A 95,970-nucleotide genomic window follows, 5' to 3' on the forward strand; every position below is an offset into this window, starting at 1 on the left:
TTTGTCGTCATCTCGACTGGAGCATCGCGGAATGCCTGCCCGTACAGGCGGGGAGAGATCTATCTAGACAGATTTCTCGGCTGCGCTACACTTCGCTCGAAATGACGACTTCTTGAACAACTTTACACAATGAGGAATATATCTACTTCTGGCTTGCAGCCCAGGCATTCATTTTATTTTCAAAAACAGATAAGGGGAAAGATCCATCTTTTAAAACAGCGGTATGAAAAGCTGCTAATTTAAACTTCGGACCCAATTCCTTTTCATATTTGCTTCTCAATTCCCTTACTTTCATAGCTCCGGTTTTATAGCCTAAAGCCTGTGCAGGTATGCCCATATAACGTTCAATTTCTGCGGTGGCACCTTCCGTACTAATTGCTTCATTGTCTGTCATGTATTTTATAGCTTCCTCCCTGCTCATGTTTTTGGTGTGGATGGCTACATCAACCACTAAACGGATGGCCCGGTGCATCTCATCGCCCAAAGCACCCATGTGTTGGTAAGGATCCTGATATAGGTCCAGTTCTTTCCCTAACGACTCGCAGTATAAGGCCCAACCTTCTACATAGGCATTATGTCCGCCAAAACGGCGGAAATTAGGTAACGATTTATTCTCTTGCGTTAAAGAAATCTGGTAATGGTGGCCGGGGATAGCTTCATGAAGAAACAGCGATTCCATACCCGAAGTGGTGTTAAATGTTTTCGCATCTAAAATGGGTACATAAAAAATCCCTGGCCGTGAGCCATCTGCAGAACCTTGATTATATTCGGCACTGGCCGATGCAGCCCTGAAAGCTTCTGTTTGCCGGATTTCGAAAGGCGTTTTAGGCTCTACCTCAAACATCTTTTTCAGATTCGGTTTCATGCGTTGGTGGATATTTTCAAAAGCGGCCAGCACTTCTTGCGGTGTTTTATACGGCATGAATTTTTTATCCGTTTTCATGTATTCGAAAAAGGCTTTTAAATCGCCTTTAAAGCCAACCAAGTTTTTGATGCTATCCATTTGTCCCTTAATCCGGGCAACTTCTTTTAAACCTGTTTGATAAATTTCTTCCGGTGTTTTGTTCGTGGTGGTTTGTTGTTTTACCAGATAAGTGTACCAGGCCAATCCGCCGGGCATAGCCGAATAGCCTGAGGTAGTTCTTGCTTTCGGCAGATATTCGTTCTGTAGATAGTCGCCCAATTTTTTATAGGTAGGAATAATTACATTGTTAATTGATGTGCGATACGCTTCTGTCAACTTTTGTTTATCTGCCGCAGAAAAACTTGCTGGCATTAATTTAACTGGCCCGTAAAATAAACTTTCTTCGGGTTTGGCTGCCACCATGCTTTCCATTTGAGGAATCATTTTTATCACCAATGCTTTTGGCAATACAATGCCTGCTGACGCACCTTTTTTAAAATTTCCGATGGCCGTATCGGCCCACACCGAAAATGCATCAACACGTTTTAACCAATCTTCGTAATTTTTTACCGTTTTAAATGGTTGTGCACCTGTGCCTGAACCCAATTGGCCGATGGTTAAGGGTAATGCAAACATTTGGTTAAACGGGAGGTATTCAGAATGATATTTTAACCCTTCCAGATTAATTTCCAGTTGATCTTTCAGGTAATCGAAAGATAATTTATCGTTTGCATTTAAATTTTCGCGGTCATATTTACCCAGGCTATCCAGATAACGCTGATTGTAGCTTTTAAACTCTTTTAAATAGGCTTGCGATCCGTCATTTGCCAAAAGATCATTGTAACGTTCATCTCCAATGTAGGTAGCACTTAAAGGGTTTATTTTTAATCCATCCTGATAATATTGTTCGCAAAGGGCCGCAAAGGCTTTGTTTTCTGCGCCATTATCAGGACTGTTTTTTTGCTTACAGGCAAGCATTACAGTAATGCAGGCAGCAAAAAGAAATATCTTTTTCATTTATTTTGAGTTAAGGTTCTAATCAAAAATAGGAAATTAAGTCGCCATTTACGAAAAGCCTTAAACGCAAAAAAGCCATCCAAAAAGGATGGCTATAATATATGATCAGTGTGAACTGAAAACTGTGAAATTGCTAGCTGATTATGCTAATAACCTGATTGGCTCTTCTAATAAACCTTTTAAGGTTTGTAAGAATTGTGCTCCGGTTGCACCATCAACCACACGGTGATCGCAACCTAAAGTTAGTTTCATTACATTGCCAGGAACAACAGCACCATTTTTAACCACAGGCACTTGTTGAATAGCACCTACCGATAAAATTGCACCATCAGGAGAGTTGATAATAGAAGTAAACTCATCAATACCAAACATCCCTAAGTTAGATACGGTGAAAGTAGAACCTTCCCAATCTGCCGGTTGTAATTTTTTAGCTTTTGCTTTAGCACCAAAATCTTTTACTTCTGCAGAGATGTGTGATAAAGATTTTCCATCAGCGAAACGTACAACCGGTACCAATAAACCATCTTCAACTGCCATGGCTACACCAATGTTAGTATGTTCGTTAAATCTGATTTTATCGCCACCCCATGATGAGTTAACAGCCGGGTGTTTTTTCAAGGCAACGGCAACCGCTTTAATTACGATATCGTTGAAAGAAACCTTAACAGGAGCAACCGCGTTAATAGCTGTACGTGCAGCCATTGCGTTGTCCATATCAATGCTAATGGTTAAATAGAAATGTGGGGCTGTAAATAAACTTTCTGCCAAACGTTTTGCAATTACTTTACGCATTTGCGAAACCGGCTGTTCCGTAAATTTAACTTCACCCACAAATTGAGGAATAACTGGTGCTGGTGCAGCAGCTTTCTCAGCAGCGGGAGCTGATGCAGATTCTGCTTTTGCAGGCGCTGCACTTGGTTTAAAGTTTTCGATATCTTTTTTAATGATACGGCCACCTTCTGCACTACCCGCTACCTGTGCTAAATCGATCCCTTTATCTTTAGCAATTTTCTTAGCTAGAGGAGATGCTTTAACACGGCTATCTGAAGAACTTTCTGCAACAGGAGCAGATGAACCTGAATCAGCAGTTGCAGCTTGTTTTTCTTCTTTCGGGGCTTCGCTTTCAGCTTTAGGAGCTGGAGCTGAACCACCTGCCAAAATTCCACTTACATCGGTTCCTTCCGGACCAACAATAGCAATAATTCCATTTACTTTTGCCGCGGCACCTTTTTCTACTCCGATGTGTAATAAAGTTCCGGTTGCATAACCCATAACTTCCATAGTTGCCTTATCGGTTTCTACGTCAGCAAGAACATCATCATCTTTTACTTTATCACCAACTTTTTTATGCCATTCAGCAATTACGCCTTCAGTCATGGTATCGCTTAACAAAGGCATCCGGATCACCGTAACACCTTTTTCTGCTAATTCTTCTTCGCTTAAACCACCACCTTGTGCAGGTGCAGTTTCTTCTTTTTTATCTTCAGCTTTTGGAGCCTCGTCTTTGCTTTCAGTCTCCGGACCTGCCGATTCCTGACTTCCTGACTTTTCTGCTTCTAATGCTGCTTTATAATCTTCGCCTTCTTTACCAATAACGGCCATGATCGCATCAACCGGAACAGCTGCTCCTTCTTCTACACCTACGTATAAAAGTGTGCCATCCCAATAAGATTCCATATCCATTGTTGCTTTGTCAGTTTCTACTTCTGCCAAAACATCGCCGCTTTTCACTTTATCGCCCACTTTTTTATGCCACTTCGCCAAAACCCCTTCGGTCATGGTGTCGCTCATTTTGGGCATTTTAATTACATCAGCCATTATATCTAATTAATTGAAATCTTATTAATATTAGTCCATTACGTAAGGATAGTCCTGTTGCATATATACGTCTTTGTATAATTCAGACGCATCAGGCCAAGGTGATTCTTCAGCAAATTTTACTGCCTGATCCACAATTCCTTTTACTTTAGCTTCAACTTCTTCAATCCAGGCCTGATCAGCATACTTTTCTTTTAGAATAGTTTCTCTTGCTAATTCAACAGGATCTTTTGCTTTATAATCTTCTAATTCTTCTTTGGTACGGTATTTTGCCGGATCTGACATCGAGTGACCACGATAGCGGTAAGTTCTCATTTCTAAGAAAGTTGGCCCTTCACCTTTACGTGCACGTTGTATAGCTTCATCCATAGCATTGTGTACAGCAACCGGATCCATACCGTCAACTGGTGCACAAGGCATATCGAAACCTAAACCAATTTTATAAATATCGGTCATGTTTGTGGTACGTTGTACTGAAGTACCCATGGCGTAACCATTGTTTTCGCAAACGAAGATAACAGGCAATTTCCAAAGCATGGCCATGTTAAAAGTTTCGTTTAACGCACCCTGGCGCACCGCACCATCGCCCATATAACAAATGTTTACATTGTCAGTACCTTTATATTTTTCAGCAAAAGCAACGCCAGCACCTAATGGAATCTGACCGCCAACAATTGCATGTCCACCGTAGAAGTTATGTTCTTTACTGAACATGTGCATTGAACCACCTTTACCTTTAGAGCAACCTGTAGCTTTACCGTACATTTCGGCCATAATACTATCAGCACTAACTCCTAAAGCTAAGGCATGAGCATGATCACGGTATGTTGTAATCATTGAATCACCTTTTTGCATTGCAGATATAGCGCCTGCAACTACAGCTTCTTGTCCAATGTATAAATGACAAAAGCCACGTATTTTTTGTTGTCCGTATAACTGGCCAGTTTTTTCTTCGAATTTGCGCATAAGCAACATCGACTCAAACCACTTTAACCAGGTATCTTTATTTATTTCTACTGCACTCATTTTAGGGTATTTGTTTTTTGCGACAGCAAATCTAATTTTTTTATTGTAATTTTTGGCACTCTTCAGTGTAAAAACATCATAGTAGTGGGGTTATAATCAGATTTAACAGTTGTTTTACAATTAAATATAAACCATTGTTAATCATGTTCATTTAACACCGATTTTTTATAATTAAATTAACACCCTTTATCATAATATGGAATCAATTTATTCTGAAATTTAATTCTGTATATGTGCCGATATCCATAATTTAAAAATATGGGATTTTTTATGATTAACCGTGAATTTGAAGGAAACATTTTTTAGTAAAAGCAATATTTTTCCCCTAAAATTTTAAGCATAATTGGTGGATAAAAAATAAAAATGTTAATAACTTTCATTTTTTCTAAGATTACATTTGGATAACATTTGTATAATTGATACTTTTGACAACCAACAATAAGCCCATGTGGTGTACGTTAATGTGTAAGTGAATACCCAAACATAACTGTATAACATGATTAAAAGATTTTTGTTTTCTACTCTAATTGCTATCTGTACGCTCTCAGCCGCATTTGCGCAAACAAAAACAAAAGAATCTGGTAAAGAATTAAATGACCCCGATAACCTTGCATCACAGTATTTTTCGCAGGTAATGGGTGTAGCGGTAGATGCAACCTCAAATTTAAAACTATACAAGTTTATTTACGAATGGATCGGAACGCCATATAGTTATGGTGGAAATACCAAAAGAGGGATCGATTGTTCGGCTTTCACTAAAGCTATTTACGATAAAGTTTTCAACACCACCATCAGAAGAAATTCGCGTGATATTTTCAGCATGGTAGATCCATTATCAAAAGAAGATTTAAAAGAAGGCGATTTGGTTTTCTTCAAAATCAAAAGCAGAAGCATTTCGCATGTAGGTATTTACCTGGGCGATAACAGATTTGCACATGCATCAAGCTCACGTGGTGTGGTCATCAGCAACCTTAACGAACCTTATTACAGCCGTTACTTTTACAAAGGTGGCCGCGTTTTAGAATCGTTTAAGAAAGAATTTACAGTAGAATAATTCAGTTAGCAGTTGACAATTTTCAGTTAACGGTTAATTAAATAAAATATAGAATCCTCCTAAAGAAATTTCGGAGGATTTTTTGTTTAATCATCGTTTTAAAAACATTCATTTCCTTTAAGTATCGTCATCCTGAATTTATTTCAGGATCTTTTTGCGATAAAAGCGATCAATAAAATAGCCTCCAAAACATACCTCATGAAGCTCATCAACACCATCCTAATCTTACCCTTCGTTGTTATAATCCTGATTAGTTGCACAAGCAATAATGCACAGGTTACAATACCTGTGGCCAGGCAGGATACCTTAATCAGGAAAATTAAAGATACCATATCTATTACTGCCGTAGGCGATATTATGCTCGGCTCTGCCTTTCCTGCTAAAACGAACCTTCCTCCTGATGATGCGGTAAACAGTTTCCAGGCGGTTGATGGTTTATTAAAAGGAGATATCGTTTTTGGCAACTTGGAGGGCTGCTTTCTGAACTCGGGCAATTCGAACAAATGCAATGGCATTAATCCCAACAATTGTTATGCCTTTAGAATGCCAGAGCGCTATGCCGGGATATATAAAGAAGCGGGATTTAATGTGTTGAGTATTGCCAATAACCATGTTGGTGATTTTGATACCAGAGGAAGGAAAAACACTGCCAGGATTTTAGATTCGCTGCAGATTCATTATGCCGGACAGGTAAACAAACCTTTTGAAGTTTTTGAAAAAGACAGCGTTAAGTATGCCTTCTGCGCTTTTGCTCCAAACGAGAATACGGTATCGATTAATAAGATTGATAGTGCAAAAGCTTTGGTTAGCCGTTTAAAAAAAATGGCTGATATTGTAATTGTTTCTTTTCATGGTGGTGGTGAAGGTGCAAGATTTGAACACGTTCCACGCAAGAACGAGATTTTTTATAAAGAAAACCGGGGTAATGTTTATGTCTTTGCACATGCGGTTATTGATGCTGGTGCAGATGTGGTACTGGGACATGGCCCTCATGTTACCCGGGCCGTTGAAGTTTATAAAAATAAATTCATTGCTTACAGTTTGGGTAATTTTTGTACCTATGGGATGTTCAGTTTAAAAGGCAATAACGGTATAGCGCCCTTACTTCAGCTAAAAGTAAATGCAAAAGGCGATTTTCTATATGCCGATGTGGTATCCATTAAACAAGATAAAATTAACCGCTTAACTCTTGATGATAACTACAAGGCCTTTAAACGGATTAAAGAACTGACGGATCTTGATTTTATTGGTCACCAGTTAAAATTTGCGGATAACAGAATCAGTTTAAAAGATTAATCTTCTGCGACATCAATTTCAAATTATTTCAGAATATTTGCCTTATGAAACCATCATGATTTTTCAAACACATAGTGGTATGAAAAAAATCTGATCGCTTCATCACCTTTAAAAACAATAATATACGGATGAAAAAAGGATTAATACTGCATTATATTATAGGCATTGCTGCTGCAATTTTAGTGCTTGCAGCAGCCTACTACATCAATCAAAATCCTAAAAACCTATTATCGGCAGGGATTATTATCCTGGCGGGTTGCTTGGTTGCCTTTAGCCAGTATCAGATTATTAAACAGAAAAAGAAACGGTGATGTCACTGCCGCTGTATGCTAACGCTAAATTAAATTTTGGTGTGTCAATATTCAGAATGAAAGCTTGACCTAGCTTTCATCCTTTGTATTTTTTACCAGACCTATCCCGGACACAAAGAAAATTAATCCGATTATTCCATAAACCAGCAATCCCCTGTTGTTTTGACTGTGGTTAACAAAGCCATATCCGGCATAAATTAGGCCAATAATTCCTAAAATGGTTAATATCGTTCCGAAGGTTCGTTTTACGTTCATGATCTGTTTTTAACATCAAACACGGAATTCAAACTTTTTGTTTGATGAAATTTTACGGAGTTGCTTCTATTTTGTTAAATTGTAATATTTAAATTACAATATTGACTTTATAATTCGAAAGTCTAACTTTAGGTATCATCCACCTGAAAACAGGTGGATTAATTTTTCATTTTTTCCTAAAACGTTTTAGTGAAACCAGATATATTTCATTTATCATTTTGTGAGTAGAGAACAGCAGGGGAAACACAATTACTTAATTTAAGGAATCAGCTCAACCTAAATATTAACCCCAATGAAATAGATTGTGATCTTACTAACCACTTTAAGAGATCCCTTCTAACATTAAAACAATCTAAACAGATGAAAAACAAACGGATTATCCTCTTGGGCATGCTCATTTTTGCCGCTTTACTCTCTTGTTCCAAAAAAGGACTGGAAGAATCTCAACCTGCAATGACAAAAAATGCCGTGGCAAATGTAAACAACACCCTGCTTGCCGATCCTCCGCTTACCTGGCAAGAACATTGGTTTGACCATGTGCAGGTATTGCAACGGTTTTACCACGATACGAGCATTGTAGTTTACCACGATAATGATGTAAGCAGTACGGTTACCTGGCCCAATACGTATTTAGCCCAGGTTTGGAATTACACCAAAAGTAAATATGGGTCGTTTGGTACAGACTCTCGCTTATGGGCCATTTTTCATACTGGAAAATATAGCGGGGGGCATCCCAGCACTTACATGGATGCCAGCCACGATTACCGAAATGTAATCGATGTGGGATCCTCGAGCACAAGTGCCTGGCTCAGCGGGACAGGGAACGATCTGGATCTTACCACACATGAGGTGGGTCATATTGTAGAAGGTGCTTCGCGCAATGTACTTAATTCGCCTGCCTTTGGTATCTGGCACGATAGTAAATGGATGGAAATTTACATTTATGATGTTTACATTGGTCTTAACCGTTCGGCTGATGTGCAACGTTGGTATAATTTGGTTGCCAATGGATCGGAAAGCTATCCACGTGCGCAAACGTATTGGTTTCGAGACTGGTTTTTCCCTATCTACTCGCAACAGGGAGATGCTTCTTCGCTAAATAAGTATTTCAGCCTGCTGGCACAGTATTTTCCTAAACAAACCGTAAATAATGGGCAAACCAATGTACAGCGCTTTTCAAGATCAATGAATTATGGCGAGTTTATCCACTTTTGGAGCGGCGCAACAGGGATGGATTTAAAGCCACTTGCCTTAAGCGCTTTTGGTAACCTGGATGAGCAGGGCAATGATTGGGTGTCACAGTTGAATGCGGCAAAAACTGCCTTTCCCGGTGTAACATACCTGAAAGATATAAGCAGCCAGGCAGTTGTGAGTGTGAGTAACGAAAATGCCGGCGGTGCTGCTGCAGCTGAAGGTTCTGCTAAACTTTCTGATAGTTATTATAATACCAAGTTCTTTTTGGGAGCTTACCCTAACACTTTTTGGGCACAACTCACTTTTCCCGGCAGTCAGGTAGTAAAAGGATATACTATTACTGCAGGGAACGATGCACCGGATCGCGATCCGAAAAGCTGGAAACTTATGGGATCTAACGATGGTACGAATTATACTCAACTCGATATCCGAAGTAACGAAACTTTTGACTTAAGAAGGCAAACAAAAAAAATGTTGATTTCAAACACTACCGCATACAAATATTATAAGCTCTTTATTACTGCTAATAACGGGAGCGTAGATTTGCAATTAAGTGAGTGGAGGTTGTTGCAATAATATCAACTGCAAAATAAAGCTGATCCCGGAATTTACGAGTTGATCAATTCCGGGATCATAATTTGCAAACGTATCTTTTAAATTATGCTTTAAATTTTACCAAACACCTAACCTGTTTGCCGGCGCAACATACATTTTTGCAGTTGCAGGAATGTTAAATGCTTTATAAAATGCTTCCATGTTATACACAGGCCCGTTCACACGGAACATCTCTGGACTATGCGGATCTGTCTTTAACCTTACGCGCATACTCTCGTCGCGGGTTTTGATTCTCCATACTTGTGCAAAGCTTAAAAAGAAGCGTTGATCGGGTGTAAAACCATCAATCTTTTTATCACCTTTTCCTTGTTCAGTTAATTTAAAAGCATCATATGCTATGTTCAATCCGCCAATATCGGCAAGGTTTTCGCCCAATGTTAATGAGCCGTTTACATGCTGATTATCCAAAAGGGAAAAGTTATTGTAAAATGCTTCTACTTTACCGGCTTTTGCTTTAAATTGATCAGCATCGGCTTTTGTCCACCATTCTTTTAAATTGCCCATTGCATCATATTGGCGGCCCTGGTCGTCGAAACCGTGTGTCATTTCGTGACCAATTACTGCACCGATTGCGCCATAGTTAATGGCATCATCTGCACTAAAATCAAAGAAAGGAAACTGTAAAATCCCAGCCGGGAAAACAATTTCGTTGAAAGACGGATTGTAATAGGCATTAACGGTTGGTGGCGTCATTCCCCATTCTGTTTTATCTACATTTTTGCCGAGTTTATCCATCATTTCTTTGTAGGCATGTTTACTCGCAGATTGAAGATTTGCATAATAAGTGTTTTTCGAAACCGCTACATCATCATATTTTTTCCATTTATCAGGATACCCGATTTTTTTGATAAAGGCATTTAGTTTTTCCAAAGCTTTCTTTTTGGTATCAGGTGTCATCCAATCTACTTTCTGGATTCTTTCTGCATATACTTTCTGTAAGTTGTTTACCAAAGTTAACATGCGCTCTTTAGCCTCTGGTTTGAAATACTTTTCGGCATATAACTGACCTAAAAGCTCGCCTAAATTACGATCGGTAGCATTTACAATGGCTTTCCATCTTTCGGTTGGTGCTTGTTGACCAAAGAGTGTTTTAGAGAAAAAGTCAAATCTGGCATCTCTGAATTTTTTGGTAAAAGCATTGGCTGATTCATTCAGGGCATCAAATTTTAATTTCTCTTTCCAGATTTCTATAGGCTGGCTTTTTAAAAGCGATGATAAGGTTTGGTAATATTTTGGCTGCCTAACAATAACAGTATCCGTACTTGCACCCAATTTGTTTAGCACGGATTTCCACTCTATGTTTGGGGTCTGTTTTTGAAAATCAGCCACCGTCATTTTGTGATAGTTTTTCTGTGGATCGCGCAGTTGAACAGGCGTTGAATGGGATTGTGCAATTGCTGTCTCCAGTTTTAAAATATCATTAGCGTATTTAGCTGCATTTGCAGAATCGCCTGAGAGGGTAAAAATTTTTGTAATGTATTTAATGTACTCAGCTCTGATTTTTTTGGCTTTATCATCCTGGTCTACATAATAACTGCGATCTGGTAAGGTAATGCCGGCTTGCGTAAATGACAGTGCATTTTTGGAGCTTAATTTATCATCTGGTTCAACACCAAATCCTAATAAATCGCCTTCACCATTTTTATAGCCCTCGGCAATAAAATTGATTAAATCCTGATCATTTTTAATCCTATCTATTTTACTTAAAAGTGGTTTTATGGGTTCGATGCCCAACTTTTCGATAGTAAGGGTATCCATTCCGCTGGTATAAAAATCGCCAACTTTCTGTTCCGCGCTTCCTTTAGCTGCCTGAGCTTTTGAAGCGTTTTCAAGAATACTTTTCAGATTCTTCAGGTTATCATTATATAATGTATAAAAAGAGCCCCAACCTGTTTCCGTTTTGGGAATTTGGGTATTTTTCATCCATTTTCCGTTGGCATACAGGAAAAAGTTATCACCAGGTTTAACAGTCGTATCCATGCCGGCCTTATCAAAAAAATCGGTACGTTTATTAACGATATCAGTTTCCTGATGGCTTTTATTCTGACATGCTGCAAATAGCAAAATGCCTGCGGCTAGGAGAAATAATTTAATTTTCATCTGCGTAAAATTTGTTTTTAAGTAATCAGATTTTCAATCCACTGCGCGGTTTGGAAAATCATGATGATTTTATTTATATAAGTTAGTTAGGAAACATAAAGCTACAAAATGCCTGATGTAGTTTGTATGAATTTTTATACCTTCATAAAAAAAATCTAATTATGCAATACACCGTTTACATTTTAGTAGTAATAGGAGTTATTTTACTGCTAAGTTCATTCGTAACCGTTAAACAGGGCACCATTGCCGTAGTTACCGTTTTTGGTAAATACCAAAGGCTTTTAAGACCAGGTTTAAATTTTAAAATCCCTCTGATAGAACAAATTTATTCACGGATATCGATTCAAAACCGCTCAGTTGAACTTTCTTTTCAGGCAGTAACGCAAGATCAGGCCAATGTATACTTCAAGGCCATGCTGCTTTATTCTGTAATTAACCAGGATGAAGAAACCATCAAAAATGTAGCATTTAAATTTGTTGATGCGAGCAATCTGATGCAGGCATTGATCAGGACCATCGAAGGATCTATCCGTGCGTATGTGGCTACCCAAAAGCAGGCGAATGTATTGGCCCAGCGAAATGAAATTGTGCTTCATGTTAAGGAGCAGATTGATCAGGTATTGGATGGATGGGGTTACCATCTTCAGGATCTTCAGTTAAACGATATTACTTTTGATGAAGAAATTATGCGCTCAATGAGTCGTGTGGTAGCCTCTAACAATTTAAAGGCAGCTGCTGAAAATGAAGGACAGGCTTTATTGATTACCAAAACTAAGGCTGCAGAAGCAGATGGTAATGCAATTAAAATTGCGGCTACAGCAGAGCGTGAAGCTGCACAATTACGCGGACAAGGTATTGCGTTGTTCCGTGCAGAAGTTGCCCATGGTATGAGTAAAGCTGCTCAGGAAATGGAACAAGCCAATTTGGATATTTCAGTGATTTTATTTACGATGTGGACAGAATCCATCAAACACTTTGCTGAGAATGGGGATGGCAACGTTATCTTTTTGGATGGAAGCACCGAGGGCATGAATAAAACCATGAAAGAAATGATGGCCATGCAGATGAGTAAACAAAACGAGCCTATCGGAAAGAAATAAGCCCGGCCATATAGGTTGTCAACTTTAATAAGCACTTTGCTGGGAAGTTGACAACTCTGAAATTCAATAATGGTGCTGTTAGATGTTACCATCTAACAGTTAAAGACATTGTATTTTATAGTAATGCCCGACACGAGTTGTCGACTTTAATAACCACTTTGCGAGAAAGTTGACAGCTCTGAATTCAACAAAAAGGCCGCTTTAGCATTGCTAAAGCGGCCTTTCCTTTTAGAGATATTTGTTAATTCTTCTGCACTATATACCTAAGTTCATTACATAACTACCAGATTGCTGCATAAAATCGCCCATTACCCTTAGCGATTCATCTTCAATAAAATCGAATGCATCTTGTTTAGTTACTTTATCTCCCTTTTTAAGTGCAGGCAATCCTCTTAACGCCCTTAATTCGTTTTGTCTGGCTAGTGTTTTAGCTTCCTGCGCATCGCGTTCAGCTTTAAGTTTTGCCTCGTTTAAAGTTACAGAAACTTCGCTATCACGTTTTTTAAGGTCTGCAATATCTTGTTTCAGGTATTTAAAATCCAGGGAGTTTGCAATACGTTGCTCGCTATTTTTAATCAATTGTGCCTTAACAGCAGTTAAATTTGCAACTGCTTTAAAGTTCGAACTAGGAATAACATCCCAAGGCAAAGCAGATGGTTCTGTATCTTCTCCAATTTTATCCATTGGGTAAACAGAAGGGAAAACAACATCAGGAGTTACGCCTTTGTGTTGTGTGCTGCTACCTGCTACACGGTAAAATTTTGCCATGGTTAAATTGATCTGGCCTAAATTAATATCAGCAGGGTTGGCACTGCTGGGAGAAGTTCCTACAGTTTTATCTTTTGAGATCAATCCTGCTAACCTTTGCAGCATATTTGGGTTTACCAGCTTATTTAAATCGATTGAAGATTGAACAGTACCTTTGCCATAGGTTTGGCTACCCATAATAATCCCACGTCCATAATCTTGTATAGCGCCTGCAAATATTTCTGATGCCGATGCGCTTAGGCGATCTACCATTACACCAAATGGACCATCCCAGGCCACACCACTGTTTTCATCCTGGTCTACTTCGATTTTTCCACGTAAATCTTTTACCTGTACAACAGGTCCTTTATCGATAAACAATCCGGTTAATGATATGGCTTCAACCAATGATCCTCCACCGTTTCCACGTAAATCCATTACAATTGCATTTACCTTATCGTAGGTTTTTAAGGAGTCAATTAATTTTTTAACATCTCGGGTAGTACTTTTGTAATTTTTATCACCTGCATTTGCGGCTTTAAAATCTGCATAAAATGCTGGTAAGGTAATAATTCCGATTTTATAATCTTTACCATTACTGTTAATGGTTTTAACTTTCTTTTTTGCACTTGTTTCTTCCAAAACAATTCTGTCACGAACCAATTCTATAATTACTGGTTTCGATGACATTTCTTTACCTGCAGGAATTACTTTTAAACGAACCTTGGTTCCTTTCGGGCCTTTGATTTTTGAAACGGTGTTGTCTAACCTCCATCCTACAACATCCACAAACTCCCCGTCGCCTTGTGCCACAGCAATGATTCTATCTCCAGCGCTCAACTGTTTACCTTTAAAAGCAGGTCCGCCAGCAATGATTTCTGAAATTTTAACAACTTCATTTTCTAATTGTAAACGGGCACCAATACCTTCGAAAGAGCGGGACATATCTTCATTGAATGCTGCCGCATTGGTTGGGTTAAAATAATTGGTATGCGGATCAATGGATTCGGTAAAAGCATCCATCAAAATTTGGAAAACATCCTGGTTATTGGTTTTTGACGTTTGCGACTGTAGGTTTTTATAGCGTTTGGTTAGTGTTTCTACATTCTTTGCTTCGGCAGTACCAGCTAAATTTAGGTTGATTAATTCGTATTTAACACGTTTTTTCCAGTTATCATTTAATGCTGTTAAAGAAGTTGCCCATGGCTGTTTTTCCCTATCGTATACATAAGTATCGTTTTGGTTAAAATCAAATTTTGTTTTAATCTGCGCCAGAGAATAATTGAAATATTCGTTAAGTCTTTTAGCGTAAACGTTGTAAATGAAAAATGGACCGCTCAGATCGCCGTTTTTGAAATCATCATCTAAGGTAGATCTGTATTTGTCAAATTCCTTGATATCTGATGCCAGAAAGTAATTTTTGCCTGGATCTAAAGATTTGATATACTTATCTAAAACAATAGATGAAATGGAATCGTTGATTTGAATTTTTTTGTAATTATAACTCTCAATCAAATTTACAATCTCTTTTATAACGAGTTGCTGTTGCTCATCAGGTTTCACATTGGTAATCCCCTCCACCATGGGCTGAGTTTTAGGTGCAGCCTGACAAGCAAGCACTGCTGCAGTAAAAATTACAAAAAATATTCTCTTTAACATTTCTTTAAATGATTTAAAATCCATTTCCAATTCTATATAGCCAATATGATACCATTTTAGCAAAAAAACAAAAAAGAGACAGCATTATTACCGTCTCTTGTTATATTTTATCAAATCTAACTAAAAGCTTTTTATTTAACAATTTCTCATGTAGAACGTTGAGTATAATTTTTTGTTTTACCCAAAACAGAAATTTGTTTAGTTACAACCCCTTACAGCTAATTATAAACAAAATGGAAGAAAAATTTACAGAAAAATGTGTTGCCTGGTTAGCTTGGGTTTACCTTTTTACCGGTGGTTTTGTTGGCAATTGTCTCTCTGGCATCTTTAATCTGTGTTTTATACTGACTGGTTTTGATGGAGTTTGCCAGCCATTCGGCCGATTTAAGATCTCTCAGTGCAAGCGTAAAATCTTTCTTTTTAATTTTAACCTGAACAATGCCTAGAATAGATTCGATGTAAGCGTTATTGCTTTTTAACTGTTTTGCCAGGATACCTTGCTGGGTGTAGAACCACATGGACTGTGTATACTTGGTATTGGCCAGATAAACTTTGCCCAAAAGGCTGTAAGTGTTCATTATTCCTGCCCTGTTCCCGGTTTTAGAATAATTTTTTAGTGCCACATTTAAGAGGATTTGCTCCGCATCGGCGAAACGGCCAAGTTGATAGTGCATATTGCTCATTTTGATAACGGCCAGTCCGTACCTATTGAAGTTTTTTACGGAGTTATATTCAAAAGCTGCCTTGCCAAATAAGGTGAGGGCTTCGTTGTAATCGCCTTTCCGCTCGAAATCTTCTGCTTCCTCAAAAAAAGAATTCCCATCTTCCAACTCAAATTTAGATACCGCTATACTGATCGCATTACCATTAGGTTCCTGGATCTCAGATTTATCTAGATTTTGAGCTTGTAGTTGTAATGATGCAAAAAGGCCAATTAAAGCCAATACAATTTTGGTCATGCAACAAAAATAATACTTTAAATCTAATTTCAGCTAAATACCTGTAAATTAACATCAAAAGATGCCCAAACCATGTAAGGGTGCGAGTCGCAATGGTAAACTTCACCTGTTGCAGTAATACCTACAACACCTGCAAAGCCATCAAAGGCTTTAAGTTCTGCAAAAGATTTATCCGTTGCTTCTTTTAAAGAAAAACCATCGGTAACGCGGGTCACAATTTTTGCAGCCAGGGCACCGCTTACAATATCTTCACCTACTCCGGTACAGGAAATACCGGCATGTTGATTGGCATAGTTGCCTGCTACGGTTGCAGAGTCGCTTACCCGGCAAGGAATTTCAAATCCTTTTCCGCCGGTTGATGTTGCTGCAGCTAAATTTCCATCTGCATCAAGTGCTACACAGCCTACTGTTCCTTTATTGTTCTTTTGGTTTAATTTAGCTTCGTATTCTGATTGGCGCTGTGCTGTAATCGGATCAAAATATTCAAAACCATTTGTTCTGGCAAATTGCTGGGCACCCGCTCCACTAAGCACCCGGTCATCGGATGTGAGCAGTTTCTGTGCAATCTCTACAGGGTTTTTAACATCTTCTACATTAATTACACCGCTAAATTTCTCGGTTTTGCCATCCATTAAGGCGGCACTTAACCTTACTTTTCCATCGCTTTGGATCTGCGAACCAATACCCGCGTTAAATAGATCGTTATCTTCCAACAATGCAACTGTATAAACAACGGTTTCTAAAGCAGTATGTGTTTTTAGATATTCATGTCCGAGCGTAACAATTGAAGCTAAAGCATCTTGTTTAGCTTTTTTCGTTTCCTGGTTGGTAGACGATTCGCTGAAGAAACCGCCATGTATGATTAGTTTCATTTTTTTAGTATCGATGTTAGCATTGGGATTCGAATATCAGGTAGTGAGATGTGAATTTACGTAAACTGAAAACCACAAACTGCCTAATGTAAACTAAACTAGGCTATAGGAACAACCTTTGGATGATGGATCACCAGGCTATGGTCTGTTAAATCGTAAACGTCTCCATCGCACATCACATGTACCACCATGTTTTTAATAGAAACAGGCTGCCCCATTTCTACATCGGTTAAATTGGTATCGGCCATGGTGCGGCCATCTACTAAAATGACCATTCCAGAGCCAATGGCTTCCATTTTATGTCCATCAGCAATAAAAAGACCGGTGTCTTCGCCAAGTCCGATCCCTAAAATACCAGGATTACTGGCCGCGGCATACAACAAGCGACCAATTCTGCCGCGTTGAACAAAATGTGTATCTACAATAACATCATCTATAAAGCCTAATCCTCCTGTAATTTTAACCTCTCCTTTAAGTAAAGCATCTTTACTGCTTCCCTGATAAATCATGTTTTTGGAGCTTGCAGCTGCTCCGGCCGAAGTACCTGCAATGACCACGGGTTCATTTCTATATTTGTCTAATAGAATCTGATGGGTTTTTGTGCCACCGAATATTGAAGAAAGGCGGAGCTGATCACCACCGGTAAAGATAATCACTTCTGCAGCCTTGATCCGCTCATAATTTTCATCAGAATTGGCTTCTTCCCGGTTGGTAATATTAAGTACACCAACATTATGCACATCTAATTGTGCATAAGCCTTGATATATTCTTCACCAACTTTTTCAGGCATTAATGATGCTGTCGTAATGATCTCGAAACGGGATTGGGTGTCCCTTAATGATTCCGTAGTAATCCGTTTTAAAATTCCACGCTCGAAAAAATTCATATTTTCAGGCAGTCCAAATTGCGTTTCTGCGAAGCTACCTGTATTTATTGCGCCACCAATGATGATGAGTTTACCTTTCGGAACCATTCTGTGTGTATTATAATTGTATCAAAAAACCCAAATATATAGGCTTAAGATAAAAAACACGACTTTTTTTGTAAAGAATATTCAATTTATTAACAAAAGTTGAAATATTATAGCCTAAAATTGACAGGATTGTACTTGAAAATAAAACAAATACACCTTAAAATTGATTTAGCTAAATGAAACGTCTATTTTCAAAATAAATGCATAATTTACAGTCATCAATTTCATTCTTAAAATTGAGTAAAAAGAGCGATTGCTAAATCTCTCTTTAGCATAAAAAAGAACAAAACATTACATGAAGATATTAAATATACAAGTATTAAGAGGACCAAACATATGGTCTATTAGCCGCAAGAAATTGATCCAGATGCGATTGGATTTAGAAGATTTGGAGCAAAAACCCACCAATGTAATAGACGGATTTAGCGAAAGGATGGAGAAACTGTTGCCCAGCATGTTTACCCATCGTTGCTCAAAAGGTGTTGAAGGTGGATTTTTTACCCGTGTGAAAGAAGGAACCTGGATGGGGCACGTAATTGAACACATTGCACTCGAAATTCAGACACTTGCCGGTATGGAAACTGGCTTTGGCAGAACACGTATGACCAAAACCGAAGGTATTTATAATGTGGTTTTTAGCTACCTGGAGGAAAAGGTTGGGGTTTACTCGGCCGAAGCAGCAGTTAGAATTGCCGAAGCATTGATCAACAATGAAGAGTACGATTTAGAACACGATATCCGCAGAATGAAAGAGATACGTGAACTGGAAGCCTTAGGCCCTAGTACAGGTTCGATTGTAGAGGAAGCGGTAAAAAGAAGCATTCCATGGATAAGATTAAATAAAAGTTCATTGGTGCAGTTGGGTTATGGTAAAAATCAGGTTCGTTTTAGGGCCACCATGACCGAAAAAACAAGTAGTATTGCTGTAGATCTGGCCAGTAATAAGGAAGAAACGAAGCGTTTGCTTACCGAAGCTGCCATTCCGGTAGCCGCAGGCGTAACCATTTCTAATCCTGAAGACCTCGAAGCTTCCGTTAAAAAGGTTGGATTTCCCTTAGTTTTTAAACCGCTTGATGGCAACCACGGTAAAGGGGCGACCATTAATATAAAAACAATGGAAGATGCTGTAGCAGCTTTTGAATATGCCAAAACGTATTCTCGAAGGGTAATTATTGAAAAATACATTACCGGATTTGATTTTCGTGTGCTGGTCATTGATCATAAAGTGGTTGCTGCAGCACAACGCGATCCGGCGCATGTAAAAGGAAACGGGATCCATACCATCCAGGAATTAATTGATCAGGAAAATGAAGATCCGCGTCGTGGTTATGGTCATGAGAACGTGTTAACGGAAATAGCTGTTGATCGTGATACGTTGGATTTATTAGCCAAAAAAGAATATACCTTAGAAACCATTCCGGAAAAAGGAGAGGTGGTTTATTTAAAATCTACCGCCAATTTAAGTACGGGAGGAACATCCATTGATGTTACAGACATTGTTCACCCACAGAATATTTTCATCTGCGAAAGGATTTCGAGGGTAATCGGATTGGATATCTGCGGTATCGATATCATGGCACAGAATCTTACCCAACCGTTAACTGAAAATGGCGGTGTGGTATTGGAAGTTAATGCTGCTCCTGGTTTCAGGATGCACCTGGCACCGAGCGAAGGATTGCCACGTAACGTTGCGGCACCTGTAATCGATATGCTTTATCCGCAGGGAAAATTGTCACAGATCCCGATTATTGCAGTTACGGGAACCAATGGAAAAACGACCACGACCCGTCTAATTGCACACATTATCCGTAGTAATGGTAAACGTGTAGGTTTTACTACTAGTGATGGGGTGTATGTGCACAATACGATGTTAATGAAAGGCGATACTACCGGACCGGTAAGTGCCGAATTTATTTTAAAAGACCCGACAGTAGAGTTTGCCGTTTTGGAAACAGCCCGTGGCGGAATTTTAAGGGCAGGCTTAGGATTTAATGCCTGCGATATCGGTGTGGTTACCAATATCCAGGAAGATCACCTGGGGCTTTCTGACATTCATAATCTTGACGATTTAACCCGGGTTAAAGCTGTGGTAATTGGTGCGGTGCGCCGCAAAGGTTGGGCTGTGCTAAATGCCGACAACGGTTATTGTGTTCGCATTGCTAAAGATGCACGTTGCAATGTTGCTTATTTCAGTATGGATGAGAATAATCCTGTAGTAAAAGAGCATTGTAGAAAAGGCGGAATTGCTGCCATTTATGAAAATGGGTTCATCACCATTAAAACCGGCGATTGGAAATTAAGGGTAGATAAAGCCACCCACATTCCTTTAACCTTTGGTGGTTCTGTAAACTTTATGATTCAGAATGTACTGGCGGCGACGTTAGCAGCCTATTTATGGGGTTATAAACCTGAAGATATCCGTTTATCATTAGAAACCTTTATCCCTTCTGCAGCGCATACGCCTGGAAGGATGAATATTTTCAGGTTCAAAGATTTTAAAGTACTGGTTGATTTTGCGCATAATCCTGATGGATTTAATGGTGTAAAAGGTTTCTTGCAGGGCGTTGAGGCTACCGAGCAGGTTGGAATTATTTCGGCAACAGGAGATAGAAGAGACGAGGATATTTTGGAAACGGCCCGTATTTCTGCACAGATGTTTGATAAGATCTACATTTGTCAGGAGAAATATCTCCGCGGCAGACAACAGCAAGAATTGGTTGATTTGCTGATTAAAGGGATAAAAGAAGTTGACCCTGATAAAGAAATTATTGTAAACAATAAAAGTACAGCTTGTTTACAGATCGCGATTGAAACTGCTAAAAAAGGTTCTTACTTAACCATTTTAAGTAATACGATTGATAATACCATTCAGCGTGTTACAGAACATTTGGATAAGGAATTGGAATCCTAGCCAATATCGTTTTTCCTGCCGTTGATCATCACCCTGATCTGATAGCTATAGGATTTATTTCAGGGCCCATATCATTAGTTGCTGACCACAGAGTAGTATTAGGCCTTTAAAACAATAGAAACTGCTAATAAAACAAATTCAGCATGACGATGTGGTTAAAAAAAACCTCCCCTGATTATGATCAAAGGAGGTTTTTTTTATTATCTGTGTATGGCTAATTAAGCCTGGGCATCACGTAATCTTTTGATTTCATCATGCGACACTCTTAAAGAGGCCTTTTGCTCTGAAATCAATTCTCTGACATTAGAAGGAATATCTTCCTCTTCAAGAGCCATTTTATATGCATTTTGTGCAGCATCCTCACCAAACTCACAATTGTTTAAAACTGTTTTACGATCGTGGCCGGTAAAAAGTGCTTTAACATCCATCCATGCCCTGTATATTTTGCCTGAATTGGTAGTTCCAGTTTCGATATCTTCGCCAAAGGCCGATACTTCAGTTGCCAAAGCCATTTTGTATTTTTGACTTTCGCTTATCATATTTAAAAATAACGTCTTCAAATCGGCATCTTCATCTTTTAATTCCTGACGGGCTTTTTCATAACCTTCTATACGGTCATTGTTAATTTGAATTAAGTCATTTAATACTTCTGCTGTTTCTGTTGTCGTTTTCATGTTCTTTATTTTTATAGTTTTGATGTTATAAAAGCAACATGAGCAATTAAAAAAGGTTTGTTATTTTTTTAATTGCCTACAACGCTAAGCTATAATGGTCATTTAGGTCAGGCAATGATACCGTCATTATTTTTTTGAAAAATATTGTGTCAGCTTTTCATTTACAAAACGCCTAACCCTTGTTACCATATTGCCTTTTCGCTTAATCAGAAAGCTTTTGATGGCTTCGTATGCAATAGGATTTTCGGCTATTACAGTTGGAAATTCAACAATTTGTTTAGGGTTGATCACCACGTTATAGATATCGTTGATTCCGGAGTGTACGCCTGTGCCATCGTGGCCAATGTTGTTAACGAGTGATTGAGACGGGTTAAGTGTAAGACCTCCTTTTAAAAAGATAGAAGCATACCATCTTATGGCCCAGCTATTATTTTTTCCTTTTTTAAATTCCTGCATCTGTTTCCAGAAATTCATTTTATGATCAATGGAAAATGCAGTCCTTTTCTTTTTATCAAACTGTTTAAGAAGAACGTCAATGTTTGGTTCGAAATTTTTCCATGCCCTGCCCCAGGTGGCCCAACCCCAACTTGTGGCTGCCCTGTAGAAAAATGATTGAGGAAGGTTATCTGCTTTTAAAGGATACATATAAGCTCCAATATGCATTACTTTTTCCTCTTCGCGATAGTGGTTCAACGCACTATTGAAATAGGCTAAGGTATGCGGAGAGGTAATGAGATCATCTTCAAATACAATTACCTGATCGTACTCTGCTATTAATTGGGTGACCCCTGCAATTACTGCATTGGCTAAGCCTGCATTAACCTTACTTTCCATTACTTTAACTGACTTAAAGCCATCTGCTTTTTTAATGATTTTTCTCACTTCAGCAACTTTTTCTCTATCCAGATCAGTTTTAGCGCCATCAGAAAAAATATACAAATGACTTTTTGCGGCCAACTCATTTTGTTGCAGAAATTGTAAGGTACGCGCTGTGTGCTGCGGACGGTTGTATACGAAAAGTGCTATTGGGGCAAGGTTTTGCATTTTTTATTTTATTTCAATTATCGATTTTCAATTAAAGTGCTCGTCATTCGACTGAAACGCAGTGGAATGCCCGCCTGTGCGGACAGGCGGGAGAGATCTGTCGGTAGATTTAGCTGCGCTAGTACTCCGTGGTTCCCGGCTCCGTTTCACTTCGCTCAAAATGATGGCCACTACAGCATACTTTTTACCACTTAAAATATATGCAGGTTATGATCTGATTTTTTGGTTAGTACGGTATAGGCATTGGCAAATTGTTCCTGTTTTTTCCTTCCAAATAAATTACCTAAGGTTTTCTTTATCCTGTATTCTAACTCTATTTTTAGGTTTTTAGAAAATGTTTTTGTTGCTTTTCTATTAATGAATTCATTAAATTTAACCGTTTCAGGTGCCGTCATCGAAATTTTATCTGCTAAAATTTCCAGTCCTTCGCTTTGCAGTAAAAACCTAAGCGTAGTGGGGGTGTACATGTTAATGTGCCCGTAATCCAAAAAATGTTGCATGCGTTTATCCACATCAAAACGATAATCTTTTGGTACCTCTACTACAATATATTTAGCGATGCGTTTCAACTCCCTGATCAGTAATCTTTCATGCTCTACATGCTCTAAAACATGGGCAAGGATAACCAGGTCAAATGTATTGTCCCCGTAAGGGATTTTGTAGCCATCAAAAGTTTGTACTTCTTTTAAACTGAACAGATTACGATTTTTTATCAGATCGACACCACTTTGTGCAATTTCCAAAGCATAAAGTTCTGGCGCAAAATGCCAATCATTTAAAAAATGTAAAATACTGCCATCACCCGCGCCAACCTCAAGTACTTTTTTAGGTTTTAGCCCTTTGCACACCTCAATAATGTTCTGGGCCTTATATTTTGCGCCGAGCATTCTCCATGCCACATCGCTGTTGGTATAAAAATTATCGTATGCTGTTTTTACTTCTTCAGTTAACATTTGTGCCATTTAGTACAAATATAACGCTTGTGAATTATATAATTTGAATAAACTAGCCAGACGAAATTTTATATCGATATAGTTGACAAGCTTTGTGTTATAAAACCTACTGTAGTGAAAATTTAATATGTATTATTAAATATATTCCATATATTCGGTATATCGATATCAGTTCCGATCGGATTTTCAGAATTAAAAAACTATGTAAACAAAACATCACAAACTTTAAAAACCAAAACGATTTAAATTAAGCTTCATTTATGAAAACTAAACAAACCATCAAGGGCTTGCTTATGATTGCGGCCATCTCCATTTATTCCCTGGGCTGTAAAAAGAACGGTGAAAGTGTCAGCCAGCCAGAGGTAAATAAAAAAGACGCTGTTTTTAATTATATCAAAAGCCTGGGCTTTCCAGCTTCATCAATTAAAGACATTGGTAACGATTATATTGTAGAAGAAGATATCTTGTTTTCTAAAGATATGCAGATTCCTTCAAGTACCGGACCAAAAACAGAACAGTATTATACTGGAAGTTTGGTGAGTACTACAAACAGAACCAACATTAGGATTTTAGTAGATGCCTCGATGTCAAGTATGATGTCAGAAATTAATTCAGCGGTTAATCAATGGAATAATGTTCCAAATGCAAACATTCATTTTAATATTGTTTACAGCGGTGGTTATGATATCTTGATTAAAGATGAGAATTTAGGCAATGGTTATTGTGGAGTAGCTCGTTTTCCTATAAACGGAAATGCAGGCGGGTTAATTAAAATTAACAAAACTTATATATCAGGAAATAGCTTTGATCAAAGACAACGTACAATTACACACGAGATAGGCCATTGTGTAGGTTTTAGGCATACAAACTGGCAGGCAAGTGGTGAGCCTCAAAATGGTACTGATGATATTGGTACTCCTGCAAGTGCAATTGATGTTCCGAACGTTGGAGGTACCGACCCTGGTTCGTTAATGAATGGCGGACAATGTGGTTCTGGTGCAGCTTATCTGTCTAATATGGATAAACAAGCCATCGCATCATTATATCCTGTTGTATCAACTAATCCTTCGGGTACACTGGCAACCATGGCCGGTATTGATATAGGTACGGATGATGGTGTGTATTTCTGGGGCTTGTCTGGCTTAGTTACAAAAGGCAATTCTACATCGATAAATGGTCCTACCCAGCAATATTATTTGCCATCAGGAAAAAGTTATAGTAATGTAATCGATATGGCAATATCAAATGCAGGTCGCGGATATGTTTGGTATAAAGATGGAACCATGTCAGTAGGACAAGGTATAGGCAACTTTGGCGATTATATTTTGCCAAAAAATTATGTATTGCCTGCTGGTAAAGTTCCTGCAGATATAGCTGGCATTGCTATTTTGAAATCTAATGATCATTGCTATGCTTTTTATAGAGATGGAACTTTTTCTGAAGGTAATTCCACTGATTTAGGAGCTTATGCAGGTTTGCAAACTTATGTTATTTCACCTTCTGAAACATATAACAATATTATGGATGTGGGTATAGCAGCTTCATCAGGTAAGTTTTATGTGTGGTTTTCAGACAATAAGATGTCAGTTGGAAACGGTGCATCCAACTTAGATGATTATATTCCTTTAAAACCTATGAATTAATTGCCTTTAAAAATAGTCTTTCAGTTACATTTCCCCTGTGAAGATATTCTCAGGGGAAATGTTTCGCTTTAAGAGTGGCAGTAATCATAATAGTACACGCCAACCGGCACCAGTTGGCCCTTATGTATTCCATCCCGTACGGCCAAATTACATGCGTTTTAATTTTTGCGGATTTTAGTAATTTAATCAGTAAGACAGTTAAGCCTGATAGGCTAATATTCACACTTTTTAGTTAGTTTTGAAGTCGATAAATTCGAAACTAACTAATAAAATTTTATGATTAAAGCGATAAAGAAGGTCCTGTTAAAATATTTACCTGTTAATTATTTCGCCTATAGCAAATCATATTCACAAGATGGTGAGGATATGATACTAAAGGCGATTTATGAGCAGAAAAAAGGATATAAGGGCTTCTTTGTTGATGTTGGGGCACATCACCCGGTAAGGTATTCCAATACCAATTACTTTTATAAACGAGGATGGAAAGGGATTAACATCGAACCCACCCCATCTGCAATTGGTGCTTTTAATACATTCAGAAAAAGAGATGTTAATTTAAACATTGGCATAGGACCTGAAAAAACCAAACTAAAATTCTATTGTTTTAATGAGCCTGCGTTAAATAGCTTTTCTGAAGAAGTTTCGAAAAGAATCGATGCCGAATCCGGTAAATATAAAATTATAAAAGAACTTGATATTGATGTGTTGCCTTTAAGTGATGTTTTGGATCAACATCTGCCGGCCAATACCATTATCGATTTTTTAAGCATTGATGTTGAGGGCCTGGATTATCAGGTTTTACTTTCCAATAACTGGGATAAATATAAACCCGGTGTGATTTTGGTGGAAGAAAATGTTAATGTTGATGACCTTAGCCATTCACCGATATACAAATTCTTAAAGGACAAGGGTTATACCTTTTTTGCAAAAACTTTACGTACCTGCGTTTACCGTTTATAATTATCGGTTAAATATTTTTTGGAATGCGGTAATAAGGAAGAGTGATTTTAACATCATGTAACCCTGTTTTCGTGTTTTTTTAAATAGCAGAATTAAAAAAGTAGAACAGAAATACGCAATTACAGTAGCTATAGCCGTGCCAATCATTCCCATTTTTGGAATTAGGATTAAGTTTAATACAATATTAACCACTGCCCCAAAGCCCGTACGGATAAAAGTAAGGCGGCTAAATCCTTCGGCAATCAGATATTGGCCACTGGCTACACCTAAAAAAACAAAAATACTTCCCCATACATGTAAGGCCAATGCAGGTGCTGCAAATGCGAATTCTGGATTAAACAACTTATAAATATATGGTGCGGCAAAGGTTACAAACAGGGCAAATGCAAGGCTTAACCAGGCCATAAGATCATATAGATTCTGAAGTCTTTTTTGATACCGCTCCGGATTGTCTCTTCTTGCGTTTAAAATGGCAGGAAAAAGTGAGGTTACAATAGCTACCGGCACAAAATTTAAGGCTTCACTAAGGCTTACTGCCGTTGCATAGGCTCCAGCCTCTGCAGTTCCATTCTGCCCCATAATTTCTTTTAGCATCAGTTGATCTATTTTCATGTAAACCGAAACCATGATTCCTGAAATAATTAGTGGCCACGAAAAATGGAGTAATTTGATGGCTAATTCTTTATTAAAATTCCAGTTAAAAATATTCCTGCCTTTACGATGATAGACATAAAAATAACCCACAGATAACAAAACTGTATCAAAAAGAAATGAATACACGAAATAGATCAATTTTGCCGAAAACATAATCAGCATAACTTTCGTAAGCGCTGATATAAAATTTCCAACAATCTGCACTTGCATAATATATTTCGACTGAACTTCGGATTGAAAATAAGAATCGATTACAGTTAAGGATTGGAACAAACCTGCAAAGGATAGTATGAGTATAATATGGTACGGAATATCAGAAAGCGGACGGATGGTCCAGGCCAGAAAGATAGCTGGGATACAGATCAATCCAGCAGTGGCTTTTAACAAAAATGCTGTTCCTAATATGCTATCTCTATTGCCCGGGAACTGATGAAGCTCTTTTACAATGAACTGATCAAGGCCAAGGCCGGCAATAGACGCAAAAAGATAGGTATAAGCAATCGCGCTTGTTAAAATACCATTGTTATAGGCTAGCAAATAGTTAGCCACCATAATGCTAACAGCCATTTTTATAGCCAAACTGCCAATTCTTCCAAGCATTAACAATCCTGTATTCTTTAAATACTTGTTAAATGCTTCTTCATCAAAACCTTTTATGGCGGGTAATTTCATTAACGCAAAGATGTAAAAAAATGTGCGTTAAGTAAGGTGCCGTAAATTCAAAATATTTTATCGTCTGTTTGAAGACTAGCCCTCGCTTTTTTGCAGTCCCTGAAGCCCGGTTGGTGTTGGAATAACCGCTTGAGTGCTTTCTTTCTTTCCACTGAGGTTACAGGCAAAAAGTACAGTAAGCATGAAGAGATAAAAAGCATATTTCATGAGCACAGCACTTAGGTTTAACCAAATATGGCGAAATTAATTTACGCCTGAAAACTCTTTTCTATTCTTTCTAACTGTTGTAAGTGGTGCTTTAAATGTATCTCTATAAACCTAAGCCATTGTTTAGCATTTAAATAACCTAACCTGGGGTGTTTCGTTTTGCTATTGGCTTTTGCATGTGCAAGCAACGGATAATTATTATCCAAAGCTTTTTCAAATTCCAAAATAAAGTCAAGGGCTTCTGTTTTGCTGATTTTTTTTACGCGCTCTTCCAGCCGTTTTGGTACCTTATATTTTTGTGCCGGAGGTAATGCGCCCAGTAATAAAATCAGTTTTACCATAAAGTGGGTCGGTTTGCTTTCGCCTTTGCCGGTTGCGGCATGTTCAAAGGCAATTAATGAAAGTAGGCTCGAGTCAAAAATATGTGAGTATACCTCGCTATAACTCCAGCCAGAAATTGGAGGCGTAATTTGAAAAACATCATCAGGGTAATTTGATAATTTCGATTTATAGGCATCAACCACTCGATGTATTGATGCCTTTACTTTAGCAGCCGTCATATAATAAAGATAAGTTGAATTACTGCTTCTCCAAATATTTTAAGAATTCATCTTTGTAATAAGGAAATTCAAATGTCTCGGCAATTGTAAAATAATTTTGTGGGTCTACAACGGTTTGATAAAGAATTTTAGAGATTTTCAATCGTTCTTCATCAAATGTGAATGTTTTAAGAATAAGTTTGCTCTGACTGCTGGAAAACGAAGCATTTTTACTGATCGCATTGATCAATCTTACCCTTTCGCTATCAAAACTGGATTTTTTATAACCCGTGTAAAATTCCTGAAAAGCCTCCGGAGATAATAATCTATAATACGGATCTGGCTGCGGCTTTATTGGCGGAACAATCCCTGTATTATAATCTCCCGTGTATCCATCAAAGTCATCAAGTGCATATTGCCTGTTCCGAAAGATATTCATCTGTTTTAGCGTAGTTAACTCATTGCCTTCCAATTTCAAAACAAGTCTTTGTTCTGGAGTCACCGTAATCTCTTGTTTCAACATTGCGGTATTGCCCTGAATAATAGATAATATTGGTGCAGAATTGTAGACATCGTAAAAGCGGAATCTACCATTGGATGACGAAACAAGTTCCTCATCTAAATATACGTTGTACTTGCCTGGATTAACGATTTCTAAAAATACTTCTGCAGGTCTGTGGTTATTTTGAGCGAAACTTAAGGTAGCAAAGAGCATTGCCAATCCTAAAAAGATGGTTTTCTTCATTTTAATTAAGGTTTCATTTGTGTGTGTTTAGGATAACGCCAAACAAATGCCAAAACCCCAAAAAAGGAGTATGATCAAAAAAGTTTTAATAATTCTTCTAAATGAAAGATTTCCCTTTTAACATCTTGAGGCTTTTCTTTTTGTAAAGGATTAAAAAAGATAGCCTCCATGCCAAAGTTCAAGGCGCCATAAATATCCGCTTCAAGACTATCACCAATCATGATACTTTCTTCCTTTAAAGCCTTTGCTTTGTCCAATGCATATTCAAAAATGATCGGATTAGGTTTGTTTACCCCAACATCTTCTGAAATAATTACGTTTTCGAAATAAGGATTAAGATTAGAAAGGTCCATTTTGGTTAAGGTGGTTTCCTTAAAACCGTTTGAGATAATATGGAGCGTGTATTTTTGCTGCAGATAACCCAAAACATTTTCTGCACCTTCAAATAAATTGGTTTTGGTAGGCGAAATATTAACGTAATCATCTTCAAACTGATGCGGCACTACATCAGGATGAATACCCAGTTGAATAAAAGTTTTGCTAAAGCGTTCCGATCTTAAAAAATCTTTGGTGATTTTGCCCAGATGATAGTCGGCCCACAGCTGATGGTTATTTTCAGTATAAGTACTAATAAAATCGGCACAAGATTTAAGGCCAAGTGTATCTAACTGATAAGTATGATAAAGCTCGTTTAGTGTTTCTTCGGCATTGCGGTCAAAATCCCAAATCGTGTGGTCAAGGTCGAAGAAGATGTGTTTTTTCATTTATGAAATTTTCACAAAGGTAAACTTAATGATTATTGATTTACAGATAATGTGAGTTCTATTATTTATCGCCGTTTTTCATTTTCCGGATACTGAGTTCAGAAGCCTATGTTCCTAAACCCGATTGCAATGTAAAGCCCGGAGCGCAGCGAGGACTTGAAATGAAAGCGGGACTACATGCGGCTAAGGACTACTGAACGCTCGTTTCCTAATTTCATTTCGACCGGTGCGACACCAAACTATAGAATAGTCACCCAGGTTCGGATAGATAATGGGCAACTTTTGAATCAATTTCTTCTATAAGTTCCTCATCCATGTACTGATAATCATCTGGAATATCCAAAGTGATTATTTCTTTTTCATAAAATTCCTTAGGGAAACGCTCCGTAATTCTTTGTTTATGTTTTTTCTCCATTACAAAAATCATATCTGCCCAAGTGATCAGTTTTGCACTGATTTTAATCCTTGCAGACGGCTCGGTTCCAGCTGATCTTACCTGATGATCGGGATGGTTTTTATACATGGTTTCGGCAGTTGCGCTTCGCCATTTATTTCTACTGCATACAAAGAGGATATTCATTATATTGAACGTTACAGACTCTAGACTAATGACTCTGGACTAAAGACTCTAGACTTGGGACTAACTTAAACTTTTTCTCCATAAGCTAAATCCCCGGCATCGCCCAGACCTGGTACGATGTAAGACTTACTGGTCATTTCCTGGTCTATTGCTCCGAACCAAAGTTTTGCTTTAGGCAGGTGGGCACGTACGTGGGCAACACCTTCGGCACTCGCTATTGCCGCAACAATATGAAGCTCAGCTACTTTGTAGCGGTTAATCAGCTCTTTACAGCACATCACCATGCTTTGTCCTGTAGCCAACATCGGATCAGCCATAATCAAAACTTTTCCTTCTAAATCAGGAGTAGAAATGTAATCCATTTGAATGACAAAATCGCCTCCTTTATTTGTTTTGCGATAAGCAGAAATAAAACAGCATTCAGCTTTGTCGAAGATATTAAGCAGGCCCTGTTGAAGTGGAAGCCCCGCCCGGAGAATAGTGGCCAGAACAGGCTGTTCGTTTAAAACCTCACAGGTTGATAAACCTAAAGGGGTTACAATTTCCCTATCAACGTATTTTAGTGATTTGCTGATCTCGTAAGCGAAAAACTCACCAAGCCGCTCCATGTTTTTGCGAAAACGCATCGAATCTTTTTGGATGGTCTCATCCCGAAGTTCGGCAATGAAGGTATTGGCAATAGATTTTGTCTTGCTGATATCAAAAATCATCATGTTGTTTTTGGGATATTAGAGATTTACGGCAAATGTTGTTTAATGATTAAATGTAACAATTCTCAACTGAATAGTGCTAACTAAATTAATGCCCTGAATACTGAAGCATGTCTTCGAAAAGTGATTTTAACTTTTTGTATTTAGGGTAATCTGACAAGCTTTTTAGGTTCCAGCTACTGTAAAAAGTCCCATTTACTACTTTAACGGCGTCAATATATTGATGTATTTCTTTTGTTGCTTCTTCTCTTGTTAAAAACTGCAGGATCTGGTCGGTTAAGCAGTATGAATTAACCACCAGAGGCGTAACTTTCTCCAGCTGGAGGTCATACCAGTTAAAAGGTGTACAGGTTCCTGCCCGAAACCCCATTACATTTTCATAACCCATTGAATAATCAACAGTAATGCCAGAGTTAAGTACATTTAAATAGCATATGGGAAACTTCAACGCATCCAGCTGTTGGCTGGTTAACATGATCAGATTTGGATGTATTTTTTTAAGCTTAACCAAACCCTCTTTAATCTCGGTCATCTTTTGTTTGTCACTGGCACAGGGCCTCAGCAAACCAACCGACTGATTATTCAAGGTTTTCGAAATACGGTCTGTTCTGATGTAATCCATAGGAACATCAGGGAAATCGACAAAATAAAGTGGATTGCTTTTTTTGGAAGCAAAAATTTCTTCTACCTGCTCAAGTACTTCTTCATTGTTAATTCCAACTCCTGTTACCCTGTCAAATTTAGTTTTCAGGTAGTTATTCTCCTTTTTAAAAGCAGCACTGAAAATAAATTTAGTACTGTTTAAAAAACCCCCAGGGAAATGGGTTGCCATACTGAAATGGATGGTAGGCTGGTGCTGAAATTTTTTTTCCTGAAATTTAAAGTCAGGATGTTTCTTTTTGATGATACTTTTAATGATCAATGCCCACTCATCAATAACCGGCTTATGCAGCAACCGCCATTTATGCTGATAACTTTTAGACGCTTTAAACACTCCTTCCGTATTGCGCTGATGAAGGTATTCTTCGTACCTGCTGATTATAAAAAAGGAAGCCGCGAAAACATCAAATGGTAAAGCAGACCGATCGACCGGAAAAGGCACCTGATATTCTCCAAAAGAAATCGTTTTGGGTTTAATTTCTTCTAATTTACTGGAGAAAAGCAAAGCTGTGCTTTTAAAGAAAATTTCTTCGCTTAAAGGCTCATTGCCGTAGCTGATTTTAATATGTTCACTCTGCAAAAAATATTGACTGTTGCCCGTAAACTCTATTTCTGCTTTAAGAATATCTTTAAAAATAAAATTGAAGATATATTTAATCCTGGGCGTTAATATATTGGAGAAGATGATTAGCTGCATAACTTATTTTAACAAACGCTGTATTTAAAAAAAGATTACAAGAAATATATCTTAGCCTAATATTAACCTAACAAATATTGACCATTAATTAACGGTAATTTAACACCGAATCATTATTTAATACAAACTTGAGCGTTAAAAGTTTGCCGTGAATTTCTTTTCCGGATACAGGATTTTGGTGCTTTTACGGTTGCCACCCTTTACTACATGTATGATACTCATTTGGTCATCGAACATATCGTATAAAATGCTATCAGTAACTTCAATTGACTTTATGGCTGCAATTTTTTCAACTTCCAGATAAATGTTAGTGGCTTCATGGTCGATCTCAAATCCAATGTAATTCATGGCAACAGCTTTACCATTGGCTTTTAGCTGCAAATGGGTAAGCAGGTACTTTTTGACCAGTTCATCCATAGCACTTTTCATATTCGGATTGCTCAGATCGGTTTTTTGTTTATATAATTTAGCCAAAATTGCCTCAAAATCGTCTGAAAAGATTTTACAGCTTACTTCTAAAGTTTTATCCCTGGCATTAAAGTTTATCTCAGCTGTACTTACATGCAGCGGGTGTTTTATCCCTGCTTTAACGGAAAAAAAGGAAAAGCACAAAAACAGCAGGATATATTTTAATTTACACATCATTTTTTATTGAAAAGAACAAAGGTATGACTTAAAGCTAAACCAAATTATCGGTTTAAATAACAAAACAGTAACAAATTTAGGATTTATGCTTTTGTTTTCCGGATATTTAAGGTTTTTATAATTAAAAAATATAATTTTAACTGTTGTAAACTATTTCATTCCAATAGTTAGCTTATTATTATTCATGCCCTTACAAGATTTTATCTTTTATTTTAAATTGGGTTGGGAGCACATTATCAGTGCCGATGCTTTAGATCACCAGCTATTTGTTTTAGCGCTGGTGGCTATTTACAGCTATGTTAATATAAAACAGGTACTCATATTGGTTACGGCCTTTACGATTGGCCATTCATTTACCCTACTTTTAAGCGTGCTGGATATCATCAGGTTTGATAGCAAGTGGGTAGAATTTTTAATTCCCTGTACCATCGTCATCACGGCAATCAGCAATTTGTTCAGAAAAAATTTCTCTTTAAAATCAATCAAGATCAATTACTTTTTGGCACTTGGTTTTGGATTGATCCACGGAATGGGTTTTGCAAACTCCATCAGAATCATGCTGGCCAAAGACCAGAATATTGGCTGGGGTTTATTTGGCTTTAATGTCGGGCTTGAGGCAGGGCAGATTTTTCTGGTGATCATCATTTTATTGATTACCTTTTTCATTTTTAATTATACCCGCATAAAACGAATGAGTTGGGTTTTATTTATATCAGCAGCCGTATTTAGCCTGGCTTTAAAAATGGCTTTAGAACGAATTCCTTTTTAATGAAATATACAATGAATAAATTATTTACTTTAACCGGCCTGCTTTTCTTCTCTGGAAGTGTGGCTATGGCCCAAAATATTCAAAATAATCCAGGCAGTAACCATGGGAATAAATTTGAGCAGTTAGGCACCATTTTACCCACGCCAAACGAACAGCGTACAGCCAGTGGGGCACCTGGTGTTAAATATTGGCAGCAACGGGCCGATTACAACATCAAATGTGAACTGGATGAAAAAAATCTGTTGTTAACAGGCGCTGAAACCATCACCTACACCAACAATTCCCCTGATCCTTTAACTTATATCTGGTTGCAGCTTGATGAAAACGAGCATAGTACGGATAGAAATGCCAATTACCAGGATGCGACTAAAATGCCTGCGGTAGGTACCACTAAAAATTTAGATCAGTTAAGCGCAACAGGTAACAATGGTTATGGCATCAATATTACGAAATTAACAGATGCTGCCGGTAAAAGCTTAACTTATACGGTTAACAAAACCATGATGAGGGTTGATTTGCCTGTAGCTTTAAGAACCGGACAAAAATTCATCTTCAATATCAATTGGAACTATAAAATTTCTGATCGGATGAGTGTTGGAGGCCGTGGTGGTTACGAGTTTTTTCCAGGTGATGGAAATTACCTGTTTACCATGACCCAGTGGTACCCACGTTTATGTGTATATAGCGATTTTCAGGGATGGCAAAATCATCAGTTTACCGGTAGAGGCGAGTTTGCCTTAACTTTTGGCGACTTTAAAGTGCAAATGACTGTTCCGGCAGATCATTTGGTGGGTTCGACAGGAGAGTGTATCAATTATAGTGCTGTGTTGAGTCCGACTCAGTTAAGCAGATATAACGCTGCTAAAACAGCTGCTGCACCTGTAGAAATCCAAACCCTGGCTGAAGCTAAACAGGCAGAAACCAAAAAATCTACCGCTAAAAAAACCTGGGTTTTTAATGCCAATAATGTGCGCGATTTTGCCTGGACTTCTTCCCGCAAATTTATCTGGGATGCCATGCCTCAAAAAATTCAGGCCAATAACAATACCGTAATGTGTATGAGTTTTTACGGGAAAGAAGCTTACAATCTGTACAGCAAGTTTTCTACCCGCGCGGTGGCCCATACCATTAAAACCTATTCAGATTTCACCATCCCATATCCTTATCCGGTTGCGCAAAGTATCGAAGCCGCAAATGGAATGGAATATCCAATGATTTGTTTCAACTATGGCCGTACTGATGCAGATGGAACTTATAGCGAAAGCACTAAAAATGGCATGTTAGGGGTTATTATTCATGAAGTTGGGCATAACTTTTTCCCAATGATTGTAAATAGTGACGAGCGCCAGTGGACCTGGATGGATGAAGGGCTAAATTCTTTTGTGGAGTATTTAACCGAAGAACTTTGGGATAATAAGTTTCCAAGTAAAAAAGGACCGGCCTATACTATTGTAGATTACATGAAACTGCCTAAGGATGAGCTGGAGCCAATTATGACCAACTCTGAAAATATCGCACGTTTTGGTCCAAATGCCTATTCGAAACCAGCTACAGGCTTAAATATCCTCCGCGAAACCATTATGGGAAGAGAACTTTTCGATTATGCATTTAAGGAATACTCGAGGCGATGGGCCTTTAAACATCCTCAACCCGCTGATCTTTTCCGTACCATGGAAGATGCCAGTGGCGAAGATTTAGATTGGTTTTGGAGGGGGTGGTTTTACGGAACCGATCCATGTGATATATCTTTGGATAGCGTGAAATTTGCAAAAGCCGATTTTCCTAAAGAAGTTCCTGCTGCCAGATCGAGAATGGTTAAAATTGACAAGCCTGCTGTAAATGCTTTTGAGGATATTTCTAAAATCAGAAACCGCGAAGACAAAAAAGTTAGCTTTTATGTAGATAAAAACACAGCGGCTCAGGATTTTTATTATAAATACGATAGAGGTCTGGTAACTGTTGATACCACTGCAGCCACGAAAATGGATATGACGCCGCCTTTAGAAGCAGTTGCAGATGCTGATCAAAGTAAATATGCCAACCAGTTTTTATACGAACTGAGTTTTAGCAATAAGGGCGGTTTAGTAATGCCTGTCATTGTAGAGTTTACCTATAAAGATGGTACAAAAGAAATAGACCGTATCCCTGCACAAATCTGGAGGCATAATGAGCTTAAAACTTCTAAATTCTATGTAAAGAACAAAGAAGTAGCCTCTATTTTGATAGATCCATTACGCGAAACTGCTGATATTGATACATCTAACAATACCTGGGGTGGTAAGGCAAAAGAAAGTAAGTTTAAAGTATACAAAGCAAAAGCTGGTGGCGCCGTAAGAGGCCAGTCGATTGGTAAAAACCCAATGCAGGCTGCCGCTGGGAAATAATGTATCATTATTTCTCCGATCGTCATTCCCAACTTGATCCGATAGCTATCGGATGGGAATCTTAAAGCTTTAGGATGAAGAAACTTTTTGAAACCCCCCATTGGTTTTTCAATGGGGAGTTTTTATTGAATTTGAGGCAAAATATTCAACAGAAAATTTTTCAGGTTAGTTACTGTTATATCATTTGAAGACGGGTAAGTTTCGCTTTTTGGTGTAATGATGTATTTGTGCTTCGGTTCCAGGTCATTTATACAGCTAATAAAGCCTTTTGATACTGATGGCCCATTAGATAGTTTAATTTCAATGCATGCGATTGGTGTAATACCCTGAACGAGGATTAAATCACATTCTGCTCCAGTTTGTGTCCTGTAAAAGAAAAGCTCAGTCTGTTTGGCTTTCATCTGATAAATCTGCTCAATTACATAACCCTCCCAGGATGCGCCAACAGCGGGGTGACCAAAAAGATCATTATAGCTTGAAATATTTAATAAACGATGTAGAATTCCCGTATCCCTTATATATGTTTTAGGCGACTTAATTAGCCGTTTTTTGGCATTAACAAACCAAGGCTGCAATCGCCTGATGAGGAAGCCCCCCTCTAAAAAATCTAAATACCGGTTTACCGTAGGTGCGCTAACGCCTAATGATCTGGCAAAAGATTCGCCATTAAATAAATTTCCATTCAAATGAGCAAGCATACTCCAGAAGTTTCTGAGCAGCATTGGAGCTAAATCTACACCAAACATTTTCGCTAAGTCTCTTTCTACATAACTGACGATAAAATCATCGAGCCATTCTTTGCTAAACGAGTCGTTTTCTGATAGTAAGGATTCTGGGAATCCGCCCCGAAACCAATGTTGTTCGAAACCAATGTTATCCGATAGTTCATTTAATCCGATGGGACATAATTCGTTGTAAGAAATTCTACCGGCGAGTGTTTCAGCAACTCCTTTAACCAATTCTGGAGAAGCAGATCCTAACAATATAAATCTTCCAGGTGTTCTTTTAGCATCAATTAAGGGACGTAATATGGAAAATAATGAGGGTAATAGTTGTACTTCATCTATAATTACTGTATAATCCTGAAGACTTTCCAAAAAAGTATAAGCATCTTGTAATTTCGCAACATCCCGAGGGTTTTCCATATCCAGGTATATATAATCACTACTTAAATCTCTGGCAAGTGTCGTTTTTCCAACCTGACGTGGTCCGAGAATAGCAATAGCCGGAGACTTTTTAAGCCTGTTTCTTAATTGAACTGAGAGATTTCTGATAATCAACATATACAAATATATGCATAAACATAGTAAATCGAAAGTTTAACTTTTGATTTACTATGTTAGTGTGTGTTTAAACCTTCTAATGTCCTATTGGATTTTGAGGTTCGTCATAAAAATCAATTTACAACTTTCCTGACTTTCGCCTGTTTTACTCTTTAGCCGTTAATCGTATATTTGATATACTCATGAAATTTAAAATCACTTCAGAATATAAACCTACCGGAGATCAGCCTAATGCGATAAAACAGCTGGTAGATGGTGTAAACGCTAACGAACATTATCAAACCTTACTAGGCGTAACGGGGTCGGGAAAAACATTTACGGTGGCCAATGTAATCGAGCAGACCCAAAAGCCCACCTTGATTTTAAGTCACAATAAAACCCTGGCCGCGCAGCTTTATGGGGAGTTTAAAAATTTCTTTCCCGAAAATTCGGTAAATTACTTTGTTTCTTACTACGATTATTATCAGCCAGAAGCCTTTATCGCTTCGAGCAATACCTATATCGAAAAAGACCTGAGCATTAACGAGGAGATCGAGAAGTTGCGTTTACGTACCACCTCATCGCTAATGAGTGGCAGGAGAGACATTATTGTAGTATCATCTATATCGTGCATTTACGGTATGGGTAATCCGGAAGATTTTTCCCGTATGGTTTTTCGCTTTGGTGTAGGGCTGCGGATCTCGAGAAATGCATTTTTACATAGTTTGGTCGAGATTTTATACTCGCGTACTACAACCGAATTTAAAAGGGGAACTTTTAGGGTAAAAGGCGATACCGTTGATGTTTATCCAGCTTATCTGGACCATGCCTACCGCATTTCTTTTTTTGGAGATGATATTGAAGAACTTTCGGCAATTGATCCTGTTTCAGGCAAAACCCTCGAAAAACTGGAAGATATGGCTATTTATCCGGCCAACCTTTTTGTTACGCCGAAAGACCGTTTCAATCAATCCATTTGGGGTATCCAGGAGGAATTGGAGATCCGTAAAAATCAATTGATTGCCGACCGACACTTATTAGAAGCCAAAAGGCTGGAAGAGCGGACGAATTTTGATCTTGAAATGATGAAAGAATTGGGTTATTGTTCCGGGATCGAAAATTATTCCCGTTTCTTTGATGGAAGACAACCTGGTATGCGGCCTTTTTGTTTACTGGATTATTTCCCTGATGATTATTTAATGGTTATTGACGAAAGCCATGTTACCGTTCCGCAGATTAGGGCCATGTATGGTGGAGACCGATCGAGAAAATTATCATTGGTTGAGTATGGGTTCCGTTTACCGGCCGCATTAGATAACAGGCCTTTAAACTTTAACGAGTTCGAAGCACTTGCACCACAAACCATTTATGTGAGTGCTACTCCGGCAGAATACGAATTGGAAAAATCGGAAGGTGTGGTAGTAGAACAGGTCATCAGGCCTACCGGATTATTAGACCCTGTTATAGAAATCAGGCCTGCCATTAACCAGGTTGATGATCTTTTAGACGAAATAGACATTACGATAAAAGATGGCGGACGCATTTTAGTAACCACCTTAACCAAACGTATGGCTGAGGAGTTAACCAAATATCTTGATCGCTTAAACATCAAAACCAGGTATATCCACTCCGAAATTAAAACTTTAGAAAGGGTAGAAATTCTGCGTGGTTTACGTTTAGGCGAATTTGATGTTTTAGTAGGTATTAACCTTTTACGTGAAGGTTTGGATTTACCAGAAGTTACTTTGGTAGCAATTTTAGATGCAGATAAAGAAGGTTTCCTAAGGTCTGAGAAATCGCTTATCCAAACCATTGGCCGTGCCGCCCGTAATGATCGTGGCCGGGTGATCATGTATGCAGATGGTATTACGGAGAGTATGGAAAAAACCATTTCAGAAACGAACCGGCGCAGGGATATACAAATCGCCTACAATCTTGAAAATGGCATTACACCAAAAACTGTTGGCAAATCAAGAGAAGCAATTTTAGAACAGACCTCCGTGCTCGATTTCTCGCAAAAAGCTAGTGATAATAAAGCCAGGGCCTACGTTGAAAATGCCGAAATTAGTATTGCAGCAGACCCAATTGTACAGTATATGGGTAAAGCCGAATTGCAAAGAGCAATTGATACCACCCGTAAGGACATGCAGAAAGCAGCAAAAGATATGGACTTTTTACAAGCTGCAAAGCTGCGTGATGAAATGTTTGCGTTAGAGAAAATGTTTAACGAAAAATTCGGCAAATAACGATTTGAAGAGACTATCCAATAAATTGTTTGGGACAGTTGGACATCGAACTTTAACATTCAAAATAATTTTGGAATTTTGAAGCTTAAATTATACAATACAAAATGGACGGGCAAAATAGAAAAGACATTTATCCAGGCTTGGAAGTCGGCATCATATTAAAGAAAGATCAGCGATCGGGAAACATCACTTACGGTGTGGTGAAAGATCTGCTTACTTCATCTGCATTTCATTCAAGAGGAATAAAAGTTAGACTTGAAGATGGTCAGGTTGGCCGCGTAGCTGAGATTGTTGAAGATTAATGCAGCTAATAAAACCTTTATAGCCTGATTTGCGTATTATATTTGTAATCGGATTGCAATTAAAGGCCTAAAAAGTAACAAAATAAATGTTACGTCGTCTATATTTGTAACAACAGTAATTTAAAGCATGGCATTAGTAAAATTCATATTTATTGCAATATTGGTACTTTGGCTCATCAGAATGTTGATTAGGTTAATTCTGCCCATGCTGTTTAATAACCTGGCTAGCAAAATGCAGAGTCAGGCTACAGGGCAGCAGCAACAGCGGCGATCAAAACCTGAAGGTTCTATTTCTATAGATTATATGCCACCAAAACCCGATCAAAGTAAAACAGATAAACTTGGAGATTTCGTAGACTACGAAGAAGTGAAATAAAACTAAACCCCGAACTTGTTTCGGGGTTTTTTGTTAAGGTAACTCTGTTGTTAGTTCTCCTGTGTCATCGTCACCCTGAATTTATTTCAGGGTCTTATAGAAAATGTAAAAGCAGGCTATTATAATTGAATTTTACTTCTAATTTGTCTCGTTGAGCTGAGCGTGTACTGAGCTTGACGAAGTATCTAAATGCATTATGTTTTCAGCAGGCTAACATTTATTTTTTTAAAATATCTTCAACAGCTCCCTGAATGTTTGGGTATTTAAAGTCAAATCCACTGTTTAGCAGTAAGGTTGGTTTAACCCACCTGCTTTTTAAAATCAGTTCCGTTTCCGTTCCGATAATTTTTGCACCAATAGCCAATAACCAGGCTGGGGCAGGCAAGCCGAAGTTGCAACCAAAGGCCTTTCTGATGCTGTGCATCAAAACATGATTTTTAATAGCCTCTGGTGCCGTGCAATTTACCACTCCTTCAATTTCCGGATGATTGAATAACCATTCGATACTAGCTGCAGCATCCTCTTCGTGAATCCAGCTCATGTACTGTTCGCCGTTGCCTTGTTTGCCGCCCAAACCCAGTTTAACCAGGTTAAGTAAACGTGGAAAAGCGCCATCTTTCAAACCTAAAACAATACCCATTCTAAGCGCTATTTTTCGTGTATTGGGTGTATTGGTTTCAAAAAAACTGCTTTCCCAGGCTTTGCAAACTTCAATAGAGAAACCTTTTCCAATTTCGCCTGTAAATTCATCTTGTGGGTGATCTTCTGCATGGCGGTATATGGTGGCAGAAGTAATATTGATCCAAAGTTTTGGCGGATTTTCCATTTCTTCGATCGCTTTGCCTAATAATTGGGTGGGGATCAATCTTGAATCAAAAATTTCTTTTTTGTTTTTTTTCGTGTACCTGCAGTTTACATTCTTGCCACAAAGGTTAACCAAAAGATCTGCCCCTTGCAGGCTGTCGGTCCAATCTCCCATGGTTTTGCCGTCCCATACCAATGTTTTAATGCGGTCTTTTTCAGTTTGTGGCTTTCTGGTCAGAATGATCACTTCATCCGCCATGTTGCTAAAATAGTTGGCCAATATGCCACCCAAATAGCCATTTCCGCCGGCCAGTATAATTTTTCCGTATTTCATGTCGTTATAAAATTAAGATTAAACCCAAAACAATTAAGCGGTAAAGTGCCCAGGTAATGCTCAACAACCAGCCTAACTTTAATAATTTACTTCTACGGATATGTTCCAAAAACATCAATCCCGCAACCATTAAAAAGTATAATAGGAAAAATAATGGCTGAAAGCTGAAGTATCCGGCCAGTATTATAACGGGCAAAAGCAAAAGCGAGCCTGCAAAAGAAATGGTCATCATATTCCCTAAGTAATCCCAAAGTTTTTCTTTTCTGTAAAAGCTAATGATCATGCCCTGAAAGAACAGCTGCCCGCCACAGATTAAATATTCGCGGTATTTACTGCCTAATGGAACAAAGTCTGTTAAAAGATGTGCGTAATCAGTTAAAATATAAGCGGTGATGGCCCAGGTTAAAAGCAGGTACGCAATACGATAGCATAGGTTAAGAGTAGGTTGTAAGGTGTTTTCTTTAACTGCTGCCGGAATAATCACCCTACGGTTGTAAGAAATAAATGCATAAATTTTCTGCATCAGATAAGCAAAAGGGCTAAACACCAATAAAGGGCTAAAAAAAGGCATGGCATGTGCAATAATTTTGAATAAACTTTGGATGCCGTAAGTAACCTCACCGGTTTCAGTATTGACGAGTGCGATTTCATCGGTTGCCCTTTGCCAGTCTACCAGTGGACAAGCACTTTTCGGTATTTCCTGATAAGCTTGTCTACCGTCTTGTGCCAACATGCCTGATTTTACAAAGGCTTTGGTATAGGTATGACACATTGGGCACTCATTATCAAATAAAATCACATGGTTGTTAAGTGTTTTCATTTTATTTAAATTTTAATACTTTCAGTAAATAATGAAAGTTTAAGTTAAAAAATAAAGCCGAACAATGGGTAAGGCTTTTTTTAGGTCTAGGGTTTAAGGCTTAGGGTAAATCTATCTTGATACTTGCTACTGTTATCTTGCTACTCTTGTCTCAAATCTCATGTCTCCCCTCTCAAATCTACTTAAACACTTTCAATATCGAGCCCCAAAACCAACTTTCTTCCGCTTTAAGCATCGTTTCTAAAGTTTTATCTACATTAACCGCAAGTTTGTTAATATCGCTTACTGATTTTTTAAAGGTTTTGTACTCCGGATCTTTTTCATCGCCCACTACTGTCGATAGCTCATTTAAAACTTTTAAAACAGGTTCTAACTCTCTTTTTTTGCGTTCTTTAGCTACCTGGCGTGCAATATTCCAAACATCTTTATCGGCAAAAAAGTATTCTTTACGCTCACCTGCTTTATGTTGTTTTTCAATTAAACCCCATCCAATTAAGTCGCGGAGCGTCATATTTGCATTTCCCCTGGAGATGCTGAGCTGTTCCATAATTTCTTCCGTAGTAAGTGCTTCAGGAGAAATTAACAATAACGCATGTACCTGAGCCATGGTACGGTTAATTCCCCATTCGGAACCTAATTTTCCCCAGGCTTCTATGAATTTTAATTTTGCTGCTGCTAATTCCATATACAAAAATAAAAACAATTATTAAACTTTCAAAAATTATTGAAAGTTTATTTTTCTGACTATTTGCTCCCGCGTTGAATCTCATCTAATATCATCTGCCAGTTGGTATCGTTATTATTTATTTTTTTTAACAGCTCAGCTTGTGTACCATCGAAATACACTGATAGCTTTAATACGGGCAAAGCCAAATCTGGTTTAAACATGGTGCCAGGCGCAAATCCGGGTTCATTGTTTTTCGCCCGGTCGCGGTCGAATTTAACGGTGGTATTTACATATTCTTCATGTTGTTTTTCGCCATTAATGTACGGAATCATCCATTCCATAGATTTTTTGATTGATGATCCTTTAGGTGATTCGTAAGTGTAGAAGTTAGGTCCCTTTGCCCTATCAATCATAATAGCCAGTTTTAACATGGGTTCCAGATCATAAACATGGTAGTGCATGGCATCACGCTCTTTAAAATCCAGGCTTGGTCCGTCGGGATATAAATTGATATTGATGTGGCTTTTTAAATTATCAATGGTCCATTTGATAAAATCCTGATGGTTTAAAGTGTAACCAATTTCACCTACTTCTTTTAAACGGTGCGCGTTCCAGTTGTTAATGGCGGTAGCTCTGCCAGCCTTCATTCGCTTGCTGTTAATCTCCGCCCATGCTGTTTCAGTTAGCCATTGTTCAACCTGTTTTTTGTCTGTACTTCGGATATCTTTTTTGATCAGGTCGTAAGCTTCAATGGCTTTATCCAGATTGGTATCGTCAATAGGATCACCATTTGGTTTATTGATTTTTGCCCATGCAACAAGAAATTCTGCACATTTGTTTAAATATTTCCGATCACTGGTAATCCGGTATTGTAAGGCCAGTGCAAACATTTTATTCATATCTGCCAGGGCTAATCTGGTTTTCTCTTTTTTAGGATTTCCTTTTAATAAACCTTCCGTTCTGATGGTATCAATCGGCTTGGGTGTTTCGTTTAGATAGTTTAATGCCGATTTTTCAAAGCCCTGATATAGTTTTTTGGTTTGCCCATCATTTTTGATCTGCGTTTTTAGCTTTTCGATTTCATCATTATTTAAACTTACAATTTGCGCAAACGAAGAAAAAGATATGGTAGCAAGCGCAAGTGTAACGACAAACTTTCTCATAATAAATAGGTTGAATTTTTATTATCTGTCACAAATTTAATTTTTTATTCAGCATGCATTTCATTTATTGCTTTTTTATACCGCCCAATTTTTTATTTTTGACATTCGTTTAAACTTAAACAAACCTTAATGAATAACTGGTTTAATAAAAATGGCATACACCTGGCCATTATTGCATTTTTTGTAGTCATTACTTTTGCCTACTTCAGTCCTGTTTTAGTAGGCAAAGCGCCCGCGCAAAGCGATGTGATCCAATCGCAAGCGATGCAAAAGGAAATTATGGACTTTAAAGAAAAAGATGGTAAGGCGCCACTTTGGACCAACCAGATGTTTGGCGGTATGCCGGCTTATCAAATCTGGGTTCCTTACGCCTATAACGGAGCTACTTATGGCATTGCGTTAATCACCAAAGCCCTTCCTAATCCAACAGGTACAGTTCTGTTATTGCTGTTAGGCGCTTATTTCCTGTTTATTGTATTAAAAGTTAATCCCTGGTTGGCTGCGGCAGGTGCAATTGCCTTTACGTTTACCATGTACAATTTTGTTTTAATTGCAAGCGGACATAGCAGTAAGGCATTGGCAATTGGTTTTTTTGCGCCAATAATAGCGAGTATATTGTTAACCCTGAGGGGCAGATATTGGTATGGGGCGAGTTTGACTGCATTATTTTTAGCCCTCGAAATCAGAACGAACCACGTTCAGATGACATATTATCTGATGTTGGCTATTTTTATATTCGTAATTGTAGAATTTTACCAGGCATTTAAAAATAAAACCATACCAAACCTGTTAAAATCATTCGCTTTTCTAGCTTTTTCGGTCGCTATTGCGATCATGATTAATGCAAGTTTGTTATGGTCTACAGCAGAGTATGCAAAAGAAACAAACCGTGGTAAATCTAATTTAACGGCTACAGAAACAGGGACTGCAGAAAAAGGTGCAGGCATGTCCAAAGAATATGCTTATCAGTGGAGCCAGGGCGTTGGTGAAAGTTTTACCTTTTTAATTCCTGATTTATATGGAGGTGCCTCTGGTATTGATAAACTGGTGAATCCTGAAGGCAATATGTATAAGGCTGTGGCCGAAATTACCGGAGGTGATCCCACTCAGACAACACAAGCTATTCAGCAGTTGGGTGGACAATTAAATATGCAACAGTATTGGGGAGAGAAACCATTTACACAAGGTGGTTATTACTTCGGTGCAATTATCTGCTTTTTATTTGTTTTTGGATTATTCGTAGTGCGTAGTCGGTTAAAATGGTGGATACTAGCAACAACAGTATTATTTATACTGCTTTCTTTCGGCCGCCACTTCCCGCTTATAAGCGATTTATTCTTTGATTATTTTCCACTATACAATAAGTTTAGAGCGGTTGAATCAATTTTGGCCGTAGTTGGTTTAATGGTTCCAATATTGGCCATTTTAGCCATTAAGGAAATCCAGGATGGAAATATCGAGCAAAAAATACTAATCAAAAAATTAACCTGGTCTGCCGCCATTACCGGTGGTTTTGCTTTAATTGTAGCCATTGTGCCTACACTGTTTTTCAGTTTTAAAGCATCAAACCATATGCAGATTGTGCAGGCCTTAACGCAGACTTTGCAGAATAATGCAGGTGTTGCGCAAAAGATAGCAAATGGATTGGTAGAAGATAGAATTGCAATAGGTCGTGCAGATGCGCTGCGTTCATTCTTTTTTGTGGTTATCGGTTTCGGAATAGTTTGGGCATTTATTACCAAAAAATTAAACACGCAACTGGCTTTAGGGTTATTAGCATTGGCTGTTTTGGTAGATATGTGGCAGGTAGACCGTAGATATTTGAATAACCAAAACTTTGAGTACAAAAAAACGGCTTCAGATTTCTTTAAGCCAAGAGACGTTGATAATTTTATTATGGCAGATAAAGACCCGGATTTTAGGGTGTATGATGCTTCCATAAATACTTTTAGTGATGCGAGCACCTCTAACTTTCATAAAACAGTTGGTGGTTATCATGCGGCTAAACTGAAACGTTTTGATGAGCTCATTCAGCACCAGTTTACTAAAAGTGTTAATCAAGACGTTCTTGACATGTTAAATACCAAGTACATCATTACACAGGATCAGCAAAACGGATCGTATAAAATGCAGCGTAATCCAACAGCAGCGGGTAATGCCTGGTTTGTACAAAGTGTACAGTTTGCTAAAAATGCTGATGAAGAGATGAAGGGAATCAGCAGTTTTGATGCGAAAAAAGAAGCTATTGTTGACGAAAGGTTCAAAAATCTGATTGATACTAAGCGATTAGGAACCGGTCAGGAAGGTTTTATTAAATTAACCAGTTATAATCCTGATCATTTAACTTACGAATACTCAACCGCTAAAGATGCAATTGCCGTGTTTTCGGAAATCTATTACGATAAGGGCTGGAAAATGTATGTTGATGAAGTAGAGAAGCCATACTTTAGAGCCGATTATGTTTTACGTGCGGCACAATTAGAGGCAGGTAACCATAAACTTGAGTTTATTTTCCATCCAACGTCATATTACACCGGAGAGAAAATCTCTTTAGCAGGATCGATCTTGTTACTGGCCGGATTAGGTTTTGGATTTTACTCAGAAGAAAAAAAGAAAAAGAAAGCGGTTAAAGCTTAACTGCATTATTGAAATATATTTAAACCCCGTGGGATTTGATCTTACGGGGTTTTTTGTTTTTAATCAAGAGCCGATGTTCGAAGTCGATCATCTGTTTCTATGTGTCATTCGTTTACTTTTTCCGTCATTTCGAGCGGAGCACAGCGTAGCCGAGAAATCTGCTGGATAGATCTCTCCACTTCGCGTTGCTTCGGTCGATGACGACCGTTCTATTGGAATCTGTCAATGGTAGCGTGGAAGGATCTTCAGGCAATAAGTATTAATTAACCGATTAACCATCCTAACTAGACCGTAAGCAATTGAACAACCTAACAATTGCCACAATGGGGTTAACCAAATAAACAATTAACCAATACCCAGTTTTTAATTAGCAGTTCGTAGTCACCAATCAACCAGTGGCAAATGAACTACTGAACCAATTAACCTCCGAACTAAAATTTAACAATGTCGTAACATTTGTTTGATATCCAGTGTCTTATCTTTGTAACGTAAATCAGATGATATGTTAGAATCATTCTTTGCCGTGTGTTTATTAATTGTTGTACTTTATTTCTTTAGCCCCTTTGAGGTAAAACTCGATGAGGAAGAAGAGTGGTAAAGCTGCTAATTTATCTCTGAACTGCTTTAACCGGGCGGTAACAAGATGCTTCCCCCCTAAATTTTCCTTTTATGGATAAAAGAAATGTGGATGTAGTCGTAATCTCCGACGTACATTTAGGTACCTATGGTTGCCATGCAAAAGAACTGCTAAAATATCTTAAGAGCATAAAACCTAAGATACTGATCTTAAACGGTGATATTATCGATATCTGGCAGTTCAGCAAAAGTTACTGGCCTGAAGCGCATATGAAAGTGATCCGTAAACTCATGAAATTCGTTTCAGAGGGTGTTCAGGTTCACTATCTCACAGGCAATCATGATGAGATGCTCCGCAAATTCGACGGTATGGAAATGGGAAGTTTTCATTTGCAGAATAAACTGATTTTAGAACTGGACGGAAAAAAGGCCTGGTTTTTTCACGGTGACGTTTTTGATGTAACCATGCAACATTCCAAGTGGCTGGCTAAATTGGGTGCGGTTGGTTATGATACGCTAATCCTGATTAATAGTTTCGTAAATTGGGTACTTACCGCATTTGGACGGGAAAAAATGAGCTTCTCTAAAAAAATCAAAGCCAGGTTTAAAGATGCCGTTAAGTTCATCAACAGTTTTGAACAAACTGCAGCAGAACTGGCTATTGAAAAGGGTTATGAATATGTTGTGTGTGGACATATTCACCAGGCCGAGCAACGCGAAATTGCCACAGAAGCGGGAAAAGTAACTTATCTGAACAGCGGCGATTGGGTAGAAAGTTTAACCGCCTTGGAATATCAGGATAAAACCTGGACCGTGTTTAAGTATGAACACCAGCATTTTACAAAAGACCAGTTAGATGAGGGAATGCTTTCTGATGCAGAAGATTTAAAAAGCAAACTCGATATAAATATTCTTTTGCAGAATATAAAATATGAAATTGCCCAATAATTTTAGATATTCGGGCATAAATGAAGATACTTTACGCAATACAGGGAACGGGTAACGGTCACATCAGCAGAGCGAGGGAAATTATTCCTTTGCTTCAAAAATATGGCGAACTTGACATTTTGGTGAGTGGTACACAGGCCGATGTGAAATTGAGTCAGCCCGTAAAATACCAATTACATGGTTTCAGTTTTATCTTTGGTAAAAAAGGTGGTGTAGACCATTATAAAACTTGGTTAAACATGAATCTTTTCCGTTTTAGGAAAGATATGAAACAACTGCCGCTTAAAGAATATAATTTAATTGTTAACGATTTTGAGCCGGTGAGTGCATGGGCCTGTAAATTGCAGGGCATAGAATGTGTGTCACTAAGTCACCAGGCTGCATTTAAATCAAAAAAAGTACCCCGGCCCAGAACTTTAGATTGGGGCAAGCTTATTTTAAGCCGTTATGCGCCTACCAAATATCATATTGGCTTTCATTTCGACCGTTATGATAGCTTTATCCATACGCCGGTAATCAGGGCAGAAATCCGAAACCTGAAAAGTGAAAATTTAGGACATTATACAGTTTATCTCCCAGCCATTGATGATAAACGCCTGGTAAAGCTCTTTAAACAATTACCAAATGTTACCTGGCAGGTGTTCTCCAAACACAGCAAAGTGGCCTATCAGGAAGAGAATGTTTTTGTAGAGCCTGTTAACAACGAAAAATTTAATAAAAGCCTGGCTACCTGCGAAGGTTTATTTACGGGTGGTGGTTTTGAAGGACCCGCCGAAGCACTTTATCTAAAGAAAAAGCTACTTGTTGCACCGATGCGTTTCCAGTTCGAACAGCAGTGTAATGCTTATGCCTTAAAACAGTTTGGTTTACCAGTAATTTGGGGAAGTACCCGTAACTGGTTGCCAATTATTAAAAACTGGGTAGAAAATCCTCAAAAACATGAATTCGATTTTCCGGATGAAACCGCCCAGATTATTGATGATATGGTGAAGAAATACGCCAGGGTTTAGTTTATAGTCTGTAGTCCAAAGTTAAGCACTGTCGATTTGTTGTTCTGAGGAATAATTTATTGTATAAATAAATAGGAATAACCGATGGTAAAGAAGCTGAATGGTCTCTAAGTGTCGTCATTTCGACCGCAGTGCCTGCCCGTACAGGCGGGGAGAAATCTTTTAAAATAGATTTCAATAACTCTGGTCCAAAGATCTCTCCATTTCGCTGCGCTACAGTCGAGATGACGACTGCACTTGTGGAGCTCGTCAATGGTAGCGTAGTCGAAGGATTTCCATGATGAATTTATGCATCAGTTAGCTGGCGGATTTGGAAATGAATGCCAGTAGCTCCTGGCTTGTGCAGCCCCGTTATTCGCTATAGCCCGATGAAGGATCGGGGCTGCCGCTACTCCCGGGTTTATTTAACTCACAGCAGCACTTTTGGGCATGGTTAGCGATAAACGTCTATTGGAGCTTTTTACTTTTACCTGTTCGCTTTGGCCTTCGCTTATTTAATCTGTGGCACCTACTTCGTAACCTAAACCTGACAGGAGCGGGCATCCCGATTTTTCCATCGGGATAAAGCGGATGGCAGGACTACCGGAACCGAAAAGAACAGAAACCTGCTTTTCAAAAAAAATAACACATTCGCGCTTCAGCATACACCTTTTTCACTTACCAAACTGTCTTCGACTCCGCTACCAGAATCCACTGGTGTGGTCGTCATTCTCGCGCATGCGGGAATCTTAAAACAAGCGCTTTAAGATTCCCAATCAAGTTGGGAATGACGATTCTCTCGAGGAATATTATCTGCCTAAATTTATATTTCACTCATATTGATTTTATACCATAAATTATTAATAAGACTAACAATTTTTTCAATATCTGAAATATACTTTTTGATCTTAGGCTTTAGTCTTTCCACTTTTATCTTTCTTCCCCTACTCTTAAATTATTTTCTTTACTTTGTCTACTCTTTAAAAAGGCATGATTAATCAGTTTAGAAAGCTAAATCCAATTAACCTCGTATTCTTGCTGGCGTACACGTTCTTTTTACGTATTGCCATTCTTCATGAAACGCATGATCAGCTGAACTTTGATTTTTTAGAACCCTTTGCCCGATTGCTGATCAACATAGACTTAGATCATGCTTTTACCCCCTATACCAATATTGTTATTGCAGCACTTTTGGTTTATATCCAGGCTTTAATTTTTAACCGGGTGGTAAACAACCATAATTTATTGGCTAAACCCAGTTTCCTGCCGGGATTAATGTTTATTACGGGAACCAGTTTGTTTATGCCTTTTATGATCTTAAGTCCGGCATTGTTATGTAACTTTTTGCTCATCTGGATCATCGATAAGTTTTTAAAACTGGGCAAAAGTGCGAATTCCATTACCACCATTTTTGATATCGGGATGATTATAGGCGTTGGAACATTAATCTACTTTCCGTTTATGGCCATGTTGATGATGATCTTTTTAGCGCTGTTGCTTTTTAGGTCGTTTAATTGGCGCGAATGGGTGGCAGGCTTAATTGGTTTTATTACGGTTTTCTTTTTTTTGGCTGTTTTCTATTACTGGAATGATAATTTAAGCTCATTTTATCAAATTTGGAGACCATTGAGTAACAAGTTTCCTTCAGTATTTAAAATCAATTATAATGATTATCTGGTGCTCATCCCGGTAACGGTCATTATCATATTGGCATCGCTGCAACTCCGCGAAAATTTCTTCAGGAGTTTTATCAGTACAAGGAAAAGTTTTCAGCTGTTGTTTTTCATGTTTATTATTTCTGCAGCTAGCTTTTACCTTAAACCCGATTTCAGGACCTGGCATTTTTTGCTTTGCGTGCCCCCCGGATCGGTACTTTTGGCTTACTATTTTAGCAATGCCAAAAAACGCTGGTTTTACGAAACATTGTTCGTTTTATTTGTGCTATCGATACAGTATTTTCTGTTTGTTTAACCTTTTTTAACAAAAAACTAGAACGAAACTTAACAAAGATTGATAGCTTTGTGGATGATTTTAGAATTAAAGCTTTTTGAGTTTTAATTAAGATGGATAAAAGATGAGGTCATTGGAATTTCTAAGAATATATTATTTGCAGCGGGAGATTAAATGCGCAGCTTAAGCATTGATATTGGAAATTCTGCGGTTAAGGTTGGTGTCTTTGCAAATAAAGAAATTGTTCACCATCAGCGTTTCAATAAGATTGGAATACTTGACCTGGCTCAATTGATCGAAAAGTTTTCGCCAGCAAAATCTATCATCAGCAGTGTTAACCAGGCAATAGGGCCATTAGAAGTATTTTTAAAAAAGCATACCGAGTATATCCGTTTTTCGACCTTGTTAACAAATGGGGTGCAAAACAGATATAAAACGCCGGTTACTTTGGGTTTAGATAGGTGGGCAGCAATTTTAGGCGCAAATGGTCTGCATCCGGCAAATGCAAGTTTGGTGGTTGATGCGGGTACCTGTATTACTTACGATGCGTTAAACAGTTCGAAAGAATATTTCGGAGGTAGTATAAGCCCGGGGATTAAAATGCGGTTTAGGGCGGTACACGAATTTACCGGCCGTTTACCTTTGGTAGAGTGGGATGCAAATGAAGATATAGTAGAAGGCATTGATACCCAATCGGCAATTAAAAATGGCGTTTTACAAGGAATAATAAACGAAATTGAAGGCTTTATTGCCCTAAATAATAAAAAAGAAAGTGCTCTGAAGGTAATTATAACGGGGGGAGATGCTAATTTTTTGTATAAACAATTACAAAACAGCATCTTTGCGCCTCAAATTATAAAAGATCCTTACTTAGTATTAAAAGGATTAAATGAAGCTATTGCAGATTAAAATGTACAAAAGAATAAATTATATTGCGGCCATAATCGTTCTAGTTTGTGGTTTAAGTGCTCAGGCACAGGTTACCACTTCATCACCATATTCAAGATATGGGCTTGGAAATATCAAAGGATCTTTATTGCCCCAGTTTAGGGCAATGGGCGGAATCTCTACTGCAGTGAGCAAAGTTACCGGTTTCAATAACATCAATATGCAGAACCCGGCATCATACGCTGGTATTACATTAACAACGATTGATATTGGCATGAGTGCAAGTGTAACCAACCTAACACGCAATAACTTAAGCGAATCGAGTTTTAATTCTACTTTTAGTCACCTGGCTTTTGCAGCACCGGTTACCAGAAGATCGGCATTGAGTTTTGGTATTTTGCCTTATTCTGATCTGGGTTATAATTACAGGAATACGGTAAAAGTTGATACGACAACATTGAATCAGCTTTATGAAGGTGAAGGTGGTTTATCAAAAGCTTATTTGGGCTATGGTTACCGTTTTGGCGATCATTTAAGAATTGGTGGTAACCTGGAATATATTTTCGGAAATCTTCAAACCAGCCGCGCTACAGAGTTTAATAGTGTAGGTTCTTATAATGCAAAACTTCAGACTAAAAATAGTGTTGCAGGCTTAAGTTATTCTTATGGTATCCAGTACGATTTTACATTAGGCAAGAAAACGATTGTGACCCTAGGTTACTCTGGAAGTACTTCCGGAAAAGTAAACTCCACACTATCTTCTTATGCTACACTGTATACAAGAGACCAGGATGGGAATGAAAGTACTGCAGCTGATACTTTAAATGCCGTAAATAACGGAAAATCTAATCTTACTTTACCCTTAACACATAATTTTGGGATCGCTATCCAACAGAATGATAAATGGTTAATCGGTGCCGATTTTAGAATGGGTAAATGGTCTAAAACGAGTATTAATGATGTAAACCAGGGTTTGCAGGATAGTTGGGGAGCTTCTTTGGGTGGCCAGTGGACCCCTGATGCATTTTCATATAACAGTTACATGAAACGTATAGATTACCGCATTGGCTTTAATTACGATAAAACTTATATTAAAATCGGTAATCAGGATATCAAACAAATGGGGGCATCTTTAGGTTTTGGTTTCCCGTTACCTACTGCTAATGGCGGTACTGCATTTTATAAAATCAACTTTACAACAGAGTTAGGACAAAGAGGAACATTAAACAATAACCTGGTTAAGGAACAGTATATCAATTTCCACTTAGGTTTTACCTTGAACGATACCTGGTTCCGTAAGTACCGTGTAGATTAATGAAATTGAAAGTATTTTTATATGGTCTGTTCCTGGTCATGCCTCTTTTTCTGGCTTCCTGTGGAGACGACGATCTAAAAAAAGCAAATTCCGTTTCAATAAATAAGGCTATCCTCTCCCGCGACCGTACGCTAGGTGTAGATATTATTTACAGCGATTCTGCAAGGATCAAAGCAAAAGGTGTTGCCCCGATACTCGATAAGGTTACACCCGCTAATGGAAGCGCTTATCAGGAGATGATTAAAGGAGTTAACATCGATTTTTATAATCCTAATGGCACCATTGATGGAAACCTGGTTTGCGACTATGCCATCAGGAGGGATAATGAACTTAAAACCGAATTCCGGAAAAATGTAGTGGTGAAGAGCAGTAAAGGTGATACTTTTTCTTCTGAGGAACTGATCTGGGATGAATCGAAGAAGATTTTCTATTCCCACCAACGTGTATATGTTAAGGGAATTGACGGAAGCGTGGGTGAAGGAATAAATTTCAAGGCACCACAAGATTTTAGTACATACGAAATGGATAGCGGAAATGGTGAATTGAATATGAAAGAAGGTGTAGCGCCTTAATTGATTTAAAATGTGAGATGTGAGATTTGAGATGTGAGATTTGAGATGGTTGAGGAAGTCGAAAACCATCAACATATCTATAAATTCAAAGCTAATTTTCCCTTTCCATCTTCCATTCTTAACTCTTCCTTCCTCCATTTTTACCTCTTCCATCCCCTTAATAATTAGGTGCTTGATAAATAAAATTTTGTGTTTTCTTTTTTAAGGCAAATTTGTATCTTGCGCCCTCTTAAAAAAGAACTAAATAAATTATAAAATACAATATGGGATTAATGACATTTTTGCGCAACCGTGCAGGCTATATTCTGGTCTTTGCAATCGGTTTTGCAATTGTTGCATTTTTAGTAGGTGATGCAATTAACGTGGGTAAACCTTTTTGGTCGGCAAATCAAAAAGTGGTAGGATCTATAGATGGTAACGATATCAATATCGATGAGTTCGGACCAAAGGTTGATCAGGGTGTGAACCAGATGAAACAACAATATGGTGGTAGTGCCAATGCACAGATGACTGCTATGGCTGTAGATCAGGCATGGAATGCTGAGTTGGCAAAAGTTTTGTTAACTAAAGAATATGATCGTTTGGGTTTAACCATATCAGAAGACGAACTGTTGGATTTATTACAGGGTCAGAATCCTAGCCCATTAATCAAACAATATTTTTCTAATCCACAAACCGGACAGTTAGACCGTGCTACCCTGATGAACTTTTTAAAATCGAAAGAACCTCAGGCATTGCAACAATCTAACATGTTACAGGAGGAGATTAAAAACCAGGCATTACAAACCAAATATTCTAACTTAATCCGTAACTCGGTTTATGTAACTTCATTAGAAGCTACTGATGAGTATAACAACCGTAACAAACTGGCTAACTTTAAATATGTAAGTTTAGATTATGCTTCAGTTCCTGATAAGTCAGTTAAATTAACTGATGCTGATTATTCAGAATATTACGATCAGAACAAAGCGCGTTTCAACAATCCGCAAGAAACCCGTGCTTTTGAGTATGTTACTTTCAGTATCAGCCCTAATAAAGCAGATTCATTGGCAATCAAAGCTCAGGTAGATAAAATTGCTGCTGATTTCCAGGTAGCTAAAAATGATTCACTTTTCGCAGCGATCAATTCAGACGTAAAAGTTCCTTTTACTTATATTACAAAAGGTAAATTGGACCCAGCTGTTGATTCGGCAGTGTTTTCTTTACCTGCAGGTAGTTTTTATGGCCCGAAATTAAGCGGTAACTCGTACAAAATTGTAAAAGTGGTGGCTACCCGTATTTCTCCGGATTCGGTAAAAGCAAGTCATATCTTAATCGATCCGGCTAAAGTTGGTGGCGAAGATAAAGCAGTTAAATTAGCTGATTCATTAAAAGGCTTAATTTTAAAAGGTGGCAATTTTGCCGAACTGGCTAAAAACTATAGTGTAGATGGTTCTAAAGATAAAGGTGGCGAGTTGGGTACTTTCGCACGTGGTGCAATGGTTCCTGAATTCGAAAATGCTGCTTTTGATGGTAAAACCGGAGATATTAAAGTGGTAAAATCTCAGTTTGGTTACCATGTAATTAAAATCGAAAAACAGATCGGTTCTTCTAAAGTAGCTAAACTTGCTTATGTAGAAAAAGCATTGGCAGCAAGTAGCAAAACTCAGGCAGCTGCTTATAAAGCGGCGAGCAGTTTCTTAACCGATGCAAAAGGTAACGATTTCAATAAATTTGCAGCGCAAAAAGGATTAAAAGTAGCAGTTGCTGATAAGGTGGCCGCAACACAGGGATTTGCAGCAGGTTTAGATAACCCACGTAAACTGATCCAGGATGCTTACGCAGCAGATAAAGGTGATGTTTTACCTGAAATTTATACCATGAGCAATGCTTACGTGGTAGCACGCTTAACCAACATTAGCCCGAAAGGTATTTTATCATTGGCTGATGTAAAGAAAGAAATAGAACCGATGGTACTCAACGCGGTTAAAGCAAAACAATTGAAAGAGAAATTAGCCAATGCAGGTAAAGGAAGTATTGATCAGGTTGCGGCTAAAGTGGCCCGTCCGGTTAATCCAGTTCAGAACGTCGTATTTGCTAATCCTGTAATTCCAGGTGTTGCACAAGAAAATGCATTGGTAGGTAGTGTATTTGGTTCACAGCCGGGCAAATTGTCTGCTCCGGTTCAGGGCGAGCGTGGTGTATATGTATTTACTGTTGATGGATTTACAAACCCCGCACCAATTGCAAATATGTTTAAACAGAAAGAAAGCATGTTATTGAGTTTAGGTCAGCGTTCATTAGGATCAGCTTTCCAGGCTTTGCAAGATAATGCCAAGATAAAAGACAATCGTGTGAAATTCTATTAATCAGAAAATACGTAATTTTGTAACCGTTCCGACGTTCAGTCGGGACGGTTTTTTTATTTAAGGTCATGGACATTCAGGAAAACATCGTAAATAAAGTTGCCAATAGTGGTTTGGTTACCTTAAACCTTGAAGATTTTTATCATAAAGGCGAAAGGGTTGTATATGATATTGTAGATAATCTCTTTCATGGTTTAATGCTGAGGGAAAAAGATTTTCGGGCATTTATAAAGGATCACGACTGGGCACAGTATCAGGGTAAGAATGTGGCCATTACCTGTTCTGCAGATGCCATTGTACCTACCTGGGCATATATGCTTTTGGCCAATAAGTTAAAGCCTTATGCTAATGAAGTCGTATTTGGCGATCTGAATACATTAGAAGCGGTCTTATTTACCAAGGCATTGGCTAAAATTAATCCCCAGGATTATGCGAACGAGCGGGTGGTGGTAAAAGGTTGCGGCGATATTGAGGTGCCTGTTGCTGCCTATGTAGAAGTTACCAATTTGCTTACCCCGGTCGTTAAGAGCATTATGTTTGGCGAGCCTTGCTCTACCGTACCTGTTTATAAAAGAAAAGATTAAATTTTTAAGCTTACTTGCCCTAAGTGATCGTCAACTTTTAACTTATATCGGAAGTACGGTTCAAAGGGAATATTATTAATCAATCTGTGGTTCGTAGTAAGCATGAATATAAGAAAGATTAAATTTTGGTTGGCTTTTTGTATATCTTCATAAAGGGAAAATTTAACTACATTTTTAAAAATGGTTTTTTCCTCATAACACACAAATGAGTACAAAAGCAATGAAAAAATTATTGATAACGGTTACGGCTGGTCTATGTAGTCTCTTTACGATGGCTCAGCAGCTTCCCCTAAAGAAAGAAGCTGTATTTCAGGAAGGTGAAGTTCTACAGTATAAATTAAGGTATGGATTTATCACTGCGGCAGAAGCCACGATAAAAGTGACCAATTCTGATTTAAAGTTTGATAATAAACCTACGTATAAACTTACGGTTGACGCGCAAACTTCAGGTACTTTTGATATTTTTTATAAAATAAGGGATCATTACGATTCTTATATTGATAAAACTGATCTTTTACCTTATTTCTATCAGGAGAATATCCGTGAGGCCAGTTATAAACGGCAGGATAAGGCACGTTTTAATCAGGATGGGAAGAAAGTCGTTTCGAATAGAGGTACCTTTAGCACACCAACCAATCAAACTTTTGATCTGGTTTCGGCTTATTATTTTGCCCGGAGCCTGGATATGAGTAAAATTAAAGTTGGCGATAAGTTTAAGCTGAACTATTTCCTGGGTGATGAAATTTCAGCGCTTGAGGTAGAATATGTAGGTAAAGAAACGGTTAAGAACAAATTGGGCAATATCCGCTGTCTGAAATTTAGCCCATCGATTAAACCTGGCCGGATCTTTAAAAAAGATAGCCGTTTATACCTTTGGGTAACTGACGATGGTAACCGGGTGCCGGTTAAGGCGCAGGTTGAAATATTGGTTGGTGCGGTTACCATGGAATTAAAGTCGGCCAGTGGGCTGAAATATGCTTTAGCAAAAGAATAATGATGATAGAAGTAGAACAGGTGCTGGTGCACGAAGATGTATTAAAGGAAAACTTTGTTTGTAATTTAAGCAAATGTAAAGGAATCTGCTGTGTAGAAGGCGATTCTGGCGCACCTTTGGATCATGATGAAAAAGCCGTTCTGGAAGAGATTTATCCGAAAATAAAACACTTGTTAAACGAAAAAGGTATTAAAGCTATTGAGGAGCAAGGCGTTTATGTAGTGGATGAAGATGGCGATTTAACCACCCCTTGTGTCGATAAAAATAAAGAATGCGCTTATGTGTTGTTCGAAGGCGGTATTACCAAATGCGCCATTGAAAAAGCATACGAGCAGGGGATTGTAGATTGGCAGAAGCCGATTTCCTGCCACCTTTACCCTATCCGGATCACCAAATACCCTGAATTTGAAGTGCTCAATTATGACCGTTGGCATATCTGCCATGATGCCTGTACTTTTGGCCGTGAACTTAAAGTTCCGGTATATAGCTTCTTAAAAGGACCACTGATCCGTAAATATGGTGAGGACTGGTACAAAGAATTAGAAAGTTCGGTGGCGGCCATGTAATTTATATTGCAAAGCCTGTGTTTGCTTTATCTATCCTTTAGGTGCGCTTATCTATTTCATGTGTAATGTCATCTATATATTTTAAATCGCAGGCTAAAAAATAGGCCGAATACTACTATATGATTCTTTCAGTTTTGTATTTATGTCTGAATTAAGTTGTTTTTTGCCTAAATCTAACTTATTTTAGCCGACTGAAATTCATTTTATAACTGTGAAAAAAATCTTAATCACTGGTGGTGCGGGCTTTATTGGTTCTCACGTAGTTCGCCGTTTTGTTAATCACTATCCTCAATATGAGATTGTCAATTTAGATAAACTGACCTACGCAGGTAATCTAGCCAACTTAACCGATATCGAAAATAAGCCAAATTACAGATTTGTAAAGGAAGATATTACAGATGCTACAGCAATGTTTGAGCTGTTCAAAGCAGAAAATTTCGATGCTGTGATTCACCTTGCAGCAGAAAGCCACGTAGATCGTTCCATTTCAGATCCTACTGCTTTTGTAATCACCAATGTAATCGGTACCGTAAATTTATTAAATGCGGCCCGCGAATATTGGAAAGGTGATTATGATAAAAAACGTTTTTATCACGTGAGTACCGATGAAGTTTATGGTGCATTAGGAGAAAAAGGCATGTTCACTGAAACTACTGCTTACGATCCGCATAGTCCATATTCAGCATCAAAAGCGAGTTCAGATCATTTTGTGCGTGCGTATCACGATACCTATGGAATGGATTGTGTTATTTCTAATTGCTCAAACAATTATGGTTCGCATCATTTCCCTGAGAAACTGATTCCTTTAGCCATTAATAATATCAAAAATAACAAACCTGTACCCGTATATGGTAAAGGGGAAAATGTACGCGACTGGTTATGGGTAGAAGACCATGCCAGAGCAATTGATGTCATTTTTCATCACTCAAAAACAGGCGACACCTATAATATTGGCGGCCATAATGAGTGGAAAAATATCGATCTGATCAATTTGCTTTGTACCATCATGGATCAAAAACTGGGTCGCGAAGCAGGTGAATCAGCCAAATTGATTACCTATGTAACCGACCGCGCTGGTCATGATTTGCGTTATGCCATCGATTCGAGCAAACTGCAAAATCAATTAGATTGGGTGCCAAGTTTACAATTTGAAGAAGGTTTAGCTAAAACCGTCGACTGGTATTTACAAAACGAAGACTGGTTAAATAACGTTACCTCAGGCAATTACCAATCTTATTACGAGCAGCAGTACAGTTCTAAATAATGGAAATTACAGAAACTGGTATAAAAGACTGTCTGATTTTAAAACCAAGGGTTTTTGATGATGCACGTGGTTACTTTTTCGAAAGCTTTAATCAGCAAACTTTCGAAGATAAAACTGGCCTGTCCGGCGCCTTCGTACAGGATAACCAATCCTATTCCTCCTATGGCGTAATCCGTGGTTTACATGCGCAAACCGGTGCTTTTGCACAGGCGAAACTGGTGCGTGTAACCAAGGGAGAAGTGCTGGATGTAGCGGTAGATGTGCGTCCGGGTTCTCCAACTTACGGCCAGCATGTGGCGGTACGTTTAAGTGCCGAAAATAAATTGCAATTGTACATTCCCCGTGGATTTGTACACGGCTTTTCGGTGTTAAGCGAAACGGTAGAGTTTCTTTACAAATGCGACAATTTTTATAATAAGGCCTCAGAAACCGGTGTCATCTATAATGATACTGATCTGAATATCGACTGGCTTATTCCAGCCGGTATGGAGTCGATTTCTGAAAAAGACATGCTTTTAAAACCATTTGCTGAATTACAACATGGATAAAATATTAGTAATTGGTGCTGGCGGACAATTAGGTCAGTGTTTAAAGGTCGTGGCAGAACGCAGAGGAATTACTGAAATCGTTTTTCCGGCAGAACAGGACGCCAATATTTTAAATGCAGCAGGGTTAAAGGATCTTTTGTCGAAAGAACAGCCTGTTTACGTCATCAACTGTGCCGCTTATACGGCTGTTGATAAAGCCGAAGACGAGGTCGATCTGGCTAAGGCCATTAATGAAACCGGCGCAGCTCATCTGGCTGCTGCCTGTTTGGCAAGTAATAGTACTTTGGTTCATGTTTCTACCGATTTTGTTTTCAAAGGAAATGAAGTTAAATTGCTAAAGGAAGATGATCAGGCTGAACCGATCAATGTTTATGGCTTAACGAAACTTGATGGAGAAAAGGCTGTTGCTTCAACACTTCCTGCCCATTTCATTATCCGCACCAGCTGGTTATATTCCGAATATGCCAACAACTTTGTAAAAACCATGTTAAAGCTTGGTGCTGAACGCGATGAATTGAATATCATAGCCGATCAGGTAGGTACACCGACTTATGCTATAGATTTAGCAAACGCAATTTTTGATATCATCGCATCCTCTTCAAATGCTTATGGTATATACCATTACAGTAATGAAGGTGTAACCTCTTGGTTCGATTTTGCTACCGCGATTTTCAATATCAGTGAAACTGCAGTTAAAGTAAATCCTATTCCAGGTTCCGCTTATCCAACTAAAGCTACCCGTCCGGCATTTTCTGTGATGGATAAATCTAAAATAAAAACTACATTTAATATAGATATCCCTTATTGGAGGGACAGCTTAGTGGAATGTATAAAACAAATTAATAAATAGAAGTGATACGGATTTGAGATAGCGCCATTCATCTCAAATCTACTGTCTCAAATCTCAAATCTAATACTAATATGAAAGGTATAATCTTAGCTGGTGGCAGCGGTACCCGTTTGCATCCTTTAACCCTTGCCTGTAGCAAGCAAATGATGCCGGTTTATGATAAGCCGATGATCTATTATCCCCTATCTACCCTAATGTTAGCTGGGATAAAGGAAATTTTGATTATCTCTACCCCGCATGATCTTCCTAATTTTGAGAAATTATTGGGTGATGGTGCTTCGCTGGGCTGTAAATTCAGCTATGCGGTACAGGCAGAACCTAACGGGCTTGCTCAAGCCTTTGTTATTGGTGCAGATTTTATTGGAACAGATAAAGTGGCGTTGGTATTGGGAGATAACATTTTCTATGGGGATGGGATGTCGAAATTATTACAGGAAAGTGCTGATCCGGAAGGAGGAGTGGTATTTGCCTACCAGGTTGCAGATCCGGAGCGTTATGGTGTGGTTGAATTTGATGAAAATAAAAAAGCGATCTCCATCGAAGAAAAACCTGAACAACCTAAATCAGATTATGCTGTACCGGGTTTATATTTTTACGACAATGAAGTCGTGGAAATTGCCAAAAATGTGAAGCCATCCCCTAGAGGTGAATACGAAATAACTGATGTAAACCGGGTGTATTTAGAACGTGGAAAGCTAAAGGTAGGTGTATTGAGTCGTGGTACGGCTTGGCTAGATACGGGAACCTTTGCCTCTTTAATGCAGGCAGGAGAATTTGTACGCATTATTGAAGAGCGTCAGGGCTTAAAAATCGGCTGTATTGAAGAGATTGCTTACCGCATGGGTTTTATTGATGCAGAGCAGCTTAAAGCTATTGCTACGCCATTAGTTAAAAGTGGCTATGGCAGTTACCTGCTAAAGCAGATTAAGTAAGTTGATTAAAAATATGATGCTTATTAATCGCCGATAAATGCAAAAGTGTTTATCGGCGATCTATTTTTAGTTGGTTGTCGACTTAGGCATAATTTAATTCTCCTCCCAGTATCGTCATTTCGAACGGAGTGCAACGTAGTCGAGAGGCCGAAGGCTCAGCGAAGCTAAATCTGTCTCGAGGTAGATCTCTCCCCGCCTGTACGGGCAGGCACTTCGCTTTGCTCGGTTAAAGATGACGAGTTTTCGTGTAGAGTCTGTCAATGGTAGCCAGCGAAGTACCCGTAAATGCATAGGCCATCTTACATATAAGAATTTAAGTGATTTAGCATTACGCTCTATCCAATGCTGTGGCCTTCAAGTCTTCTCTTTGTTTCCTTTGCGATTAAAGAATTAAGTCTTTCTACATTTATCTTATATTTGCCCGGTCACCAAAAGAGAAAATGGATACAAAAAAGCAAATTGCGATTATAGGTTTAGGTTATGTTGGGCTTCCGCTGGCTATCGAATTTGCAAAAAAATATAAAGTCATAGGTTTCGATACGAACGAAAATCGTGTCGAAGAGCTAAAACAATTACAAGACCGTACCCACGAAGCGAATTTAGACGACCTTAAATTGGTTTGTTCTTCGACAGATAAGCATAGTGGATTAATATTGAGTGCTAACCTGTCTGATCTGGCCTCCTGCACCATCTATATCGTTACTGTACCCACGCCTATTGATCATCTTAAGCGGCCAGATCTGCAACCCTTACTTGCGGCCAGTGAGATGTTGGGTAGCGTATTAAAAGCCGGTGATATCGTCATTTACGAATCGACTGTTTACCCTGGATGTACAGAAGAGGATTGTGTGCCTATACTGGAGAAAGTCTCGGGGCTCACATACAATGTCGATTTCTTTTGTGGTTATTCTCCGGAAAGGATCAATCCGGGAGATAAAATCAATACCCTGACCAAAATAAAAAAGGTGACCTCAGGCTCTAGGCCTGCAATTGCGACCGAAATCGACCAACTTTACGCTTCCATTATTACGGCTGGCACACATCTGGCGCCTAGTATTAAAGTGGCCGAGGCCTCAAAAGCGATAGAAAATGCACAGCGGGATGTCAATATTTCCTTCGTTAATGAACTCGCCTTAATTTTCGACCGTATGGAAATTGATACGGCTGATGTATTGGCGGCGGCGGCTACCAAATGGAATTTCTTAAATTACAAACCGGGTTTGGTTGGCGGGCATTGTATAGGTGTAGACCCCTATTACCTGGCGCATAAATCGGAAGCTTTAGGGTATAAACCCGAAGTGATCCTATCAGGAAGGCGTGTCAATGATAATATGGGTATGTTTGTGGCCAATAAAGTGATTAAGATGCTGGTGGCTAGAGATAAAGTAATTAATGGCGCTAAAGCCCTCATATTAGGTTTCGCTTTTAAAGAAAATTGCCCTGATACCAGGAATACGCGGGTAATTGATATCTATAAAGAACTTAAATCGTTCAGTATGCAGGTAGATGTATATGATCCCTGGGCCAACCCAACTGAAGTTAACGCCGAATATCATATCCAGATGCTGGAAAATAACAATTTCAAACATTATGACGTAGTTATTTTAGCCGTAGCTCATCAGCAGTTTCTGGAAATTGATTACCAAAGGTTTAGAGAAAAGGGGACTATTATTTTCGATACTAAATCTTTTATCAACAGAGATCTGACAGACGCAAGGCTATAATATCCGAAATAACGCAATATTTGTTTACCTATCCTTTACCCATTGTTTACCCTTTCTAGGCACCATGTTAACCCCATGGTTACCTCTTGTTTACCTATTCATTACCTTTTTATTACCTAAAAGGTAAAGAATAGGTAAACAAACAGCGAATAAAAATTAGTGAATAAGGTAACAAAAGGTTCGGATGGTATGAAGTTCATTGGTAGTGTGATATTAGAATTAAAATAATTAGGGACCCTTGACGATTATAGGTTAAGTCATTATTAATAAGTTTCACTTTAGTAGAGGTACAAGTTGTTTTTTGGACATTATTTCTACTTTTTGTCTGTTTTAGTCTACTGTTTGTTGATAAATCCAATGAATTAGGTTAGATTTACTCCGTCTCATAGACTTTTTGGCGTTGTAATTCGTTTAATGGGTGTCGTTGAATGAATTGAAGCAATTTTGGTTAACTTATAGTCAAGCAATTGATTTAATATTTCCTTATAATAATGTTTAGCTTTTTTAATAAAAAAAATAAAATTACCGATATTTCCTGGCTAGGAGTAGACATACATTCACATATCTTGCCGGGTATTGATGACGGTTCTCCGGATCTGGCTACTTCTTTGCGTTTTGTTAAATCATTACAAGAGTTGGGTTTTGATCAGCTAATTGCTACACCTCATATCTACCAAGAGCTGTATCCAAACACAAGCGAAACGATCTCTAGCGCAAAAGATTTACTACAGAAAGAAATGGATAAAGCTAATGTTTCTTTAAAGTTAAGTGCTGGTGCAGAATATATGGTGGATCAGGATTTTAAGATGGATGGGGCATTATGCACCTTAGATCAAAAGCATTTGTTGATTGAGATGTCTTATTTAAATGAAAGTCCAGGGATTAGCCAAGCCATTTTTGATTTAGAAATTAAAGGTTATAAGCCGATTCTAGCCCATCCTGAACGCTATACTTTTTACTTTAAGGATAGAAGCCGGCTAAAAAGATTTAAAGAAAAAGGCTGTCTCTTACAATTGAATTTATTGTCCTTGTTGGGCTATTATGGCAAAGAGGTTAAGCAATTGGCCGAAATTTTGATAAAAGAAAAGATGTATGATTTTGCTGCAACGGACCTACACCATGATAAACATCTGAACACGTTAACGGAAGCAGTTCAATCAGGCAGGATTTATGACCTAATCGGTAGTTATGAATTTAAAAATCAGCAAGTATTTTCTTCTGTTGCACTTAGCTAATCCCACTGAAGATACCTTATAATAAGGATTAAAGTTACTAATTCTAAATTAACAGAGGATTATCCTTTGTTATGATTTTCTTGTTTTACAATTAAATGATTAAGTTTGCCACCGGTTTGAAATGATCATTAACGTTTTGAACGGATATATACCTATGAGTAATAAGAATAACGTAAAAAAAGGGCTGAAATATTTAATATTCTCTTTAGTGATAGCCCTTAGTGCATCCTGTGTGAGCAATAAGAAAATAGCTTATTTTCAGGATATTCAATCTATTAAACAAGCTAAATTAGATAGTGCGGCCGTTTTTACTGAGCCAGTAATTCAGTCTGATGACATTTTAAGTATAAATATTTTTACGCTTAATCCGCAGAGTGGGGCGATAGTGAATCAAGCAGCCAATAATACTGTTTTAGGTGGAGGTGCCAACACAGCAGTTGCAGCTCAGCAGGTTTCAGGTTTTTTAGTTGATAGAAATGGGGATGTAGAGCTTTCTCTAATAGGAAAAGTTAAGGTAGCTGGTTTAACAACTTATCAAGCACGTGAATTAATTAGAGAAAAAGCTGCTGCTGTTTACAAAGAACCGAATGTTCAATTAAGATTTGCGAATTTCAAGGTGAGTGTTCTTGGTGAGGTTAATTCACCTTCTACATATACCTTACCAAATGAAAAAGTAAGCATATTGGATGCGCTCAGTTTGGCCGGAGATCTAACGATTTATGGCAAACGAGATAATGTATTAATCGTCCGTGATAATAATGGAAAAAAAGAGTTCGTTAGACTGGATCTAAATTCCAGTAGAATATTTAATAGCCCATTCTATTACCTAAAGCAAAATGACGTTGTATATGTAGAACCTAATAAGAGAAAGGTATCTGCCTCAAATTCTGCCCAAATTCAAACTATTGGGGTAATCGCCTCTGTTATTTCAGTAATCGTGCTAGCCATTTCTAGTTTTAAATAGATCCTGTATAAATTGTAATGAATAATCTAACCGAAAGCAATATGGTTTCCCGTGTAGAAGAAGAGGATAGCATCAATATTAAAGAGATAATAAACAAATTACTAAATAAGTGGCCTTGGTTTGTTATCAGTATTTTTGTGTGTTTATTAATCGCCTTTATTTATGGCAAATATACCGCTCCAACCTATCAGATTCGAGCTAAGCTTATCGTTAACGACGATGAAAAGGGTGGTAATCTTGGTAAACAAGCTAGTTCTTTAATGGATTTAGGCGGGCTTATGGGATCAAAAAATTCTGTTGATAATGAAGCCGAAATTTTAAAAACTCGTTTTTTAATGGAACAGGTTGTTAGGGACATGCAATTAAATGTTATTTATTCAAAAAAAACAGAGTTTTTTATTCGTGAACTTTATAAATCTCCTATTAGCCTAGTTTTCATTAAAAGTGTTGATACAATTAATGCTACGGATTTTAAGGTAATAAAACTTGCTGCGAATAAACTAAAAATAAACAGCAATGACTTTGAAAAAACAGTCGCATTTGGTGAAAGATTTAACGTTCCAGGAGTAGGAATGATCCAACTAGTAGAAAATTCCGGCCCAAAAATGGATGACAGTGAATACTTTATAAAAGTTAGCTCTATTGATACTCGAGTTGCATCCCTTATGAAGCAGCTTAGTGTTACAGTAAGTAACAAACAAGTTAGCATTATTGACCTCGGTTTATCTTACCCTGTGCCGGCGAAGGGAGAGGATATTTTGAATACACTCATTAATAGGTATACCCAATCTAATCTAAGTGATAAGAATGCGGTAGCTGATAGTACTTACCGTTTTATCAAGGAACGTCTTAATGTTATTGCTTCAGAATTAGGTGATGTTGAAAATAATGTGGAGAGCTTTAAACAAAGGAACCAGTTGGCAGACATGAGTGAGCAGGGTAAACTTCTCGTGCAGAATACTGGCGAATTTAGTTCTGATCTAGCAAAAGCTGAGACTCAGGTAAGCGTGCTGAATGATCTTGAGAAATATCTGACTGATGACAGTAACGTAAAGCGGGTTTTTCCATCAGCATTAATACCAACTGATATGGTTTTCTCTAATTTAATGAGCCAATATAATGCGCTTTTAATTGAAAGAGAGAAACAGCTTTTAAGTGTAACTGAAGAAAGTCCATTCATTCAAAATATCGATACTCAAATAAAGGGATTGAAAAGTGATATACTTTCAAATGTTCAAAGTAGTAAAAATTCAGCAATACTGACTAGAAACAGGCTTAAAAGCCAATTATTAAAGGCAGAGGGTAAAATTTCGGGAGTTCCTGAAGTTGAAAAAAATTATCTCAAACTAGCTAGAAACCAACAGATCAAACAAGAGCTATATATCTTTCTAATGCAGAAGGCGGAAGAAACAAATATTTCAAAAACAGCTAATATCTCAATAGCAAAAACCATTGATCCTCCAAAATCTGAACTACTTCCAATTGCTCCTAAAAAAAATGTAGTTTATATCATTGGGTTAATTATTGGTATTTTGCTTCCTATAATATTAATTTTTAGTCAAGCATTATTCAATACTACTGTTACAACTAAGGATGAAATTGGTGGATTTACCCAAGTACCAGTAATTGGCGAAATAAGTCATAATACAAGTGATGATAATCTAATTGTAGCAAATCAAGGAAGATCGGCTATATCAGAGCAATTTAGGGCATTAAGGACCAATCTTTCATTCTATTTAAAGAATAATAATGAAAAGGTTATCCTTCTTACATCTAGTATGAGTGGAGAGGGTAAATCATTTACGGCAATAAACCTTGGTAATATTCTTGCACTAGCAGGTAAAAAGGTATTGTTAATGGAGTTTGATCTGAGAAAACCCGGTCTTTCTGCGAAATTGGGCATTGATAACTCGGTTGGCTTTAGTAATTATACAATTAGCCCTGAAATTAAAGTTACTGACATTGTAAAGCCATTAGCGATAAATAAGAATATGTTTATTGTATCCTCTGGTCCACTACCACCAAACCCTGCTGAAACATTATTAAGCGAGCATACACCTGGGCTGATTGAAGAATTAAAAACTCAATTTGATTATATTATCATGGATGCTCCACCTATCGGAATTATCACTGACGCACAATTGCTATCAATATATGCCGATGTAACGCTTTACTTGGTGCGTCAAAAGGTTACGCAAAAGGATCAACTTACCATAGTTGAAGAATTATTTACAAGCGGTAAAATGAAAAACTTAGGTATAGTTGTGAATGATATAGATACCAAACTTTATGGCTATGGTTATGGCTATGGTACCTATGGGGAAAATAAAAAACCTAATTCATTAACCAAGCTTAAAAATATATTTAAAAATTCGTAGAAAAATGAAAGTTGCACTAATTACGGGTATAACAGGACAAGATGGAACATATCTAGCGGAACTTTTGCTAGATAAAGGTTATATGGTTCATGGAATTAAAAGAAGAAGTTCTTTGTTTAATACAGATCGTATTGATCATCTTTACCAAGATCCTCATGATGATAATGTTAGGTTTAAATTACATTATGGAGATTTGACCGATTCAACGAATTTAATCAGACTTGTTCAAGAAATCCAGCCGGATGAAATTTATAATTTGGGTGCAATGAGTCATGTAAAAGTGTCCTTTGATTCACCTGAATATGTTGCTAATGTAGACGGAATCGGAACCTTACGGATATTGGAGGCCGTGAGGATTCTAGGCTTAGAAAAAAAAACCAAAGTTTATCAGGCATCTACCTCTGAATTATATGGCGGTATGCCGGAAAACAAAAATGATAAAGGATTTTATGATGAAAATTCACCTTTTTATCCACGTTCCCCATATGGTGTAGCCAAAATTTATGGATTTTGGATTACGAAGAACTATCGCGAAGCTTATAATATGTTTGCTTGTAATGGAATATTATTTAATCACGAAAGTCCATTAAGGGGTGAGACTTTTGTAACTCGTAAAATCACACGTGCGGTCGCTAAAATAGCTCAAGGTTTACAGAAAAAATTATTTTTAGGTAATCTGGATGCAGAACGTGACTGGGGCCATGCTAAGGACTACGTTGAGGCTATGTGGAGGATATTACAGCAAGATGTTGCAGAAGATTATGTAATTGCTACTGGTGTAACTACTAGAGTTCGTGAATTCGTGCGTTTGGCCTTTGCTGAAGTTGGGATAACAATTGATTTTACAGGAGAAGGCGTTGAAGAGAAAGGTATTGTATCTGCATGTTCAAATCCTGAATTTCAAGTTGAGCTTGGAACAGAGGTTGTAGGAGTTGATCCGGCATATTTCCGCCCTACGGAGGTAGATTTATTGATTGGAGACCCTACCAAATCCAAGACTAAATTAGGATGGGAACCTAAATATGATTTGGCTGCTTTAGTGAAAGAAATGGTGGCGGCTGACGTGGATCATTTCAGGAAAGAATCACTATTGAAATCTCATGGTTATACCATTAAAAATCAATATGAATAATGTCTGAATTGTATTTTCAAGATAAGAATGCAAAGGTCTATATTGCAGGGCATCGAGGAATGGTTGGCTCGGCAATATTTAGAAAGTTACAGAAAGAAGGTTTTACGAATCTTGTTTTCCGTACTTCAGTAGAACTTGATTTAAGAGATCAACGCGCTGTAAGGGGTTTTTTTGAAGATGAGCGGCCTGACTATGTTTTTTTAGCCGCTGCTAAAGTAGGCGGCATTGTTGCTAATAATACTTATCGAGGGGATTTTATTTATGAAAATCTCATGATTCAGAGTAACATTATCGAGTCATCAAGAAGTGTTAATGTGAAAAAATTGATGTTTTTGGGTTCATCATGTATCTATCCAAAAATGGCTCCTCAGCCTCTCAAAGAAGAGTATTTGTTAACAGGTGAATTGGAGCCCACTAATGAACCTTATGCGATTGCTAAGATTGCAGGAATTAAAATGTGTGATGCCTATCGCCAGCAATACGGCTGTAATTACATATCTGTGATGCCCACGAATCTTTATGGCTTGAACGATAATTATCATCCGCAGAATTCACATGTGTTACCGGCTCTAATCAGAAGGTTTGATGAAGCTAAAGCTAACAATCTATCATCTGTAAGCATATGGGGTAGCGGCTCTCCAAAAAGAGAGTTTTTGTATGCTGATGATCTTGCAGATGCCTGTATTCATTTAATGAGGAATTATAATGATGCTGGTTTAGTAAATATAGGGTGTGGTGAAGATTTAAGTATTAAGGAGTTGGCTTTTGTCATTAAGGATATCGTTGGCTTTAAAGGGGAAATTAATTTTGATACCAGTAAACCAGATGGTACACCAAGAAAGCTAATGGATGTTTCTAAATTAACTAATCTTGGATGGACTTATGCAACCACTTTAGAACAAGGGCTAAGATTGGCTTATGAAGATTTTAAAAATAAAAATAATTAACTAAAATGAAAATTGGGATATTAGGAGCTGGTATTTCCGGCCTGAGTATTGGAAAGATGCTATCTAAGCAACATGATGTTGAATTACTTGAAAGGCATTCAATACATGGTGGAATTGCGAGAACGAAAACTGTAGAAGGTGTTGCATATCATCCTGTAGGTGGACATTGCTTTAACTCTAAATATCCTGATGTAATGGATTTTGTTTTTAATGAAATTTTGCCAAAAGATAGCTGGCATCAGGTTCAGCGTAATGCCGTAATAAAATTAAGGGGAGAAGAGGTTTCTTATCCTATAGAGTACGCAATACAACAGATTCACGAGTTTGCGCCAGAGCTAGCAATCGATATTACTAGAGATTTCTTGAGCGCAGAAGACGATAAAGTGTATGAAAATTTGGAAGACTGGTTTAGAAAAAAATTCGGAAATACATTAGCCGAAAATTACTTTATTCCTTATAATTCTAAAATCTGGAATAGGCCTCCGAGCGAAATGAGTCCTGCTTGGGTAGATGGAAAATTGCCTATCCCGAATAAGGAATCATTTTTTAAGGGTTTAATTAGTAATGAGAGCGACAAAATGCCACATGCAAGTTTTTATTACCCGGATACCAATAATCAAAATACTTTTATAGACAAGTTAGCTGAGGGCTTAACAATTTTAACTGACTTTACTGTAAATACAATAGAAAAAAAGGCAAAAAAATGGCTTATAAACGGGGAGAAAGAGTTTGATTTAGTGATAAGTACATTGCCTTTAAACATATTGCCACATTTAATAAAGGATACTCCTCATGAAGTTTTAAATGCAGCAGATAAATTGCGTTATAATAAAGTAACCACCATGTTCTGGGAAACTGAAGAGACAGAAAGAACCTGGACTTATATACCTGAATCGTATAATTTTTTTCATAGATATATTCATATTGGAAGTTTCTTCAAGCCAAAGAAAAATTACTCAATGTCAGAGGTTGTGGGTGAGAAGACCAGGGAAGAGATGATAGAGAACGGTAAGAAAGATAGTTTTTTGAAGAGACCTATTGATTATAACGTTTCAGAACATGCCTATGTAGTTTTTGATGAAAATTATGATTCAGCGACAACTACTGTTAAAAAATATCTTCAAGATATTGGCCTTCATACCCTTGGTAGATTTGGCGAATGGCAGTATTACAATATGGATGTTTGCATTAAAAGCAGTTTAGACCTAGCACAAAAAATAAATTTGGCCTAAATGATAAAATGAGTTTAAAAAAGAACGTAATAAGTAATTTTATACTTACTTCATCAACAATATTATTTCCTTTAATTACGTTTCCATATGTAACAAGGGTTCTTTCAAGTAATGGTTTAGGCAGTATATTCTTTATTGATGCATTTTCGCAGTACTTTATAATTTTGTCTTCTTTAGGTATACCCTTCTATGGGGTTAGAGAAATTGCAAAACATAAACATGATGTAAAAAGAAATTCTGATCTAGTTGTAGAGCTTGTAATATTACAATTTTTCTTGGCGCTTACTTGTTGCTGTATTTTTTTTGCTCTACATTTTTTTATTCCAAAATTGGGCTCTCAAATTAGTTTAATACAGATTGCGTGTTTATCAATCTTGTCCAATTCATTTTTGATCGAGTGGTACTATCAAGGGATAGAAAATTTCAGTTATATAACTAAAAGATCATTAATAATTAAAAGCCTTAGCGTAATAGCAATATTAGTACTGGTTAAGCAGCAGGACGATTATATTCTTTATTTTTTAATTCTTTCATTGCTAGTATTTTCAAATTCATTCCTTAATTTTTACAATTTTTATAAACATTTCTATAAGGGATGGCCTGAGAAATTGAATTTGTCAATTCATCTTAAACCACTATTAGTTCTATTTAGTATAAACGTTTCTATAAGCGTATATACTGTTTTAGATACAGTTATTTTAGGTTTCTTTACAACCCCAGTGGCGGTTAGTTTTTATAACGTACCCTTGAAATTAGTAAAGATGTTTTGGTTGCTAATTGCTGGTATAGGAACAGTATTAATTCCAAGGATGTCAGTGTTACATGCCAATAAAAACAATGAAGCCATTAAGGATTTAATGGCGAAGTCAATTAATGTAATATTCTTAATCGCTTTACCTTTTTCTTTTTTTTGCGTTGTTTTCCCTACAGAAATTTTAACTATAATTTCGGGGAAAAAGTATTTGCCAGCTATCAATGTATTACGAATTCTATCCTTAATTCCTTTAATCATCGGGCTATGCAACGTTTTTGGAACACAATATTTATTACCTATTGGGCAAGAAAGAAAAATACTACACGCCACTATTTTAGGACTTATTGTGAGTCTTGCAGCTAACTTTATATTAATTCCGATTTATAGTTTTACCGGAGCAGCAATTTCTTGTTTATTGGCAGAACTAACCGTTTGTATATATATATATATATGGGCAAGAAAGAATATAGCTATAACTTTTGACTATAAACTATTGTTTTTAATTATTTTATCTTTACTGCCAAGTTTTTTATTGACTGTTGGCCTCAAGAACTACTTATCGTCTTTATCGATGATGACTTTATCAATTTTTGTATATATAGTTAGTTTTATATTATTCCAGTTACTATTGTTTAGAAATAAGTTTGTTGAGGAAATAGTATCTAATGTTTTGAAGTTTAAAAAGTAAATTATTTATGCAAATTAGTTTAGTATCAACAGTATTTAATGAAAGCAGTCGTTTAGAAAAAACTATAGCTGACCTGGAAGCTCAGACTGTAAAACCGTCCGAAATTATCATTACCGATGCCGGATCTTCTGATGGAACTTACGAAAAACTTTTAGAATGGAGAGATACCTCAAACATTCCTATTATTGTATTACAGAAGCATCGCTGTAATGTAGCAGAGGGGCGTAATCTTGCTATTAGAACGGCAAAGTATGATATTATTGCAAGTACTGATTTTGGCTGTCGCTTTACTAATAAATGGCTTGAATCAATTACTAAACCCCTTTCCAATCCTGAAATAATGGTTGTAGGCGGAAGCTTTAGTGTTATTGAGGCCGATCAAAATTCATTAGCAGCTAAAGCTGCATATGTTAATAATAATGGCTATAATATTAATGTTAAAGCTACCAATTTTATACCTTCATCTAGATCAATAGCTTACAGACGAGAAGTATTTGATAAAGTAGGAGGATATTGCGAATGGTTAACTTTAGCGGGAGATGACTTTATATTTGGATTGGAGATGAAAGCTTTGGGGTACCAAATTTTTATGGTTGATGAGGCTAATGTTTTTTGGGGGCGTCATGTTTTGCCAATTGGCTTTTTGAAAGAAGCTGGAAGATATGGTTTGGGAGAAGGAGAGGCTAAATCAAATATATCAATGTTATTTAAACATTTAATATCTCTATCCTTTCAAGTTCTTTTTATTGTTCTTTTAATTTTTAATATAACATTTTATATCCTTAATAGGGATGTAAATATTAGTGCTATTATTATCAATTTGATACTTGCAATTGGGTTTAAATCATATATTTCAACCTTGTTGAATTGGCTACGATTTAGATCTGAAAAATATAATTTTAAAGTTTTAATATTCGCTTTTTATCAACAACAAATGATTAAATATTACTATATAAAAAGTTATTTAAAAGGCTACTTTAATACTTCAGAAAGAGTGGTTGATAATTCAACCAAACTTAAAAAGAGACTTAATGGAAGCGTTAGTTCGTAGTTGAGTATTTAATATGGAAAGCAAAGTAATTCTATCAATAGTTTTAATACTGGAAGAGAAAGCCTTATTAATTTTTGACCAATTGGTTGAAAGTTTACTTATGTCTGAGGAAAAAATCGAATTAATTGTGATAGGCGCTAATGCTTCTGTAGCTAATATATTTTCTACGATTGACAAAGTGAATTATATTCATATTAACGATGAGGGAACTGATTTTGGGCTGTGCTTAAAACAGGCAATAGATGTATCTACGGGGATATACATATATGTTCTGCCTTCTAGTTTACAATTTTATGAAAGAGAGTCTATCAAAGATCTTATAGACTATCTTGTAACTGCGGAATTAGACTTACTTTATTGCAGGCAAAAAATTAGGCTTCCAGACGGGGCTCTTGTTGACAAATTTTCATCCTATAATAAAAATAAGCCTTTAGAAGGTATCCCTCCCTTATTTGGTGAAATAATTGTGAAGAGAAATTTTATATTAAAAGAAAATTTTTCAATTGGTTTTGATAAAAAGTATTTGTTTGATTACGACTTGCTAGTTCGCTTTTCTAAATATGAAACTAATATAAAGTTTTATGATAGAACTATAACTGTTACTGATGACAATTTTAAGAAAAGTAATGTTTTTTTAAAAAAAAGGCTGAATGTTTTACGTGTGCATAAGAAAGTCACACCATTAGTAACTTCTGCATATTTAAAAATGGGTATACTTATTTCTTTAAGTAATTCGCCGCTATTAGGCCTTTATACTATTGTTAAAGCATTCATATTTGATTATTTCCCAAACTATTGGGTTAATAAAATTCCCTTCTATTCGTTGAGACATTTTTATTATCGAAAAGTGATAAAAATCAAGTTAGGAAAGCAATCAAGCATTCATTTAAATTGTTTTATTTATGGCAGAAATATTGAGATAGGTAATGGATGCGTTATTAATCGAGAATGTTTTTTAGATGGCCGAGGAAAATTAAAGATAGGCGACTTTACATCTATCTCTCCTCACGTACACATTATTACCGGAGATCATGATATTAATTCTAAAAATTTTGCCTTTAGATCTAAGGATATTATTATTGGCAATTTCGTGTGGATCGGATCGCGGGCAACAATTTTACCTGGAGTAGTTATAGGGGAAGGAGCTATTGTTTGCGCTGGTGCTCTTGTAACAAAAGATGTTGCACCATATACAATGGTTGGTGGTGTACCTGCTAAATTTATAAAGAATAGATCTAAAGAGCTTGATTATAACCCAACATGGTTACCATGGTTTGATTAATTAATTTACTTCAAAAAGATGATTATAGTAGTTGAGCCACAGATGCAGGGGGAGAAACATGTAATAGTAAATGCTGGTATTTTGGAAATATTGCAAATCACATTTCCGGACGATACAATGCATTTATATGCGGATGAATTGCATTCTAAAAGGCTACTTGAAAAGCCGTATTTAAGCAGGCAAAACTTGGTCTTAAATAGTTATAAGTATAAACCCGAAGAAGACAAAAAGACTAAGATCGCTCTGAAGTTTTTCAGACAAGCAAGATTATCCTTTCAAATGTTCAGACAAGCAAAAAAACGAGAGGCGAAAGTTATTGTCTTTACTTCATGTTTCCCATTTATTGCATTGTTTGTAAATTATTTAGCTGGTCTATATAAACAAAAAATTATCATTTGTCATCATGGTGATTTGGGCGTGCTACTTTTGGATAAAAATAAGCTTGTTACAAAGATATTCCGCTATTTTATTAAAAAAATGATGGTTAATAGAAATTTAAAGTTTAACAACTCTTTAATTTATGGTAAAAGTATAAAGGATAAATTATTGTCCACAATTCCATCCATCTCTAACAATTCTTTTGTTGTAATTGATCACCCTTACGAATATTTTGGTAATAATCTTCTTAATAAAGCTAAGGGAGAAATTCTAACTTTATCAAATATTGGTACGGCAACATTAATTAAAAATTCAGAATCTCTTTTTAAATTGGCTCAGATACTTAGAGTTCATATTTCCAATAATGAATTAAAGCTAACTCAAATTGGAAGTGTAGCAACCGAACTTCAACCATTTATGAATGAATTTGTAGATGTTTTAAAAAGAGATGGAAGCTTTATTCCTAATGCGGTTTTTGAAGAATCTTTAGCTAAATCGGACTATTTTATATATTTCTTTAAAACAGGAGGGTACTATGAACTTTGTCCAAGTGGTACTTTTTTTGACGCAATAAAATACCTTAAACCAATAATTGCAGTAAAAAATAGTTATTTAGAGTACTATTTCGATAAGTTAGGTAATATTGGATATCTGTGCGAGAGTATAGATGATATGGCTGAACTAATAAGATCAATAATCAGAGGCGATAAAAAACAAGAATATCTTGAGCAGGTAGAAAACTTAAAAAACGCACAAAATCAGTTATCGAACGAAAATATATCGAAAGATTTTAAAAGTCAACTGTACTCTTTAAGCACTCATAATTCAGATTCGAACTAAATAATTATATATGCTAAAACTTACTGATAATATCATAATGAAATATTTTCAGCCAGTGCTTTTATTTGCTGGTACATGGATATTCGTTATATTCCTACTGTCTTTAAGGCTAAGCAATTTGCTTGAGTCATCAGTAAATGATGCAATAACGTTTTTCTTAATGGTTTTTGCATGCTTTACTGCAGGGTATTTAGTTGGATTTCTCACCAAGAAAAAAATAAAGATAGATGTCTCTGTTGTAGATCTAAGCTTGAAACTAAAAAATCGATATTTCTTATTTATAAAGATTTGGGTATTTCTAACCATTATAGAAATTATCGTTTCAGGAGGAGTGCCCGTGCTTTGGCTACTTTTAAAAAATGGCAAAACATACTTTGACTTTGGTATACAATCTGTGCATGGATTGTTAAACGCATTGGGTATGATGCTTTGTGTTTTGTCATTCTATTTATTTAAAAAATACAAAGACAAAAAGTATTTATACTACATGCTTTTTTTAATTTTTTGGTATGTAATAGTGATAAGTCGTCAAGTTATAATTGTTATGTTGATGGAGATAACTTTTATCTTTTTCATTATGGCAAAAAATAAACTCTCATTAATTAAGACTGTTGCTATTTATGGATTTATAGTTATTTTCTTATTTGGAATAGTTGGAGACATGAGAAGTGGGGCAGACGCATTTTATGAGCTAGCACAACCAAGTGATAATTGGCCTAATTGGTTGCCTTCAGGCTTTCTATGGGTTTACGTTTACCTTACTACACCAATTAATAACCTAATCTTCAACTTTCAATTTGAAGTTCGCGAATTAAGTTATTTATTTCCCAATACACTATCCCTGCTACTGCCAAGCTTTATTAGAGATATCGTTTTTGGCCAACAAGATACTGTATCAGGAAATCTTGTTACACCTGCTTTTAACGTGAGTAGTGCTTTTATGTCTTCATATATGGATATGGGCAAATATGGTCTAGCTATATTCGCTTTTGTGATAGGTTTAATAAGTAATTTAACTTGGTGGGCTACTGGTTCCAAAAGATTTTTTTTCCGTGCGATTACGTTTCAATGTATAATACTCTCAATTTTTTACAATCATTTTTTTTATTTACCTGTAGCATTCCAATATGTTTGGTTTATTTTGTTTTTTATGAATTATAAAAAAATATAATGCAGCAGTTTCGAACTCTTAGAAAAATCAGATCGCAGGATAGTATATCAGAAATTAAATTCTCGATCGCAACACGCGTCAAAAATGAGTTCAAGTGGATTCGGTTTTTTTTTGACTCATTAAAGGCGCAAACATTCTATCGGTATTTGGATATTGTTTTTTTAGATAGTGGGAGTACAGATGGTACATTAGAGTTCTTAGAGAAAGAAAATTGTAATCTTTATAGCATAGCTAGTTCAGAATTTTCCTTTGGAGAGACTTGTAATCTAATGATGCAGCTAACTAAAGGAGATCATGTGTTGTTTTTTTCAGGGCATGTTGAATTAGAGAGTCAGTATCTAGTTGAAGAGGTTCAAAAATTTATCGATAAAATCGGAACCCTTTCAGGATATTTTAGGCAAGTACCTAATGAACAGGTTGGATGCTCTATATATGATAAGGTTTTTTTGAAATACAACTTTCCTACTATCGACAGTGCTGATCCAGAAGTTAAAGTAGATAATCATCGATTTTCTAACGCAGCTTCGATTGTTTCGAGATCACATTGGGAGGAAATTAAATTTAAACCTGTTATAGCAAGTGAAGATGCTTTCTGGGCTGATGAGGTTGTGAAGAAATTCAGAAGAATTTATTATTTTCATATGTTTAATGTTAAGCATAGTCATAATGAGACATTTGATGACGTAAAGAAGAGAGTAGGTATAAATGTTTTAGCTAGATACCCCAGCGGGATTGGTTTTCTGCAAAGAAAATTTATTTTTGCCAAAGTATTTTCAGCGTTATTTATTAACACTTTTGATCTTGTTAATTCTTATAAATTTGCTGTAGCTCATTCATCAGCATATAAAATTTAATTTAATGAACGTGCACAAAATAGCGTTATTAATCCCTACACTGAACGCAGGAGAATTATGGTATCAAGTATTAGATTCAATTAATCTTCAAACAACAAAGATTGATCGGAAAATAATTCTTGATTCAGGGTCTATTGATAATACTAAATCGGAGGCGAAATCTTCTGGCTTTGAAATTATTAATATAAACAAGACAGATTTTGATCATGGATATGCACGGCAATTGTTAGCTAATGCTGCCCAAGATTGCGATATATTGATTTACCTTACTCAGGATTGCATTTTAAAAGGAAAAAATTCTTTTGATCGGCTTGTCGCTGCATTTGATGATTCGACCGTTGGACTTGCTTATGGAAGGCAGTTGCCGCATAAGGGAGCTAAAACACTAGAAAGCCATGCAAGGTTATTTAATTATAATACGGTATCTAGGGTTAAGCAATTAAGCGATAAAGATGAATTAGGAATTAAAACTGCGTCTTGTTCCAATTCTTATGCCGCATATAGGAGAGTTGCATTGGAAGAGGTTGGTGGGTTCCCCAGTCATACTATTTTTGCTGAAGATGTTATTGTTGGTGGGCAAATCTTAATTAAAGGGTGGAAGATTGCTTATGTGGCAGATGCGGAAGTTTATCATTCGCACGATTATACAACGAAAGAGGAATTTAAAAGATATTTTGATATTGGTGTATTTCACTCAACAAATGAGTGGTTATTAAAAGAATTTGGGTCTGCAGGGGGGGAAGGATTTAAATATTTAAAATCCGAATTAAAGTATGTATTTAAGCATAACCCCTTCATTTTTCCTAAAATGATCATGTCTATTGGTGCAAAATTTTTAGGATATAAATTAGGAATGATGCATGATAAATTGTCATTAAAACATAAAAAGAATTTTTCGATGCACAGCAGATATTGGGACAAATTAGAAAATAAATAAATGAATCATATAATATTCGGTGGATCTGGTTTTATAGGGACCCACCTAAAAAGGTACATAACAGAAACTTTAAGACTTCCGGACCAGGTAAATAGCTACGACATCCGTAAAAAGGTCAGTGATGGATTTACCGAGCTTGATATCCGTAAGCCGATTTTCTTAGATTTAGATAGTGTTAGCGATAGTATAGTTTACAATCTAGCTGCAGTACATACGACCCCTGGACATCCTGATCATGAGTATTTCGAGGCCAATATCTTTGGTGCCCAAAACATCTGTGATTTTGCCAGAAAAAATAATATTCAAACGATTGTTTTCACCAGCTCAATTGCTCCCTATGGTGCGTCTGAGGAGTTTAAAACGGAAGAGACATTACCCATGCCGAATACTCCTTATGGTATTTCTAAATTAACTGCCGAGTATATTCATAAACTTTGGCAGGCTGAAGATCCAGCAAACCGAAAACTGATAATTGTTAGACCAGGAGTAGTTTTTGGTAAGCAAGAGGGAGGGAACTTTACAAGGCTATATAATTCATTAAAAAAAGGCTTTTTCTTTTATCCAGGCAGAAAAGATACCATTAAAGCAAGTGTATATGTAAAGGATGTCGCCAGGATACTGTATGAAACTGGTCAGAATGGAAAACCGGGGCATGTTACTTATAATTTAACGTATTTCCCTGCCCCTACTATTGAGGAAATTTGTATCACGATGGCTAAAGCCACCCATACAAAAGCGCCTAAAATTTTAGTGCCTGGTTGGGCGCTAAAGTCAGCAGCTGGTTCCGCCTATTTTGGTGCTCGGGTATTGGGTAAAAATATTAGTGGCATCCATCCTGATCGCGTTAAGAAATTAATGATCTCCACTAATATCTCTGGTGAAAAACTTAGTTTATCACCATACAAATTACAATTTTCATTAAAAGAGGCACTTGAAGACTGGTATCAGGATTGTGAAAAAGCAGGACTTTACTAATTACTAATTACATGAACAAAGATACATATGTATTAATTATGGCTGGTGGAGTAGGTTCGCGCTTTTGGCCAAAAAGCCGTAATCAATTTCCAAAACAGTTTATCGATATTTTAGGGATAGGCAAGTCATTATTGCAGTTAACTTACGAACGTTTTTTAAAAATATGTCCAAATGAACAAATCTTTGTTTTGACAAATGAAAGTTATGCAGGCTTAGTTGCAGATCAGCTATCAGGTATCTTAAAAGAGAATATTTTATTAGAACCTAGCCGGAACAACACGGCGCCCTGTATTGCTTATGCGACGTATAAAATTGCACAGCTAAATCCGGATGCTAATATCGTGGTGGCGCCTTCCGATCATCTAATTTTGAAAGAAGACGTTTTCCTGGATAAAATACAGGTCGCTTTAGGCTTTAGTACAGCAAATGATGCTTTGTTGACTTTAGGGATTAGCCCGACCCGACCTGATACAGGCTATGGATATATTAAGTATCAGGATGGATTTGAAGAAGTGAAAAAGGTAGATGCTTTTATGGAGAAGCCTGTTTTAGCTAAAGCTGAGGAGTATTTAGCAAGTGGTGATTACGTTTGGAATGCCGGAATTTTTATCTGGTCAGCAGTATCGCTTAAAAAAGCTTTTGAAAAATATGCACCAGAAATAGCGACTTTATTTGAAAGTGGTTTGCCTTGTTATAATACCGACAGAGAAAGTGAATTTATCAATACGAAATATCCAACCAGCCCCAATATATCCATTGATTATGCTATTTTGGAAAAAGCAAACAATGTGTATACTATACCTGCTGATATTGGCTGGTCTGATTTGGGAACCTGGGCTTCCTTACACGCAGTTGGAGAAAAGGATATGGCCAACAATATGATTAATCTGAATAAAATTCATTTGAAAGATACATCAAATTGTATTATACACTTGCCTAAAGATAAAGCGGCAGTAATCAGGGGCTTGGATAATTATATTGTGGTGGATGATGGTGAAGTACTGCTAATTTACCCAAAAACTGAAGAGCAGGAGATTAAACAGGTAGCTAAAGATATAGTTTCGGAACATGGAAGCAAATATGCTTAATGGCTGCTAATTTGAGAAAAGCTTACAATTATGTAAGCTTTTCTTGTTTCTACTAAGTTGGTTTGTTATTCGACTTTTTATGGGGGTATAAATACTCGATTTATTAAATAAATATATTAGGGATATATTGCATCATTATTATCGGTTTTTATATTGATAACGATTATTTAACTTTGATATGAATTTTGGGCATCAATTTTGTTCATGATGATTCATTTAAAACAAAAAGGATATATATATGTTTATGTCCGCCGATTAAGCCTATGCAAACACGTTACTTATTTATACTCAAATATATTTTACCCATAACCGACCTGATTATGGTCAATATTGTGTACTTTTTTGCCTACGAGTTTACAGCTTATATGGGTAAAGCGGTAAGCTCTGAATTACAATGGCATTATGTAGTGGTTTGTAACCTGGTCTGGATTGTGAGCACCACTAGTTTTGGTTTATATAGTGAATACGGATCACGTAGAATTGAGCGGATATACCGTGGTACCTGGAAAAGTGTGGTTTTACATGCAGTATTGTTTTCCATTTATCTATTCTTCTCTAAACAAAATGATTTCTCCAGATCGTTCTTGGTAATTTTTTATGGGATGTTAGCCGTCTTGTTTTTGGTAAACCGTTTCATCGGCACTTCTTTTCAGTTTTTACTATTTAACCATTTACGTGGCGTTAAGTCTGTTGCCATTATGGGTAACAATGCGACAGGTTTGCAGTTGGCCAGTTATTTTGAAAAGCAGCGTTATATCGAATTCCATGGTTTTATTAATGACGTGCATGATGATTATCTCGATCGGAACGGCAAGATTTCGGATATGGTGGGACGTCAGTTTAAAATGGCGGTTGATAAGGGGATTAAAGATATTTATGTCACCATTGCGCCAGACCGTATGGGGGATATGACTTTGTTAACGGAAGAGGCTGAGCGTCAATGCGTACGATTAAAGTTTATTCCGGATATTAGTGGAGCCTTACTTTCTCCTTATACGGTAAGTTATCTGGGAAACGAATTCCCTGTGATTTCTTTGCGTTCAGAACCTTTGGAGAAAATTCACAACCGATTTAAAAAACGGGTTATTGATGTAGTTTTCAGCGGCTTGGTTATTCTATTTGTACTAAGTTGGTTATACCCAATTATAGCTTTGTTAATTAAAATACAAAGTAAAGGCCCGGTATTATTTAAACAGTTGAGAAGCGGGCGTGATGATGAACCTTTCTGGTGTTTTAAATTCAGGAGCATGCGCATGAATACAGATAGTGATAAGCGCCAGGCCAGTAAAAATGATGACCGGATTACACCAATCGGAAAATTTCTAAGAAAATCAAGTTTAGATGAACTGCCACAGTTTTTTAATGTATTTATGGGGCATATGAGTGTGGTAGGGCCCCGGCCGCATATGTTAAGCCATACCGAACAGTACAAGGGTATAGTAGACCAATTTATGGTTCGCCACTTTTTAAAACCAGGAATTACTGGTTGGGCACAGGTAAACGGCTACCGCGGCGAAACTAAGGAAGATTACAAAATGGTAAAACGAGTGGAACATGATATCTGGTATCTGGAAAACTGGAGTGCCATGCTCGACGTAAAGATTATTTTTATGACCGTGATTAATATGGTTAAAGGTGAGGAGAATGCTTTTTAAGCGAATTGATTGATGAATATAAAACCAACATTAATTATCCTGGCTGCCGGAATGGCCAGCCGGTATGGCGGAAACAAACAGACGGAATCTTTTGGCCCTAATGGTGAAACCATTATGGAGTATTCTATTTATGATGCTATTAAGGCGGGATTTGGTAAGGTGATTTTTATCATCAGAGAAGAATTTGCAGAAGCTTTTGCCGCACAAATTGAACCTAAATTAAGCGGTAAAATTGAAATTGACTATGCCTATCAATCACTGGACAGTTTTAGCAATGATATCCAGTTTTCAAAAGAAAGAACAAAACCTTTTGGCACCGCACATGCATTACTTTGTTGTAAAGGAAAGGTGAATGAACCCTTTGCCGTAATTAATGCCGATGACTTTTATGGTTCTGATGCCTTTAATAAAGCCTATATATTTTTAACACAGGAGATTCAGGATGATCTGTTTGCCTGCCTTGGGTATGAATTGAAAAATACAGTAAGTGAGTTCGGCGCCGTTACAAGAGGGGAAATTAAAACCAATGCGGTCAATGAAATTGTTTCTATTAACGAACGGAGAGAAATAATTTTAAAAGGAGGAGAAATTATCAGTTTGGAAAAAGACAAACAGGAGATTTTGGCACCTGACACAAAAGTGAGTATGAACTTTTTCTGTTTTACACCTGCATTTATTGATTGGATGGAAGATAAGTATTATCAATTCTTATCAGAAAACTGGGATGAACTTAAAGCAGAGTTCTTAATACCAGAAGTGGCCGATCAGTTGATTAATTCTGGTTCAGCCAGGATAAAAGTTATTGCTACAGATGCCAAATGGTTTGGAGTCACCTTTAAGGAAGATGCTGCTTTAGTGAAGGAAGAACTTTTAAAACTTTCAAATGAGCAAACTTACCCTATAGATCTTTGGGATGTTAAACTTCACTAAAGTTATTCTAATATGGAGCCCGAAAGGGCTTTTTCTCTTTTGAAGTTGTAGGACAGGATCGTTTAATTCATAATTAATTACTTTCTTTGCCCTTTGAATTAAAATTTACCAGATGAAGAAAATCTTATTCCTTTTATTTCTAGTTGTATCTATCCATGAGTTGAAAGCCCAAGCGGTATATCAACCCTATTCGTATCAATTCTATCAGAAATTAAGCGGTGAAATTTATAGCCCAAATGCGAGATTTCATACGTCTCTAAAGCCTTTTTTTATTGATGATAGCTTGCTGCGAGATAAAAGCAATATTTTATTGAGCGTTGGCGTCGATTCTACCAGAAAATCTTGGGTTTCAAGGAAATTATTTAATGAGCATTTATTAGACATACAAAAGGAAGATTATACTGTGTATGCTGATTTTTTGCCTGATTTCCAGATCGGTAGAGATTTCTCAGGAAAGAAAAATACTTATTTGAATACCCGGGGTTATCAGGTTGGTGGAACGATAGGAAAGAAATTTTCATTTTACACCAGTGGTTTTGAAAATCAAGGCCGTTTTGCTGACTATTATAGAAATTATATTGATCAAAATGGAATAGTACCTGGACAGTCATATAACCGGATTGGCGGTAAATATGGCCAAGGCTATAACCCAGATATCAATCCCCTAACTGCAGATTGGTCATACGTAACCGCTACACTTTCTTACACGCCATCTAAATATTTAAACATCACTGCTGGTTACGATAAAAATTTTGTAGGTGATGGTTATCGTTCAGTATTGTTATCAGACTATGCATCGCCATATCCTTTCTTGAAACTAACAGGTAATCTTGGTAATGTACAATATATGGTGATGTGGGCGGCCATGCAAGATCCAAGTGCTCCACAACTATCATATGAAACTGGTTTTAGAAAAAAAGGTGGAGTTTTCCACTATCTGGATTGGAACGTGAATAACCGCTTATCTATCGGGTTTTTCGATTCAATCGTTTGGGCGCAAACAGATGATGCCGGAAATAATAGAGGGTTTGATTGGGGTTATGCTAATCCTATCATTTTCTTGAGACCAATTGAGGCATCTAGCGGGTCGCCAGATAATGCTTTAATTGGCTTTACCAGTAAATATAAATTCGCAAAGGAAGCTGTTGCTTATGGACAATTCTCACTGGATGAATTTCAGGCAAAGGAATTCTTCTCTTCTGATGGTAGTTCAAGAAATAAATATGCCTGGCAATTGGGTTTGAGAGGTACTGATATATTTCATGTAGATGGATTAAACTATTTATTAGAATATAATACAGCGAAACCATATACATTCTCGTCGCGAAAACCAATTATTAATTATGCCCAATATGGTGAGCCTCTGGCCCACCCGATGGGTGCAAACTTCAGAGAAGTTGTAGGTTTATTAAACTACTCTTACAAGCGTTTCGATTTTAGCGGAGAATTGATGTATGCCAAATACGGTTTAGACATTGCCGGAGAAAATTATGGCAAGAATATTTTTGAGCCTTATACGGATGCTGTACAACCTACCGGAAATTATACCACGCAGGGTATTCGTACCAATCTTTTTTATGCAGAAGGCAGAGTAGCTTACGTCATCAATCCAAAATATAACTTACGTTTGGAGTTAGGCGGTATATTAAGACGTGAAAGTAACAGCCTGGGTAAAAACAATACCAGTTTAATCACCTTCGGTTTACGCAGTTCGTTCAGAAACTTATATAGCGATTTTTAACGAAACCTGCTCAAATTTTAAAGCCTCAGTTATTTTATTAACTGAGGCTTTTTTATATTTTAGTAATACTTATTATTTCAATCAACGAAAGAATCGATTCCATCATCCATCTTACATTCCATCTAAGACGGGCAATAGCGGTTTTCCATACCCCGCCATACTATCAGTAGTTCTTTTTACGCCAACTTTCCTTACCGCTTCAGTAATCGCATTTTTATCATAACCACATTCTGCCCATAACTCCACCTGTTCTCCATGTTCGATAAACTGATCTGGTATACCTAAACGGATTACATTGGCAAGGTAACCGTGATCGGCCATAAACTCCAATACTGCAGATCCTATTCCTCCGGGTAGTGAACCGTCTTCAACGGTAACCACATGTTTATATTTAGCAAAAACTTCATGTAACAGTTGTTCGTCTAGAGGCTTTACGAAACGTAAATCGTAATGCGCCGGGTAAAAACCTTCGCTATTTAATTCTGTACAGGCTTCAACGGCAAAATTACCCACATGGCCAATGGTTAATAGGGCTACATCTTCACCATCGCAGATTTTACGCCCTTTGCCAATTTCTAATGCTTTGAATGGTCGTTTCCAATCGGGCATTACGCCATTACCACGTGGATAACGGATGACAAATGGCCCTATGTTTTCTTGTTGAGCCGTAAACATCAGGTTACGAAGCTCTTCCTCATTCATAGGAGAAGTGATAATTAGATTTGGGACGCAGCGCATATAGGCGATATCATAAGCCCCATGGTGTGTGGCACCGTCAGCGCCTGCCAAACCTGCACGGTCTAAACAAAACACCACGTTTAGCTTTTGAATGGCTACATCGTGGATCACCTGGTCGTAAGCCCTTTGCATAAAGCTTGAATAGATATTACAAAACGGAACCAATCCTTGTGCGGCCAGACCGGCCGAGAAAGTTACCGCATGTTGTTCGGCAATACCTACATCAAAGGCGCGTTTTGGCATCGCTTTCATCATAATGTTTAATGATGAGCCAGATGGCATAGCCGGTGTAATACCGACAATTTTATCGTTAGCTTCCGCCAGCTCTACCATGGTATGTCCGAAAACATCCTGATATTTAGGTGGTTGTGGTTTATCTGGAATGCTTTTTTTAATCTCGCCCGTAATCTTATCAAAAAGACCAGGTGCATGCCATTTGGTTTGATCTTTTTCTGCCAAAGCAAAACCTTTACCCTTAACCGTAACGCAGTGTAAGAGTTTCGGCCCTGGAATGGCTGAAAGATCTTTGATTACTTGTGCCAGGCGTTTTACATCGTGCCCATCAACTGGACCGAAATATCTAAAGTTTAAAGCTTCAAATAAATTACTTTGTTTAAGTAAGGTTCCTTTAATGCTTTTCTCTATTTTCTTAACGTACTTATGCGCATTTGGGCCGAGTTTAGATAGCCCTGCGAGTACATGAGAAATATCATCGCGGAAACGGTTGTACGATTTAGAGATGGTGATGCTGGTCAAATATTCTTTCAACGCCCCAACATTTGGGTCGATAGACATGCAGTTATCATTCAGGATCACCAATACATTGCTGTTTTCGATCCCGGCATGGTTTAATCCTTCAAAAGCTAAACCGGCTGTCATGGCGCCATCGCCGATAACGGCTACGTGCTGCCTGTTGGTTTCACCTTTTAACTGCGAAGCCACTGCCATACCCAAAGCTGCAGAAATAGAAGTAGACGAGTGGCCTACACCGAAGGTATCATATTCACTCTCTGAAATCTTTGGGAAACCGCTAATGCCACCATATACACGGTTGGTGTGGAATAAATCCCTTCGTCCGGTTAATATTTTATGACCGTATGCCTGATGGCCCACATCCCATACTAATTTATCGTAAGGGGTGTTCAAGGCATAGTGTAAGGCAACTGTTAATTCGACAACACCTAAACTGGCACCAAAATGGCCGCCATTTACACTTACTACATCAATAATATACTGTCGTAATTCCTGGCTTATTTGTTCTAAGTCAGATTCACTATATTGCTTTAAATCAGCAGGATAGTTGATTTTAGATAATAGGGGGCCAGCTTTTACTTGCATTCGAAATTTGTGGTAAAAAACAAGATACAAAGTAAGGAAAATTTGTTTTAATATAGAAGAGAAAAATAGCGCTTTATTCCAGTGGTCTAAGGGACTGGTATTTAGCGTGATAGGGGTTGCTGAAGTTTAGCGGTTAGGGTTGAGTACTAATGCATAGACTGAAAATTTTGATTATGTTTGTTGATACACATGCAGGCAGAAAATTTTGAAATAAAGCTTCCGGTATTTGAAGGTCCCTTCGATTTATTGCTGTTCTTTATAGAACGCGATGAATTAAATATACAGGATGTGGAGATCTCGAAAATTACCAACGACTTTCTAGCCTACATCCACCAACTCCTGGCTTTAAATGTAGAAGTAGCGAGCGAATTTATTCTGGTTGCCGCCACCCTGATGCGGATTAAATCTAAAATGTTATTGCCGAGGATTGAGGTAGACGAAACTGGCAACGAAATCAACTCTGAGCAGGACCTTATCGCCAGGTTGATTGCCTATAAACAGTTTAAATCTGCAGCTGAAGAAATGAAGGTTTATGAAGAGGAGCGATTAAAGCAAAACCACAGGGGTAATATTGCATACGATCTTACACTTGCTGCCGTTTCTTCCACGCATCAGGATGAACTTTTATCCTTGGATTTGTATAAGCTTTTAACCGTTTATCACCGTACGATGCAGAAGTATGAACTGCGCAGTGAAGAGGTTAAACATACTGTGGTCCAATATCCTTATACCATCGAACAGCAAAAACACTTTATAGCCAACTTACTAGATATCAATAAACAAATTGATTTTGCCCTCGTGCTTAAAAATTCAGAAAATAAAGTTCATTTCGTTTATAATTTCCTGGCCATTTTAGAAATGTTGCAGCAACAAATCGTAGAGATAACTATTGGAAGTGGCTTTAACAACTTTAATGTGAAAGCATTATCTTAAACAGGCGTGATTTAAATTTGAAATCCTTACTTTTGCCAAAAAAATACAAACCTAAATATACAATGACACGCGACAACCAAATTTTTGAACTTATCGATAAAGAATTAAACCGCCAGGAGCATGGTTTAGAGCTTATTGCATCAGAAAACTTTGTAAGCAGACAGGTAATGGAAGCTGCAGGATCGGTATTGACCAACAAATATGCAGAAGGCTTGCCTGGAAAACGTTACTATGGTGGTTGCCAGGTGGTAGATGTAGTAGAGCAAATCGCGATCGATAGGGCAAAACAATTATTTGGAGCAGCGTGGGTAAACGTTCAGCCACACTCTGGCGCACAGGCCAATGCAGCGGTAATGCTGGCTATCCTGCAACCAGGCGATAAAATATTAGGATTTGATCTTTCTCACGGTGGTCACTTAACACACGGTTCTCCTGTTAATTTCTCGGGTAAATTATATCAACCTTTATTTTATGGCGTAGAAAAAGAAACCGGACTAATTGATTATAAAAAATTAGAAGAAGTTGCTTTAGCCGAAAAACCAAAATTGATTATCTGCGGTGCATCTGCTTATTCACGTGAGTGGGATTATGCTTTTATCCGTTCGGTAGCCGATAAAATTGGTGCTTTGGTTTTGGCCGATATTTCTCATCCTGCAGGTTTAATCGCAAAAGGATTGTTGGCGAACCCGCTTCCACATTGCCATATTGTAACTACCACAACCCACAAAACTTTACGTGGACCACGTGGTGGTATGATTATGATGGGACAGGATTTTGAAAACCCGTGGGGATTAAAAACACCTAAAGGCGAAATCCGTTTAATGAGCAATTTGCTTGATATGGCCGTTTTCCCAGGTACCCAGGGTGGGCCGTTAGAGCATATTATTGCAGCTAAAGCAATTGCTTTTGGCGAAGCATTAAGCGAGGAATACGGAACATACATTAAACAGGTAGCGGCAAATGCACAGGCCATGGCTAAAGCATTTGTGGCAAAAGGATATGGCATTATTTCTGGTGGTACCGATAACCACTTAATGTTAATCGACTTACGTAATAAAAACATCACAGGTAAAGTAGCTGAAAATGCGTTGGAAAAAGCGGAAATTACAGTGAACAAAAACATGGTTCCTTTTGATGATAAATCACCGTTTGTAACTTCGGGCATCCGTGTGGGTACTGCTGCAATTACTACCCGCGGTTTAAAAGAAGCCGAAATGGAACAGATTGTTGAATTAATTGACAGGGTTTTAACGAATCCGGAAGATGAAGCGAATCTAAATACCGTAAAAGCTGAAGTGATTAAATTGGTAAGTGCATTTCCACTTTATAAGTAAGCATAACTAATTCGATTTACTAATCATAGTAAAGGCAGTTGCATTAATTTGTAGCTGCTTTTTTTGATTTAACTAAAAGATCATTAGCCCTTAATGCGCTAAAACAAACGTTTGTTTATATATTTATCCCAAATTAATTAGATATAAATTATGTGTGGAATAGTGGGCTATATTGGCTATAGAGAAGCCTGGCCAATTGTACTTAAAGGCCTTAAAAGATTAGAATACCGGGGTTATGATAGTGCGGGTATCGCAGTAATGAATGAAAACGGTGAACATATCTATAAAAAAGCCGGTAAAGTAGCTGTTTTAGAAGAGTTTGCTCAAGATCAGGATAAGTCTGGTACGATTGCTATGGGCCATACCCGTTGGGCAACCCATGGTGTTCCATCTGACCGAAACTCCCATCCACATAGCTCAAACAACGGTAAATTATCTATTATACATAATGGTATTATAGAAAACTACGCTACTTTAAAAGAGGAGTTGATTAACCGTGGGCACGAATTTAAAAGCGATACCGATACAGAGGTGTTAATTCATTTGGTTGAGGAAATCCAGAAAATTGAAAATATAGATCTTTTAGAGGCGGTTCGTTTGGCGCTGAAGGAAGTGATTGGTGCCTACGCCATCGTGATTATGGATCAGGATCATCCTGATCGGTTAATTGCAGCCAGAAAGGGTAGTCCGATGGTAATTGGTGTGGGCAAGGGAGAATATTTTATCGCTTCTGATGCCACGCCGATTATCGAATACACCAAAAATGTAATCTATCTTAATGATAATGAAATTGCACTGATCACCAAAGACGATCTTTTGGTTAAAAGATTGGATAATGTAGTGCAAACGCCATTAATCCAGGAGTTGCAGTTAAAGTTAGAAATGCTGGAGAAAGGTGGTTTCGACCACTTTATGCTGAAAGAAATTTATGAGCAACCGCGTTCGATTAAAGATTGTATGCGCGGCCGTATCTATCCGGAAGAAGGTAAGGTACAGCTCGGTGGGATTAAAGAATTTGCGGAGAAATTAAAAAATATAGACCGTATCATCATTGTGGCCTGCGGAACATCATGGCATGCAGGTTTGGTTGGCGAATACCTGATTGAAGAATATGCCCGCATTCCTGTTGAAGTAGAATACGCTTCAGAATTCAGGTATAGAAATCCGATCATTACAGAAAAGGATGTGGTGATTGCCATTTCGCAATCTGGAGAAACGGCTGATACCATGGCGGCTATTGAAATGGCTAAAGAACGTGGTGCAACTATTTTCGGAATTTGTAACGTAGCGGGTGCATCCATTCCGCGTTTAACACATGCAGGTGTTTATACCCACGCCGGCCCTGAAATTGGTGTAGCTTCTACAAAAGCATTTACCGCACAGGTAACCGTTTTAACTTTGATGGCTTTTTACATGGCCCAGCAAAAAGGAACCATTACCACTTCCAAACTAATCGAACTTTTAACTGAGCTTGACCATATTCCTGAAAAGATCCAGGTTGCTTTAGCGTCGAACGATCTGATTAAAGAAGTAGCGGAAAAAATCAAAGATTCTACCAATTGTTTGTTTTTAGGTAGAGGAAGTGGTTTCCCGGTGGCCTTGGAAGGTGCCTTGAAACTGAAGGAAATTTCCTACATCCATGCAGAAGGTTATCCTGCTGCGGAGATGAAACATGGTCCGATCGCTTTAATTGATGAAGAAATGCCTGTGGTGTTCATCGCCACGCAAAACTCATCTTACGAAAAAGTAATCAGTAACATACAAGAGGTAAAAGCCAGAAAAGGAAAAGTAATTGCCATTGTAACCCAGGGCGATACCGAGGTGAAAAAAATGGCCGATTACTGCATCGAAATTCCCGATGCCAATGAAGCTTTCTTACCACTTTTAGCAACTATACCACTTCAGTTATTATCGTATCATATTGCCGTAATGCGTGGCTGTAATGTAGATCAGCCAAGAAATCTGGCTAAATCAGTTACTGTAGAATAATTTACTTACAACAAATAGGAAAAAAAGAGCCTGACTCAAAATACAGATTCAATAATAGCAATTTGGCGATGTCGTCATGCTCAGCTTGACTGGGCATCTTAATGCTTTGGTATGGACTTATTTAGTTGCCGTTCTATCGCGTTAAGATTCCCGTTTTTACGGGAATGACGCCCTTTCAAAATATTATTCTGCAAAAAATCTCCGAAATCATTTCTGAGATAGCCTCTTTTTTTTATTACAGCCGTCACCCTGAACCGAGCCTTAGCAAGCTCACCGAAGGTAATTCATTTCAAGGTCTGGAAGGAGAAGATGCTGAAATAAATTCATCATGACGATAAACGTAGAAAGAGTAGAAGAAATAATTATTTTGAATTAGATATTCATTGAAAATCAGCTTATGCTAATCCTAAAATTTTAGTAAAAAGTAAAGGGCCGATATTCTTTAGAAGAAATATCGACCCTTACCATCTAAATTAACGCTCTCGAATATATAAACGCAACTTTATGCCATTTGGTTTTGAGAAAATATAAATAAATATACTATTTCTCGTAACTACCTAAGGTTGAGGGATAAATTCTTTCATTTCCCTTTATATCTTTATCAAGATAACCATTGAAATAAGGATCGGTACTTAAATCAGCACCTTTGTTTCTGGCTGCACTGTTCGCCGGGAGCTCAAAATTTTCGGATTCCTTGTTCTTAAAGGATGGATCGATGTTCAAAATGTTGCCATTAGTATTATAAGCACTGTTGGAAGATCGGATCAAATTATGTGATAAATTGAATTGCACCGTCGTGGAAGATTTCTTTTGGATATCCAGTTCATTCGTTAAGCTCCCCCAAATGATATTATTCGTTAAATTGATCTGAAGTTTGTTATAAACATTTGCCGATAAATAATCTGAAAAGCTCAGAGCGGCAGTTTTACGCGGAAAGTTTAAGTTGTAGCCTGCAAAGGTGTTCTGTTTCAGGTTATAATTTCCGCCCCCAACAGCATAGATTAAATAGTTGCCGCAGTTATACATTACATTATTAAAGGCAAACAGCTCGGAGTGATAACCAATATAAGCTGCCACCTGCATATTTTTGATCATGCTATTGCTTAAAATCAATTTAGGACTGCTATTAACGGATAAAGAATCGGACGTAATGCCAACAGATGCATTTTTAATGACCGCATTTTTAATCAGTCCATATCCGGTTCTTTTTAAGAAGATTCCTTTCCATTGACCAGGCTCATTACTATATACCTTTTCAAGCCTGTCACTACAAAATAGTACCGGCTCAGTAAAGCTGCCATTAACCATGAGGTTTCCTTCAATGTTTAAACTGGCATCCTTATGGAAATAGATTTTAGTGCCGGGTTGGATGGTTAATACAGCGCCACGCTTTACGGTTAATGATCCATTAATAATATAGGGCAAAGTTTTTGTCCAGCTGGTATTTGTATTAATCGAAGATTCATTCACAAATACAGCATTTTGCCCGTAAGCCAAAAGCTGAATCACCTGTTTATTGCCGTTGGTATTTAAGATGATAGAATCTTGTACCAGAAAGGGTAAGTTGTTTGTATTGGGATTGATCGAAACCTTGACAAAAAGATTGATCGAATCCTGACCATTCATTATAAGATCATTTTTAAGCAGCGTTTGTGCTCCATTAATATTGATACTAAAAGCTGAAGTATTCCCTCCTGATAATCTGATTTCCGAAACTTTAACTGCATCATGATTTGGGTTAACGATCTTTATTTTTCTGGTTGTTGAGCCTGCCGAAGTAAAAATGGTATCAAAAAATATCTCTTTATTGGAAATGCTCAGTTTGGCGTTCTGATCTGTGGTAATGTTTTCCCCTTTGCGGCAAGCCGAAGCGATGAATAAGATGAAAAGCACTGAGCCAATATTTAAACGCATAAATCAAACTTAAAAAATGTTTGGCTAATACAATAGTACTTGCGGTGTATTGTAAAAATTATTCTGCAAAAGCAAGTGCGGCTATGCTCACTTTTGCGGCTCCAATGGTCAAGAGGACATTTGCGCAAGCTTCAAGTGTTGCGCCAGTAGTAATTACATCGTCAACCAGTAAAATGTGTTTGCCAATTATTTCTTCCGGAGAATTTACCTGAAATACATCTTTCATGTTTTCATAACGGTTATACCTGCTTTTTTTGGTTTGGCTCTCGGTAGAGGTATTTCGGATAAGATGATTCTCGCTCATGCTAATTTCCATTTGCATAGCAATTCCTTCTGCAATAAACGTACTTTGGTTGTAGCCCCTGGATTTATATTTTTTGCGGTGTAAAGGGACCGGAATTACCATATCAATATCCTGATAAAGGTTTGCGGTTTTAAGCCTTTCTCCCAGCATATTGCCCAATAGTACCCCAACATCTGTTCTGCCATTATATTTTAAGTTGTGGATTAAGTTTTGAACTTTCGCTCCTTTTCTAAAGTATAACATGGCCATTGCCGCATAAAGTGGTAAGCGGCCCCACAATTGTTTGGCTACCCTATTTTCCGCATATTGATGATAATCGGTAAAAGGAAGATCGTACAGGCATTTCGTACAGATTAAATGCTCGCTATGGTATAATGCAACACCACAGGCATTACAGAGGTTTGGAAATAGCAAACCAATTAAATCATTGCACCATTGTTTAACCTGTAGCATAAACTAATTTATAAAAAATTTATGAGGAAATGACAGGATTTTAAGGCAGCGGTAATATATAGTTAGTGTGCAATTAATTCTAGGGCTGTTCTGCGGTGTGTTTCCAAAGTGTCGGACGGTTTTATTGTTATCAGGGCTTCCCGTTAGTTTTTAGATAGCAGGGCGTATTATTAATTCCGGTGAATATAAACTTTATTCGTTTTCTAGTAAAGCAGGTTCAGTGCTACTATATAAGTATGTTCCCGCTATTCGCTGCAAATCTTCGGCTCGTTCCTCGCCTCCGGGTTTTCCGCTGCTATCGCCCGCCTGCAACGGGCAGGGGTTTAGGCTGCATTGGCGGTGCAAGGCACACTGCGATGGCGCCGAAAAATATAAAAGAGCTTTAAAAACTTAATCTCCTTAATCCCTCAATGGTGGAAAAACGCTCTGCCCCAAGCCGGATCGCCGTGTTAAACAAGTATTCTTCCAAAAAGTTTTAACTACAGTAAAATATTTCCTGTTGAAAACCATTGACTTACGTTTAACCGTGCAGTATTTAATAAATTCCTTTTGCAGGGAAAGATATTTTTCCTACTTTTGCATCCCGCTTCGGAGGAAGGGTTTAGAATTGAAAAGGTGGCATAGGGAAAGGAGAGCGAGATTTATTTTAAAATAAATATTGCGGAAGCGGAAAAGATTTCTACCTTTGCAGCCCGGTTCGGAAGAACGGAAAGCCAGTTTAATCTGGCATATTGAAATAAGGGTATTCAGAAAAAGAAGATTGAAAAATAAAATTTATTTTATTTGGAAGTTCGGAAAAGATGCTTACCTTTGCAACCCCAACGGAAACGAAGGGAAAACAAAAAAATCGGAACGGCGGATGTCGGAAAGATAACAAACAAGATTGAAACAGACGGAAACATGTTTAAGACGAACAAGACTTGAACAGACTGAAGTCTGCAGATATATAAAGACGGGCCGCGAGGCA

Annotated in this window: 79 protein-coding genes and 1 pseudogene; 50 read left to right on the forward strand and 30 right to left on the reverse strand. The window is 37.5% G+C overall.

Features of this window, described 5'->3' with window-relative positions:
• Window positions 1-142 precede the first annotated feature (142 nt).
• The 3 genes from BLR60_RS06110 to pdhA form a co-directional block, all read right to left on the reverse strand.
• Window positions 143-1,921 carry a DUF885 domain-containing protein gene (locus BLR60_RS06110; RefSeq protein ID WP_090497854.1) on the reverse strand — a complete coding sequence of 593 codons (1,779 nt, stop codon included), beginning with the start codon at window positions 1,919-1,921 and terminating at the stop codon, window positions 143-145.
• Between the two features lie 141 nt (window positions 1,922-2,062).
• Window positions 2,063-3,739, reverse strand: coding sequence for a pyruvate dehydrogenase complex dihydrolipoamide acetyltransferase (locus BLR60_RS06115; protein WP_090497857.1), 1,677 nt, complete (start codon window positions 3,737-3,739; stop codon window positions 2,063-2,065).
• Between the two features lie 30 nt (window positions 3,740-3,769).
• The gene (gene pdhA / locus BLR60_RS06120; protein WP_090497859.1) at window positions 3,770-4,765 is read right to left on the reverse strand and encodes a pyruvate dehydrogenase (acetyl-transferring) E1 component subunit alpha; all 996 of its coding nucleotides are present in this window, start codon (window positions 4,763-4,765) and stop codon (window positions 3,770-3,772) included.
• 496 nt (window positions 4,766-5,261) lie between these two features.
• On the opposite strand from pdhA, the gene BLR60_RS06125 reads away from it, so the two are divergent.
• The 3 genes from BLR60_RS06125 to BLR60_RS06135 all read left to right on the forward strand — a co-directional run bounded on the left by BLR60_RS06125 (window position 5,262) and on the right by BLR60_RS06135 (window position 7,426).
• Window positions 5,262-5,819, forward strand: coding sequence for a C40 family peptidase (locus BLR60_RS06125; protein WP_090497861.1), 558 nt, complete (start codon window positions 5,262-5,264; stop codon window positions 5,817-5,819).
• A gap of 198 nt (window positions 5,820-6,017) precedes the next feature.
• Complete coding sequence (locus BLR60_RS06130; protein WP_090497863.1) at window positions 6,018-7,115, forward strand: CapA family protein; 1,098 nt, start codon at window positions 6,018-6,020, stop codon at window positions 7,113-7,115.
• A 128-nt stretch (window positions 7,116-7,243) separates the two neighbouring features.
• Window positions 7,244-7,426, forward strand: a complete 183-nt coding sequence (locus tag BLR60_RS06135) for a hypothetical protein (RefSeq protein ID WP_090497865.1) — start codon at window positions 7,244-7,246, stop codon at window positions 7,424-7,426.
• Window positions 7,427-7,495: 69 nt separating this feature from the next.
• Here BLR60_RS06135 and BLR60_RS06140 read toward each other — a convergent pair whose 3' ends face one another.
• Window positions 7,496-7,681, reverse strand: a complete 186-nt coding sequence (locus tag BLR60_RS06140; protein ID WP_090497867.1) for a hypothetical protein — start codon at window positions 7,679-7,681, stop codon at window positions 7,496-7,498.
• Window positions 7,682-8,041: 360 nt separating this feature from the next.
• Between BLR60_RS06140 and BLR60_RS06145 the strand changes: the two genes are divergently transcribed.
• Window positions 8,042-9,451, forward strand: a complete 1,410-nt coding sequence (locus BLR60_RS06145) for a discoidin domain-containing protein (RefSeq protein WP_208600582.1) — start codon at window positions 8,042-8,044, stop codon at window positions 9,449-9,451.
• A 96-nt stretch (window positions 9,452-9,547) separates the two neighbouring features.
• Here BLR60_RS06145 and BLR60_RS06150 read toward each other — a convergent pair whose 3' ends face one another.
• Complete coding sequence (locus BLR60_RS06150) at window positions 9,548-11,590, reverse strand: M13 family metallopeptidase (protein ID WP_090497869.1); 2,043 nt, start codon at window positions 11,588-11,590, stop codon at window positions 9,548-9,550.
• A gap of 161 nt (window positions 11,591-11,751) precedes the next feature.
• Between BLR60_RS06150 and BLR60_RS06155 the strand changes: the two genes are divergently transcribed.
• A complete protein-coding gene (locus tag BLR60_RS06155; protein ID WP_090497873.1) occupies window positions 11,752-12,690 on the forward strand; it encodes an SPFH domain-containing protein in 939 nt (312 codons plus the stop codon).
• Between the two features lie 255 nt (window positions 12,691-12,945).
• Here BLR60_RS06155 and BLR60_RS06160 read toward each other — a convergent pair whose 3' ends face one another.
• From BLR60_RS06160 to BLR60_RS06175, 4 genes are all read right to left on the reverse strand, one after another.
• Window positions 12,946-15,096: a carboxy terminal-processing peptidase gene (locus BLR60_RS06160; RefSeq protein ID WP_244155599.1), complete on the reverse strand. Its 2,151-nt coding sequence runs from the start codon at window positions 15,094-15,096 to the stop codon at window positions 12,946-12,948.
• 269 nt (window positions 15,097-15,365) lie between these two features.
• Window positions 15,366-16,055, reverse strand: a complete 690-nt coding sequence (locus BLR60_RS06165) for a tetratricopeptide repeat protein (RefSeq protein ID WP_090497878.1) — start codon at window positions 16,053-16,055, stop codon at window positions 15,366-15,368.
• Between the two features lie 29 nt (window positions 16,056-16,084).
• Window positions 16,085-16,927 carry an isoaspartyl peptidase/L-asparaginase gene (locus BLR60_RS06170; RefSeq protein ID WP_090497880.1) on the reverse strand — a complete coding sequence of 281 codons (843 nt, stop codon included), beginning with the start codon at window positions 16,925-16,927 and terminating at the stop codon, window positions 16,085-16,087.
• 98 nt (window positions 16,928-17,025) lie between these two features.
• Window positions 17,026-17,901: a cyanophycinase gene (locus BLR60_RS06175; protein WP_090497882.1), complete on the reverse strand. Its 876-nt coding sequence runs from the start codon at window positions 17,899-17,901 to the stop codon at window positions 17,026-17,028.
• A 295-nt stretch (window positions 17,902-18,196) separates the two neighbouring features.
• On the opposite strand from BLR60_RS06175, the gene cphA reads away from it, so the two are divergent.
• A complete protein-coding gene (gene cphA / locus BLR60_RS06180; RefSeq protein ID WP_090497885.1) occupies window positions 18,197-20,812 on the forward strand; it encodes a cyanophycin synthetase in 2,616 nt (871 codons plus the stop codon).
• Between the two features lie 218 nt (window positions 20,813-21,030).
• Here cphA and BLR60_RS06185 read toward each other — a convergent pair whose 3' ends face one another.
• The 3 genes from BLR60_RS06185 to BLR60_RS06195 form a co-directional block, all read right to left on the reverse strand.
• Window positions 21,031-21,486, reverse strand: a complete 456-nt coding sequence (locus BLR60_RS06185; protein WP_090497888.1) for a ferritin-like domain-containing protein — start codon at window positions 21,484-21,486, stop codon at window positions 21,031-21,033.
• A gap of 126 nt (window positions 21,487-21,612) precedes the next feature.
• A complete protein-coding gene (locus BLR60_RS06190) occupies window positions 21,613-22,530 on the reverse strand; it encodes a glycosyltransferase family protein (RefSeq protein WP_090497890.1) in 918 nt (305 codons plus the stop codon).
• Window positions 22,531-22,721: 191 nt separating this feature from the next.
• Window positions 22,722-23,492 (reverse strand): class I SAM-dependent methyltransferase, encoded by a 771-nt coding sequence (locus BLR60_RS06195; protein ID WP_244155600.1) that lies wholly within the window; start codon window positions 23,490-23,492, stop codon window positions 22,722-22,724.
• Window positions 23,493-23,743: 251 nt separating this feature from the next.
• On the opposite strand from BLR60_RS06195, the gene BLR60_RS06200 reads away from it, so the two are divergent.
• Both BLR60_RS06200 and BLR60_RS06205 read left to right on the forward strand, forming a co-directional pair.
• Entirely contained in the window at window positions 23,744-25,126 is a 1,383-nt protein-coding gene (locus BLR60_RS06200; protein ID WP_090497891.1) for a M57 family metalloprotease, read from the forward strand.
• 276 nt (window positions 25,127-25,402) lie between these two features.
• A complete protein-coding gene (locus BLR60_RS06205; protein WP_208600583.1) occupies window positions 25,403-26,086 on the forward strand; it encodes an FkbM family methyltransferase in 684 nt (227 codons plus the stop codon).
• Here the strand turns inward: BLR60_RS06205 and BLR60_RS06210 are convergent, their stop codons facing one another.
• The 9 genes from BLR60_RS06210 to BLR60_RS06245 all read right to left on the reverse strand — a co-directional run bounded on the left by BLR60_RS06210 (window position 26,087) and on the right by BLR60_RS06245 (window position 32,959).
• On the reverse strand, window positions 26,087-27,412 hold the full coding sequence (locus BLR60_RS06210; RefSeq protein ID WP_090497895.1) for a flippase: 1,326 nt from the start codon (window positions 27,410-27,412) through the stop codon (window positions 26,087-26,089).
• 75 nt (window positions 27,413-27,487) lie between these two features.
• Complete coding sequence (locus tag BLR60_RS25300) at window positions 27,488-27,619, reverse strand: hypothetical protein (protein ID WP_262502256.1); 132 nt, start codon at window positions 27,617-27,619, stop codon at window positions 27,488-27,490.
• Between the two features lie 41 nt (window positions 27,620-27,660).
• Window positions 27,661-28,179 carry a DinB family protein gene (locus BLR60_RS06215; RefSeq protein WP_090497896.1) on the reverse strand — a complete coding sequence of 173 codons (519 nt, stop codon included), beginning with the start codon at window positions 28,177-28,179 and terminating at the stop codon, window positions 27,661-27,663.
• Window positions 28,180-28,198: 19 nt separating this feature from the next.
• On the reverse strand, window positions 28,199-28,903 hold the full coding sequence (locus BLR60_RS06220) for a proline and serine-rich protein 1 family protein (RefSeq protein ID WP_090497898.1): 705 nt from the start codon (window positions 28,901-28,903) through the stop codon (window positions 28,199-28,201).
• Between the two features lie 74 nt (window positions 28,904-28,977).
• The gene (locus BLR60_RS06225) at window positions 28,978-29,667 is read right to left on the reverse strand and encodes a YjjG family noncanonical pyrimidine nucleotidase (RefSeq protein ID WP_090497900.1); all 690 of its coding nucleotides are present in this window, start codon (window positions 29,665-29,667) and stop codon (window positions 28,978-28,980) included.
• A 250-nt stretch (window positions 29,668-29,917) separates the two neighbouring features.
• Window positions 29,918-30,247, reverse strand: coding sequence for a low molecular weight protein tyrosine phosphatase family protein (locus tag BLR60_RS06230; RefSeq protein WP_090497901.1), 330 nt, complete (start codon window positions 30,245-30,247; stop codon window positions 29,918-29,920).
• 65 nt (window positions 30,248-30,312) lie between these two features.
• Complete coding sequence (gene upp / locus BLR60_RS06235; protein WP_090498019.1) at window positions 30,313-30,957, reverse strand: uracil phosphoribosyltransferase; 645 nt, start codon at window positions 30,955-30,957, stop codon at window positions 30,313-30,315.
• Window positions 30,958-31,045: 88 nt separating this feature from the next.
• The gene (locus BLR60_RS06240; RefSeq protein WP_090497903.1) at window positions 31,046-32,314 is read right to left on the reverse strand and encodes a DUF7033 domain-containing protein; all 1,269 of its coding nucleotides are present in this window, start codon (window positions 32,312-32,314) and stop codon (window positions 31,046-31,048) included.
• A gap of 135 nt (window positions 32,315-32,449) precedes the next feature.
• Entirely contained in the window at window positions 32,450-32,959 is a 510-nt protein-coding gene (locus BLR60_RS06245; protein ID WP_143009037.1) for a DUF6702 family protein, read from the reverse strand.
• Window positions 32,960-33,143: 184 nt separating this feature from the next.
• Here BLR60_RS06245 and BLR60_RS06250 point away from each other — a divergent pair, with 184 nt between their 5' ends.
• Both BLR60_RS06250 and BLR60_RS06255 read left to right on the forward strand, forming a co-directional pair.
• Window positions 33,144-33,728 (forward strand): HupE/UreJ family protein, encoded by a 585-nt coding sequence (locus tag BLR60_RS06250; protein ID WP_090497907.1) that lies wholly within the window; start codon window positions 33,144-33,146, stop codon window positions 33,726-33,728.
• An 11-nt stretch (window positions 33,729-33,739) separates the two neighbouring features.
• A complete protein-coding gene (locus BLR60_RS06255; RefSeq protein ID WP_090498021.1) occupies window positions 33,740-36,112 on the forward strand; it encodes a M1 family metallopeptidase in 2,373 nt (790 codons plus the stop codon).
• Between the two features lie 122 nt (window positions 36,113-36,234).
• Here BLR60_RS06255 and BLR60_RS06260 read toward each other — a convergent pair whose 3' ends face one another.
• Window positions 36,235-37,395 (reverse strand): ATP-binding protein, encoded by a 1,161-nt coding sequence (locus BLR60_RS06260; protein ID WP_090497909.1) that lies wholly within the window; start codon window positions 37,393-37,395, stop codon window positions 36,235-36,237.
• Between the two features lie 182 nt (window positions 37,396-37,577).
• Here BLR60_RS06260 and uvrB point away from each other — a divergent pair, with 182 nt between their 5' ends.
• The 3 genes from uvrB to BLR60_RS06275 all read left to right on the forward strand — a co-directional run bounded on the left by uvrB (window position 37,578) and on the right by BLR60_RS06275 (window position 40,298).
• Window positions 37,578-39,620 (forward strand): excinuclease ABC subunit UvrB, encoded by a 2,043-nt coding sequence (gene uvrB / locus BLR60_RS06265; RefSeq protein WP_090497910.1) that lies wholly within the window; start codon window positions 37,578-37,580, stop codon window positions 39,618-39,620.
• A gap of 104 nt (window positions 39,621-39,724) precedes the next feature.
• Window positions 39,725-39,922: a YwbE family protein gene (locus tag BLR60_RS06270; RefSeq protein WP_090497912.1), complete on the forward strand. Its 198-nt coding sequence runs from the start codon at window positions 39,725-39,727 to the stop codon at window positions 39,920-39,922.
• A gap of 127 nt (window positions 39,923-40,049) precedes the next feature.
• A complete protein-coding gene (locus tag BLR60_RS06275) occupies window positions 40,050-40,298 on the forward strand; it encodes a DUF4834 family protein (protein WP_086548156.1) in 249 nt (82 codons plus the stop codon).
• A 217-nt stretch (window positions 40,299-40,515) separates the two neighbouring features.
• Here the strand turns inward: BLR60_RS06275 and BLR60_RS06280 are convergent, their stop codons facing one another.
• The 4 genes from BLR60_RS06280 to BLR60_RS06295 all read right to left on the reverse strand — a co-directional run bounded on the left by BLR60_RS06280 (window position 40,516) and on the right by BLR60_RS06295 (window position 44,086).
• On the reverse strand, window positions 40,516-41,436 hold the full coding sequence (locus tag BLR60_RS06280) for a TIGR01777 family oxidoreductase (RefSeq protein ID WP_090497914.1): 921 nt from the start codon (window positions 41,434-41,436) through the stop codon (window positions 40,516-40,518).
• 4 nt (window positions 41,437-41,440) lie between these two features.
• On the reverse strand, window positions 41,441-42,256 hold the full coding sequence (locus BLR60_RS06285; protein WP_090497915.1) for a thiol-disulfide oxidoreductase DCC family protein: 816 nt from the start codon (window positions 42,254-42,256) through the stop codon (window positions 41,441-41,443).
• A gap of 178 nt (window positions 42,257-42,434) precedes the next feature.
• Entirely contained in the window at window positions 42,435-42,941 is a 507-nt protein-coding gene (locus tag BLR60_RS06290) for a GbsR/MarR family transcriptional regulator (RefSeq protein ID WP_090497917.1), read from the reverse strand.
• A 59-nt stretch (window positions 42,942-43,000) separates the two neighbouring features.
• Window positions 43,001-44,086, reverse strand: coding sequence for an alginate lyase family protein (locus BLR60_RS06295; RefSeq protein ID WP_090497919.1), 1,086 nt, complete (start codon window positions 44,084-44,086; stop codon window positions 43,001-43,003).
• A 129-nt stretch (window positions 44,087-44,215) separates the two neighbouring features.
• Here BLR60_RS06295 and BLR60_RS06300 point away from each other — a divergent pair, with 129 nt between their 5' ends.
• From BLR60_RS06300 to BLR60_RS06310, 3 genes are all read left to right on the forward strand, one after another.
• A complete protein-coding gene (locus BLR60_RS06300) occupies window positions 44,216-46,723 on the forward strand; it encodes a YfhO family protein (protein WP_090497920.1) in 2,508 nt (835 codons plus the stop codon).
• A 669-nt stretch (window positions 46,724-47,392) separates the two neighbouring features.
• A complete protein-coding gene (locus BLR60_RS06305) occupies window positions 47,393-48,247 on the forward strand; it encodes a UDP-2,3-diacylglucosamine diphosphatase (protein ID WP_090497921.1) in 855 nt (284 codons plus the stop codon).
• A gap of 20 nt (window positions 48,248-48,267) precedes the next feature.
• Complete coding sequence (locus BLR60_RS06310; protein WP_090497924.1) at window positions 48,268-49,257, forward strand: glycosyltransferase family protein; 990 nt, start codon at window positions 48,268-48,270, stop codon at window positions 49,255-49,257.
• 494 nt (window positions 49,258-49,751) lie between these two features.
• On the opposite strand, the gene BLR60_RS24800 is transcribed toward BLR60_RS06310, so the two are convergent.
• Window positions 49,752-49,901 (reverse strand): hypothetical protein, encoded by a 150-nt coding sequence (locus BLR60_RS24800; RefSeq protein WP_167354696.1) that lies wholly within the window; start codon window positions 49,899-49,901, stop codon window positions 49,752-49,754.
• Between the two features lie 325 nt (window positions 49,902-50,226).
• Here BLR60_RS24800 and BLR60_RS06315 point away from each other — a divergent pair, with 325 nt between their 5' ends.
• The 31 genes and pseudogenes from BLR60_RS06315 (at window position 50,227) to BLR60_RS06470 (ending at window position 86,000) form a co-directional block, all read left to right on the forward strand.
• Window positions 50,227-51,207, forward strand: coding sequence for a DUF6427 family protein (locus tag BLR60_RS06315; protein ID WP_090497926.1), 981 nt, complete (start codon window positions 50,227-50,229; stop codon window positions 51,205-51,207).
• A gap of 153 nt (window positions 51,208-51,360) precedes the next feature.
• Window positions 51,361-52,095: a type III pantothenate kinase gene (locus BLR60_RS06320; protein WP_090497928.1), complete on the forward strand. Its 735-nt coding sequence runs from the start codon at window positions 51,361-51,363 to the stop codon at window positions 52,093-52,095.
• A 1-nt stretch (window position 52,096) separates the two neighbouring features.
• Window positions 52,097-53,389 (forward strand): BamG family beta-barrel-assembly machinery protein, encoded by a 1,293-nt coding sequence (locus BLR60_RS06325; RefSeq protein ID WP_244155601.1) that lies wholly within the window; start codon window positions 52,097-52,099, stop codon window positions 53,387-53,389.
• Window positions 53,389-53,961: a hypothetical protein gene (locus BLR60_RS06330; RefSeq protein ID WP_090497932.1), complete on the forward strand. Its 573-nt coding sequence runs from the start codon at window positions 53,389-53,391 to the stop codon at window positions 53,959-53,961. Before BLR60_RS06325 ends, BLR60_RS06330 begins: the two co-directional genes overlap by 1 nt.
• 263 nt (window positions 53,962-54,224) lie before the next feature.
• Window positions 54,225-56,309, forward strand: a complete 2,085-nt coding sequence (locus tag BLR60_RS06335; RefSeq protein ID WP_090497934.1) for a peptidylprolyl isomerase — start codon at window positions 54,225-54,227, stop codon at window positions 56,307-56,309.
• Window positions 56,310-56,374: 65 nt separating this feature from the next.
• Complete coding sequence (locus BLR60_RS06340) at window positions 56,375-56,890, forward strand: DUF2480 family protein (RefSeq protein ID WP_090497936.1); 516 nt, start codon at window positions 56,375-56,377, stop codon at window positions 56,888-56,890.
• A gap of 220 nt (window positions 56,891-57,110) precedes the next feature.
• Window positions 57,111-57,884 carry a DUF3108 domain-containing protein gene (locus BLR60_RS06350; RefSeq protein ID WP_090498023.1) on the forward strand — a complete coding sequence of 258 codons (774 nt, stop codon included), beginning with the start codon at window positions 57,111-57,113 and terminating at the stop codon, window positions 57,882-57,884.
• 2 nt (window positions 57,885-57,886) lie between these two features.
• A complete protein-coding gene (locus BLR60_RS06355) occupies window positions 57,887-58,450 on the forward strand; it encodes a DUF3109 family protein (protein WP_090498026.1) in 564 nt (187 codons plus the stop codon).
• Between the two features lie 211 nt (window positions 58,451-58,661).
• On the forward strand, window positions 58,662-59,714 hold the full coding sequence (gene rfbB, locus BLR60_RS06360; protein ID WP_090497940.1) for a dTDP-glucose 4,6-dehydratase: 1,053 nt from the start codon (window positions 58,662-58,664) through the stop codon (window positions 59,712-59,714).
• Window positions 59,714-60,262 (forward strand): dTDP-4-dehydrorhamnose 3,5-epimerase, encoded by a 549-nt coding sequence (rfbC, locus tag BLR60_RS06365; protein ID WP_090497942.1) that lies wholly within the window; start codon window positions 59,714-59,716, stop codon window positions 60,260-60,262. Before rfbB ends, rfbC begins: the two co-directional genes overlap by 1 nt.
• Window positions 60,255-61,112: a dTDP-4-dehydrorhamnose reductase gene (rfbD, locus tag BLR60_RS06370; RefSeq protein WP_090497944.1), complete on the forward strand. Its 858-nt coding sequence runs from the start codon at window positions 60,255-60,257 to the stop codon at window positions 61,110-61,112. The genes rfbC and rfbD overlap by 8 nt, the downstream gene beginning before the upstream one ends.
• A gap of 71 nt (window positions 61,113-61,183) precedes the next feature.
• Window positions 61,184-62,044 carry a glucose-1-phosphate thymidylyltransferase RfbA gene (gene rfbA, locus BLR60_RS06375; protein ID WP_090497946.1) on the forward strand — a complete coding sequence of 287 codons (861 nt, stop codon included), beginning with the start codon at window positions 61,184-61,186 and terminating at the stop codon, window positions 62,042-62,044.
• A 440-nt stretch (window positions 62,045-62,484) separates the two neighbouring features.
• Window positions 62,485-63,768 (forward strand): nucleotide sugar dehydrogenase, encoded by a 1,284-nt coding sequence (locus tag BLR60_RS06380; protein WP_090497948.1) that lies wholly within the window; start codon window positions 62,485-62,487, stop codon window positions 63,766-63,768.
• Between the two features lie 491 nt (window positions 63,769-64,259).
• Window positions 64,260-65,003: a tyrosine-protein phosphatase gene (locus BLR60_RS06385; protein WP_090497950.1), complete on the forward strand. Its 744-nt coding sequence runs from the start codon at window positions 64,260-64,262 to the stop codon at window positions 65,001-65,003.
• A gap of 154 nt (window positions 65,004-65,157) precedes the next feature.
• The gene (locus BLR60_RS06390; protein WP_090498028.1) at window positions 65,158-65,967 is read left to right on the forward strand and encodes a polysaccharide biosynthesis/export family protein; all 810 of its coding nucleotides are present in this window, start codon (window positions 65,158-65,160) and stop codon (window positions 65,965-65,967) included.
• A 17-nt stretch (window positions 65,968-65,984) separates the two neighbouring features.
• Entirely contained in the window at window positions 65,985-68,345 is a 2,361-nt protein-coding gene (locus BLR60_RS06395) for a GumC family protein (protein ID WP_244155602.1), read from the forward strand.
• A gap of 4 nt (window positions 68,346-68,349) precedes the next feature.
• Window positions 68,350-69,477, forward strand: coding sequence for a GDP-mannose 4,6-dehydratase (gene gmd, locus BLR60_RS06400; RefSeq protein ID WP_090497953.1), 1,128 nt, complete (start codon window positions 68,350-68,352; stop codon window positions 69,475-69,477).
• Entirely contained in the window at window positions 69,477-70,424 is a 948-nt protein-coding gene (fcl, locus tag BLR60_RS06405; protein ID WP_090497955.1) for a GDP-L-fucose synthase, read from the forward strand. Before gmd ends, fcl begins: the two co-directional genes overlap by 1 nt.
• A gap of 5 nt (window positions 70,425-70,429) precedes the next feature.
• On the forward strand, window positions 70,430-71,656 hold the full coding sequence (locus BLR60_RS06410) for a protoporphyrinogen/coproporphyrinogen oxidase (protein ID WP_090497956.1): 1,227 nt from the start codon (window positions 70,430-70,432) through the stop codon (window positions 71,654-71,656).
• A gap of 8 nt (window positions 71,657-71,664) precedes the next feature.
• Window positions 71,665-73,098 (forward strand): flippase, encoded by a 1,434-nt coding sequence (locus tag BLR60_RS06415; protein ID WP_090497958.1) that lies wholly within the window; start codon window positions 71,665-71,667, stop codon window positions 73,096-73,098.
• A gap of 7 nt (window positions 73,099-73,105) precedes the next feature.
• Window positions 73,106-74,149: a glycosyltransferase gene (locus BLR60_RS06420; protein WP_090497960.1), complete on the forward strand. Its 1,044-nt coding sequence runs from the start codon at window positions 73,106-73,108 to the stop codon at window positions 74,147-74,149.
• Window positions 74,150-75,218: 1,069 nt separating this feature from the next.
• Window positions 75,219-75,383 (forward strand): annotated as a pseudogene (locus BLR60_RS25415) (DapH/DapD/GlmU-related protein); the annotation flags it as partial.
• 66 nt (window positions 75,384-75,449) lie between these two features.
• On the forward strand, window positions 75,450-76,649 hold the full coding sequence (locus tag BLR60_RS06430; protein ID WP_090497964.1) for a glycosyltransferase family protein: 1,200 nt from the start codon (window positions 75,450-75,452) through the stop codon (window positions 76,647-76,649).
• Between the two features lie 10 nt (window positions 76,650-76,659).
• On the forward strand, window positions 76,660-77,820 hold the full coding sequence (locus tag BLR60_RS06435) for an O-antigen polymerase (protein ID WP_090497966.1): 1,161 nt from the start codon (window positions 76,660-76,662) through the stop codon (window positions 77,818-77,820).
• Window positions 77,820-78,674 (forward strand): glycosyltransferase family A protein, encoded by an 855-nt coding sequence (locus BLR60_RS06440; RefSeq protein ID WP_090497968.1) that lies wholly within the window; start codon window positions 77,820-77,822, stop codon window positions 78,672-78,674. Before BLR60_RS06435 ends, BLR60_RS06440 begins: the two co-directional genes overlap by 1 nt.
• 4 nt (window positions 78,675-78,678) lie before the next feature.
• Window positions 78,679-79,611, forward strand: coding sequence for a glycosyltransferase family 2 protein (locus tag BLR60_RS06445; protein WP_090497970.1), 933 nt, complete (start codon window positions 78,679-78,681; stop codon window positions 79,609-79,611).
• Window positions 79,612-80,586: an NAD-dependent epimerase/dehydratase family protein gene (locus tag BLR60_RS06450; RefSeq protein ID WP_090497972.1), complete on the forward strand. Its 975-nt coding sequence runs from the start codon at window positions 79,612-79,614 to the stop codon at window positions 80,584-80,586.
• A gap of 11 nt (window positions 80,587-80,597) precedes the next feature.
• Window positions 80,598-81,674 carry a mannose-1-phosphate guanylyltransferase gene (locus BLR60_RS06455; RefSeq protein ID WP_090497975.1) on the forward strand — a complete coding sequence of 359 codons (1,077 nt, stop codon included), beginning with the start codon at window positions 80,598-80,600 and terminating at the stop codon, window positions 81,672-81,674.
• A gap of 263 nt (window positions 81,675-81,937) precedes the next feature.
• Window positions 81,938-83,329 (forward strand): undecaprenyl-phosphate glucose phosphotransferase, encoded by a 1,392-nt coding sequence (locus BLR60_RS06460; protein ID WP_090497977.1) that lies wholly within the window; start codon window positions 81,938-81,940, stop codon window positions 83,327-83,329.
• 12 nt (window positions 83,330-83,341) lie between these two features.
• Window positions 83,342-84,259 carry a sugar phosphate nucleotidyltransferase gene (locus BLR60_RS06465; RefSeq protein ID WP_090497979.1) on the forward strand — a complete coding sequence of 306 codons (918 nt, stop codon included), beginning with the start codon at window positions 83,342-83,344 and terminating at the stop codon, window positions 84,257-84,259.
• Between the two features lie 112 nt (window positions 84,260-84,371).
• Entirely contained in the window at window positions 84,372-86,000 is a 1,629-nt protein-coding gene (locus BLR60_RS06470; RefSeq protein WP_090497980.1) for a gliding motility protein RemB, read from the forward strand.
• A gap of 111 nt (window positions 86,001-86,111) precedes the next feature.
• On the opposite strand, the gene dxs is transcribed toward BLR60_RS06470, so the two are convergent.
• The gene (gene dxs / locus BLR60_RS06475; RefSeq protein ID WP_090497982.1) at window positions 86,112-88,076 is read right to left on the reverse strand and encodes a 1-deoxy-D-xylulose-5-phosphate synthase; all 1,965 of its coding nucleotides are present in this window, start codon (window positions 88,074-88,076) and stop codon (window positions 86,112-86,114) included.
• Window positions 88,077-88,265: 189 nt separating this feature from the next.
• Between dxs and BLR60_RS06480 the strand changes: the two genes are divergently transcribed.
• The 3 genes from BLR60_RS06480 to glmS all read left to right on the forward strand — a co-directional run bounded on the left by BLR60_RS06480 (window position 88,266) and on the right by glmS (window position 92,332).
• On the forward strand, window positions 88,266-89,009 hold the full coding sequence (locus BLR60_RS06480) for a segregation and condensation protein A (RefSeq protein ID WP_090497983.1): 744 nt from the start codon (window positions 88,266-88,268) through the stop codon (window positions 89,007-89,009).
• Window positions 89,010-89,071: 62 nt separating this feature from the next.
• Complete coding sequence (gene glyA / locus BLR60_RS06485; protein WP_090497985.1) at window positions 89,072-90,343, forward strand: serine hydroxymethyltransferase; 1,272 nt, start codon at window positions 89,072-89,074, stop codon at window positions 90,341-90,343.
• A gap of 150 nt (window positions 90,344-90,493) precedes the next feature.
• Window positions 90,494-92,332, forward strand: coding sequence for a glutamine--fructose-6-phosphate transaminase (isomerizing) (gene glmS, locus BLR60_RS06490; protein WP_090497986.1), 1,839 nt, complete (start codon window positions 90,494-90,496; stop codon window positions 92,330-92,332).
• Window positions 92,333-92,872: 540 nt separating this feature from the next.
• On the opposite strand, the gene BLR60_RS06495 is transcribed toward glmS, so the two are convergent.
• Both BLR60_RS06495 and BLR60_RS06500 read right to left on the reverse strand, forming a co-directional pair.
• On the reverse strand, window positions 92,873-94,246 hold the full coding sequence (locus BLR60_RS06495) for a hypothetical protein (RefSeq protein ID WP_090497988.1): 1,374 nt from the start codon (window positions 94,244-94,246) through the stop codon (window positions 92,873-92,875).
• Between the two features lie 58 nt (window positions 94,247-94,304).
• The gene (locus BLR60_RS06500) at window positions 94,305-95,003 is read right to left on the reverse strand and encodes a ComF family protein (RefSeq protein WP_090497990.1); all 699 of its coding nucleotides are present in this window, start codon (window positions 95,001-95,003) and stop codon (window positions 94,305-94,307) included.
• Window positions 95,004-95,970: the final 967 nt, after the last annotated feature.

This window comes from Pedobacter terrae, from assembly GCF_900100705.1.
GTDB lineage: Bacteria > Bacteroidota > Bacteroidia > Sphingobacteriales > Sphingobacteriaceae > Pedobacter > Pedobacter terrae.

Coding starts and splice junctions, on each gene's coding strand:
- BLR60_RS06205 (WP_208600583.1), top strand. CDS start 25,403: ATGATTAAAGCGATAAAGAAGGTCCTGTTAAAATATTTACCTGTTAAT.
- BLR60_RS06195 (WP_244155600.1), bottom strand. CDS start 23,492: ATGGCACAAATGTTAACTGAAGAAGTAAAAACAGCATACGATAATTTT.
- BLR60_RS06280 (WP_090497914.1), bottom strand. CDS start 41,436: ATGAAATACGGAAAAATTATACTGGCCGGCGGAAATGGCTATTTGGGT.
- BLR60_RS06115 (WP_090497857.1), bottom strand. CDS start 3,739: ATGGCTGATGTAATTAAAATGCCCAAAATGAGCGACACCATGACCGAA.
- BLR60_RS06185 (WP_090497888.1), bottom strand. CDS start 21,486: ATGAAAACGACAACAGAAACAGCAGAAGTATTAAATGACTTAATTCAA.
- BLR60_RS06350 (WP_090498023.1), top strand. CDS start 57,111: ATGAAAAAATTATTGATAACGGTTACGGCTGGTCTATGTAGTCTCTTT.
- dxs (WP_090497982.1), bottom strand. CDS start 88,076: ATGCAAGTAAAAGCTGGCCCCCTATTATCTAAAATCAACTATCCTGCT.
- BLR60_RS06395 (WP_244155602.1), top strand. CDS start 65,985: ATGAATAATCTAACCGAAAGCAATATGGTTTCCCGTGTAGAAGAAGAG.
- BLR60_RS06440 (WP_090497968.1), top strand. CDS start 77,820: ATGCAGCAGTTTCGAACTCTTAGAAAAATCAGATCGCAGGATAGTATA.
- BLR60_RS06165 (WP_090497878.1), bottom strand. CDS start 16,055: ATGACCAAAATTGTATTGGCTTTAATTGGCCTTTTTGCATCATTACAA.
- BLR60_RS06320 (WP_090497928.1), top strand. CDS start 51,361: ATGCGCAGCTTAAGCATTGATATTGGAAATTCTGCGGTTAAGGTTGGT.
- BLR60_RS06325 (WP_244155601.1), top strand. CDS start 52,097: ATGTACAAAAGAATAAATTATATTGCGGCCATAATCGTTCTAGTTTGT.
- BLR60_RS24800 (WP_167354696.1), bottom strand. CDS start 49,901: ATGCTGAAGCGCGAATGTGTTATTTTTTTTGAAAAGCAGGTTTCTGTT.
- BLR60_RS06470 (WP_090497980.1), top strand. CDS start 84,372: ATGAAGAAAATCTTATTCCTTTTATTTCTAGTTGTATCTATCCATGAG.
- rfbA (WP_090497946.1), top strand. CDS start 61,184: ATGAAAGGTATAATCTTAGCTGGTGGCAGCGGTACCCGTTTGCATCCT.
- BLR60_RS06260 (WP_090497909.1), bottom strand. CDS start 37,395: ATGTTGATTATCAGAAATCTCTCAGTTCAATTAAGAAACAGGCTTAAA.
- BLR60_RS06460 (WP_090497977.1), top strand. CDS start 81,938: ATGCAAACACGTTACTTATTTATACTCAAATATATTTTACCCATAACC.
- BLR60_RS06170 (WP_090497880.1), bottom strand. CDS start 16,927: ATGAAACTAATCATACATGGCGGTTTCTTCAGCGAATCGTCTACCAAC.
- BLR60_RS06420 (WP_090497960.1), top strand. CDS start 73,106: ATGCAAATTAGTTTAGTATCAACAGTATTTAATGAAAGCAGTCGTTTA.
- BLR60_RS06160 (WP_244155599.1), bottom strand. CDS start 15,096: ATGTTAAAGAGAATATTTTTTGTAATTTTTACTGCAGCAGTGCTTGCT.
- BLR60_RS06125 (WP_090497861.1), top strand. CDS start 5,262: ATGATTAAAAGATTTTTGTTTTCTACTCTAATTGCTATCTGTACGCTC.
- BLR60_RS06215 (WP_090497896.1), bottom strand. CDS start 28,179: ATGACGGCTGCTAAAGTAAAGGCATCAATACATCGAGTGGTTGATGCC.
- fcl (WP_090497955.1), top strand. CDS start 69,477: ATGTCTGAATTGTATTTTCAAGATAAGAATGCAAAGGTCTATATTGCA.
- BLR60_RS06380 (WP_090497948.1), top strand. CDS start 62,485: ATGGATACAAAAAAGCAAATTGCGATTATAGGTTTAGGTTATGTTGGG.
- BLR60_RS06225 (WP_090497900.1), bottom strand. CDS start 29,667: ATGAAAAAACACATCTTCTTCGACCTTGACCACACGATTTGGGATTTT.
- BLR60_RS06240 (WP_090497903.1), bottom strand. CDS start 32,314: ATGCAGCTAATCATCTTCTCCAATATATTAACGCCCAGGATTAAATAT.
- BLR60_RS06450 (WP_090497972.1), top strand. CDS start 79,612: ATGAATCATATAATATTCGGTGGATCTGGTTTTATAGGGACCCACCTA.
- BLR60_RS06495 (WP_090497988.1), bottom strand. CDS start 94,246: ATGCGTTTAAATATTGGCTCAGTGCTTTTCATCTTATTCATCGCTTCG.
- BLR60_RS06385 (WP_090497950.1), top strand. CDS start 64,260: ATGTTTAGCTTTTTTAATAAAAAAAATAAAATTACCGATATTTCCTGG.
- BLR60_RS06390 (WP_090498028.1), top strand. CDS start 65,158: ATGAGTAATAAGAATAACGTAAAAAAAGGGCTGAAATATTTAATATTC.
- BLR60_RS06465 (WP_090497979.1), top strand. CDS start 83,342: ATGAATATAAAACCAACATTAATTATCCTGGCTGCCGGAATGGCCAGC.
- BLR60_RS06210 (WP_090497895.1), bottom strand. CDS start 27,412: ATGAAATTACCCGCCATAAAAGGTTTTGATGAAGAAGCATTTAACAAG.
- rfbD (WP_090497944.1), top strand. CDS start 60,255: ATGGATAAAATATTAGTAATTGGTGCTGGCGGACAATTAGGTCAGTGT.
- BLR60_RS06140 (WP_090497867.1), bottom strand. CDS start 7,681: ATGAACGTAAAACGAACCTTCGGAACGATATTAACCATTTTAGGAATT.
- glmS (WP_090497986.1), top strand. CDS start 90,494: ATGTGTGGAATAGTGGGCTATATTGGCTATAGAGAAGCCTGGCCAATT.
- BLR60_RS06220 (WP_090497898.1), bottom strand. CDS start 28,903: ATGAAGAAAACCATCTTTTTAGGATTGGCAATGCTCTTTGCTACCTTA.
- BLR60_RS06190 (WP_090497890.1), bottom strand. CDS start 22,530: ATGCAAAACCTTGCCCCAATAGCACTTTTCGTATACAACCGTCCGCAG.
- BLR60_RS06315 (WP_090497926.1), top strand. CDS start 50,227: ATGATTAATCAGTTTAGAAAGCTAAATCCAATTAACCTCGTATTCTTG.
- BLR60_RS06415 (WP_090497958.1), top strand. CDS start 71,665: ATGAGTTTAAAAAAGAACGTAATAAGTAATTTTATACTTACTTCATCA.
- rfbC (WP_090497942.1), top strand. CDS start 59,714: ATGGAAATTACAGAAACTGGTATAAAAGACTGTCTGATTTTAAAACCA.
- BLR60_RS06270 (WP_090497912.1), top strand. CDS start 39,725: ATGGACGGGCAAAATAGAAAAGACATTTATCCAGGCTTGGAAGTCGGC.
- BLR60_RS06300 (WP_090497920.1), top strand. CDS start 44,216: ATGAATAACTGGTTTAATAAAAATGGCATACACCTGGCCATTATTGCA.
- BLR60_RS06340 (WP_090497936.1), top strand. CDS start 56,375: ATGGACATTCAGGAAAACATCGTAAATAAAGTTGCCAATAGTGGTTTG.
- BLR60_RS06500 (WP_090497990.1), bottom strand. CDS start 95,003: ATGCTACAGGTTAAACAATGGTGCAATGATTTAATTGGTTTGCTATTT.
- BLR60_RS06150 (WP_090497869.1), bottom strand. CDS start 11,590: ATGAAAATTAAATTATTTCTCCTAGCCGCAGGCATTTTGCTATTTGCA.
- BLR60_RS06455 (WP_090497975.1), top strand. CDS start 80,598: ATGAACAAAGATACATATGTATTAATTATGGCTGGTGGAGTAGGTTCG.
- BLR60_RS06310 (WP_090497924.1), top strand. CDS start 48,268: ATGAAGATACTTTACGCAATACAGGGAACGGGTAACGGTCACATCAGC.
- BLR60_RS06480 (WP_090497983.1), top strand. CDS start 88,266: ATGCAGGCAGAAAATTTTGAAATAAAGCTTCCGGTATTTGAAGGTCCC.
- BLR60_RS06275 (WP_086548156.1), top strand. CDS start 40,050: ATGGCATTAGTAAAATTCATATTTATTGCAATATTGGTACTTTGGCTC.
- BLR60_RS06435 (WP_090497966.1), top strand. CDS start 76,660: ATGCTAAAACTTACTGATAATATCATAATGAAATATTTTCAGCCAGTG.
- BLR60_RS06290 (WP_090497917.1), bottom strand. CDS start 42,941: ATGGAATTAGCAGCAGCAAAATTAAAATTCATAGAAGCCTGGGGAAAA.
- BLR60_RS06155 (WP_090497873.1), top strand. CDS start 11,752: ATGCAATACACCGTTTACATTTTAGTAGTAATAGGAGTTATTTTACTG.
- BLR60_RS06430 (WP_090497964.1), top strand. CDS start 75,450: ATGATTATAGTAGTTGAGCCACAGATGCAGGGGGAGAAACATGTAATA.
- BLR60_RS06175 (WP_090497882.1), bottom strand. CDS start 17,901: ATGGTTCCGAAAGGTAAACTCATCATCATTGGTGGCGCAATAAATACA.
- BLR60_RS06245 (WP_143009037.1), bottom strand. CDS start 32,959: ATGATGTGTAAATTAAAATATATCCTGCTGTTTTTGTGCTTTTCCTTT.
- BLR60_RS06410 (WP_090497956.1), top strand. CDS start 70,430: ATGAAAATTGGGATATTAGGAGCTGGTATTTCCGGCCTGAGTATTGGA.
- BLR60_RS06230 (WP_090497901.1), bottom strand. CDS start 30,247: ATGAATATCCTCTTTGTATGCAGTAGAAATAAATGGCGAAGCGCAACT.
- upp (WP_090498019.1), bottom strand. CDS start 30,957: ATGATTTTTGATATCAGCAAGACAAAATCTATTGCCAATACCTTCATT.
- gmd (WP_090497953.1), top strand. CDS start 68,350: ATGAAAGTTGCACTAATTACGGGTATAACAGGACAAGATGGAACATAT.
- BLR60_RS06130 (WP_090497863.1), top strand. CDS start 6,018: ATGAAGCTCATCAACACCATCCTAATCTTACCCTTCGTTGTTATAATC.
- uvrB (WP_090497910.1), top strand. CDS start 37,578: ATGAAATTTAAAATCACTTCAGAATATAAACCTACCGGAGATCAGCCT.
- BLR60_RS06145 (WP_208600582.1), top strand. CDS start 8,042: ATGAAAAACAAACGGATTATCCTCTTGGGCATGCTCATTTTTGCCGCT.
- BLR60_RS06285 (WP_090497915.1), bottom strand. CDS start 42,256: ATGAAAACACTTAACAACCATGTGATTTTATTTGATAATGAGTGCCCA.
- glyA (WP_090497985.1), top strand. CDS start 89,072: ATGACACGCGACAACCAAATTTTTGAACTTATCGATAAAGAATTAAAC.
- pdhA (WP_090497859.1), bottom strand. CDS start 4,765: ATGAGTGCAGTAGAAATAAATAAAGATACCTGGTTAAAGTGGTTTGAG.
- BLR60_RS06110 (WP_090497854.1), bottom strand. CDS start 1,921: ATGAAAAAGATATTTCTTTTTGCTGCCTGCATTACTGTAATGCTTGCC.
- cphA (WP_090497885.1), top strand. CDS start 18,197: ATGAAGATATTAAATATACAAGTATTAAGAGGACCAAACATATGGTCT.
- BLR60_RS06445 (WP_090497970.1), top strand. CDS start 78,679: ATGAACGTGCACAAAATAGCGTTATTAATCCCTACACTGAACGCAGGA.
- BLR60_RS06135 (WP_090497865.1), top strand. CDS start 7,244: ATGAAAAAAGGATTAATACTGCATTATATTATAGGCATTGCTGCTGCA.
- BLR60_RS06295 (WP_090497919.1), bottom strand. CDS start 44,086: ATGAGAAAGTTTGTCGTTACACTTGCGCTTGCTACCATATCTTTTTCT.
- BLR60_RS06255 (WP_090498021.1), top strand. CDS start 33,740: ATGAATAAATTATTTACTTTAACCGGCCTGCTTTTCTTCTCTGGAAGT.
- BLR60_RS06305 (WP_090497921.1), top strand. CDS start 47,393: ATGGATAAAAGAAATGTGGATGTAGTCGTAATCTCCGACGTACATTTA.
- BLR60_RS06335 (WP_090497934.1), top strand. CDS start 54,225: ATGGGATTAATGACATTTTTGCGCAACCGTGCAGGCTATATTCTGGTC.
- BLR60_RS06250 (WP_090497907.1), top strand. CDS start 33,144: ATGCCCTTACAAGATTTTATCTTTTATTTTAAATTGGGTTGGGAGCAC.
- BLR60_RS06330 (WP_090497932.1), top strand. CDS start 53,389: ATGAAATTGAAAGTATTTTTATATGGTCTGTTCCTGGTCATGCCTCTT.
- BLR60_RS06355 (WP_090498026.1), top strand. CDS start 57,887: ATGATAGAAGTAGAACAGGTGCTGGTGCACGAAGATGTATTAAAGGAA.
- BLR60_RS06200 (WP_090497891.1), top strand. CDS start 23,744: ATGAAAACTAAACAAACCATCAAGGGCTTGCTTATGATTGCGGCCATC.
- BLR60_RS25300 (WP_262502256.1), bottom strand. CDS start 27,619: ATGAAATATGCTTTTTATCTCTTCATGCTTACTGTACTTTTTGCCTGT.